This window comes from Burkholderia sp. L27(2015), assembly GCF_009765705.1.
Taxonomy (GTDB): domain Bacteria; phylum Pseudomonadota; class Gammaproteobacteria; order Burkholderiales; family Burkholderiaceae; genus LMUX01.
The window spans coordinates 1,545,752-1,658,610 of sequence record NZ_LMUX01000021.1; the positions used below are offsets into that span (position 1 = coordinate 1,545,752).

The following is a 112,859-nucleotide window of genomic DNA, read 5'->3' on the forward strand; positions in this document are numbered from 1 at the left end:
AACCTGTCGTCGTTGCGTTCGATCGCACATGTCGGCGCCTCGGCCCCGGCGGTTCTTCGACAACGAGCGATCCAGCGTTTTGGCCCGGTGCTGACCCATTTGTATGGCGCGAGCGAGTCGGGTGTGGTGAGTGTCTTGGCTCCCCCCAGATACGAAGCGAATGCGAATCTGGCAACCAGTGCGGGGCGTATCGTTGACGGCGTCGCGGTGCGTCTTCGTCGGGCAGACGGATTGCTCGCGGCGCAAGGGCAAGCTGGAAACATCGAAGTGCGCTCGCGTTTCGTGGCGCAGGGCTATTACAACCAGCCTGACGAGGAATCCAGAAAGTTTCGCGATGGCTGGTGCCTAACGGGCGACGCTGGTTTCGTCGACGAGGATGGCTATCTGCATGTTCTCGGGCGCGCGTCGGATGTCGCCGTCAATAACAACGTCGATACGGGTCCGACAGAGATCGAGGACATTTTCTGCCGTTTGCCCGACGTTCGCTATGCAGCAGTATTTGCGCCGAAGAATACGTCGGCGGGATATACCTGGATTGCATTGCTTGAGCCGTGGAAACGAAAGCAAGTTGATGTTGCGCGATGTGCCAGGACGCTCGAATGGGCGCTCGGTACGGTCATTTCAGATCGGGTGCACATAATCGCAGTAGACCGTGTGCCGCAAACTGCACAGGGAAAAGTGGACCGCGCGGCGATCGAGACACTTCTTCTTGCAGGCGACGACGTTCACGGGCAGGCTCCGCTTTCGCTGCGCTAATCGGCTCGAAATTCATTGGAACAAGGCACTGCCCACCCAAGCCCACGCACATTGCGTATCAGTGATTGACCGCACTTTTTGCGAATCGAATGGATCAGCACATCAACTGCATTGCTTTCGCAATGCTTGGCTCTTCTGCGACTCACGGGATCAACAGAACCTTGCCGATTGACGCGCGCGATTCGAGGAAACGATGCGCCTGCGCTCCACCTTGCAGAGCAAAGACGCGTGACACCCGCGTCGCGACCACTCCTTCTTCGATCCAGCTGAAGAGTTCGGCTGCCCGAGCGCGCCGTGTCTCTGGGGTTGTCAGCACGTTCCAGATGTCGCCGCCGGTCAGCGTGAGCGAGCGGTTCATCAGCAGCCTCGGGTCAACCGCCGGCGAACCCGAAAAAGACCGAGCGTCCGCCGACGCGCGTGGCCTTAAGGCTATCGAGGATCGTAGTTCCGACGCTGTCGAACACTACGTCGGCGCCTCCACCGGTGACGGTATGGACACGCTCGATCCAGTCTTCATAGCCGATCGCCACTTCAGCACCGGCGTCGCAGGCGGCCTGTCTCTTCTCGGGTGACGAGGCAAGCGCGATGACCCGACCGCGCAACTGCTTGATGATCTGGATGAGTAGCAGCCCTACACCTCCGCCGGCGGCATGCACGACACTCCAATCTCCGGCCTTCAAAGGATGACTGTCATGCACGAGAGAATGAGCGGTCAAACCCTGGAGTAGGGCGCTTGCGGCCTGCTGTGTGCTTATCGAAGATGGGAGGGGTATCAGCTTGTCGATTGCTACCGCGACAAGTTCGGCGTTGGAATTAGGATTATCACACCACCCAACCTTATCCCCGATGCCGAAGCCTGCGGCGGCGCCATCCTGTCCGAGGTCCACGATTGTACCGGCACCCTCCCAACCCGGTACCCAGGGTGCCAAGCCACGTTGCGAGAACAGGCCCTGTCGGCGATAGATATCGGCGTAATTCATGCCGGCTGCTTCAAGTTTCACAATGACCTCTCCAGGGCCCGGGGCTGGGTCAGCGGTTTCGCACCACTCCAAGACTTCAGGACCTCCGAACGAGCGATATTGCAGCGCATTCATAGATTCACCTCACTTTTTGGTGTGGACTGTGTAATCTTCGAACGCGGAGACGATGCCGTCAATCATTGCTGCGATGCGCGCGGTATGCCGAAGGTCTTGATGCGTGACGAGCCAGATTTCGTAGATCGCCCCACGTACGGGTTCCGGCCATATCTGCACGAGGCCGTCGTGTTCAGCCAGATGTATCGGAAGCTCACCAATACCGATGCCGGCCTTTACCGCGGTACGCAGCATGAGGCTGGAATTGAAGGTCGATACGATGCGCCCAGCGTGTATCGGTTCGCCAGCAAGAGTCGGTGATCGGTTACCGGTCCAACTGCCCTGATAGACGACAAGATCGTGGCCCGCAAATGCGGAGCCAGCGGCGGGCTTGCCGTGCTGCTCGAGATAAGCGTTCGATGCAAAAAGCGCCAGTGGCCAGCGAGCCAGGCGCCGCGCGACAAGATCGGGATTATCCGGCCTGACTGAGCGGACCGCGATATCCGCTTCACGCTTTGCCAGATTTAGCATGCGCGTCGACGTGTCCAGCAGGACGCGCACTTCGGGATGCGCAGCATGCAGGCGTTCAATGGCGGGAAGCAGGAATTCGAGCGCGATCGAATCGGTGCTGGTGACTCTTACGTCCCCGGCAAGCCGTGTATCCGTGCCTTGAGTTCGTCTGACGAGTTCGTGTGCGGAGTGTTCCATTTTCTCCGCTGATCTCAGCGCGGCCTCGCCTGCCGCAGTCAACGCGTAACCCTCAGAAGTGCGCAGGAAGAGCGTTGCACGTAGCGCGTGCTCCAGTGCCGCAATCCGTCTACCAACCGTCGCCTGATCGAGATTAAGTGTCCTGGCCGCTCCACGGAGCGTCTTTTCGCGCTCCACCGCAAGAAACACGCGTGCATCGTCCCAGTTCATCGCGCCGTCCTCCTGATGCAAATTTGCATCCCACCACATGAATAATGCTGCACATATTCATCAATGTCGATGCCTATACTGAACGCAAGAGTTCCTCGTTCAAGGATCCATCCGGATCCATCGAGCCCCATCTATAGAAGGAGTGCTACCCATGTCTGCTTCAACTTATCGTGTGCCATCGTCCATGACGGCCATTGAAATTAAACAACCTGGCGGTCCCGAAGTTCTGATGCCGACTACGCGCTCGGTGCCGATGCCCGCCGCTGATCAGGTTCTGATCCGCATCCACGCAGCTGCCGTGAACGGCCCAGACGTTTTCCAGCGCAAAGGGCTGTATGATCCGCCCCCCGGCGCTTCGGACATTCCAGGGCTGGAAGTGGCAGGTCAAGTGGTTGCCGTTGGCTCCGACGTGTCCAAATTCCGGATCGGCGAACTGGTGTGTGCATTGATTCCCGGCGGTGGCTACGCAGAATATGCAGTCGCGCACGCGTGCAACACGATGCATATCCCCAAAGGCCTGACGTTGGTGGAAGCGGCGGCCGTGCCCGAAACGCTTATGACGGTATGGCTGAACCTGTTCCAGCGCGGCCGGTTGGTCGCCGGCGAATCGGTGTTGATCCATGGCGGCGCGTCAGGTATTGGCACCACGGCAACCATGCTGGCGAAGGCATTCGGCGCTGCGAAAATCATCACGACAGTGGGCTCGCAGGCGCATCGGGAGGCCAGCCTGGCACTGGGCGCAGACCTCGTGATAGATTACCGCGAGAACGATTTCGTCGCCGAAACGAAGCGGTCTACCGATGGAAGAGGTGTCGACGTGATCCTCGACATCATTGCCGGCGACTACGTGGCTAGAAACTATGACGCCGCCGCCATGGACGGACGGATCCTACAGGTGGGCGTGATCAAGGGGCGGGCGAAGGATCTCGACGTCTTGCCGCTGCTGACGAAACGTCTAACGCATATGGGCTCAACGTTGCGATCGCGCACATCCGCGGACAAGGCGACCATCATCAATGAACTCGAGCGGCAGGTGTGGCCACACATCGAGAGCGGCAAGATCAAGCCGGTTGTCTACAAGACCTTTGCGCTTGCCGACGCTCGTGGCGCGCACGAGCTGATCGATTCCGGCACACACTTTGGAAAGATTGTCCTGACGACAGGTGCCGATCTCATTGGCTGAAGCCGGGCTTGCCGCCAAACCGGAAAGCCTCTTGTCTCGGAGTCGATAGCGCAATTGGAAGAGCATCTCGGCGCGGGGCTTCTGCTCCGATCAACCCGAGGCCATCGATCTGCTCGAGTGGGGCGTTGACGTGGCGCTTCGCATGGGCACGCTAGACGACTCGACGATGACCGCGAAACGCCTCCTGCGGGGACGGCGAATGGTTGTCGGAACACCGCGCTATTTCGCGGAAGCCGGCATTCCGAAGACACCGGCCGGCGTGAGCCGCACGATCGTCGCTTTCGTCGAGCACCTGCTTGGCGCGCACGGCGGCGGTACGGAAGTCGACCGGGAATTCACCAGACCATCAGCGTAAGGCGTCCCCCGCCGATAACCGCTATTTCGGGCAGGCATGCTCCCGGAATAGAAGCTATTCCTCGCCGATTACTACCGGTCATCCCGATACGAGCGGACGATACGCATTAACCAAGGCATGAACGCATTGGCACACATGCAGCAGTCCGCCCATCCCTGCACTCAGGCACGTGAGCGGACCCTTCAAAACTCACTATCGAGGTAATCATGACTCAAACTCTGAAAGGCAAACTTGCACTCGTGACCGGCTCTTCTCGTGGTATCGGCGCGGCCATTGCAGCCCGTCTCGCGCGGGATGGCGCATCGGTCATCGTGCACTACGCGTCGAGTCCGGAGCGCGCGGAGACCGTGGTTAAAGCGATCCGCGATGCCGGCGGCGAGGCTCAAGCAGTCGGTGCCGATCTGTCGAAACCTGAGGGCGTGACGGCGCTGATCAATTCGTTGGGCGGCGTCTTCGGCGGCAAGTTCGAAGGCAAGCTCGACATCCTCGTCAACAATGCGGGCACCGTCGAATACGGACCGTTCCTTGAGTCGTCAGACACGTCGTATGACACGCATTTCAATCTGAATGTCCGGGCACCGATCGAACTGGCGAAGGACGCAGCGAAGCGCATGATCAAGACAGGCTGGGGACGCATCATCAATATCGGCTCCGCTTTCGGCGAAGCGGCGCCACTGCCAGGCGTAACGCTTTACATCGCGTCGAAATTTGCCATTCGGGGCTTCACACGCGGTCTTTCGCGCGAGCTCGGGAAGTATGGTGTGACCGTCAATGCGGTTCAGCCCGGCCCGATCGACACCGAATTGGCGCCCCAGCCCGGGACGGACGAGCACGCAACGATGACCAAGCTCGCCAGCGTGGGACGCTTCGGTAAGCCCGAAGAAATCGCGGCCGCGGTGGCGTACCTGGCGAGCACCGAAGCAAGCTATACCACCGGTGAAAGTCTGACGGTCGATGGTGGGTGGATTGCCTGAGGAAGCCGGAGAGCGCTTTCGTTGCGCGCTGCCATGACATGCGTCTGAGGGTTGCCGTCGCCGCGCGTGTCGAGTAGAGCAAACGGCCTTCGACGATTGATGAGATTTAGACATGAACGAAGACGCGAAAATGCTAGCTTTAAGCACCATCGCACACCGGTCGCGATTGGCTATCTTTCGGACGCTCGCTGGCGCAGGGCCGCGCGGGTTGCCCGCCGGCGAGATTTCAGCGCAGTTGGGAATCGTTCCGTCCAGCCTGTCTTTCCACCTGAAGGACATGTTGCGAGCGAACCTTGTATCCAGCCGCCGGGAGGGGACCTTTATTCACTACTCGGCGGCCCTGGACGCCATTCACGGAGTCATCGATTTTTTGACTGAGAGTTGCCTTGCTGGTTGCGCAAGAATTTCTCCGCCCAGGTGAGCGAGATCCGAGATCGCTCACACGTTGCGTAGCGCAGCAATTGCCTTAATCTCGACGAAGAGAGTCGACCTGGCCAATGCCGCCACGCCGAGAATAGTCCATGCTGGAGCGTTTTCCTTGATGTAGCGGTCCTTGATTTCCCGAAACGCCGCAAGCTGCTTATCAATATCTACGTGATAGCTGACGAGCTCGACCAAGTCGTCGAAGCCAAGCCCCGCTTCTTGCAAGATTGCGCCCAGCCGCTGAAATGCGAGATCAATCTGTTCTTCGACGTTGGTGGGAATCGTCCCGTCAGCCCGGATCCCAATCTGGCCGGCGACGAAGAGCAGACCACCTGCGGCAACAGCGGGCGCGTAGTTGAATGTCTTGAAAACCTCGGTGCTGCCGAGAACCGGATGGGGATTCGAAAGGACGACGTTGATCTTGGAAGGGCGCATGATGAGTACCTTGGAAAAGAACAAAAGACCGCTTCGCACCAGCCAACCGACCTTTATTCGCGGATCGTGTCGCTCGTGTCAGTCGCGTCGCTTGCCAAGCGAAATACCCGCACGGCGTCTTCCAGTGCGCGCGCCTGTTCTTGCATGCTGTCTGCTGCCGCTGCCGCCTGCTCAACCAGGGCGACGTTTTGCTGGGTCATTTCATCCATCTGCCCGATCGCGCGGTTGACTTCGCTGATGCCGATGCTTTGCTCCTTGCTCGCGCGGGTAATCTCGCCCATCAGGGTGACCACATTAGCGACGGCCGTTACGATTTCGGTCATGTTCCGGCCGGCCTGATCGACCAGTTCGCCGCCTGCATCGACTTTGCCAACCGAGTCAGTGATCAGTGCCTTGATTTCCTTGGCGGCCGTCGCGCTACGTTGGGCCAGGCTGCGCACCTCGGTGGCGACTACCGCAAAGCCACGTCCTTGGTCACCGGCACGTGCGGCTTCGACGGCCGCATTCAAGGCCAGGATATTGGTCTGAAAGGCAATTGTGTCGATCACGCTGATGATGTCGACGATCTTGTGCGAACTGCCGCGGATGAACGACATGGTGGTTACCACATCGCCCACCACTGCGCCGCCCTTGATCGCGAGATCGGAGGCCGAGGCGACGTGTTCGTTGGCGTTCGTAGCGTGCTCAGCATTGGCGAGGACGATCGAGGTCAATTGATCCATCGTCGACGTGGTTTGCTCGAGCGAGCCAGCCTGCTCCTCGGTGCGCGCGGACAGGTCCGCGTTACCGGCTGCAATTTCGCGCACACCCAGCGCGATCGTATCGGAGGCACGTCGCACGTTGCCGACTACCAAGGCCAGACCGACGCTGATGCCGTTTATCGCCTGCATCAACTGGCCCAGCTCGTCGCGCCGGTCGACATGCACCTGTGCGGTCAGGTCACCGGCCGCCAGCTTCTCCGCGGCGGCTTTGGCTTCGAGCAGTTGCGTCTCGAGGCCGCGCCGGGTGGTCACGAAGATCAGCGCGCTGACCAGCAGCGCGCCGAGTAGCCCGAAGCCTATCAGCTCGGTTTGCTCAAACGCGGTCAATGCTCCCACCGGACTTGCTCGGTCGCGCAGGATCACTGCCTGCAGCAGACCATCATAGGCCAGCAGGATCACACTAGACGCGGCCAAGGTGAGCAGTGCGAGTTTGGCTCCGATCGACAAGGTCCATACTTGACTGACATCGAGGCCGACGTACAGCGCGCCGATTACCTGGCCCGCGCTATCGCGGATCGGCTCGTAATGGGTCATGTACTGCTTGCCGAAAAGCGTCGCGTAACCTGTATAGGATTTGCCGCGGCGCAGCATCCGATAGCCGGGGTGCGAGCGGTCAAGCACCGTGCCCACGGCTCGCTCGCCGTCCTGCTTTTTGACCGAAGTGGTGATGCGCACGAAGTCTTCGCCTCGTCCGACAAACAGTGTCGCGGTCGATCGGGTGTTGAAGGTAAAGCGGTCGACCTCTTTGTAATTGAGGTTCAACAACGTGTTGCCGCTCAGCAGCCTGGGGGTAAAGGTACCGAGGATATCGACACCGTTTGATACGTCGCGTGTAAATGGAGCGGGGAAATACCCGGCGAGTGTTCGCGCGTGACGGCCCACTTGGGATTTAAGCGGCAGCAGAGGGTTCATGGCCTGTTATGGAGGACTGTTGCTCGGGTTTGTGGACCAAAATAAATCAGACTCCTTCGCCGACCCTATTAGACATAACGTTGCATTAAATGGCAATGGTCGGTTGCGCAGCAAGCAGTGATTCCGAATCAATTTTCACTGTATCGCTTGCACTTGTCTTTTAAGTGTTGCCGACAGCATATCAGGCTACATATAAAGCTGAAACAATAATGCGGGTATTTAAATTCGAGGAAAGTTTCAATAATTAACACAACGCGCGATAGGGAGAAAGAAAGCTGTCGGCAATATTTTGATGACTACCGCTACTCGCTCATCCACGGCCTGCTAGCTCATTATCTGATCGACAAGCGGCTGTCCCTTTATCTATGCGATATTCTGAATTCAAAGACCAGGTTTTATAGGCAAGGCACGAGCTTTTACGAGCGCAACCGCCTTACGAATTACGGTCGCGTCGCTCAAAGCTTTCTCGATATCCACAATGGCAAGCGTTCCCCAGAGTTTCGCGAGGTGGCACTGGGTTTGTATTTCGAAACGGAGTTGCAAAAAGGGTAGCCCGGTGTAACGGGGCACGAGCGCCATAAGCTGATGCGTAGCATGACGCCGGTCCGGCGGCCCTTCAGCGACGGTGGATCAGAACACCTGCCGCAAGCGCAGGCTGCCGGTTTGCGAAACAAAGCCGCCACCGGCCTGCAACTCGTAGCGCATCGTCAGGCTCAGGTTATTCGCGCGCAACAAGGTCACGCCGAGTGAGACATCCGCTACGTCCGATACCGGGCTGGCACCGACTGTCGTAAACCCCGTTTCACCGGTTGGGTCCGCCGCGAAGCTCGCACCTGTCACCTGCTGCGCGTGATCGTATTCATGCAGCCACTGTAGCTTGATATCGGGCACCAGCACGCCGTAGGTCGTCGCGAAGCCTTCTTCCAGTTTCACACCCAACGCGCTTCTCACCGAGGCCGAGTGATCCGAGCCCACAGTCAGTGCCGCACCGTTGCCACCACTTTCCGTGTAGCCGTTCTGATGTAAATTGCTGTAGGTCAGGCTGGCTAACGGCGTCAAGGTGGCCGGCCCCAACGGCAATGGATAGCCGGCTTCGGCTCGTGCCACATATTGCTGGCCGCTGAACTGGCCGTTCGCGTTACCCGCGAAACCCGTGAATGCGACTTGCCGGTTGGTCGTATAGTCCTGCTGCACCACGCCACCCGATAGATTCACGTACCACGGTTGACCCGTATAGCTCGCGTAGCCGATGAAACCGTACGAATTCACGCGAGTGGAATCACCACCGGCATCGCCTTCGTCGTTGATCGCCGTATTCGTATAGCTGAACACACCGCCCGCGCGCCAACGATCGCTGATCGATTTGTCCACACCCACTATCAGTCCACCGTAATTGGCGCTGTAGCCTGGCACTTGCTCGCGCTCGTTTTGGCTCGCGTGACCGCCGAATGCCTGGCCCCACGTGCTCCAAGCGGGTGCGCCCTCGCCAGTCGAGACACCACTGCCGATACCGTCGGCTTGTGCCAAGCGCAGGCTGTCAGCGTGGGCTGCAACGACATTGAGCACGTCCAGCGTCGGCGCGGCCGCTGCACCGGTGGAGGTCGCTTGTTGCACTGGCGCCAATTGCACCCCGGCCCGGTTGACCGCGGCGGTACTTGAGCCGGCCGCCAGCGCATCGGCGGCGTTAAACAAATTGAGCAGCCCTGGACTGATGCCCGAGTAACTGAGCAGGCCACTCAGCGCTGACACCGCATTGGGCACCGTCGCGGGTGAGGGAAGTGGAGTGGGCGGGTTGGATTGCGTCGTGGGGGGTGTCGTTGATGAGGCCGGCGCGCCGGCAGCAAGCGTCACCACCAAATCGCTGCGGCCGTCCGTCGCCACATTGGTCCCGCTCAACGTGCCGGCAAAGTTGGCCGCCGAGTAATTCAGGTTCGTCTGGTTATAGTTGGTGCCGTTACTCGACGCATCCACCACCACGAAACGTTGCCCCACCGCAAAGTTATAGGCCGTCAACGGTTTCAAGCTGATCGACGAACCGGCCGCAATAATGGCGCTACCCGTTACCACCAGCCGCCCGTAGCCGCTGTCGCCCGTGAGCGAGCCATTCGGCATCGCGTTGTTGGCGACACCGATCTGCAGGGTCGCGGCGGCACCTTGATTGTAGTTACCGTTGACCGTGATCGCATTGTTCACCTGCAGCGTCGCTGCGGTGTTGTTCAGCGTATTGTTGCCCAAATTCACCGTGTCGTTGAGCAGCAGATTGCCGCTGCCGAAGTTGACATTCGAGTTGGTATTGGTGATCGTGCCGATGGTGCCGCCGGCAAAGCCGGTCAAAGTGCCGAAGGTGGACCCAGTGCCGCCATTGATGTTCAAGTCGTGCAGCGAGGTGTTGCGGATGTTGCCGGCGATCACACCTGAATTGGTGATCGTGCCAAGCGAGCCGCCGTTGTCGATGGCATACAGACTGCCGGTTATCGTGCCGCTGTTAGTCAGTGTCCCGATCGTGCCGGCGGCGGTGATGCTCGTGGTCGAGCCGGTGATGCTCGTGCCCGCACCTGGGTTGCTGATACCGGTGTTGCCACTAATGGTTCCGCCAACGGTGTTATTCAACAGGGTGATCACCCCGCTGTTGCTAATGGCGGAGACCGTGCCACTGATCATGCCGCTGTTGGTCAGCGTGCCGATCGTGCCGGTGCCGGTGCTGGTGTTGCTGATCCGCGTGCTTGTGCCACTGATGATCGTGCTCGTCCTCACGCTCGCGCCTGTGTTACTGACACCTATGCTGCCACTGATGGTCCCGCCAAGGGTGTTATTCAGCAGGGTGATAACCCCGTTGTTGCTAATGCCGGAGGCCGTGCCGCTGATCATGCCGCTATTGGTCAGCGTGCCGATCGCGCCGGCGCTGGTGCTGGCGCTGTTGACGTTCGAGCTTGAGGTAGTGGTAACTGTCCTCGTGCTCATGTTCGAGCCAACGTTAGTGACGCCTACGTTGCCGACTATGGTCCCGCCAACGGCATTATTCAACCGGGCGAAAACCCCGCTGTTGAGGATGCCGTCGGCCGTGCCGTTGATCCGGCCACTATTAGTCAGTGTGTTGATCGTACCGGCGCTGCCGATCGAGCCGCTGTTGTTGATACCGTAGGTGTTGCTACTAATGGTGCCACTGTTGGTCAGCGTGCCGATAGTGCCTACGCTGGCATTGCTGATGCCCGAGGTGTTACCGCTGATGATTCCACCGTTGTTGTTCAGCACGATGATGCTGGCGCCGTTAGTGATGCCCCATCGGTTGCCGGCGATGATGTTGGTGTTGGTCAGCGTGCCTATGGTCCCACCGCCGTTGAAAATGCCCGAGTTGACGCTATTGATGACGCCGGTGTTGGTCAGTGCGGTGATCGTGCCGCCGTTGTTGTAAATAGCATTGCCGTTGCGGGAAAAATTGCTGGTGATGGTGCCGCTGTTGGTCAACGTGCCTATCGTGCCAGTGTTGACGAGACCCGCCGAACTGCCGCCACTGGCGCTGATGGTGCCGCCTATTGTGTTGTTCAACAGCGTGATGCTGCCGCTGTTGGACATGCCGTAGTGGACACCGCTGATGGTGCCGGTATTGGTCAGCGTACCGAGCGTACCGCTCGCCACCAAACCTATGGTGCCAGGCACGACGACGGATGCCGCGACCGCGCAGTCGCCAGTAGTCCACGTGACCTGACCGGAGGTATTGCCATTGACGGCCGGACAGCTCACGGGCACTGCTTGCGCAGTCGGCGCCGTCGCGGCCAAGGCAATGGTTAACGCCGTCAACCTCGGCGAATGAATGATGCGCCCCATAAGTCTGATCTTCCAGTCGATTTAATAGGTGTCGTCACGGAATGAACCGGGCCGCCGATGCGGTCCTGCGCTTTAAGGGCGTCGCGTGAAACGGCTGTTTTCTTTAGGACAAGAAGCGGGCTAGAGCTTGCTCTATTTTTATAATTTTTTGGTTGTTACCGCGCGTTTGCCGCGCTTGACTAGCATAGGGCTGGCGGCTAGCGACGTCTGCCAGGGCGGGTAGTTCCGCAAGAGAAGGGGCCAGGGAATGGCGCACAACTGCGGATGGTCTGGCCCCGAGAGCGACGGCCAAATTAGGACCAGCCCATTGCTCGGGTGCCGTATCGACGTACGTACTACCCCTTGCTGAATAGGCTCACGACACGGGACATGGATCTCGCTACCAGAACGAGCAGAGCGCCGGCCACGCTGTAGCCGACGTTGTGCATCAAGTCGATCAAATAGAACATGGATAACGCGATGAGCGGGTGGTACATCGCACGGCTTATCAGGCTTTTCATCGGCATCTCACACGGTTTCGTTTGCCCGAACCGGTAAGTCACTACTGTGCGTGAACCGATCTGCGCAAATCTGGAGGCGCACCCGGCTTCCTGAATCCGTGGAAGGATAGGCTGCGATCTACGGATGACGCTGATCTATCACGTCCCGTCGTATGACGAACTTTGCCTCTCCCAACCTGCTGCCGTCCTGCCCGTGCGTCGACGTTTTTTGCCCGATCGTCCAAGTCTTGCCGATGGTTCGCCTGGGATTGCAGGGCGTCCAGAAAATAACTTGTAAGGTATTTGTCAGAAAATGCTGCAGCGGGTATAACATGGTCCCCTCGGTCAGGTTGAAAAATGACCGGCTTTCCGGTTTCTTGCCTGGGAAATCGCCTATCACGCGAGCTCTTCATGGATGCAGTTTCTGACGTCCTGCGCGCCGTGCGTCTAAGCGGCGCGGTGTATCTGAACGGGACCTTCACGGCACCGTGGTGCTTGATAGGCCGCACAGATGCTGCGCTCTGCGCGGCCTATCTGCCGCGGTCCGAGCGTGTCGTTTCATATCATCTGATCATAGAAGGTAGCTGCTGCGCGCAACTGGCGGGCGACCCCGATTCCGCTATTCATCTCAATGCCGGGGAGCTGGTGGTGGTGCCGCAAGGCGAAACGCATCTGATAGGCAGCGCCGTGGATCTTGCGCCCACGCCAGCGGAGTTGCTATTGGCTGGCCCGATGGCGGCAGCCCCTGGTGAGGTGATGACGGTGTCTTACGGAGGCGGGGGAGCGGCGACTCGCATCGTATGCGGTTTTCTGGCCTGCGACGATACGCTGAGTAACCCACTGCTCTCATCGCTGCCGCGACTCTTCAAGATTGATATGCGCCACGATCCGCGAGCCGCATGGCTTGAGTCCTCTCTCCAGTTTGCTGCCGCCGAAGCGGCGCATTCGCGGGCGGGCGGTACGATCGTCCTTGCCAGACTGTCCGAACTCCTCTTTGTCGAGGCGGTCCGTAGCTGTATCGAAGCGCTTCCTGCCAGCCAGACCGGATGGCTGGCCGGCGTACGCGATCGCTACGTGGGACGCGCGCTTTCGTTGCTCCATGCCCAAGCAGTCTACCCCTGGACCGTCGACGAGCTTGCGCGCAAGGTGGGTTTATCGCGCTCCGCGTTGGCGCAACGCTTTACCGATCTCCTTGGACAACCGCCTATGCAGTACCTGGCGCGATGGCGCATGCAGATCGCGGCGCAGGAACTTCTGAGCGGCAGAAAGACCCTCGCCGCTGTAGCCGAACAGATCGGTTATGAATCGGAGGCGGCATTCAGTCGCGCTTTCAGGCGAGAGTTTGGAATGCCGCCGGCAGGCTGGCGCAAGAGCAAAGGAAGGATGAACGGCGCTGCCGAATCTGCGCAGGCCTCATCCGCTGCGAGTGGCATCACGCCACCACCGCATCACTGATACCGACTGCCATACCGCCCGCAACATTCATTCGCACGCGTCCAAGCTGACCCGGCGTTTCGGCCATATCTCCCGGTGGCCCGATCATAGAACTTCGCGTCTCCCAATCGTACATTCGTGCTTACCGGATGCCAGATCAACCCTGTGGTTCCGGCCGGTAGATGAATATTCGCAGCTCGACCGCACGTAGGTCCATATTGGGAGAAATTCTATGAACGCAGTATCGCGACTCTCTGAACCCGATCGTTACGCCCGTTGCATTCGCGCCTCAAAGAAGGTCAGTTGGGATATCGAGCGTGACGTGATTGGAGGCCGCACCTTTGACACGTCGCAGAAATATCTCCCGGACGGGCTTTCCCTGGCTCCGAATTTCTTCACGCTCTCCGAGAGCGAAAAGCGTTTCGTCAGCCAGATTCAGGGACGCACCTATGCCAACGTGTTCGGACTGGTAGAGCGCTTCATCAACGCCAAGATGCTGGAAGTCAGCCGTGACTATTGGCTCGGCGACCAGGTGGCGCTTGAGGCGCTGGTGCGATTCAGCGACGAGGAGCTCAAGCATCAGGCGCTATTTCGTCGCATCGGCGCGATGATCGGTGAAACCCTTCCCCCCGGCTATCGCTTCGACGCCGACCCGGATGCCGTTGCCTCCGTAGTCCTTGGGAAAAGCACGTGGGCCGTATTGGCGCTGACGCTGGATATCGAACTGTTCAGCCAGCTCCACTACCGGCAGAGTATCGCGCCAGACGATCAGCTATCGGAGCTATTCAAGAACGTGTTCCTCTACCACTGGAAGGAGGAGAGCCAGCACGCCATCCTCGACGAGCTCGAATGGGTCCGTCACGACGCCACCCTGATGGACAGTGATCGCGACAAGGCGGTTGACGAATTCATCGAGCTGGTCGCCGCGATCGACGGCATCCTGCAGGCGCAGGCCGCAGCCGATGCGCGTTACTTCGAGGCGAACTGCGGCCGCGCAGTCGACGAGGCGGAAACCCTCTCGATTGAAGCGAATTTTCTCGAGGCTTATCGGTGGCAATACATCCACTCGGGTGTACGTCATCCCCATTTCGGAGAGGTGCTTTATAGCCTCATCTCCGAAGACCAGGGCATGCGCATCAAGGCTGCGCTCGCCACGCTGCAATGAGATTTACCGAAGCTGAACAATCCACATGGTTGAAGGAGATGGAATATGAATGACTATGCACAGACCAAGGAACCTAACATCGTTAATGGCCTCAACGTCGACGACCTGTTCTCCCTGATTGAGGGCGTCAAGGGCGATGCCTCGAAAGCTACCACAAGCTGGCGTGTAGCTACGACCTGGCAGGGCCAGACGCGCAGTCGCGCCGAGGTAGAAGGGTTCTCGATCGGAGGGCAGGATGTGTCGCGCCGGTTCACGATCGATATCGATGAGCCTTGCGAACTCGGTGGCTCGAACCAGTTTGCCAATCCTCAGGAGCATCTGATCGCGGCGCTGAATGCCTGCATGACGGTGGGTTACGTGGCGCAATGCGCCGTGCGCGGGATTGCTCTCGAATCGCTGGAGATTGAGACTGAGGGTGAAATCGACCTTAGGGGTTTTCTTGGGATCGACCCGCAAGTTGCAAACGGTTACGAGAGCCTGCGTTATACCGTTCGTATCAAGGGAAGCGGTACTAAGCAGCAATTCGCTGAAATCCATGACGCGGTAATGGCCACTTCTCCCAACGTCTACAATCTGGCGAATGCCGTCGTCTTGAAATCGACTCTGGTGGTGGGGTGAACTTCGCGACGTGGGCGCGGCGACTCGAATCGTTTCCGTCGCGCCAGGTTGAAAGGCCGGTTTGGGACGCCTGCGGAGTTTGTCGCGGGACGGCGTTCGGCCAATAGCGGTCATTGAGTGTGCCGTCTCAGGTTACGCGTTTCGTTGCCGATATAACGTCATGGCCGAACGTGAGCGACTGCGCTTGGCCCGAGCGTCGAATGCCGACGGAATGAGGGTCCATGGCAAGACTGTTACTACTCGTTTGTTTATGCTTTTCTATTAACGTCTTTGCTATAGGCGGCCGCGGAGGCGGCGGCGAAGGACATTTCGGTGGCGAGGGCGCACATTTCGGTGGAGAGGGCGAAAACGCCGGAAGCGGCGGCGGTCGTTCAAGTGAAAGCGCGCCGCGCGGTAGCTTCAGTGAACACCTCCCTGGCGTGGTGAAGGCCGACGAGGAAGGCGGAAAAATTGCCGGCCACGACTACGATCCCGATGGTACCGACCGCACCGAGCGCGAAAGGCACCCGAATGAATACCCCGTTTTTGCAAGAGGCCATGTCGCCGGCTGGCGGTCGGCCAGCGATGCGCAAGCAAGCGAAGTGGCCAAACAACACGTTCACCAGATTTACGTTTTTGCGCTCTTGGGAGTGCTGTCCGTGTTGGCTATTGGCCTTTGCATAGCGATTTTTTAACGACTCCGCAGCCATCGTCAACATGGGTGCTTTGGCTGAACGCCCGATTTTCGCAGCCATGGGCGGCTGTTCATGTCGCAGCCGATTGCAGTCTTGTGAGGTTCGGGCTGCGTATGCTCTTTCCATCAGGCGGCACGCGGCCAGTTCCGGTCAGTCGACCTCACAGTCAGAACGTCAGCCATCGACAAAGCGACCCGTGAGACAAGCGAGAACGAGGCTGTTTAGGCTACGATTTCCGGGTATCTAAGAAGCGGGGGATGATGATGCTGAAAACGATGAGAGCCCCTAGTGAAACGAATGCCTTGGTGCGGAGCCATGTTTCAAAGGGAACCAGCTTCCAGATCAACAGGTTGACCACCGCAAGGACCAAATACAAGGTGGCAGTCCATACCGTCAATCTTCTCCAGAATGACCGATCCTGAGCGAGGATCTTGCCGAAGCACAGCGCCAGTGCACCACGATCAAGACACGCTAGGCTTGCGAGCAATACGCATGCAAAACTGAAATTACCGATTGTGAGTTTCCAGACCGCGAATTGTGGGTCATAGAGGAGCCATCGTGCCGGAGTAGCCATCAAGCACAGCGAAATCACTATGCTGTAGATGACCAGGGTTACATAGACGCGCCACAGTATCCCCCACGCCATTTTTAAGTCCATTGGTGTAATTGACGTTATTACGACATGTTCTTGGAGAACTTTAAAGTTGCTCACGCTTTCGTCCGACTTTATTTAGAACGGGTCGCCGGCAGTCTCATTCGCTGCCGAACGACTGCGTTCGATAAAGCTGAAACACTGCTATGGTTCGACATGCGCCGGCCGCGTCGGGCAGCACGCGGCCAGTTTGAGCCGTTCACGCAAAGTGCGGGAACGGCCGTTGCTCGACGGATCGCGGTCGTTCGCGAGGCCGCTGGCCATGACATAAAGGCGCAAGGTGGCGCTTGATTGTCCGTCTAGTTCAGACGTTGCCAGACCGAAATCGGCACGTCTCCATTCGGTCGTGGCGTCACGCGGTAGCTCAGTTCGGCGCCTTTAAGCTCGTAGCTTCGGTTCTGCTGCTCTCCCTCCCAATTAGGAAAGGAAGCGTTCTGAATGTGAAAAGTCAAAGTTCCACCGGCCGGGTTGACGCTGATCGTACCGAAGTGCGTGCTGGAACCCATGGCGGCCGCTTTGTACTCGGCCGGCGTTCCTGCGCCCTTGTCGCCTGAAGCGAATTGGGGGCGTTCTGCCTTGAAAATTTGTAGCGAATAGTGTCCTTGCGCGTCGATTAGCAGCAGTCCCTTGGGAGCGGCACCGTAGTCGCGTGCCCGCGATCCGTCAGGATGCTGGACATCTGCTGCCACTAATGTCCACGTCCCCACCAGCGAAGGCTCGACGGCTGTTGCATCGGCGCGCGCGACGGTCGCCAATAACGCGCACGCCGAGAAGACAGTACCCACGATGCCGCGTTTAAGAATTATCTGGCCATTCATACAGTGAATTTCTCCGTGACTCGGTTCAGAAACCTCTTCGTATCAAGGCTTGATCGAGATATTTGTCGTGTGTACATAGCGATCAAGCACCGCCATTGATAATAGCCAGACGAATGTGGAATGGATGCGATAATTCAGCATCAATTCTTCAGAAAAACTGAACTATGCCTCTGACCAACCTCGATATGGATACCTTGCGGACACTCTTGGCGACTCAGCAACTGGGAAGTCTGAACCGCGCTGCTGAACGAGTAGGCCGCTCGCAATCGGCAGTCAGCCAGCAGATGCGCAAGCTTGAGGAACAGGTAGGCCAACCTCTATTTCGCCGACGAGGACGAGGCCTGGTACTGACTGAATCCGGCGATCTGATCCTTTCATATGCACGCCGAATTCTGGATCTCAACGACGAAGCTGTTCGGGCCGTTCGAGGGGCTTCTGTTGAGGGTGTGGTGCGCTTCGGCCTACCGGGCGATTTCGCCGAGACCTGGCTCCCGGCTGCCCTGGGACAATTCAAGAAGACCCATCCTGCGGTTTGCGTAGAGGTTGCTGTCGAACGAAACGGTATGCTGCTCGAGCGACTGGACCGTGGGGAACTCGATCTCGTGCTCGTCATGGGCTATGAAAGTCGTCCAGACGCTGAACGCCTGGCAACGATGCAAATGGCGTGGATCGGGCCAGTCGAAATCGATGTTGTCCTAAGCCCTGGTCTTCCGTTGGATCTGGCCTTATACAATTCGCCTTGCTTCTTCCGTCGCGCCGGTATTGACGCGCTTGATAACGCAAATATTTCCTGGAGATTGGCCTATACCACGGCTAGCCTCCAGAGCCTTTGGTCAGGGGTGGCGGCAGGTCTCGGCATCACGTTGAGAACGGCGGCCGGAGTACCATCGTCTTTAAGACGACTCGGTGAGAAAGATGGTCTTCCGCCCCTGCCGACGGTCGAACTCTGTCTGCACGCTGGGCACCGGGATATTCCGCCCGCCCTGGCGCAGTTGAAGCGAGTCGTGATTGAGAATGCGACAGCCAACCTCTGTTCATAAGCTGCGAAACCTATCCGTTGTCCATTAGATACGTGAACTGGTTTTTTCGACGGCATCGCGCCTCAATCCCGTGCTTTCCGTGACACGACTATGAAGTCGAACGGAGGCATAGAAATGGATAGCCAATGAGATTTCGCGCGCGAGCGTCTCATGCTGGCTTGGAAGCGGGCGGTCGTCAATTGCCTTCGGGTGGCTCAAGCGGGTCGACATGCGCCGACCGCGTCGGGCAGCACGCGGCCATGAAGCATCGGTCATACGAGGATCGGAGGTGGTGTCTTGCTTCCCGCGCCACACGCTGCTGCGCTTCGCATGCAGTAGCCCGACATCTTATGAGGCGCTCCTTAGCGAAGTGCGGCCGCCACCGCCTCGTCAATCTGCAGCGCAAAGCGCGCTTCCACATCGGGCACCGTGTAGCCAATTGACAGTTCCAGATACGCGTCGCCTAGCACCAACTGAACGAATGTCGCTGCCCGCAATGCAGCAGTCGATTCGTCAAATCGCTTTCGCAGAATTTTTGCGGCGAAGGCACGCACGACCTTTGCACCATTTTCGTAAAACACCTGGCCGAGTGCCGGGAGACGCTCGGCCTCAGCAACGATGGCCCGGTAAAGCCGCAGATTATCCGGCGCGATAAGGCTTCGTGCCAACACCCATCCCAACTCGCGCAACTCGACTTCGGGTGATCCATCGGATTGCTTGTCCTGAGCGCTGGCAAGAAATCCACCCACCTGAGCGCACATCGAGCTCACCAGACCAACGAAGAGCGCCTCCTTCGATTTGAAGTGGCGGTAGACCGTCTGTTTGCCGACGCCAGCGGCCGCGGCGACATCGTCCATCGTTGCCAGACCGAATCCCTGGCTTAAAAAAACGGTTTTCGCGCCGTCGAGGATGGCGGACCGCTTACGGCGTTGCAGCGGGCTCAGGTCGGGGAGAGAGGACGTGTTCATGCCAGATAAATAACAGATCGTTGAGCAATTGACAAGACTGGTCAGTCTCGTTTATATTCGTCAAAACGAGACCGACTAGTCTCGTTCTTGTGACTTATCAACTTCGCAGGCAATCATCGAGGAGAACGCTATGGAACTATTCATTACAGGTGGTACGGGCTACATCGGGCAAGCGGTCGCGCGCAAAGCAATCAGCCTTGGCCATCAGGTGACGGCGCTGGTGCGCGAAGACAGGTCGGCGGCCGCGAGCGCGTTGGCAAGTCTCGGCGTGAAACTGCATGGTGGCGACTTGCGTGAGCCACAGTCTTTCGCTGCGGCTGCCGGTGCCGCTGATGGCGTGGTGCACATGGCGTCTACCAACGATGCTTCCGCCGCGGCTGCCGACGAGGCCGCGGCTGAGGCGATGCTTTCGCATTTGCATCCGGGCGCGGCCTTTGTCTATACGTCGGGCACCTGGGTCTACGGCAATACGGAGGGGAAGCTCACGACTGAAGCATCGGCGCTGAACCCGACACCACTCATCGCCTGGCGGCCCGCGGTGGAGCAGCAGGTGCTGGCGCTAGCAGCACGCCGCTCGATTTCTGCCGTGATCCTCAGGCCGGCGATGGTGCACGGCTACGGCGGCGGCATCTTCGGCATGCTTGCCGGCATGGTCCGTCAGACCGGCAGTGTGAGGGTCGTCGGCGATGGTCGCAACCACTGGCCTGCCGTTCACGTCGATGATCTCGCCACGGCCTACCTGAGTGCGGTGGAGCGGGCGGCAAGTGGCGACGGTAGAGTCGCGGGACAGATCTTCAACGTGGTCGCGGAAGACGCGGTTGCCGTTGCCGAAATGGGCGAAGCGATTCGGGCCTCGGTGGGCGCCGACCGCGTCGAATTTTGGCCGCTCGACGATGCTCGCAAATCGCTTGGGCCATTTGCTGACGCACTGGCGCTCGATCAGACGGTAAGCGGCCAGCATGCCCGGAGAGTTCTTGCGTGGGAACCCCACGGCCCCGGCCTGATTGCGGACCTCTCTGTACAGAAGCACTATCAGCCAAGCAATGGAGCATGACGATGGCATTAAACATTGCATCTTTCGAATCGATTCTCGCGACGATCGTAGCGGTTCTGTTCGCGGTTGCTGGGGTGGTCAATCTCGCAGGACGCGGCGCGGTGAAGCGCGACTTCGCACGCTGGGGTTACCCGGCATGGTTTCAGTTGCTCTGTGGCGCACTCGAGCTGCTCAGTGCAGCACTTCTTCTTGGACAACAAACCAGAGTTTTAGGCCTAATGCTGGCCGGTGCGATCATGATTGGCGCGCTCTTCACATTGCTGCGAAATCGGGAGCCGTTCCGGCATCTCGCCCCGGCGCTGATCTTCTCGGCTCTCATTGTGGTTACTGTGGCGGTCCGCGGTTGAGGCTTCCCCGCCTCCAGGCGAGTCAGCCCGGGACGCTAACAGGCCGCGTAGGCAATCTGTGCTGCAGGTACTTGATATGCGCACACGGATAACGGCATTGGAGCAGTTCCCGTTTGATCATGTGCTTCATGCGTCCGCTTTTTGTCGCGATGGCTGGGGGACTGTCAGAAATTTTGTGTGTGAGGCTACCATTATGTAACTGGAGCCACTATGCCACGCAAACCAAAGACACCCCTCACGTGAACTACCCTCGATCCCCAAAGAGCTGCTTGATCAACTGGCGACAGGGCCAATGACAGCGGGATCAATCGAGGATTTATCTGCTGCATTAAAGAAGGCGTTGATCGAACGGGCCTTGGGTGTCGAGCTGGGCCAGCACCTGGGTTATGAGCCGGGCGCCCGCAAACCTGCACCGGGGGCCAACCAGCGCAACGGCCATAGCGCAAAGATGCGCTGGAAAGCGTGAATGCGGGCTTGCGAAAGATCATCCGTACTCGCGGCCACTTCCCAAGCGATGAGGCGGCCACCAAGCTGCTGTGGCTGGTTTTACGCAATATCACCGCAGGATGGTGTCGCGCCGCAAAAGACTGGAAAATCGCTATGAATCAGTTCGCGATATTGTACGAGGAGCGCTTCACGCCCCCCTATCCTTGAGCTATGCTGAATCCGTAACCTGCTAAAAGCAGATTGCATTAACCGCCTCGAACACCAAAAATCTGACAGACCCACGCCGTGCAAGAGTTGCTCCATGTTTCGCAAATACGGCGATAATGGCGCTGATTTCAGGCAGCAGCGCCTCGGTTCCGGACCATCCTGGCGACAAATAGCCGACTGGCCATGCGTGCTATTCATGCAGTCCAGGAGCATGTTTTTCTCAAAGTGCGGGCATGACCGCCTGCCGGACTGGTCGAGTGTGTCACCAGCGTATGCACGTTGCAGAACATTTATCCCGATGCACCCAACATGACCGATACCCCCACTACCCCGCTGCGCAAGTTTGCCAATTTCATTCGCGAGCAACGGATCCGACTGACCGCACAATGGATGAAAATCGTTCTGGGCGATGTCGATCTCGTCGAAGCGGACAAGCTCACTTATCAGCAACTCGCCGATCACCTCCCGGATATCCTCGAAGGGCTCTGCCTGGCGCTTGATGTCGAAGATCTCGAACGGGTCGAGCCGGCGATCGAAAGCGACGCGAGAAAACACGGCATGGTTCGCTGGCGTCAGGGCTACCGCATCGAGGAGCTCGTGCGCGAACTCGATCTGTTCCATCGGGTGCTCGCCGATGCGCTAGAAGAATTCGCCGACAGCGACAGCACGTTCACGCGCCGCCATGAAGGCCGCGCGCGGCGGCTGGTGGCCGAAACCCTGAGTATGGTGACCCTCACTTCGATCAAGGAGGTTGTCAGCGAACGAGACCGCAAGATCGACGAGTACACCGGAAAGCTCGAGCGCGCCAATCACGAATTGACCCTCAAGCAGCGGCTCGTCGGCGATCTTTACGAGTCACGCATGCAGATTACCCGCGGCGTCGTCCACGATCTGCGCAATTTTCTGAACACGTTCTCCATCGCGCTGCAGTTGATCGAACGTGCGCCTTCCAAGGCCGATATGGCGTTGACGCTGGCCAACCGGCAGGCTGCGGACATGAAACAACTGGTCGAGCAGATGGTCGAGTACTCCGTTGTGCTCGGCGACAGTGCCGCGCTCACACTTGAGCAGGTTGACCTGCATGAGCTTTACGATGACCTGATTGCCTCCTCGCGTCCGGCAATCGAGGCCAAAAAAGTGAAACTGCACACGCGGTTCGATCCGGCGCTGTCCACTGTGACGTCCAATCGTCTCAAGCTCAAACAAATTGCTGTCAACTTGCTGTCCAACGCGACGAAGTACACAAAATCCGGCGAAATTGGACTCACGTTCGCGATGACTGGCACGCAGCACTGGTCGATGCGCGTGTCGGATACCGGAGTGGGCATTGCGCCTGCGGATGCGGACCGCGTGTTCGACGAATTCGAACGTGCTGCGGGTGAAGGTATTCCCGGCACGGGCCTTGGCCTCGCGATTGTCAAGGAGCTTTCGCGCGTCTTGAACGGGAAGATTGATTTCGTGTCCCACCGAGGCATTGGAACCACGTTCGAAATTTGTTTTCCGCTGGCACCAGCGTAATCTTAATGAGATGCCGTCCGGTCAGGATGACGGACGCAGCCCTTATGTTTTCAGGACTGAGGCATCGAAACGCGTACTCGTTTTGGCGAGACCATCGTGACCGCCTAGCTGGCAAACTTGGATTCTTCGGTAGAGGTAGGGTGTTGCACCCATTTCTAGCGATTACGAGAAATGACGCTAGACCGCGATGGCCGATTTTTGTTTTGGATCTATGCCGCCCAGTGCCATGTCACTCCGTATCGGCGATAGACAGATTCATTCCATCTTAACTGGAGGCGAGCCTCTCCTCCGTACCATCGACAGGCTTCCGAAGAACATACATCGGCGCTTTCTAAACGTACCGGCTTGGCGCTGGACTGACCTGCTTCAGCCGAGTCGGATGGCGGCTTGCCGCAACGGGGCGGACGTTCCTCAAGAGAAAGCAAAAGGCAGGTAAGGGTCGAGAGTGAACGTTCGATTTTCTCGACAGCGGCCACCCACTGCATCTGCGGCTCCGACGACTCAACGCTATCGCTTCCGCGATTCGCCATAGGTTGCGGGGTTCAGGCTGCAGGCCAGGCCCTGCCATTCGAAGTCGCTGGCCTCCCATCGCGCAGCGTTTTCACGCGCAATCCGTTGATAAAGTTGCATCGCCGACAAATCGTCCAACTGCTGAGTATCTTGGCCCAGATGTTCTCGGAGAAGTTGACAGCGCAGTGCTTGCACCACATCCGGATCCCATACCGTTGCGTTCATCTCGCTATGACCGAAGAGCGAATTCGAATGCAGGTTGCACGATCCTATCGTCGCCCACACATCGTCAACCAGCATGATTTTCGCGTGAACATAGACGTACTCTCGATCGCCAAATCGCGTTCGACCCGCGATTCCCGTCAACGTGAAATTTTCGTATCGACCCAGTGCTTCCAACGGGTCGAAAAACGCCTTGCGCTCTGGACGTCGTCGCCATTCGCTTAGATATTCCTCAGGGACTCCCGGCACGAGAAGCACGACATGCACACCTCGCTTGAGGGCTTGCTCCAGCTCGCCCGTAATCTCCGGCACAGGAAGCGCTTGGTTTTCCAGGTATATCGAGCGGCGAGCGGCCTTGATGGCCACTAGATATTGATCCGTGATCGACCGCTCGCCGTCGGCAATGGGGTAGGGTGGACTATCCGGAGCCGCATGAGCGTCGCGATAGCAACCAGCGTGTATGTTGCGTTGAATCTGAACGATGCTGTTGCCTCGTCTATCGGACGAGCGTTCGGGGAAGGGCAGCGTCGCTTCGTCCTCGTGTCCCCAAACACCCCATGCCGTGTTCAGTTCGCTGACCTCATTCCACCGCTGGACGAAGTTGTGATGCACATCACTAGCGGACGGCCCGGTCACCTCGACGTAGATGTCATGGCGTTGCCCCCCGCCCGTGTGGCCAGGTTCGACGACGGCAAACGTCAGGTTGATCCCGCCAAGGAAAGCGGTCTCCGATGCCTGACCCGCATCAATCAGCCAGCTTTTCTGGTGGTGACAATAAGCGAGAGGCGCACGATCCCAGCGGGCGCGAAACCGCGAACCACGGGCAGCAAGCAAATCGAAGTCCGCGCTCGTACCTGCGAAAGCTTGGCCGTATCCGCTGCTCTGGGGGTTCGGGCGCCAAAAAATGACACGGACGTCCAAGCCTCGGTCGACCGCACGGTCGAGGACGTCGAGAAACGTGCCTCGGCCGTCCGGCATCTGGAAATCTAACGCCATGAAGGTGACGGTGATCCAGACACTATGCTGTGCACTCTCCACGGCCTCACCTATGCGGCGGAATGCTGGGCCACTATCAACCAGCGGTCGAACTAGGTTTCCACTCCGCCTCGGATACGAGCCACGCTCGATGAACGGAACGGGTTGCTCTATTTCAGCAGCGGCTGGTGGCCCGTCTTGATCCATTGCAGTTCCCTATGCGGTTTGTCAACGAACTTGAACAGTGACAGGTCACGATACGCGAAATCCGTGACAAAACATCAGTTATTAAAGCGTGGTGCGCTTAGGCAACTTACGGTATTGTGGCGCCACTTACCGCGCAACCATTTTTTTTGTTTGGCCCATGACGATCACTATCAACGAAGACCTCCGCGCCTATATCGATCCACTGACAGAAGACGAATACGCCTCGCTCGAACGCAGCTTGCTCGCCGAAGGGTGCCGCGATGCACTGGTGTTGTGGGGCGATCTTCTGGTCGACGGACACAACCGCTACGGCATCTGCCAGAAGCACCAAATCCCTTTCAATACGGTGCAAAACCAGACGTTCCAGTCGATAGACGACGTGCATCTGTGGATGATCGACAATCACCTCGGGCGGCGCAGCGTTTCGGATTTCCAACGCGGCGTACTCGCGCTGCGGAAGAAAGAAATCGTATCTGCGCGTCTCGCACAAACGCAAGCTCAACAATCCTCCGCGCAGCCGGCCGAGGCTGACGCCGCCGCGCAATCCGGAACCGATCCGGCGTGGACTCGCGAGGCTGTTGCACGGGCGGCGCGGGTGAGCAGCGCGACGCTTGGTCAAATCGAGAAAATCCAGAAAACGGCTGCGCCCGAGCTGGTCAGCGCAGTCAAGGCGGGCGTGATTTCTATCAATGCCGCGGCGGCCGTTGCCTCTTTGCCTGGCGAGGAGCAGGTGGCGGCTGTTGCCGGAGGCAAGAAGGAATTGCGCCAGGCGGCAAGACAGGTGCGCGAGGCCCGACTGCCACCCAAGCCGGAACCCGCACCTCCACCCGTCGACGCTACACCCGATCAACTTGCCATTCATCGTCTGACTCTGTTGGTTACAGAGCTCACGCAGGAGCGCGATCAGCTGAAAAAGAAGGTCCAGCACTTGACGATCGCGCTTGCGGAGGCTCGCGGCGGGCAATAGTTTGCTGCGGCGTCGCGTAGCGCCTCCAACGGTTCAATGCCGTGGAATCAAGGCGGCAAAGGAATCGCGGATGAGAAGGTGTTCGACGGATCGTATTTGAGTTTTATTTCGCGTAAGCGGCGAGCGTTGCTACCGTATGCCGCTTCGATCTGCTCGTGCGAATCCGCTGCCAACAAGTTCGCGTATCCGCCTGGAAGCGCATGGTGCGCGAGCTGGGCACACAGATCCTTGCCCCACGCGCGGTGCCGTTCCGAGTTTATCTCGTCGCTTTGCTCCCACGTTGAATAAATCAAAGCCGTGAAATGTTCATTGCGCGTGCCAAAGGCGGTGGACTCGGGAGGGATGCGCGGACCAGCACCGTGGAAGTGATGGAGCACCACGCTCGAAAATCGCGACTCGCGAGCCTCGAACGCCGCGGTCAATGTCGCAATCGCATCGTCGCTGAGCGTGTGTAACCACCTTGTCTGCACGAAGTTGTAACGGCCATCCACGACCTGTGCATCGTCGTAGCCGGAAAGCATTTGTCCGATCGTCATCGGGTCGATTCTTGTCATAAAAGACGTGCCTAGACTCTGGAGCCGAGCGATGAATGGCGGCATCTGCTCTGGATCCCCGGTCCACGTGGGAGCCAGCGCGACGATCGGATCGCCGCTCGGCGCAACCGAGAGTACTGCCGCCACGGAAAGCTCATCCGGAGCGGACTCCATCATTGCGGCGTAACCACGCAACACAGCCCTGGCGTCCGCCCAAGGGAACATGATCAAGCCCGACATGAGCGTTGGGATGGCATGAGCGCGAATGCGCATTGAGGTCACGACGCCGAAGTTTCCGCCTCCGCCACGTAACGCCCAGAAAAGGTCGGCATTTGTGGTTTTGTTGGCCGTCACCAGCCGGCCGTCTTCCAATACGACCTCGGCTTCCAGCAGGCTATCCGCAACCAGACCTAAGCGCGTTGTCAAAGGTCCGTATCCGCCGCCAAGCAGCAAGCCCGCCATGCCTACGGCACCGGAGTAGCCTGTGACGACCGTGAGCCCGGCCGCTTGGGCCGCCGCGACGACGTCGGATGAAACTGCGCCGCCCGCAAACGTGATTTCCTTCCAGTTCTTGTCCGCTGAAACCCTCCGCATTGCCGAAAGGTCGAGAACGACGGCACCATCCGCTATAGCGCGGCCGCACCAATCGTGACCGCCGCCCTTGACGGAGACAGGAAACCGATATGCCTTGGTAGCCTTCAACGACAGTTGAACATCGCTCGCAGAGGAACAGCGTACTACCAAGGCGGGCTCGTGCTTCACGGCGCCGTTCCAAATTCGACATGCGTTTGTATAGACGTCAGAGCCTTTCGCGAATACCTGGCATCCTGCTTCCGTAAGATGATCCCGGAGCGCGGACGAGTCCAAAGGGCCTATTTGATTGGGCGCATCGTTCATCTTCATCCTTAGAGTGTTTATTCGTCTTGTCTGGGGCTCCGTGCCGCGAATCCTAGAATGCGGATAGCGCATCGGTCACCATGGTGACAAACACTCAAGAACGTCGAATATTCCCTAGCACTTGTGGCAGTTGATGAAGTGAGTTTACGGCTTGTGACAGGCCGCGACCTTCGGCAGCCAACGTGCACATGCTCAACGGGGTGGGGGTGGGGGTCTATGCGCCTGCGTACGCGCAGGCATCGCGCGGCGTGTTTAATGGAACCGGCTATTCCGGTATTCGTTCCACCCATTGAGTGCGCCAACCCGGTGCCTCAAACGGCTCCGAAAAATACTGGGTCTCGTGAACGACCTTACCGTTGGAGAACTCCATGATGCTCACGGTGTACGCCACTCGCCCCGCATAGGTGATGGTGTATTCCGTGATCCAGAGATTACCGTTGCCTTGGATGCGCTTGACATCGAAACCCGAGGGCTTGCCCGGATGATGTCCCCGCAACGCCTGCAAATTGATACGCCCGCGGATTCGTTCGCCCGATTGAGGATAATCACAAATGGCATCGTCATCGTAGATATCGTGTTCCGCGTCCAAATCGCCAGCGGCCGACGCGTTCCAGTGCGCATTCAGGGCTTCACGGTTTTTTTCCTCGTGCATCGACGGCCTCCGGACGCAGTCCAGGTTTAACTATCATTGACTTGGCGGGATGAAGCCCGGGGTGCCGGTCTTGACGACTTCGTTGAACCTATGCCGGGTCTGGATCCGATTGATCTCGTCAAATGCGTCGGCGGGAAGCGCGGAGATGTCGAAATTTTCTTGCGCGCGGGCCGCCGTCTTGGGGGTGGTCAGCAAAGCCCCGCCACGCTGCACGGCCCAAGCAAGCAGTACCTTTGCCGGCGTCTTGCCAATCCGCGCGGCAACCTGGGCAACGACGGGATCTTGAAGCGGCCCCGCCTTTATCCCGTGACCCAATGGCGCGAAGGCCAAAAACACAATCCCTCTCTCCTTGCAGAATTCCAGGAGTTCCGTTTCTGGAAGATACGGATGGGCTTCGACCTGCACCGCCGCCGGCTTGATTCGTGCCGATTCATAGAGGGGGCGCAGTTTGTCCAAGTCGATGTCAGACAGTCCGATCGCGCGGCATTTGCCACGGTCGACGAGATCTTCCATCGCCCGCCACGTATCGAGCAAAGTCAGGCTTTCATCGTAGATGACGTCGCCGTTTTCATCGCGCGGGTCCTGCTCATCGCCGGGCTGAAATGCAAACGGGGTGTGAATGAGGTAGAGATCCAGATAGTCGAGCCCAAGCCTGTCAAGGCTCGCCTCGAAAGCCGGTTCGACGCGCTCGGGCTGATGATTGGAGTTCCACAATTTTGTGGTCACAAAGATGTCTTCGCGCGCGATCCCTCCAGCAGCAAGCCCGACCCGCAGGGCCTCGCCGACCTCACGCTCGTTCTGATATCGCTCGGCACAATCGAAATGTCGATATCCGGCTGCCAGCGCGTCTTTGGTCGCGCTGATAGTCGTCGCGGCATCGGGAATCAGTGTGCCAAATCCGAGAGCCGGCATACGGCCGCTTCCGTGATTAAGCGCTATCCTTACGTTCCGAAAATCGGAAGACTCAAGCATAACTACACCTCCGCACTATCTCGCGCCCGGCGGCTTCTTGATTCAGTGTAGCAGACGAATTACAGGGCGCCAGGGGAAGCAACGCGATACTCGCCAAGACGAACTAGTCAGGCCGTCGTGACGTCGGTGAGTCCGCGCGATGTCCGACTGCGTAGGCGTGGCGTCACGAAGTCGAGGAAAGCACGCAACTTCAACGGCAGGGGCGCTTGTCCCTTATGCACGAGATGGATGGGCAAGGGCGCCGACTCGAAAGTGTCGAGTACGACGCTAAGTGCGTTCTCACGGATAGCGTCCGCAACCTGGTAGGACAGCACACGTATCAGTCCAACGCCGAGAATCGCGGCTGCGATAGCGGCCTCCGCCGTATTGACTGTAAGCCGTGAACAAACGGGCACGGACAGCTCTGACTTGCCGGACTCGAAAACCCAGGCGCGCATGGACGCGAGGACCTCGAAGGTAACGCACTCATGCTCGGCGAGATCGCGTGGTCGGGCCGGCACACCATGGGTTGCCAAATAGGCGGGACTCGCACATATGACCCGGCGGACCGTTCCGACTCCGGTCGCCATCAACGTGCTATCGGGCAATGCGCCTATCCGAACCGCGACGTCGGCGTGCTCGTCCATCAGATGCACTACGCGATCCGTGAGTACAAGGCTAACGTTGATCTCGGGATAGTGCGCGAGAAAGTCCGCCACCACCGGCACGACGTGCAAGCGCCCGAAAAAGACGGGCGCGGTAACCACGAGCTCGCCTTTGGGCGTGGCGTATTCACCGGTCGCCGCGCGCTCGGCCTCTCCAATTTCTTCGAGAATGCGCCGGCAAGCGGCCACGTATGAAGCCCCCGCTTCCGTCAACGAAAGTTGTCGCGTCGTGCGGTGCAGCAGGCGCGTCTTCAGATGCGCTTCCAGTTCCCCAACCTTGCGGCTGACCGTTGCCAACGGCATGTCCAGGTGACGCGCGGCAGCCGACAGACTGCCGGAATCAACCACAGCGAGGAGGACAGACATGGATTCAAGCCGATTCATGGGGTCTATCAAATAATGGAAGGATGATTCCTAATCGTGAGGGATTCTCTTCGTAAATGCAAGCAGGTAAGGTTCGTACCTAGACTCTGGACCGCAGCATGTCGCTGCAGACATCGCAGAGAGCAAAATCAAGAAGGGAAACCATGCAAAGCCTGCCCGCCACACCTGTTAGTCCACCTACGCCCGCGGTCGCCTCGCGCGCCAAGATCGTCATGATGGCGATCATCGCCGGCGCGGTGATCACCAATGTGTATTGCATCCAGCCGATTCTGCCGTTGATCAAAGCGGGGCTCGGGGTCGACCTGACGACGGTCGATCTCGTCGCGGCCGCCGCGCTGCTCGGCTTCTCGACCGGGCTTGTGTTGCTGTTGCCGCATGGCGACCGCTTCGACCGGCGCAAGCTCGTGCTCGGTCAGATCGCGTTCGCTTTCGTGTTCGCCACGGCGGCGGCGTTCGCGCCCGGTATCTGGGCGCTGATCGGGGCCTCGTTTGGTCTTGGCATCGTCAGTTGCGTGCCTCAGCAACTCGTGCCTTTCGCGGCGGTCATGTCGCAGCCAAGCGAGCGAGGGCGTAACGTCGGGACCGTCGTGAGCGGCATCATGGTCGGCATCCTGGTGGGTCGCACGGTCGCCGGCGTGGTCGGCGCGGCTTATGGCTGGCGCGCGGTCTACGGACTGGAAGCGGCGTTCATGGTGCCGGTCTTTGTCGCTGCCGCGGCGCTCCTGCCGAAGGGCGAACCGACGACGAATCTTTCCTACGGACGCCTGCTCGCTTCGCTCTGGCCGCTGGCGCGGGACAATCGTCCGATTCGTGAATCGATGATTATCCAGGCATTGTTATGGGCCTGTTTCAACGCCTTCTGGGTCAATCTGGCTGCGCTCCTCGCCACCGGCCCGTGGCACCTCGGCAGTGTGTGGGCGGGCGCCTTCGGCATCATCGGCGCGGCTGGCTCGTTTGCCGCTTCGGCCGGCGGCCGTGCCTCCGACCGGTTCGGTGCCCGCGCTGTGGTTGGGGCCAGTATCGGCATCGTTACGCTTGCCTACTTGCTTCTCTCCCACGCGAACTCCTCGCTGACGTTCCTGGTGATCGGCGTGATTGTGCTCGATATCGGCGTGCAGGCCGGGTTGGTATCCAACCAGACTCGCGCCTTCGCGGTCGATCCGAAAGCGCAGGGCCGCATCAACAGCCTCTATATGACCGCTACATTCTTCGGCGGTGCCGTCGGCACGGTGGTTAGCGGGTGGCTGATGAGCCGTTTTGGCTGGAGCGGTATCGTCGCCTTTGGTATCGCGCTTGGAGTCGTCGCTGGTCTCATCCACTGGATCGGTGCTGCTCGCCGGACAGCGGTCCAGTAAAGTCCGGATTCCGGCGCGCCGATCAAGGCGTGCCGGATCTCATCTAACCCAGATCGAGGTAGTCCATAGGGAATCTGGTAGCCGGAGGGCGCTGTGGGTTGGGTGGCCGCCGACTTTGAAATTGTGGGATTTATATGATTGGCATCGTTCGCATTGCGTTGAAAAGGCCTTATACATTCGTAGTACTGGCTATTTTCATTCTTATCATCGGTCCTCTGGCCGCGCTTCGTACACCTACGGATATCTTTCCCAGTATCGATATCCCGGTTGTCAGTGTCGTGTGGCAGTACACGGGACTTTCGCCCGACGAGATGGAGGGGCGCGTCATGGCCCCGTTCCAGCGGGTGTTGACCACGACGGTCAACGGCGTCGAACACATAGAGGGCAGCTCTCTTAACGGCTATGGCGTCGTCAAGATTTTCTTCCAGCCGGGCACTAACATCGGGACGGCGAACGCGCAGGTCACTTCGATCTCGCAGGAAATCCTGAAACAGTTGCCGCCTGGGACCACGCCGCCATTTGTTATCAATTACAACGCCGCGACGGTTCCTGTCATCCAGCTCGCCCTTTCTGGAAAGGGTCTCTCCGAGCAAAATCTGGCAGATCTGGGTCTGAATCAACTGCGCCCGGCGCTGACGTCGGTAGCCGGCGCCGCTATCCCGTTTCCATTCGGTGGCAAAACCCGGCAGATTCAGATCAACGTTAAACCGTCTGCACTCCAGGCTCGGGGACTGTCCGCCGAGGACGTCGAGAGCGCGTTAGCGGCGCAGAATCTCATCACACCCGTAGGCACCGAAAAGATCGGCAATTACGAGTACACGCTGCACTTGAACGACGCGCCAGCGACGATCGCCGCGATTGCCGGCATGCCCGTCAAATCGGCCAACGGGACCACCGTTTATATGCGCGACGTCGCCGATGTGATCGACGGCAGTCCGCCGCAACCCAATATTGTTCACGTGGAAGGAAAGCGCTCTGTACTACTGACAGTGTATAAGAACGGATCGGCATCCACGCTGTCGATCATCTCCGGCATTAGGGAAAAAGCGGCCGAGGCAAAAACCTCTTTGCCGGACAACCTTCGAATCGATCCGATTGGAGACCAGTCGATATTCGTTCGCTCGGCAATTTCTGGCGTCGCGCGGGAAGGCGTGATTGCCGCGCTGCTCACTAGCGTCATGATCTTGCTGTTTCTGGGTAGTTGGCGGTCAACCGTCATCATCGCGACGTCCATTCCGCTCGCGATTCTCGGATCGATTTCAGTACTGTCCGCCCTGGGAGAGACGCTGAATATCATGACGCTCGGGGGGCTCGCGCTCGCGGTGGGGATCCTCGTCGATGACGCCACCGTGACCATCGAGAACATCAATTGGCACCTCGAGCAAGGCAAGGACGTCGAGGCTGCCATTCTCGATGGCGCCGCACAGATCGTCACGCCGGCGTTCGTTTCGTTGCTTTGCATCTGCATCGTTTTTGTACCGATGTTCTTCCTGGAAGGCGTAGCGAAATTCCTCTTCGTACCGATGGCGGAAGCGGTGATTTTCGCGATGATCTCGTCGTTCATCCTGTCGCGCACGCTCGTGCCCACGATGGCCAAATATCTGCTCAAGCCCCACGTGCAGACCCAGGAACAAGCGCATCCCCATTCGCCCAACCCACTGGTGCGGTTTCAGCGTGGATTCGAGCAAGGCTTCGAGCGCGTTCGTTCGAACTACAGCGGGATACTCGAGCTGCTCTTGACCCATCGTCGCCGTTTTGTAGTCGGGTTCTTCAGCTTCATCGTGCTGTCGTTCGCGCTGGTGCCGTTTCTCGGGCGGAACTTCTTCCCGGATGTCGACGCCGGCCAGATCCTGTTGCACGTGCGTGCGCCGGTGGGTACGCGTATCGAGACCACGGCTGAGATCTTCGCGCAGGTGGAAGGGCGCGTGCGGGCGACGATTCCGCCATCCGAGCTCGGCACCGTCGTCGACAACATGGGACTTTCAACCAGCTCCATCAATACTGCCTACAACAACACGGGAACGATAGGCTCGCAGGACGGGGATATTCAGATCTCGCTAAACGAGGGTCATCACCCCACGGCTGAGTACGTTCGCAAGTTACGCGAAACGTTGCCGCGCGAGTTTCCGGGCGTTACGTTCTCGTTCCCGCCTGCGGACATCGTCGGCCAGATCCTGAACTTCGGCTCGCCTGCACCGATAGACCTGCAAATCCGCGGCAAGAGTCTGCCGGCCGACTTTGCCTATGCGAACCTGATGCTGCCTCAGATCCGACGTATTCCTGGCGTTGTCGACGCTCGCATCGAGCAATCGCAGGCCAATCCCCAGTTTGATATCGACGTCGACCGTACCCACGCGCAGCTTCAGGGCCTCACCGAACGCGATGTCACGAACAGCCTGCTCGTGCACCTGGCGGGATCGGGTCAGGTCGCGCCGACGTACTGGCTCAACAAGGCCAATGGCGTTGAATATCCGATTGTCGTGCAGACGCCGCAATACCGTCTCGATTCGCTGCCGTCCCTGATGAACCTGCCGCTGACCGGTGGTACAGCGGCAAACGATGGGCAGATCCTCGCCGGCGTGGCCAGCATCCATCGCACCGTCAGCAATGAAGTCGTCAGCGACTACAACGTCCAGCCCATGGTGGAGATCTTCGCCACGACCCAGGGGCGCGATCTCGGTGGGGTTTCCGCCGACATCAACCGCGTCGTTGCCGCCAATGCCCAGGGTTTGCCCAAGGGCGGGAAGGTGGTTCTGCTCGGCCAGGTCCAGACCATGAACCATGCCTTCAGCGGCCTGCTTTTCGGGCTGCTCGGCGCGGTCGTGCTGATTTACCTGCTGATCGTTGTCAACTTCCAGTCGTGGACCGATCCGCTTGTGATTGTTTCTGCTTTGCCCGGCGCGCTGGCCGGCATCGTGTGGATGCTGTTCGCGACGGACACCACATTATCTGTTCCCGCCCTGACGGGCGCCATCATGTGTATGGGCGTGGCCACTGCCAATGCCATTCTGGTGGTGAGTTTTTGCCGCGAACGTCTGGCCGAACACGGCGATGCGTTCAAGGCAGCGCTGGAAGCCGGTACGAGCCGGTTCCGTCCGGTCCTCATGACGGCGCTCTCGATGATTATCGGCATGGCGCCGATGGCGCTGGCACTGGGCGAGGGCGGCGAGCAGAACGCGCCGCTGGGCCGCGCGGTGATCGGCGGACTGCTGTTCGCAACTACCGCCACGCTGTTCCTCGTGCCGGCCGTCTTTTGCATGTTCCATTCGCGTCGGGGTCGCACTTCGCCCGCGCCGATTTCCGGAGATTCGATTCATGTCGTATGAACCTACATCGCGTGCGGCGCTGCCGCAACGCCAGCTTTCATTTGCAGGAATTGTCGGTGGTGCGCTCGCCGTCATCATCGTGGTGGGTGGCATCACACTTCGCCTGAAGCATGAGCATCAGCTCAAAGACTGGACGCAAACTCAAGCTATACCGTCCGTGGATGTCGTTGTGCCAGCCAAGGAGGCACCAGGCGGTTCGCTGGATCTGCCTGGCCGGCTGGAAGCTTTCGAGAGCGCGCCCATCTATGCGCGTGTCAGCGGCTACCTGAAATCGTGGCGTGTCGATATCGGCAGCCCGGTGAAGGCCGGCGAAGAGCTTGCCGTGATCGATACGCCCGAACTCGATCAGCAGTTGAATCAGGCGAAGGCCGACCTGACCAGCGCAAAAGCCGATGCCGCGCTGGCCAAGACGACTGCCGATCGCTGGCAAGGACTGCTAGCCTCTGACTCCGTGTCGCATCAGGAGGTCGATGATCGCACGCAAGACTATGTGGCGAAGCAAGCCCGCGTGGCGGCGGCTCAAGCGAACGTCGACAGACTGGTCGCGACCAAGGGTTTCGCCAGGATCGTCGCTCCGTTCGACGGTGTGATCACCGCGCGCGACACCGACGTCGGCGCATTGATCAATGCCGGCGGTGGTGCCGGGGCGCAGCTCTTTTCGGTATCGAGCGTGGATCAGCTGCGCCTGTACGTGCGTGTGCCGCAAGAATATTCACCGATGATCAAATCCGGTGGAGCTGGCACCTTCACCGTCCCGGAGTATCCCGGCAAGACCTTTACGGCCACAGTGGTAGGTCTGGCCGACTCCGTCAACGCGGAATCGGGAACGACGCTCGTTCAGTTGCTGGTCGCTAATCCAGGTCATCTCCTGCTGCCGGGCGGTTTCGTGAATCTGCACTTTGCGCTGCCGGCGCGTGCCGGCGCATTGCGCGTGCCGGCCAGTGCGTTGATATTCGACAATCGGGGGCTGCGCCTGGCGACCGTCGATGGGCGCGACGCGGTCCGGTTTAAATCCGTCGTGATCCTGCAGGACCTGGGAAACGCGGTAGATATCGGCTCGGGATTGGCCGACAGTGACCGGGTGATCGACACACCGCCCGATGGTCTTGTCGAGGGTGACCATGTTCAGGTGATCAGCCTCGGGGCTAAGGTGGCAAACCATGGCTAAGTATCCTAAGCATCGGACTTTGGCCTCGATCATGAGTGCCATGGCGCTGGCCGCCTGCTCGCTCGCGCCGCATTACCAAGCCCCGGACGTACCCGTCGCGGCACAGTATCAGTCGCAGCCTCAGCCTCAGCCTCAGCCTCAGCCTCAGTCGCAGTCGCAGTCGCAGTCGCAGTCGCAGTCGCAGCCTCAGGGACCCTGGACCGAGGCCAGCCCGGCGGACCAGCTTGACCGCGCGGGATGGTGGAAGCTGTACGATGAGCCCGAACTCGATGACCTCGAGCAACGCCTGATCAAGAATAACCCCGACCTGCGCGCCTCGTACTTTCACTATGTGCAGGCAGAGGCGTACATCAAGGAGGTCAGCTCGCAGCTGTACCCTCAGGTCGGTGCTGCCGGCAATATCCAGCGTGACCGCGAGTCGGACACCAAGCCGTTGCGCAGCGCCACCGGGCCGAGCGACTACACCTCGGCCACGCTAGGCGTCCAGGTTGACTACGAAGTCGACCTTTGGGGACGCGTGCGCGATTCCGTTGCTGCAAGCAAGGACGAAGGCCAGGCGTCAAAGGCGGATCTGGCATCGACGCAGTTGAGCCTCGAAATCGAGCTGGCTCGAAGCTACATCGACCTGCGCGGCCTTGATCAGCAAATCCAGCTTATCGAGGGCACTGACCAGGCATATCAAAAGGCACTCGATCTGACGCGCAACCGGCATGACGCAGGCATCGTGTCCGATCTCGATGTGACGCGTGCAAGCAGCCAACTGTCGTCGGCGCAGTCCGAGCTTACACAGGTCAGGGCCAAGCGAGCCTTACTGGAACACGCGATTGCCGTCCTGGTTGGTGCGTCGCCGTCGGACTTTCGGATTGAGCCGAGTACCCGCGCAATTCAATTGCCCGTCATTCCGGTTGGTGTGCCATCGGCGTTGCTGCAAAGGCGGCCCGATGTCGCGGCAGCCGAGCGGCGTATAGCTGCGGCCAATTCGCAGATCGGCGTTGCACGTTCCGCGTACTTCCCGTCACTCACGCTCAGTGCGCAGGGCGGCGCGCAAAGCTCGGTGCTCTCGGATCTGCTCAGCGCCCCCAGTTCCTATTGGGCGGTCGGACCATCGCTTGCGGTGTACCTGCTGGACGGCGGTAAGCGGCGCGCACAGTTGAACTCCGCGAAGGCGGCAACGTCAGAGGCGGGCGAACGCTACCGAAGTGTGGTACTGGCCTCGTTCAGGCAGGTGGAAGATGACCTTTCGCTGCTCGACGATCTGGGCACCGCAACGGGTCAGGAGCAAGACGCCGCAAGTGCCGCTGACAAGTCGGTCGACCTTTCGCTCGCACGCTATCGGCGCGGTGCGGTCAGTTATCTGGACGTGGTCGAGGCGCAATCCGCCGCGCTTGAATCGCAACGCAGCGTCATCGCGCTTCGAACGCAGCAGTTGGACGCGAATGTAGACCTCATTCGTGCACTCGGCGGTGGCTGGACCAGCGATGACCTGGCAGCGGCTCCAGTGCAACTCAATCTCAAAAGGGGAAACTCATGACCCGTATTGCTACGCCGGCCACCGTCGCGCAAGCCCCGGCCGCATCCCAACCGCTGCTTGAAACTGTCAACCAGCAACTGGGCGTGGTGCCCAACCAGTTCCGCATGGTCGGCAACAGCCCGGCCGCCCTCGAGGGCTGTCTGAGCCTGAAGGGCGCGCTCGGCAAGGGCGAGCTATCGGCGCAAACGCGTGAGCGCATCGCGCTCGCCGTTGCAGAAGTCAATGGCTGCGACTACTGCCTGTCCGCTCACATCTATTTCGCAAGGAACGTCGCGAAGCTCGACGACGCCGAAATTACCGCGAACCGCAACGGCGGCTCGAACGATCCGCACGCCGCCGCCGCCGTGTTGTTTGCGAAGAGGGTGGCCGACGCACGCGGTCGCGTATCGGATGCCGATCTCAGCGCGGTGAAGGCCGCAGGCTATAGCGAAGCCGCTGTGATCGAGATCGTGGCGAACGTGGCGTTGAATATCTGGACGAACTACGTCAACGAGGTCGCCGGTACCGCGATCGACTTCCCGGTCGTGCACACCAGGAAGGCGTAACACGCAGCGCCAGAGGATTCATCGTGACGGCCTGTGCAGTTTTTTAGGGCCGATGTTCGCAGCGTCAGCAGGCGACCCCCACAAGCGATTACGAAGAGCTCGAGTCTGCGGCATTGCGCGAGGCACACAGCCGCCATGAGGTCTTTGGCGCCGCAACGGTCTCGACGACCTGGCGCCACCATCGTTCGCCGCGATGTGGCGCGTTCAGATCCAGCCGCTCGCCCATGCGGGGCGTCGACAGCGCGACACCGCGCGCGAGGGCCAGTCCCGCCACCCTTTCGAACGGCTCCTGCCAGCGGTGCATCGCGAGGTCGAAGGTGCCGTTGTGAATCGGCACGAGCCAACTGCCGCGCAGATCGATGTGTGCTTGCACCGTTTCTTCGGGCTGCATGTGAACGTATGGCCAGTGCGAGTCGTATGCGCCCGTCTCGACCAGCGTGACGTCGAATGGCCCAAGGCGCTCGCCGATAGTCCTGAAACCATCGAAGTAGCCCGTGTCGCCGCTGAAGAACACGCGCAGATCATCGTCGGCGATCACCCACGACGCCCACAACGTACTGTTGCCGTCGAACAGACTGCGGCCGGAAAAGTGCTGCGCGGGCGTAGCGGTGAACTGCATACCGTCTATCTCGGCGGCTTGCCACCAGTCGAGCTGCCGCACCTTCGAAGCGTCGATGCCCCATTCGATCAGCCGGTCGCCCACACCGAGCGGTGTCAGAAACACGCCGGTGCGCTGCGCAAGCGCGAGCACGGTTTCGCGGTCCAGGTGATCGTAGTGGTCGTGCGACAGGATCACGCCGCGCAGCGGTGGCAAATCGGCGAGCGCGATCGGCGGCGCATGGAAGCGCTTTGGGCCGAGATGCCGAAAAGGCGAGGCACGCTCGGCGAACACGGGATCGGTCAACCAGAACTGGCCGCGCAGTTTCAGCAGCATCGTCGAATGACCGAGCCGGTAGAGGCTGCGGTCGGGCGCCGCATCGAGCTGTGCAGGCGTCAGCGCATCGACGGGCAACGCGTCTGTCGGCACGGTGCCGCGCGGCTTGTTGAGCAAGATGTTCCAGACAATGGCGAGCGTCTTGCGCAGGCCTTCGACAGGGCGTGGCTTGACGTTGCGAAAACGTTCACCATCATGCTGCGGCGAGGAGCTGGACAACGCGCGGCCCCGTTGTGCAGCAGTAACGCCGAGCGTGCGGCTGACTAAAGCGGAAAGCGACGTCATGAGATAGGTCATCCAGAGAGAAATGTACACTCGGGAGTGTAGTTTATTTTGGGGAAAAGTAAACTGCTCAGTGTAAAATCTGGTCATGAATCCCAGTGCAACCCCTCAGCGCCTGACTGACCGCAAGCGTGCCGCCATCGTCGGCGCCGCGATCGAGGAATTCCTCGCGGCCGGCTACGACGCGACCAGCATGGACCGCATCGCTGCCCGGGCGAGCGTTTCGAAGCGTACCGTCTATAACCATTTTCCGAGCAAGGAAGCGCTTTTCGCGGCGATTCTCCATCAGCTATGGGACGCGAGCCAGACGGGAGATGCGCCCACCTACCGCGCGGACGCACCGTTGCGTGCTCAGTTGCTCGAACTTTTGGGCCGCAAGCTGCGGCTTCTGAACGAGGAGTCCTTCCTGTCACTTGCACGTGTGGCGATCGCGGCCGGAATCCATTCGCCGGAGCGCGCGCGCGACATGGTCGCCCGCCTGGGCGAACGTGAGGAAGACCTGACCGTGTGGATCCGGGCGGCCACCGCCGACGGTCGTCTCAAGGCAGACAATCCGCTCTTCGCGGCCCTGCAGTTACAGGCGCTGGTGAAGGCCTTCGCGTTTTGGCCGCAGGTGGCGATGGGCCAGGCGCCGCTGGGCGAACAGGAGCAAAAGCAGGTCGCAGAATCGGCCGCTGACATGTTCCTCGCACGCTATGCATGAACAGGCAGCCGTCGCGATTATCGTGATTAGTCGAAAGCAGAGTGCAGTCAAAATCTACACATCGTCCCAGTAAGGGGGGGATCCGATCGCATCGACAAGGAAAGCGGAGACCTCGCGCACCTTGCGAGACCGCAGCCTGTTCTCAGGCGAGAGAATTTGAATGTGTAGGTCTTCAGTGGACGCTGACATATGCCAGCCTGTTAGCAAGCTCAAAAGCTTCCCCTCTTTGAAGCTCGTCGGAGTGAACAGCCAGCTCGGGAAGAGCACGATTCCGCGTCCCGCCAACGCAGCCGCCACTAGTACCTCTGCGTTGTTGCTTCGCAATGAACCGCTCACATCAGGTGATTCGAAATTCTCTTTGGACGAGCGCCTGAAAAACCACCTCTGCGGTGCTAGCTGACCCTTGAACAAGAGGCAACTGTGCCGTAAGAGATCGTCCGGGGTTTGTGGGGTGCCGTGCAAAGCCAGGTATTCTGGGCTCGCAGCAAGCAAGTATCGATCGGTACTCACGACCTTGCCTATCAGCCCGGAATCTATCAGTTGTCCTACACGTATCGTGATATCCACACCTTCCAGCACCGGATCAATAACGTTATCCGTAAGAGTGAGTTCTACCGACAGGTCAGGATATTTGGCTTGCAGCTCATTGACCAGATGGGCGATATGGAGCCTGCCAAGCCCCACTGGCGCATTGATCTTGACTAGCCCACTGATACCGGCGTCTCTATGGGCGAGCTGATCGGCAGCGTTATCCAGCAGTTCTACAGCCTCACGCACTTGCGAATAGTAGCGCTGCCCCTCCTCGGTGAGCGTGACGGCACGCGTGCTCCGGTAAAAGAGCTGCTGTCCCAGTTCCTTCTCCAGAGATGCAATGAATCGTGACACCGACGAAGCCGGGACCTCGAAGTGCCGGGCGGTGGCTAGAAAACTCCCCGTCGTCGAGAGCATCAAAAAATAACGTAAGGCTTGGACTCTCATGGCTGCTCCAGTGGAGAGGGGACCAAAAATGCTGTTTCGACAAAAATGATTTGCCGAAAAGGCCCATTGTTGCAGATATCGCATCCAAGTACCATCGATGTCACTGAGTTCCCATTCATCCGCTACCGCGGTTTCCCGGAGTAAAAGCATGAGCACATCACAAAAGGTTGTCGTCGTTACCGGCGCATCGCAAGGCATAGGCGCTGAAGTCGTGAAGGCGTTTCGAAAGCTCGACTACCGCGTCGTCGCGACCTCGCGTGCGATCAAACCGTCGGAAGACCCGAACATTCTCGCGGTAGCTGGTGATATCGGTGATCCGGCGACCGCGCAGCGTGTCATTGCCGAAGGTGTCGCGCGATTTGGCCGGATCGACACGCTGGTGAACAACGCCGGCATCTACATCGGCAAGCCTTTCACCGAGAACACCACCGAAGACTACGAGGCCGTCATGAACGTGAACATGGCTGGCTTCTTTCACATCACCAAACTGGCCATCGCCGAAATGGAAAAGCATGCGAGCGGCCACGTGGTGACTATCACCGCCAGCATCGACAACGGCATCAGCGGCGCGCATATGGCACTGGCGGCGCTGACCAAGGGTGGCTTGAACGCCGTCACTAGGGCGCTGGCGATTGAATATGCCAAGCAAGGCATCCGCGTGAACGCCGTCGCGCCGGGCGTCACCAAGACGCCTATGCATCCTGCGGAATACCACGAAATGCTGGGCGGCTTCCATCCGCTGGGTCGCATGGGCGAAGCGAGCGAAGTCGCCAGTGCCGTCGTGTTCCTGGATTCGGCAGAGTTCATCACGGGAGAAATCCTGCACGTCGACGGCGGCCAGAGCGCCGGTCGCTAAGGGACGCCAAGCCAAGATGCATACGACATCAAACGCGGCGGCGCACAAGCCGTCGCCGGCAGTGCTGCTGGCAAGCAGCTTCGCGTTCATCATCGTCCAACTGGACGTTACCATCGTCAATGTGGCACTGCCCAAGATGGGCGCGGAGTTAGGCGCCGACGTCAGCGCCCTGCAGTGGGTGGTCGATGCCTACACGCTGGGTTTCGCCGCCTTCCTGTTGTCGGCCGGCGTGATGGGCGAAAAATTCGGCGCGAAGCGCGTGTTCCTGACCGGCTTCGGCTTGTTCACGCTGGCGTCCGTCGCCTGCGCCATGGCGCCGTCGGTCATGGCACTGAACATGGCCCGCGCGGTGCAAGGCGTGGGCGCGGCGCTACTCCTACCCAGTTCGTTGGCCATCCTCAATTTTGCCTATGCCCACGATAAAAAAATGCTGGCCAAGGCCATCGGTTGGTGGACAGCGGCTGGTGGTGTGTCGATCGCGGCCGGTCCCGTGATCGGCGGCCTGTTGTTGTCGATGGGGGGCTGGCGCAGCATCTTCTGGGTCAACGTGCCGATCTGCTTGGCCGGCTTCGCGCTGACGTATTACGTCGTGCCGCGCATGCCCAGCAAGGAACCGTCCCGCCACTTCGACCTACCGGGGCAGCTGCTGTCGGTGCTCGCGCTGATCGGCTTCATTGGCGCAGTGATCGAGGTGCAAGCACTGGGCTTGTCCAGCCTGGCGGTGCGAAGCGGCTTCGTGCTGGCCTTCGTCGCCGGCGCCGCCTTCCTGGTGGTCGAGAGCCGTGTACGGTCGCCGATGCTGCCGCTGACGCTGTTCCATAGCACGCGTTTTTCAGGTGCCGTGTTGTTTGGCGTGCTGGCTAACTTCACCTATTACGGCGTGATCTTCGTGCTTAGCTTCTACCTGCAAAAAGTGCGCGGCTATTCCGTGTTTGAGACCGGCCTGACCTTTTTGCCGCTGACGGGGACTGCTGTCATTTCCAACATCGCCGGTGGGCGCTTGTCGGCGTTCACCGGACTGCGCCTGCTTATGGTGGTGGGCAGCCTGATCGGTAGCGCCGGCTACGCGCTGCTTGGCACGTTAGGCATCTCGGACCACGCGACTTTCCTCGATATGCTGCCCGGCCTGGCGCTGGTCCCGATCGGCATGGGGCTGGCAGTGCCAGCGATGACGACGTCCATACTGTCGAGCGTCGAGCGTCACCAAGCGGGCACCGCGTCGGCTGTGCTGAACACGGCGCGCCAGGTGGGCGGCGCGACGGGAGTCGCCATCTTTGGTGCCATCGTCGCCAGCGGCACCGGCGTGGGCATCATGGGCGGTGTGCGCAACGCATTGGCGATCTCTGCCGTGCTCTTGCTGGCGTCGTCCGCCGTCGCGTTCTGGAGCGGGGCCGGCTTGGCGCCGGCGGCACAGGCCAGTTGAACCGACACTGCGCGGCTAACGATCTGAGCGACTACCGTTGATCCGAAAGCCGGCGTTCACCCAGTACCAAAGTCAGTGAGTGGCTGATTGCAGCGTTCTTGGTCTTCGCAGATATCTTGACATAACTTTCCATGGAAACCATAATGGTTTCCATGGAAGTCACTCGGTGATATCAACGTTATGCGCAATCAGAAAACATCGTTGCAATCTTTGCCCACCCTCGACATACACCTGGGCTACTGGCTGCGGCTCGTGTCCAATCGTGTTTCCGGCAATTTCGCTCGTGCTTTGCAAGAGCGAAATGTATCGCTAGCCGAATGGGTCGCCCTTAATCAGATCCAAAGGTGGGCGGATATGACGCCGGCTAAGCTGGCCGATGCGATGAGCATGACTCGCGGGGCGATCTCGAAGGTCCTGGATAAGCTACAAGAGAAGAAATGGATCTCTCGCATGACGAGTGAGGAGGACAACCGCGTTCAGTTCCTTTCTCTGACGTCGAAGGGGGGCCGCGTTCTGCCCGATCTCGCCGCGATTGCCGATGAAAACGACGAACACTTCTTTGGCGCTCTGGACCCTGCGGAGCAGACCACACTTCGATTCCTGTTGAGTAAGCTTGCGGATATTCATCGGATAAGCAATGTTCCCGTGGACTGAAGCGCCGTGCGGACTACCGGACTACGAGACCACGGATTTCCAGCGGCGCTTTTTGTAGGAGAGTGTAGATGAGCCAAGCGATAGCCAATCTAGAGGCGGCACAACAACGGGCCATGGCGGGCCGACCCAAGGTCGGCGGCTTCCCGTATTTGGCCGAGACCCTTCGGCGCGCAGGCGTGAAGAGCAACGTGTGGTTCTTACCCGCATGCGAAAGCCTGTACCTGACAGATGACGGGCCGGTGGTCGTGCAAGGCACGCCGTTGTTATCGGGTGCTGCTGACGTGCCGCAATTCGACCAAGCCGCATTGATCCGGGCGTTGCGCGTCGATCAGGCGGGGAAGGGCACGTTTGCAGAATTCCTGCTGGCCTCCTGGCAGGCGGGCGTGGTCCGCTATGAGGTGGACTTGACTGCACGCAAGGTCACCTACTACGGATGTCACGATGAATCCTACGTCGAGACATATCCCGCAGTGGCATGAGCAATTCGCAACCACCTGACCAGGGCCACAAGCTTAGCCCTACTCGCGGGTTTCTATCAGTACCGCACAAGGCGACTGTTCGATGACTTTTCCGCAGGTCGACGGGTTGGCCCAGCGGCGTAGCCGTGACAAATGGTGATGTCCCATCACAATGACCTCCGCAGTCAGCAGCCGGGCTTGTTCGATGACGACGTCGGACGGATTTCCCGGGCAGAGGTGTTGTTCCACGGTGAGATTCCGGCCGGCAAGCTGTGCGGCTGCGGCAGCCAGGGCTGCTTGTGCGAAAGATGTCTGCGCGTGTGCCGGCGGATAGATCAGGCCATCGGACGCGACACCGCTTTCGCAACCGGGGGGCAGCAAGTAGGATGGGTCGACAACGCATAGCAGGTGTATGGTTGCCGTGCCTGGCGCCGCCACGCGGCTGGCCAGGTCGACGGTATGGACACTCTGGGGTGTGCCGTCCAGCGGAACGAGGAGGATATTGAACATGATTGGGGATAAAGTCCGAAGTGATGTACCGCGGATGCCGGCGGCGATGAGGACGGCTTAGTCGTTTGTGCAGTATAGCCCTGAGCTGAATGACCGCAATGGGGCACCCATCGCCTCATGCAATCCAGCGTGCGCTAACCCTGCTGCAAGTTCCCCATTCCCGCCAGAGTCGCCTCGACCGCCTCGTCGAGAGACGTGTGCGGTTCGCGGCCGAGTGCCGCTACCAGTCGCGCGTTGCTCATACGCACAGGTGTTTTCCAGAGATAGCGCATCTCGCCCATTTCGCGGAAGGTTGTGACGAACGGTGAAGCCAATACGAGTAGCCACCAGGGAAATGCTGCGACGCGCGGTGCGGTCCCGGTTCGGCGCACGACCACGCGACGGATCGCATCGCTCATCTGTGTACCGTCTGCGTCCCAGTGGCCCTCCATATGGAAACTGGCGAAGGCACCCAGTGTGTCGCGGCGTGCGAGCAGTTCGACCACGGTGCGTCCAACGTCCGGCAGGTATGACCATTGATGCCCGACGCCACGCTGCCCCGGATAGCTGATGGTTTTCACCGGCCGACCCTGCTTGACGAGGCCTTGCGAGAACCAATTGCTACCCGCCTTCGGTCCGAAGAAGTCTCCCGCCCGCACGATCAGCACGCGTGCTCCTTCACGGCTGGCCTTTTGCAGCCGCTGCTCCAGTTCGACGCGAATGGCCCCCTTGCGTGTCGTCGGGCGCTGCGGTGTGTCTTCCGTTAGCACCGGGAAAGCATCAGGGCCGTAGTTGTAGACAGTGCCGGGCAATACGATGGTCGCTCCCTGAGCTGCGGCCGCAGCAATGGTGCTGTCGAGCATCGGCAGCACCAGTTCCGACCAGCGGCGGTATCCCGGCGGGTTGACTGCGTGGACGATCACCGAGCAGCCTGCCGCGGCGTTCATTACGTCCTCCCGGTTAAGCGCGTCGCCCCGAATCCACTGGATGCCGTCTTTGTGCTCGATGGCTTGCTTGGTACCACGCTTTAATGCCCGGACGTCCCAACCCGCGTCGCGCAACTGGCGCGCCACTTCACCGCCAATGCCACCGGTGGCGCCCAGGACCAGAACTGTGCTGTTGATTCCCATGATTTCCTCTAAAAGAAAGTGTCGATGGCTGCATTCTGGGGCGACCGAGGTTAAACGGGAATTGCCTAATAGTGTTCATTCGCTATACATTAATGTATGAAATCAAATATCGGTTGGGAGCTCTACCGCACATTTCTCAGCGTACTTAAAGAGGGTTCGCTGTCTGGTGCCGCTCGGGGTCTGGGCATCACCCAACCAACGGTGGGGCGCCATATTGCTGCATTGGAGCAGGCCCTGGGCGTTGCGTTGTTCACGCGCTCACAGCTCGGTCTAACTCCGACCGAGGCGGCGTTGGGCCTGCGGACCTACGCCGAGACGATGGAGAGCACTGCAGCCTCGCTCGAACGGGCAGCCACGGCCCACGGCGAAGGGGTGCGCGGCGTGGTGCGTGTGTCGGCGAGCGAGGTAATGGGTGTCGAGGTACTACCGCCCATTTTCGAGCAGTTGCGGCGGCGCTACCCTGAGCTGAAAGTCGAACTGGTACTGAGCAATCGCGTACAAGACCTGTTACGGCGGGAAGCGGATATCGCCGTTCGCATGATGCGGCCCGAGCAGGAGCAACTGGTCGCACGCCGCGTCGGCAACATCGAAGTCGGCCTGTATGCGCGCAAGGACTACCTGGCTCGGCAAGGCGTGCCACGCCGGGCCAGCGAGCTGGCAGGGCATTCCCTGATCGGATATGACCAGCCGAGTGTCTTCGTGCGCAAGGCCAGCCGCTCGTTCTTAGGCTTTAACCGCGAGTCGTTCTCGATATGCACCGACAGTGACCTTGCGCAGCTTGCGATGATTCGTAGCGGTGCGGGGATAGGCGGCTGCCAGGTTGCTTTGGCCGGGCGCGACGACACGCTGACGCGCGTGTTACCGACTGAATTCTCGTTGCAGCTGGAGACCTGGGTGACGATGCATGAAGACCTTCGCACCAGCCCGCGTTGCCGTGTCACGTTCGATATCCTCGTCGCAGGGCTTGAACGCTACATCGCGTAGTTCAATGCCGGTCCAATTCGGGAGTTGCAGAGTTGAATATTCCCGCGCCGCTGTGCGATAGTCTCAGATAGCCTCGCCGTTGGGCGCCTGAACCCCTGAACCTGGAGCATGCAACATGAACCCCAAATTGCCTATCAAGGTAGCGATCCTCGATGACTATCAGAACGTCGCGTTGAGCATGGCGGACTGGTCGCCTCTCAAGCAGATGGCCGATATTACGGTGTTCAACGACCACGTCGCCGATACCGGCAATCTGATTCAACGCCTGCAGCCATTCGACGTCGTATGCGTGATGCGAGAGCGCACACCGTTGTCCCGCGAGATCATGGAAAGCCTGCCAAACCTGAAGTTGATTGCCTCGACCGGCGCAGGGAATGCGTCTATCGATCAGGACGCCGCCGCGGAACGCGGGATCGAAATCCGTCACACGGGCTATTCGTCCACGCCGACGATTGAATTCACGTGGGCGCTGATTCTGGCAATGGCCCGCAATGTTTCTCTTGAGAATCAGTCGCTGCGGCAAGGGGGGTGGCAAGTTTCACTTGGCGAGGAGCTGGCGGGCAAAACGCTGGGATTGCTCGGGCTTGGGCGCGTCGGGTCGGCTGTCGGCATCATAGGGCGGGCATTCAGAATGAACGTCATCGCATGGAGCCAAAATCTCACCGCGGAGCGCGCCGAGGAAAAAGGCGTGCAGCTCGTCAGCAAGGATGTACTGTTCTCCACAGCCGATTTTTTGTCGATCCACGTGCGATTCAGCGAGCGAACCCAAGGTCTGGTCGGGGCGACGGAACTCGCGCAGATGAAACCCACGAGCCGGCTGATCAATACGTCCAGGGGACCGATCGTCGATCACGCCGCGCTGCTTCGGGCACTCACGACCGGTCAGATCGCGGGCGCAGCACTGGACGTGTACGACGTCGAACCGCTAGACAACCCGCACCCTCTGCGCGAATTGCCCAACGTGCTCGCGACGCCTCATATCGGCTATGTGTCGAAGGAGTTGTATCGCACCTTCTATAGCGATACTGTGAAAAACATCGTTCAGTGGCTCGATGAGACCGGACGTTCTGCGCAAGGCTAGGGGATGACCGTGGTTAGCCACCGTTCTGATAGGTGCTCGAGCCGTATGGCGCAGCCTTGAACTCTGCCAGCGACTCGGCTTGTGACGAGAGGTTACGCAGCGTTGGGTAGTTCGCTGCGTCGACCACATCGGGAAGCATCATTTGTATGAAGTGCCACGCGACCGCTGTGGTCACACCCGCTTGATTGATGGTGTCGCTGGTAACCTCGAACGGCTGGCGACCCAGTTCAGATTCGAGCGCCTCAATGGCGGCAATAAGTTGGCCGGTCACCCGTGACACCCAGGGTTCGTGTAGTTTCTCAGCCGGGCGCAGGTTCTGTTCGTAGACAATCTGCACGCTCTTCTCGCACGCCGCTAGAGCGAGCCCGATCACGCGGAGCGCGTGTTGACGCGCGGCGATGCCAACAGGCATCAGACTCTTGCGTGAAGCGGCGAGGACCTCGGCATACTCAAGGATCAGTGTTGACTCCATGAGTACTTCCCCATCGTCACAGATGAGCGACGGCGCTTTGACGACAGGATTGATTTTCTGAAACTGCGCAAAGGTGCTGAAGACTGAGACAGACTGATGCTCAAAGCGCAGACCGAGAAGTTGCAATGAGATCGCGACGCGACGCACATACGGCGAATCGAGCATACCGATGAGTTCCATGGGTTCTCCTATTTGGATTGATCAGTGGAATCCGACCTGGCGCATTGCGATCGTGGCTGCTGCACGCGCCGTCGTGCGCCTATTGGACCAAAGGCCAATGTCGGTATTCCAAACTAACCTGTATTCTATTTTATGATCGATTGGGTGTGTGTCGTGCGTTCGAGACGATTTGCGAGCGGAGAAGGAGGGTAAACGAGTGAGCCACGTTGAGATCGCTCTGATCGTGTTTGCCTGCGTATTTTGCAGCGCGTTGCTTGGCCTGTATGTGCGTACCCTTTTGCCAGAGCACCACCTTAGCGATGAATCAACCGGTGTCTTGAAGCTGGCGGTTGGTTTGATAGCAACGATGGCCGCGTTGGTGCTTGGCCTGCTGATTTCGTCGGCAAAGAGTTCGTTCGATACCGTGAACGGCGAGGTAGTGGGCAATGCCGCCAACATCATCCTCCTCGATCGCGCTCTGGCCAAGTACGGCCCGGAAACGAAGGAGGTCCGTGATTTGCTTAAGCAGAGGGTCGACATGTCGATCCAGATAATCGCTTCCGGCAAACCTGAGCAAATCGCAAAACTTCGTGGCATCGAGGCAGTCAGGCGGGCGGAAAGCCTTCAACTCAAGCTTGAGGAACTGTCGCCGCACAGCGACGCGCAACGTCAACTGCAGGCACGCGCCGTCCAGATTGCGAATGAAGCGTTGGCTGAGCGCCAACTTACGATGCTGCAAGCTGTGGGCTCGACCCCCGCACCATTGCTGATATGCCTGGTGTTGTGGCTCTCCATTATCTTTTGCGCATTTGGCCTGTTCACTTCCGCCAACGTCACAGTCATTGTTGGGTTGTTGCTGGGCGCATTGTCCACTTCCGGCGCAATATTTCTGATCCTCGAGATGAACACACCGCTTGAAGGGGTGGTCACGGTCTCGCTCGCACCGATGCGCGAGGCACTCGCCATGCTCGGCCAGTAGCGGCGATAGGTGTCACGCACGGCAACCGTGAGCGTCAGAGAACATGACCTCGCGCAGCGATCGATAGCGTGCGCAGCGTGTGCCGTTCCGCTATATTAGCGACACCCCCGCCAATCAGGAGCCACCATGACGCGTACCGCTCTGTTCCTCGCCACTTTACTCAGCGTGACTACGGCCCAAGTCCAGGCGGCCGAGCCGATCCGGATCGGCATCACCACGATACTCAGCGGTCCCACCGCCGATCGGGGGCAGTCCGAACAATATGGTGCGCAGCTGGCTTTGAACCACATCAACGAGAGCGGGGGCGTGCTGGGACGGCCGGTCGAAGCGTTCTATGCCGATAACGCGTGCAAGCCCGCCATCGGCGTCCCGGCGACGCAGCGGCTGATCGAGCGGGAACACGTACCGGTCATCATCGGGGCGCTGTGCACCCCGGTCACCCACGCCATCATGCCGGTCATCGAACAGGCGCACGTGCCGCTGATCATCGCCACTTCGGCGGGGCAGGATTTCGTCGATGCCTCCGGCGTCGGCGGCAATGTGTATGCGTTCAAGACCATTCCTTCCGAGGTTGATATCGCCGGTGGTTTGGTGCGCTACCTGGTCGCGCACAACGTCAAATCGGTGGCCGTCGTCTCTGCCGCCGGGGGTTTTCCGCAGCTTAGCGCCGACGCTATCGCGAAGGCGGCCAAGGAAGCCGGCCTGCAGGTGACCGACCAGGAAAGATTGGCGCCCGGCACGACCGATTTCGGCCCGGTAATCGATAAGCTGAAAGCTGGCAATCCTGACCAATTGGTGACTGTGCTCGGTCCGTTTACCGCCGGTTTCTTCCGCGCGTATGAGACCTCGGGCTGGAAGGTGCCGGTGACCGGACGCGTCGACTTCCAGACCGCGCTCGCCGCGGTTTCCCCACAGTTCCGTGCAGCCGGCGGCTTGGCGACTCTGACCGGGGTGGCGGTGTTTACGCCTGACCAGGATTTGCCCGGCGTGAAAGCTTTCGTGGCCTCGTATAAAGCCCATTACGGCTTGGTGCCGACGCAGCGCGCTTTCTTCGTCTATGAGGCAACCTTATTGGCGGTGGATGCGATCCGCCGGGCCAAATCCGACCAGCCCGAAGCGATCGAGGCCGCGCTCAGGACCACCGAAATGCCTTCGGCGCTCGGCGGCACCTATGCGCCCGACGCGCATAATCACGCCCATACCCCATTGCAGATCGTGGGCATTCGCAATGACCGTGTCGCGGTGATCGCTAACGAATAACTGAATTTGATGGCGCCATTCATCAGTTGTCTATCGAATGGCGCCGGCATTTGCTTTTTCAGACCAACGCAATAATTCGGCACTAAAGTCTTGTCGCTTAGATGTCGGTTTTAGCACTCCGAGTCCGCGTCTTTTCAGCCGCCCGTCAATGCGATTTATGTCGGCACCCTCTGCCGACATACAGTGAGCACCAGTTGCCGGAGCCAACGATGAACAGGGTCGACCTCTAAGCGAGGATGCCACATCTGCGATACCGTAATTTTTTCGGTTGTCACAGGCAGCTCGAAAGCGTAGGTGTTTCTGTTTAGGGCAGATTCTTGATGTTCAGGTTGGTTGCCCAGAAATGAGGCAGGCACGAGAGCGATCAAATCGGAGGCTCGAGCCACGGCCAGCGCAGCGGGAAAGCTTGGGACCACGGCGACGATCGTTCGTTCTAAACCTAAGGCAGCCAACGCTTGATCTACCGGACCGCTTGCGCGCTCGCGGCGCGAAGCGACAACGTGGCCGAAGGCGATGTAACGTTCGGCGGTGACCTCGTGCTCCAGTTCGAGCGGATGGCCCTTTCTGACGACACCGAGAAAGCGATCCCGGAACAGCGCCTGCACGCGCACTTCCGGTCCCATTTCGCCCAAGACACCGATCTCAAGGTCGGTTGAACCCTCTCGCAAATGGGCTGCCGTCTTCTCAGGCTTGGGTGCGAAGCGCAAACGCACGAGCGGCGCGATTGCCGTCGCCGCGGCGATGAGCGGAGCACCAAACGCCTCCACAAAGCCGTCGTTGGCTCGAATCGTAAAAGTTCGCTGCAAGGTTGGGAAATCCGGCTCTGTCGTCGAGGGACGAAGTACGGCGCGTGCCTCATAAACCGCATTTTGTGTGCGTTGCCGAAGCGCCTCCGCGTGGGGAGTCAATACCATACGACGCCCTGCGCGAACCAATAATGGGTCACCGATCGCCTCTCGCAACCGAGTTAACGTTCGACTCATTGCCGAGGCGCTCAATCCCAGTCGACGCGCGGCGCCAGCGACGCTGCCATCGGCCAGCAATACGTCGAGCGCAATGAGTAGATTCAAATCGGGTTCGGGCATGCCCGATCGTAGCACCAACCATCCAGGCATGGCGTTTGGTGCATGTTATAAGTGCAAACCTTGCGTCTTCCGCCATGCCTTCCAAATCGATATATTCCCTGGACCGGCTCACCAACGAGCGCGCAGTTCGTCAATGCCACCTTCAATCAGGTTTCATCAACAGGGAGCTACCAATGCAAGACTTATCTCCACAGAAAACCGTTCTCCTCATCGGTGCATCGCGCGGCCTCGGCTTCGCAATGGTCGAGGAATACCTCAAGCGCGGCTGGCGAGTGATAGCCACCGCTAGGCAGAGCTCCCCAGAAAAGCTTCTTCAACTCGCGAAAACTTCGCATGGAGCGCTCGAAGTTGAAACAGTCGACATCACGCTTGCGGAGCAGGTCGCCGCGCTACGCGGTCGTCTTGAGGTTCGACGACTGGATGTGCTGTTCGTGAATGCCGGTGTCAAAAACGACGATCGTGAAACGATCGCCGATGTCTCGACCGAGGAATTTGTGCGCGTCATGGTGACGAACTCGTTGAGTCCCATGAGAGTGATCGAGGCGTTTCAGGACCTCGTGCAGCCGACCGGAACGATAGGCGTCATGTCGTCCGGGCAGGGGAGCCTGACAAACAACGATAACGGCAACTATGAGGTCTACCGAAGCAGCAAGGCCGCACTCAACATGTTCATGCGTAGCTTTGCTGCGCGCCACCGAAGCGACGCGAGAACCTTGTTACTGATGGCGCCCGGATGGGTGCGCACGGATATGGGCGGTCCGCAAGCGCGTCTGAGCATCGAAGAAAGCATCCCGAACTTACTGAGCACGATCGAGGCTTACGAAGGCCGTTCCGGCTTGCATTACCTGGACTACCTCGGCAGAGTCGTTCCTTGGTGAACGGCGGCACGAGATAGCCTGCAAGGGCGGTTACGTACGTGTGATCGATGCGCCGCCGTCGACCAGCGAAGCGGTACCGGTCACAAAGGACGAGTCGTCGGATGCAAGATAAAGCACCGAGCGGGCGAGCTCTTCCGGCTGTGCGATCCGCTTGAGCGCATGCAACCCGGTCACGAAGGCCTGCGACTCGGCGGTGTCGTTCATGCCGCGATACATCGGTGTGTCCACGGCGCCAGGCAGAATGGCGTTGACGCGCACACCTTGCGGTCCATACTCGGCGGCAAGCGCCTGCGTCAGTCCAATCAATCCTGCCTTGCTCGCGGCGTATGCCGCGGTGCCGGGGAAAGCGAATGAGTAGCCGACGAACGTCGATGTGAAAATGATGGATCCACCGCCTTGCTTCAGCATTTCGGGGATCTGGTGCTTCGCACCCAAAAAGGCGCTCGTCAGATTCGTCGCCAACGCGGCCGACCAGCCTGCCTCTGACACGCCTGTGGTCGGGCCCATTTCGCCCAGGGTGCCGGCGTTGTTATAGGCGATGTCAAGACGCCCGAAGGTACTGACGGCTAGCGCGACCAGCGCTTTCGCGAAATCCTCCGACTGCACGTCGCCCGCCAGAAACGCGGCTTCACCCCCTTCGCTGACAATCTCGGCGGCGAGCGTTTCAAGTTCAGCTTGGCGGCGCGCCGCGATCACGACTTTTGCGCCTTCCGCGGCGAACAGTTTTGCGGCGGCACGGCCAATTCCCGCACTGGCGCCGGTCACGATGGCGACTTTTCCTGTTAAGCGTTGCATGTTTAATCTCCTGCTGCAGTTTATCGGCCAGTGCACTATGCCTTGGCCCGTGAGAAGCAATATAGGCTTGAGCAACAACTGCAGAAAGGCGTAAAAGATGGATATATCATTCAGTATTTGTGAATGATCGAGGGCGGATATGGATAGGCTGCGCGCTTTTGAAGTGTTCGTGACGGTGGTGAGCCGGGGCAGCTTCACGCGCGCAGCCGATGCGCTCGAAACATCGCCCGCCAACGTGACTCGCTACGTGAATGAGTTGGAAGGGCATCTCGGCACGCGCTTGCTGAATCGCACCTCACGCAGGCTTTCTCTCACCGAGGGCGGCGAGACCCTTTACGCCCGCTGCAAATCTATTCTTGACGACGTTGCCGAGACTGAGGGACTCGTGTCGTCAACCTCGGTCAAACCGCGCGGTCGACTACGCATCAATGCACCTGTGAGCTTTGGGATTTTGCATCTGGCGCCGCTATGGCCGGAGTTCATGCGGAAATATCCCGACGTGGAACTCGACATTGCGTTGAGTGACCGAGTGGTCGATATCGTCGAGGAAGGCTATGACCTCGCCATTCGCATCTCACGCGCCGGCTCAACCAACCAGGCAGCCCGGAAGCTGGCGACATCGAGAAACATCCTGTGTGCATCGCCAGCCTATCTGGCGCGTTGCGGATACCCCGCAGTGCCCGCTGACTTGATTGAGCATCGATGTATCGGCTATTCGTATGCGGCGGCCGGCGACGAGTGGCAACTGATCGATGTAGACAGTAAGCCTCACGCCGTGAAGGTCAACTGCCACATGCATACCGATAACGGCGATACGGCGCGCGCGGCGGCACTCGCTGGGCAAGGCGTGATCTGGCAACCCACGTTCCTGGTCGGCGGCGACCTACGCGCCGGCAAACTCGTTCAGGTCTTGCCTGAGTATCGCTTGCCTGATATCGATGTACTCGCGTTGTACCCGAGCCGTCGACATCTGAGTGCGAAGATACGCGCGATGGTCGATTTCCTGGTGGATGCGTTCGGCGGGGTGCCGCCGTGGGATCGGGCGGATGGAGCTTGAGTGGGTGCTTCCCATCGAGATCGGGGCAATAGACGCAGCCGGCCAGGTCCGCGACGAACATCCGATTACCGGGAACGTTGAGCGCGACGCCGATTCCCTCCATCAGGTGCGCAACGAGGACAGGCGACTACGACATTCGATGCGGCACCAGATTGCACTGCATATAATCTGGCTCACGGCCCAATGTCTTCCCGACACACGACAATTCCAACCGTCGAGGTAACGCATGACGAGGTCCCCCTTTACATCCAGACAGATCGTCTACCTTGCCCTGGCGGGCGACGTGCTGGTCACCGTCACCAAGGGGATCGCAGCCGCATTGACGGGAAGCGCGGCCATGCTGAGCGAAGCTGTCCATTCGCTGGTCGATTCGGCCAACGAAGCGCTACTGCTGCACGGATACAGAATGGCGGCTCGCCGCCCCGACAGTCTCCATCCGCTAGGCTACGGCCGCGAACTCTATTTCTGGAGCTTCATCGTCGCTCTTATGCTGTTCGGACTCGGCGCGGGCGTATCGCTTTACGAAGGCGTGCAACGCATCCTGACGCCGAAGGAGATCGATCATCCGTATGTCAACTACATCGTGCTGGCGTGCGCCTTCGTGTTCGAGAGCGTCTCGTGGCTCGCCGCATTCCGCAAGCTTCGAGCGACCCGCGGCGGTCTCGGTTATTGGGAAGCCATTCACAAGAGCAAGGACCCACCTTCCTTCATGGTGCTGTTCGAGGACAGCGCAGCACTTCTGGGCATCGTCATCGCGGCGCTCGGTATTTTTCTTTCACAAAAGCTGGCGCTTCCCGTGCTCGATGGAGTCGCGTCCGTGATGATTGGACTTGTACTCGCGTGCGTCGCGACCATCCTGGCCAACGAAAGCAAAAGCCTGCTCATCGGCGAGCAGGCGTCGCCCGTGCTCGTCTGCGCCGCGATGGCTTTGGCGTTGGAGGAGCAGGGAGTTGTCAGTGCGAATGGAGCCCTTACTGTCCACCTGTCTCCGGACCAGATTCTCGTAGCATTGAGCGTTGAATTTAGTGAGGAGCTACGGTCACCGGAAATAGAGCGTTGCGTGGAATCCATAGAAACGAGGATCTGCAACGCGCATCCGGAGATCGTCGCGCTGTTCATCAAACCGCAGACGCGACAGAGGTTCGAGCAGTGGAAAGCAACGCGTTACGGCCGGGCCGACGGGTGAAGATGAGGGGTAAACGCTGGTCCGGATGTACCGCCTCACGCGCTCGCGCGTCCGCGCGGTCCGGTCTCGCGCATGAACATCGCAAGCACCATGGCGAGCGCGATGCCACCGAGCAGCCACGACCCGGCTGTGCGGAACACCGGCAGGTTCATTGCGCCGCCGTTTGCGAGGTGGCCGAGCAGCTTGCCATACACGGGCGTGAGTAACGCGCTGAATGAGAACACCAGGAAATTGATCGCACCGCTGGCGCTGCCTTTCACGTTGTCCGGATTGACTTCCTTGATCACCGTGTAGGGCAGCATTGCCGCACCGGAGCCGACGCCGAGCAGCAGGCCGAGCACGTAAGGCGGCGCCACACCGGCAGGCAGATAGTAAATGCCAGCGCCCGCCGCAAGCATGAGCATCGCGCCGGCGATCAACACCGGCTTGCGGCGGCCGAGCCGGTCGGACAGGTAGCCTAACAGTGGGCAGCCGATCACCCAGCCAAGCGGCACCATGCTCACGCGATTGACGGCTTCTGCATAGCTGACGTTGAGACCGTTGTGCAGGAACGGAATACCCCAGATCATGTCCCCCACCGTAGTCGGCAAGAACAGCAGGCCGGCGCAGAAACCGCAAAGGTAGGACTGCGGATTGGACAGCACTGTCTTGTACGGCGCGAACATCTTCATCCACAAGCGCTGGCTGGCTGGGCTATCGTCATGGACCGCCGGTGTCACGATGAGCACGAGCACGGCGATCAAAAGGATTACGACGCCGGACATCCACCAGAACTGCTGCCACGTGATGAGGCCGTGAATCAGCGGCGCAACGGCGAACTGACCTGCGGAGCCGCCCAGCATGCCGAAGCATTGAGTGAAACCGACCGCCGTCGCGAGAGAACGCGGCGGAAAGCCGCGCGTGGCAAGATACACCGCACCGATAAACCCACACGCCGAACCCGCGCCTTGCAGCAGGCGGCCGATCTGTGCAGCCTCCACGGTGCCCAGGCCGAACAGCGCTGCCCCGACGGCAACGAGGACGATGCCGGCCGGAATGACGGCCCGGCCACCGAGCCGATCGAGCAATGCACCGCAAACGATCGAGAACAGCGCGTAGGTATAGTAGTACAGGCCGACGAGGGCACCCACACCCAGCGCATCGCGGGCGAACGCCGCACTCAACTCGGGCATCATCACGCCCGGTGCGGAGCGCAACATGTACTGCATGAAGTAGAACGCGGCGCAGAAAAGCCACGCGATGACGAAACCCATGTGCATGGGCTCGCGGGCTGATGCAACATTGACAGTGCTTACGGCGTTGCTGGACATGGCTCGATTTCCATTGCGGGCTGAATTATCGGAACAGATTGACCTTTGCGAGGTCAATGAGCTGCTGGCCTCGACCATCCATGACGGCACGAAGCATAAACAGTCCAAAGTGGTAAGTTTGGTCAGCGGTGGTCGCAGGAGGCATCACGAGCTCCTGGCGTGCGCTCACTACGTCGACGAGAGCCGGACCCGGATGCGCGAATGCTTCGCGCAGGGCCCCTTCCAGCTCCGCAGGGTGCTCGACGCGCACGCCTTTGATTCCAATCGCATTGGCCATCGCAGCGAAGTTCGGATTTTTCAGGTCACATCCCGTATCAATGAACCCACTGGCCTTCATCTCCATTTCCACGAAGCCCAGCGTTCCATTGTTGAGCACGACGACTTTGACCGGCAAACCCGCTTGAATCAGCGTCAAAAACTCACCCATCATCATGGTGAAGCCGCCGTCACCCGACATCGAAATCACCTGCCGGTCTCTGAAGGCGGCCTGCGCGCCAATCGAATGCAACAGCGAGTTGGCCATCGAGCCGTGATTGAACGAACCGACCAGCCGTCGTTTGCCGTTCATCTTCAGATATCTGGCCGCCCATGCGACGGGGGTACCGACGTCGCAGGAGAAGATGGCGTCCTCGTTCGCGAGTTCGCTGACGAGGCGGGTCACGTACTGCGGATGGATGGTGCTGCTGCCCGATTCCGGCTGCGCGAGCGCATCCAGACTCTTGCGAGCCTTGCGATAGTCGTCGAGCGCGTGATTCAGGAAGCTGCTGTCCGCGTTCTGCTGAATCATTGGAAGAAGTTCATCGAGCGTATCTTTGACGGTTCCCAATACGCCGAGCTCTATCGAGCAGCGATTGCCGAGTGCTTCCGCCCTTGTATCGACTTGCGCGATGGTCACCCCCTCCGGGTAGAACTGCCGATAAGGAAAGTCGGTGCCCAACATCAGGAGCATGTCGCAACTCTTCATCGCTGAATAGCCGGAGGTGAACCCGATAAGGCCCGTCATCCCCACATCGAACGGGTTATCGTATTCGATGTACTCTTTTCCTCGCAGCGAGTGCACTATCGGCGCTTGCAGCTTACGGGCGAGTTCTACGACTTCCGCGTGGGAGTCCTTGCAACCCGCACCACAAAGCAGCGTCACTCGCGACGACTGGTTCAACAGACTCGCGAGCTTGGCGACTTCGTCGTTCGATGGGTGTATCACCGGAGCGCAAGGGGCACTCCATTTCGGCGCCGATTTTGTGAGAGGTCCCAATGCCACATTGCCCGGTATGACGACAACAGCGACGCCTTTACGCGCAACTGCCGTGCGGATGGCACGACTCAAAACTTGCGGTAGTTGGTCAGGACTGTGGACGACTTCGACGTAGTGGCTACATTCCTTGAACAGCATTTCGGGGTGGGTAGACTGAAAATAGTCGATGCCGATTTCCGTACTGGGGATATGTGCGGCGATAGCAAGAACAGGAACTCCGCTACGATGGCTGTCGAACAAGCCGTTGATAAGGTGCAGATTCCCGGGGCCGCAGCTTCCACAACAGACTGCGAGCTGCCCCGTGAGATGAGCCTCGGCGCCAGCGGCGAAAGCCGCGCTTTCCTCATGCCGCATGTGAACCCATTCAATCGAACCGTCTCGGCGCAGGGAATCAGTGAATCCATTAAGCGAATCCCCCACGACACCGTACACACGCTTCACTCCGGCACTTACTAATGCACCAACCATGTAGTCGGCCGCTATCGTTGCCATTTCACATCTCCACAGGTAAAAAACGGACGTTTCGTTGCGCTATGTTTTTGATGATAATTGGCGCGGAGAAGGACGGCTATTACATGAATCTGCAATCCGCGCAGAGAAACCATGGGCGCTCGATGCTCGCTGAGCAACGAGGCCAGACACCTGGACGTGCCTTGGATTACATAAATAGGTAACGTTTTTGGCCTGCGGCTCCATCACCGGCAAGCCGTGCTTTTGAAAGCGGATTATGTGGGCGTCGAAGCGAGGTTCGAATGGTGACTAAGTAGTTGGACATGCACCTGTGCTGGCTGGACCGGTCTGAGCAGGCGATAGCCGAGAGCCGGCACCGATACAAGCAACTTACGATGTGCGCCCATCATTTTGCGGATCATGCTGATCTGTACGCGAAGGTTGTTTTCGCCAACTATGGTGGTCGGCCACACTTGGTTTGTAAATTTCTCCTTCGTCACCAGTGCGCCATTGGCCTCGATCAGGATGAGCAACACATCCATTGCTTTGTAACCGAGTTCGACAAGGACATCGTCGACGTATACCTCTCGTCGGTCCGCGAACACGGTCAGGTTCTCAATGCGAATCATTGCGGTAAATGTCCATATGGGTGAGACCGCTGTATTTGGATAGCGATCTGCGCAGGCCAGCGACTCCGATAGCGGCGTCAACTTCATCGAGCCGTGGCGGCTTCAGTGTCCTACCTGCCTGCGATGGTAGTGGGCAGGATGTCTGAGCGCAATTACATGAAACTGGAGTGATTCTGAATTCGCTTTCGCCCGCCCTTGTTGGAAAATCTAGGCAGGCAAGACTGGCAGGACGACGCTGAAGGTTGCTCCGTAGCGTTCGTTATTGGCGGCAGTAAGACGTCCCTCATGAGCTTCGATAATGGATCGAGACACGGCGAGCCCGATGCCCATTCCCTTGCTCTTTGTCGTGAAGAATGCGTCGAATATGCTGTCGCCGCCAACGATACCCGAACCGTTGTCGACGACCTCGAGCAGCACGAACTGGTCGTCAAGGGGGCATGCGGTAATGAGAATCTTAGGCGTGCGTCCCGAGTTTTCCGTGGCCTCTATTGCGTTCATGATCAGGTTAAGAAGGACCTGCTGAATCTGTATCTGGTCGACGAACACCGGAGGCAGGCTATCGGGCAGATCGAACTCGATCTCGGCGGTATGCTTGGCTTCGTCTTCCTGTAGCAGTCGTACGGATTCGAGGACCATGTCTTTCACGTTTCGTTGGCGCTTCTGGAACGATTGCCGCTTGAACAGTGCGCGTATGCTTTGCATGGTCTCGTCGGCGGAGCGAGCATCTCGAACCACGCTTTCCACGGAAGTCCTGGCTTCGCTCAAATTTGGCGGATAGGCTGCGAGCCACCGTTTGCAGGCCTGCGCATTGGCGATAACGGACGTGAGAGGCTGATTGAGTTCGTGTGCGATGGATGCAGAGAGTTCCGCGACCGTGGCAATCTGGGTTGCCCGTGCGAGGTCCGCCTGAGCCTGTCTGAGCCGGTCCTCCGCACGCTGCCGTTCGTCGATATCAAGACTGAGTCCGCACCATTGGACAATGTTGCCATCGCAGTCTCTCATTGCTTCGGCGGTGTGCTGGAACCACCGGTAAGCCCCGTCCTTTCGGCGAAGCCGAGCAACGTGGCTGTACGGTTCGCCAGTCTCGATCGAGTGTGTCCATGCCTGAAGGAGGCTGTCCACGTCGTCAGGATGAAGAGTCTTCCGATAGCCGAGGTCCGCGAGTTGCGAAACATCCAGACCAACAAAATCGAAGGTTTTTCGATTGATGTAAGTGAGCCCCCCTCGCGGACTATTGCACCAGAGCATGGCGGGGATGGTCTCAGTCAGTTTCTGCAGCTGATGCTCTCGTTGTTCGAGCGCCATTTCCGTTTGCTTGAGATATGTGGCCCTCCAGATCATCGCGGGCAATGCGTCTATGAGTCTTCGTAAATTCGGTATGGTTTCTTCGATTTCCATTACGAGGAGGTGGCGCCGAGAGACCAGTTCGGCACTAAGCCATGCCGCCGCGATCGCGACGGTGCAACGGGCGATAGCGCCGGAGGTAAGAGGAGAGTGATTGAATGCCAACGCCGCTGCGGCCATCCCAAGCGAGGCGAACCCGGCAGCCAGGCGCCCGAAGCCGCGGCCAAAAAAGTGCGCGAACAGGATAACGAAGAGGAGGCCAAGGCAGCCCGTAATGGGTTCCAGTAACCCTGCGACCCCTGACACACCTGATATGGCGACGCCGAGGGCGGCATTGCGAGACGAGTGTGGTATCAACACGGTACGCATGTCTACCCCGGAATTCGTCGGCGCATTGGATAGTGATACTCTGTGTTCCCGCCACGATTGGCATGATAGGGATTTCTATGCATCCGGTTGTCGATGCGGCGGCGTTTCAAAGCAGATGTTCCAGCGCCGTATCAGGCGTTACCGGTTGGGCCTATGAGGCGATAAGATAAACTTACAACTTCATACTGCGTGGCGCCATTACATATTCATGTAAGGCAGAATACGGCTGCCCATGCTTCCGGGCGACGGTTCGGACGGCTATAATTTTCGGGTCGGCACGACCGTGTGAGATGTCAATTCAACGAGACCATCGTGGACCGACCATGCCGACGTTAGGAGAGGCTTTCACCTAACAACAAAGGGGCTTCATGGAATCCGCAAGCGAACTGGTCTATTTGGTCGACGATGACGCACGGGTGCGAGATGCGCTCGCTGCGCTGCTGCGCGCAAACGGAAGACACGTCCAGGCATTCGACTCCGGCAGAGAGTTTCTGGACACACCGCGTCAAAACGTCGTTGCATGTCTGATCCTGGACATGAGAATGCCAGGCATGAGTGGACTGGAAGTTCAGACCCTTGTCAGCAGGGACTCACAGATTCCCGTTATTTTCATTACCGGAAGGGGCGATGTGCCGTCCACGGTCCTGGCCATGAAGGGCGGGGCTGTTGAGTTCCTCACAAAACCCCTCGATGAAGATGCGTTGATGCGCGCGGTCGATGCGGCACTCGCCAGGGCACATGTGCTTCGCGAGGAGGCGGAGGAGGCCGCGGCGCTCCACGCTCTGCATCAATCGCTGACGCCTCGCGAGCAGGAGCTTTTGCCGTTACTCGTCAGTGGCTTGCTCAACAAGCAGGTGGCGGGAGTCCTTGGTATCACTGAATACACCGTGCAGGTACATCGCGGCCACATCATGAAAAAAATGCAGGCGGATTCATTTGCCACTCTGGTCAGGCAGGCAAGCAGACTGCGGCTCGAAACGTCGTCGACACAACATTCGATGCCTGACGCTAGCACCGATTCTTTGTTGGACTCTATGACTCGGAGAAAAAATGCCCGCGCCTCGGATTCGAACCGTTGCCGTGATTGATGATGATCGACGGGTCCTGAAATCGCTTGCCAACCTCCTGGCCTCCGGTGGGTATGAAACACGGACCTACGAATCTGCACTGAATTTCTTCTCCGACGGCGACTCGGGTCTGGTATGCGTTATCACCGACCTGGGAATGCGACCCATTGACGGCATTCAGGTGCTCGAAAGAACGGTACATTCGAGCGCACTTACGCCCGTCATAATTATCACCGGCAAACCGACTGAGTATACGGAAGACTACTATCTGCGCAGGGGAGCATTGGGCTTCTTCAAAAAGCCTATCGATGGAGATGCATTGCTGGACCTGCTCGATGGTATAGCTTGATTGTGCTACACGCGCTGTGACCTTTGCATGCCGCCTAGTGTGGACCGACAAGACTGAGGTCCCGCGCACGTGCAACGGCTTGCGCGCGCCGATCGACGCCTAGTTTGATGAAGAGGCTTTTCACATGGGATTTGACGGTTTCCGCTCCGATCCCGAGCGTTCTTGCGATTTCCTTGTTCGACTGTCCTCGGGCAATCAAGTCGACGATTTCGCGCTCCCTTGCGCTTAGCGATCCGCGCTCGGTGTCGCGCTGATGGTTGCCGCCGGGCTGATAGAGTACCCGCCAGCCGTGGAGCAGACGATTGATGTAGGCGGTCAGCTTGCTCGCTTGCGCCGTCTGCCGCGCGTCTTCGTACACGGCTTGCAGTAGCGGTCCGATGTCCGGTCCCACGTCGAGTAGGGATTGGTACACGCCTGCGGGCGCGGCGACCCTCAGGACTTCACGAAAAATCTCGACGGCACGCACCCGTTCGTTCGCTGCCAGCCAGACGAGCGCGAGCACGGTTCGCACGCGCATCGCGAGGAAGTCACTATGTCGGCATTCGACGCTGAGCAGTGCGGCGCTGAGCATCGCGGCGGCCTCTTCGGTCCGGTGCCGGGCCGCTGCAACGCGGGCCGCCCCGAGTGCCCAGTAATTCTCGATCTCTAGCGACCTGGAACGTGAAGGATGGGAATCCGACCGCGCCATCTGGTCGAGTTGCGCAACGCACGCAGCCGCCTCGACCACCCTGTCTTCCAGGACATATAGTCGTATCCGTTCGGCGAGGGCGGCGGCAATCATCCGTTCCCATTGACGCGCGCAACCCAACGCCTGCGCCCGATCGAGCAACGCGTACGCTTGCCTCATGTCCGAACGTGCGACTGCGATTCGGATCAGCAGGCGATAGGCAATTAACGCACTATCGAGCAAGACCGCAATGTCAATCACTGGCATCAACTCCGCAACTAGCTTCTCAGCTTCGTCCAGTCGGCCTTGTTCGTACCAGATTTGTCCTATCATCGGCGCGCACAACGCGACCGAGAGCGAACCGGGACCGGCATACCGTTCAGCCAGTTGCATCGATTCCGTGAAATACCGTTCGGCAAGCCCAAAGTGCAGCTGTTGCATCTCCGCATGCCCTAGCAGGCACAGCCGGTAGACCGACGAATACAGGTTGCGCTGGTCGTCTTCGATTGAATGGGCAATCCATGGCGTGGCGTAAAGCGCTTCGAGGTTGCCGGCCTTCCAATGCGCGAAGCGCACGACGTTGGATGCCACATTGATTGTCCAAATATTGGCAGACGGCCGCTCGAGGCAGGCCTGGGCGATAGCGAGCCCCCGCTCAGGCTCGTCCTTCAGCCCCGCGACGACCGAACGGATCGCTTGGCATTCCCACCGGATGTCTTCGGATTCGGCGCTAGTGCGAGGCTGGATATCTTGTTCGACCGGATTCAACATCGCGAGCGCCTCGTCGAAATGCATGGCGAGCGCCATGCCCCAAGCGATCGCCAGCGTAACGTTTACCTGTGTGCCGGGCAGACCCGCGGGAAACCGGCGTTGCAAACTGAGCAGCGTGAGCAGATCGCCTTTCTTGACCAGTGCCATCGCGCACCGCTCCATAAGGCGAATTGCGTTATCCGTAGTGCCCGCGGCGATCGCATGTTTGACCGCCTCAGTCCACAGCTCCTGCTCGCCATACCATTTGCACGCGCGGCAATGCAGCTCCGCCAACTCGTCGGCGTGCTGTGCCCCGAGCTTTTTGCGCAGGTACTCGCCCATCAGATGGTGATAGCGGAACCATTGCCCGTCGCAGTCGATCGCCTGCAACAGCAATTGGCTCCCGCCGATTTCGTCCAGCATGCGCTGGCTGGTGGGCAGGCCCGTTACCGCATCGCAGAGCGACGCACTCAACCGATCGAGTATCGACGTGCGCAGCATGAACTCGATCATTTCGGCGGGCAACCGTTCAAACATGTATTCGATGTAGGCGGCGAACGGCCGTGACTTGCCAGACGCTACATTATGCTGCTGAGCCGGTTGGCATTCCTTGCGCGAGAGCTCGGACATCGAGATGCGCAACGCCGCAGCCCAGCCTTCTGTGCTGGCAAAAAGCGTCTCGATGTGGAAGGCGTTCAGCATGCCGGGCAACGCGTGTTCGACGAAGTGCGTGGTTTCATCGAAGTCAAAACGTAGTGCCGACGCATCGATTTCCAGCAGGTCGTCTCCGGCTCTGAGCCGCGCAAGCGGCAGCGGTGGATCTGTACGACTGCAGATGACCACATGCACATGCGAGGGTGTCTTTTCGATAAAGAACGACATCGCGTCGTGGACTGCCGGAAGGCTGACCAGGTGATAGTCATCCAAAAACAGAACGACTTCGTCGTCGACTTCGACCAGCTCGTTGATCAGGGTGGAGACGACGGCGTGTGATGGGACGAACGCGGCGTCGGCCGTCAGGCTGATCGCCGTGGCGCCTACGTTGCCGCAGGCATGCTGCAACGCCTGCGCCAGGTAGTTCAGGAAGCGCGCGGGTTCGTCGTCCTCGGCGTCCAGCGACAGCCACGCCACTTGCGTACCGCTGGCGCGCAGCCGGTTGAGCCAACTGAGCGCCAGCGAAGTTTTGCCAAATCCGGCGGGCGCTTTGATGACGGTGAGACGTTTGGTCTCGGCACGCTCAGCCAGACCGGCGAGCCGCGGACGGTCGATCAAATCTGCCGGCAGGCGTGGCGCAACGACCTTCGTTGCGAGGAAAAGGTGCGGCCCCCTCGCGGGCGTCTCGGGCGTCTCTTCAGTCACGCGCATTTTCAGTCACACGCATTGTTATCGGGGGGGCGTGCTTGCCGCCACCCCCCATCGATTGAGCGCATCTCCCCAATAAGGGGGATGGTGGGCCGCGCCGCGCCGGGAGATCATGTATGCACCGGATTGAGATCGAAGCATGCCCCTTGACGAGGGGCGGCGCTTGTCGATCGCTGCCGGGCGGTCCACTGGGGCTTCGCCGGAAACGGCTCTTTCCGCCCCATGATACGCCGCATCGAATCGCATTGCAGAGTGTCGGGAGGGAACCTGTCGGTGCGCAGCCACGAAAGTCGCTGCGCCGGCGCTGCTCGTTAGTCGAAATCATGTCCCCGCCAATGATACCTATATCGCCGTGTTAGCCAACGTTCCAAAAATCAGTCTTCACTTGCGGGAAAAAACCGTATCCATCGCGGCCGATCTGACGCTTGTCGTCGAACGCACGCTTGCGATACTGAGGCAGCTCGACGGATACAAGTTGCTCGCACCGGCAGCGAAACAGGACGTTCACGAATCCGTTGCGCTGTCAGCCAAAGTATGGTTCGAGACGCTGCTGTCGGGCCAATCTCCATCGGCTCAGGACATGGACGTCTTTCGGGAAATCAGCCAAAGACGTGAGCATCAACGCGTGCCGCTGCAGAACTTGCTTCAAGCGCTGCGCCTAGGGTTGCGAGAGATCTGGAGCACATACGTCGCGCTGGGAGAGTTGGACGAGCGTATTGCCAAAGAACTGCTGGCCGACGTCTCGGTGTATCTCCTGGACCATTTCGATCTCGTTGCGCAGATCATGGTCCGGGCCTATCTGGCTGAGCAAACTCGGCAGCCTGGGTGGGCTGAATTGGTCACCGCAATCGAGGAGGGGGCGCGCCGATCCGAAAGCGTGCGACACCGTCTCGTCGCGCTCCTCGATCAGTTATCGGACGAGCCGGACCTGCTGTCGAGGCTCGAAGTCGACCACGCTCGAGAGCACCGTGGTACTGAAGCGGCCGGCGCGCAAGTGATGAAGTTCTTCGGCCTTGATGTCGATATCGATGACGGCGCGGAACTGTCGAAGGCCTTGCGCGATGCGCAGGAAAGGCTGGCGCAGGCGTCGAGGCTCGCGGCTGTTGCCGAACTGTCTGCCTCCATCGCCCACGAACTCAATCAGCCGCTCCAGGCCATAGTGGCGCATGGGCGCGCATGCGTGCGATGGCTCGCCGCAACGCCGCCCAAGATCGACGAAGCCAAATACTCGGCCGAGCAGCTTCTGCGCGACGCGAATGGGGCGGCCGACGTGGTAAGCCGCATTCGGGCGCTTTTCAGGCACACGGCGCCCCAAAAGGTCGATCTTGATATCAATAAGCTGATCCTTCAGGTCTGTACGCTGATGGCCGACGACATTCAGCGCAACGCGGTTTCGCTAGAGACAATATTGGGCGAAGACGTGTCGAAGATCAGCGCGGACGTGGTCCAGATTCAGCAGGTGATCGTGAACCTCGTGCGCAACGCCATTGAAGCGTTAGCGGCAACGCAGGAACGACCGAGGCTGCTAGTGATCCGCTCCCATCGCGATGCCGACAATGTGGTAATCGACGTGGAGGATCGCGGTACAGGACATATGGACTTTGAAAAGATCTTCGAACCATTCTTCACTACGAAAGAAACCGGAATGGGCATGGGACTGGCAATCTGCCGGTCCATCATCGAAGCACACGCCGGTCGGATTTGGGCCGTGCGCAATGTGTCCCGCGGCGTAACCTTCAAATTCAGCCTTCCGATAGAGAAATCGAACGCCACAGCACGTTGACGATGGCTGGCGGTATTGCCGGCGAAGACGTGGTGACGATCTCAGCGCTCGATTTACATCGTTGTTCCTTTCGGCGACACTACATATTCATGTAATGCGCATGCCTTTTTTTAGCGTTATTGTGGCGAGTTGGTGATAACCCCAGGGACAATTTTGAAACGATACGTTCCACCTGACAAAGGTAGAGGTCCAAAGCGTGCAATCGGTATGGCCGCGATTGTCGCGGTTCTCGAGTCTGGGTGCGCGTATGCGCCGTCCATTAACGTGCTCGGTTCGTACTTCCCGGACTGGCTGTTCTGTATCGTCGCGGGCGTTGTGCTCACGGTCGTCATCTATCTGATACTCAAGCGTTTTCAGGCCGGCCTTCTGCTGGGGCCTTCAGCCGTGGTGTATCCCACGCTGGTCACTTTCCTTTCACTCGCTGTCTGGTTAATGCTGTTCCAACATTGATCTGCTTCAGGTAACCCAATGGCGACGACTGTCAGTACGACAAAGAAGAGAACATGGCCGGCCATCGTCCTGGTCGTGGTGACGCTGCTACTGGTGATATTTGTCATCCACCGGCTGGATCGCACGCCTCGCACCGACGATGCCTACGTCTATGCGGATACGATCGACGTCGTGCCCGAGGTGAGCGGGCGCATCGTCGACCTGCCCGTGCACGACAACCAGGCGGTGAAGCAAGGTGAGGTGCTGTTCCGCATCGATCCGCGTCCTTATCAGGATGCGCTGACGCGGGGCAATGCGTCGCTCGTCGCGCTTGACCGGCAAATCGAGCTCACCCAGCGCACGGTCAATGCGCAGCAGTACAACGCGCAGTCGGTGCGTGCGGCCGTCGAGCGTGCGCGAGCCGCGGCCAGCCAGGCGTCCGATACGCTGCACCGCATGGAGCCGCTGTTGTCGCACGGTTATGTGTCGGCAGAAGATGTCGACCGCGCGCGCACCGCACAACGCGCCACGCAGGCCGAACTCAGCGCCGCGCAACTGCAGGCGCAGCAAGCGGCAGCGGCTGTGAGCGGGGTCGACGCGCTGGTCGCGCAGCGTGCTGTCGTCATGGCGGAGATCTCGATTGCCGAATTGAACCTCGAGTATGCGACGGTGCGAGCACCGTTCGACGGACGCATCGTGTCATTGAAGACGTCGATAGGTCAGTTTGTAACCGCGCTCAAACCCGTTTTCACATTGATCGATACGCGCCATTGGTACGTGGTTGCGAACTTCCGCGAGACGGAGCTCAAGGGCATCAGGGCGGGGACGCCTGCGACGGTGTACCTGATGAGCGATACGGACCAGCGCTTCCGGGGGAGCGTGGATTCGATCAGCTATGGCATCGCGTCCGATGAAGGCGGCCTTGCATTGCCCGGCGGATTGCCGCGCATTCAACGCACGATTAACTGGGTCCATGTGTCGCAGCGCTTCCCGGTAAAGATCCGGGTCGATAATCCGAACCCCGAGCTGTTTCGCGTCGGCACATCGGCGGTGGCGGTGCTGCATCCCGGCGGCGACGGCGAAAGCCATTGAGGAGTGCCCATGGCCGTCGCCGACTATCTGCCCGTTACGCTGCGCGATGCAGGCGATTTCCTGACACGCGAGCTGGCGCCTTTTCCTGGGCGGCTCAACGTGATGTTGCGCTGCATGCTCACGAGCGCCATCGTGATCGTCGCGTCGATGGCGCTCGAAGTGCCGGAGCTGGCGCTGTCGCTGCTGGTGGTGTTTTACGTCACGCAGTCGAACGTGGTGGTCACGCGGCTCGTCGGCCTGATGTTCATCGTCGGATCGACACTCGCAATCGGTCTGTCGATCCTGCTGCTGAAGTGCACTTTCGACTACCCGTTGGTACGCATCGTCGTCGCGAGCCTGCTGTTCTTCGGCAGCGTGTATTTGCTTCGCATTCTAAAGATTGGCGTGGTGTTCTTCATTGTTGCCATCGTCGTGATCTACGTGCAGAGCTTTGTGGACCAGACCGATCAGGCCGATTTGCTGATTCGCGCGGTGTTGTGGGTGTGGGTTGCCGTCAACTATGCGATCGCACTGGCGCTGGTGGTGAACACGTTGCTGTTGCCTGCCGAACCGCAATTGCAGCTCAAGGCGGAGATTCATCGGCAACTCACGACGCTGGAAACGTGCGTGACGCAACTGATAGCCGGCACAACGAGCGCCGCGCCGATCACGCTGGCTGCCGTCCAGCGCGGTGCGCTCTCGCTGCAGAAGCTGTTGCGATTCACCGCGATGCGCGACGCCCGCTATCGGGAGCATCAGGCGTTGCAACTGGCGTGCATCGCGACCGTGTCGCGCCTTCATCGTGGCGCGCATGAGTTACCACTTGAGTTACCACTTGAGTCGCCGGGAGCGACAGCAGCGCAACGGGCGGTGTTGCAGGAGTTGCGCGTAAACTGCCGCGCGCTCGATGAAGCGGTGATGTCGGGCGAGTCCTATCGCTACGCCGGCACCGCGACGGCGGAAGACCGTGCCGTCGCCAATACGATGCCTGCGGCCGTCGAATTGCAGCGTGCATTGCGCGCCTACGCCGATCTTGTCGCAAGCGGTACCGAACCGGGCAAGCCGCCCGCGAAAGAGCCGATGGTCGCGGCGGACGCGTGGACCAATCCTGCGTACATGCGCTTTTCACTGAAGACGATGCTTGCCGTGCTGGTCTGCTATGTGTTCTACAACGCCGTAGACTGGCAGGGCATCCACACGATCATGCTGACTTGCCTGATCGTCGCACTACCGAGCCTCGGCGCATCGACGCAGCGTGCGTTGCTGCGACTGTCCGGGGCCGCCGTCGGTAGTGCGCTGGCGCTGTTCATGGTCGTGTTCGTCGTTCCGCATCTTGACGACATCGTCGGCTTGCTGCTGATGGCGTTGCCCGTCGTCGCGCTGGGGGCGTGGATAGCGGCGGGTTCGGAGCGGATCGGCTATGCCGGCCTCCAGGTCATGTTCACCTTCTCGCTCGCATTGCTCGATCAGTTCGGCCCAGCCACGAATTTGACTGAAATCCGCGATCGGATGGTGGGCATTGCACTGGGCGTCGGCGTGGCGACCTTCGTGCAGATGTCGTTCTGGCGGGAGGGCGAGGGCGACGAGTTGCGGCAGAAGCTCGCCACGATGCTGCGCGCGATTGCCGCACAGTTGCGTGCTCCTCAGGCGGGCGTCGACCAACAGGACGAGTTGGCTTATGCGCAGCGGCAGTTGCAGGCGTGGGCCGTGCTAGCCGAGTGCGAAGCGACGCTGTCGCGTGTCGCGCTCGAGCCCAGTTGGCAGGAAGTGGAGCAGACGCAACTGACATTGCGCGCGCAAACCGTCCTCGCGCAGGGGCGCGAGATCATGCTCGCCTGCGATGCGTTGCGCAAGACGCTCGCGGCGCAAGTGGGATCGTCAAGCGCACCCGCTATCGACGCAGTGCGCGCGGCCCAGGAACGCTCGCGCGCCGAACTTAACCGATACGCGGACGAGCTTGTAATCAACCCACCCGATGCGCGCGCGCCGCGCCGCGTTGAGCCGGCTACGCAAGCCGTCGAACTGGCCCAACCGGCCCGACCGGCCCAACCGGCCGATCGACCGCTCATCGCCGCAGCGGACGAACTCTCGCGACAGATCGCGGGGCTGCCGGACTGGCGTGTCGAGGCGCGCGTCACGGTGCTGGCCTCACAGGCGGTAGGAACATGACTGTGCGCTCGGATCCCGGCACTTCCTCGTGGCGAGGCCGCGCCCTCGCCGTCGTAGGGTTAATGTGCGTCTGCCTGACGGGTTGTGCGCTGATCCACCACAACGGCACGCCCTATACCGAGATCGCGCCCGAACAGATCAATCTTGCGGACGACATCCACCTTGTGCGAGACGGCTGGCCCGCCGCCCGATGGTGGACGCGTTATAACGATGCGCAACTCGATGCACTCATTGGTCAGGCGCTGAGCAATGCGCCAACGATGACGATTGCGCGTACCCGCGTGGCGCAAGCCAGGTCAGACGTCGAGCTTGTCAAAGCGGGGTCTAACCTTCAGGTTACCGCGCTGGGTTTGCTGGATCGCGAGCATATTTCCTCGAACGGCTTTCTCGGCCCGTTCGCATCGAACGTACCAGCTGAGGGGTTCACAGGGCCGTGGTACACCGCGGGCGTCGTCGGGCTGGGCGCAAGCCTGAACGTCGACCTCTGGGGCAAGCAGCGTGCGCAGGTCGCAGCGTCGCTTGGCGTGAACAATGCGCGGCTTGCCGAGACGTCCGCTGTCGAACTCGAAATCTCCACGGATGTGGCACAGCTTTACTACGGCATTCAAACGACTTATCAGCTCATCGATCTGCTGAACCAATCGCATGAAATAACGGTGTTCGCGGTGCAAGCCCACGAAGCGCAAGCGGCGCGCGGCCTCGAATCGCGCACCGCGCTCGAAGAAGCACGAGCGCAGCAGTTGGCCATCGAACGGCAGATTGTGTCGGCGCAAGGGCAGATCCTGCAGCTTCGCGAATCGATGCGGGCGCTGGTCGGCGCGGGCCCCGATGGCCTGGCCGCCATCAAGCCGGTTGCACTGCCGCGTTCGCAGGCGGCCCTACCGGCCACGCTGTCATACGAGCTGCTCGCCCGGCGGCCTGACCTGCAAGCGATGCGCTGGTATGTACAGGCATCGTTCGACCGCATCGACGCAGCGAAGGCGGCGTTCTATCCGAGCTTCGACATCAAGGCGTTCTTCGGCGTGAACGCTTTGCACCTCGCCGACCTCTTCACGCATGCAAGCCAGCAAATCAACTTGATTCCGGGCCTATATCTGCCGATCTTCGATGGCGGCAGGCTCAACGCGAACCTTGGCGGTGCACGCGAGGGGAGCAACCTGTTGATCGAGCAGTACAATCAGGCCGTCCTCAACGCGGTACGCGATGTCGCGCAAACGGGCAGCCGCTTGCAAGCGCTCGACGCGGAGACCGAATTGCAGAAGCAGCAGATCGAATCGGTTGCGTTCGTGAGGGACAGCGTCGAGGCGCATTATCAGCGAGGCCTGACGAGTCGGCTCGCGGCGCTCGAAGCGCGGCGGCCGGTGATCGCGGAACAGGTTGCGCTGCTCACGCTCGATGGCCAGACGCTCGGTCAGGAGATTGCGTTGACGAAGGCGCTCGGCGGCGGCTATCGCGCCGCAGCACCCGTCGAATTGAAGCCGCGTTGAACGGCGTCGGATAGCGTTCGGCGCCATTGTGTGCGCGCGAGCAAGGGATTAGCCGGGGTTTGAAATTGCGGTTGTCGCCGGCACCGTTCCACGTAGTCCCGCTCTTGTGATCGCCTGTGTGACCAGGCCATCGGAGCGCGCGTCGTCGATGAAGTGACGTAAATAAGGCATCGCCTGCTGCCGCCCTTTCGGAATGGCCGCCCCGAAATGCTCCATACCCCAACGACCGGCAAGTACGTGTGAACCGGGCAACCCATCGGACATTTCGAAGAGTATGGCTTTATTTGTCGCGAAGGCATCGAGCTGGCCATTTGCAAGCATCTCGCGTGCGCGTGCAAGCGTGGGTATCGGGATCATGATAGCGCTGGGATAAAGCGGTGTTAGCTCTGCGGCGGTACTACTGCCCGTACTTACACCGATTCGCATCCCCGGGCGGCTCATGTCGGACAATGCGGCAATAGACGATCCCCCGGGAACCAGGAAACTTTTCTCAACGTCCATGTACGTTTGGGAGAAGTCCATATGCTGCGCGCGCTCGGCTGTTGCGTTGGTAAAGGTGACATCAACTTGGCCGGATTCCACTGCGGAGAGCACGCCGGCATTCGACGGGAATATGACCGGTTCAAACGGTACACCGAGCCGAGCAGCCAGTGCCTTGCCCAAATCGAAACCCACACCCTTGGCGTCGGCCGACGACGTGCCCTGGACGATGGACGAAGGGCTGCCTGAGTAGACGCCAACCCGGAGTTTTCCGGACGGTGCCAGTGTTGCACGTGTCTGCGCAGGGGAGGTGACGTCTGCGGTGGTGCATGCGGTGAGCAACGCCGCCAACAGTGCGATAAGCGCGGGCGTGGACCGATTCAATATTCTCATTGAGTCTCCTTGAACCTATTGTATTGAGCATGCGTGGCGAGCGCTCTAATCCGCTGGGCAACTTCGCCGTCAGACTGTTTCGATTGAGCCGGAGGACGCAGCGACGCATCAGGTCGCGCTAGCGACCGGTCTTACCTCTCCGCCTTGCCGTGCATTACCATAATCGTTTGCTGCATCAGTGCACAAAGCGTTTCACGCCCGTCCTTGACGGCGAATACTTCTGCCTGGGTAACAATTAGCGTACGGCCGGGGCGCACTACCTGCCCACGGGCGATCAGCGTTTCGCCGTCGGCCGGAGCGACCAAGTTCATCTTGTATTCGACCGTCAAAACCGAGGCGTCGTCTGGAACCATGGTCATCGCAGCGTAACCGCCAGCTGTATCGGCAATCATGCCCACCACGCCACCATGTACAAAGCCGTGCTGTTGCTCGACACCGTCCCAATGAGGCAGGTGAATTTCGGTGCGGCCGTGCTCGATCACGGGCAAGGTCGCCTGGATAAGCGCCATCGCATTCTGGCGCATGAAGCTGGCGCGGACGCGCTCAGCGAAGAGGGGGACGGGAGTAGGTGCCATGAAGACCGATTGTATTGTTAAGTTTCACGTAATGGCGCGACTCGAGCGGCTGCCATACCGATGACGCGACCAACAGGCTTGCGGATTAATCGGCTCCCGGATGTGAGCCAGAATTCGCCTAACGTGAAATATTTTGTCATAAATCACGGTGGAATCTGTTTGGATACCGACACACGACAATAAACCCGCTCGATTAAAATCGCGACTGATCATCGTGCATGCACCGCGAAAGAGCGCGGTCAACAAATAAAAGAACGGGGAACGACAACATGAAGCGGAAAGCCGATCATTGTCTCAGACAGAACGCCCTAACACTTGCTTTGGCGGCGCCCCTGGCGGTCATTGCGCAGGCGGCGACGGCCCAGACGACAGTCATCAGCAGCCCGCAGGGGACCTACGATTGGACTAGCGGTAACCTGTCCGTTACCTCAACCATTTCCGGCAGCATTGTCGGCGGCGTTGCCGGCTGCGGTTTGGCCGCCGTGAACGGCGTGGTTGCCTGTGGCAGCGTCGGCACGCTGACCAACAGCGGCGTTATCTCGGGCATTGTTGGTTTCGAAAATGATAGCAGCACGATCACCGCGGTGAACAACAGCGGCCAGATCAGCGGTCAGTCCGACGGCATTGTTAACCAAGGCAGCATTGGCACGCTGACGAACAGCGGCACCATTAACTCCTTCCAGAACAATGCGATCTTCAACCTTGGCAGTATCGGCACGCTGACCAACAACGGGGGCACTATTAGCATAGGCCCCGGCACTGGCGTTGGCATTGTCAACGGCGGCACGATCACTGTGTTGAACAACAACGGCGGCATCATTAGCGCCAACGTCGCCGTCAATAATAGCGCCATCGAGAGCACCGTCCCCGGTACTATTGGCACCCTCACTAACAGCGGCATGATCAACGGTGCGCAGACAGGCATAAAAAACGCCATTGCGGGCACGATCGGTACGCTGATCAATAGCGGTGTCATCAGCGGCCCCGATAATGCGCTCTACAACGGCGCGTCGGGCTCGATTGGCCTGATCACGAATTCGGGCATGATTGCTGGCAATATCACGAACCTGTCCAGCAACGATCTGAGCATCAGCGGCGGCACCGGCACGATCTTCGGTACGCTGACCGGCTTTGGCGGCGGCAGCACCATCGGCACGATCACCAATACCAGCTCGAATGTCGCATTCGGTTCCGGCAATCTGCTTTTGAACGATAACGTCAACGTCGGCAGCAATGCGGTGAGCAATACCGGGACCGCCGTGCTCCAAGTCAACCGGCCGGTGACGATTACGGGCAACTACAACCAAGGGGCAGGCGCGACCCTGCAGATCGGCGTGGCCAGCGGTGCGACGACGCTGGGCTCGATCACGGACACCGGCTACGGCCGACTGGTGGTGACCGGCAACTCGATGATTGCTTCGGGTTCGTCAGTGACGCTGCAGTCCAACGGTTTCGCGTTCGCCGCAGGCCAGCGTTACGTGGTGGTGGATACGGCGGGTACCGCGGTCTACAACCCTGGCAGCCTGAACTATTCGATCAACGGCTATACGTCGAGCGTGACAGGCTCGACTGTGGCTAACGGCAGCAACAGCGATCTGGTGCTGAATGTGCTCAGTGCAACTCTGGATTCGACTACGCCGCCCCCGTCAACTCCACCGGCTTCAGCCTCGACTCCGAACCCTGCATTGATCGCGACTGCACCGAACGCCGTTGCGTCGCTCAATGGCCTGCTGAGCTACACCGGTATCAGTGATCCCGCGTTGCTGAATCTGCGCAACGCAGCGCTGGGTTCGTTAAGCCAGGGTTCCGCTGCGACGGCCAACCGGATCGGCAAGCAACTCGCTCCTCCGACCCAATCCGGCACGGCGGCCGCTGCGCCGACATTCGATACCATAAGCGTGGTGAGCGCGCACGTTGACGGCTTGCGCTTGGCACAGGCGAATGGCGATACCGGGGTGGCAACCGGCGAAGGCCCGGCGCAATGGGGCGTGTGGGGCCAGGCCTTCGGTGGTCATGCCAGCCAGAACGAGCGCGACCAGGTAGACGGCTACAACGCCAACTACGGCGGCCTGCTGCTGGGCGTAGATCACGCGATCAACGACAACTGGCGTACCGGCGGCGTGTTTAGCTACAGCAACACGTCAGTCAACAATACCGGCGACACCATAGGCGACACCACCACCATCAACGGCTACGGCCTGATTGGCTATGCGAGCTATACCGGCAGTCCGTGGTATGTGAACCTCTCGGGCGGCGTGGTGCAGCAGCAGTACGACACCACGCGTGCGGTCAACTTCCAGGGCTTCTCGGGCACGGCGGGCGGCCACTTCAGCGGTCAGCAGTATGTGGCGCGCGCCGAGGCGGGCTATCCGCTGGCGCTGGGCGGGGTCACGCTTACACCGCTGGCGAGCCTGACCTACAGTTACCAGGACCAAGGCAGCTATACCGAGAGCGGCGGCAACGGCGCGGCACTGTCGGTGGGTGCCACGCATGCGAACTCGGTGAAGAGCGCTCTCGGCGCGAAGCTGGAGAAGGCCTTCGCCAGCCACTACGGCGAGATCGAGCCGGACCTGCAAGTGCAGTGGATCCACGAGTACGACCACACGGCGCAGGCGACGGGGGCAAGTTTTGCGGGGGACCCGACAGGTCAAACGGCATTCACGACGGTGGGCGCGACGCCGGTATCGGATCTGGCGGACGTGTCGCTGGGCGTGACGCTGCTAAAGGCGAACAACCTGAGCCTGTCGGTGCGCTACGAACTGCAGGCAGCATCCGGTTTCGTCTCGCAGACGGGCACAGTGCGCGTACGCCAGTTGTTCTGATCCTCCCTAGCCGAGGGACTGCTGGGTTGCCCAACTCCAAGCGACATTTACGCCACTAGGACAGCCTTGGCACCTTCGAGCGAACCGTAGGCCATGGCCCGTTCGATCTGATCGTAAGCAAACTCCTTTCCTATTCGGGTCGTCAACATCGGATCGTCAATCACGCCGGCCGTTCATGCGAAAAGACAGCGGCGGTAGTCCGGTTATTTAATGCGTCGATGCAAACTTGCGCCGCAGTGGGCCGGCCGATAGCCACAGCGCGGAGACAAGAAAATAGATCGCGCCGACACCTGCGCAGCCGGCCACTTTGACAATCGCCGGAGGCACTGATGCATGGGCCTGCGCGATAAAAAACACGCCCGCCGTGGACGGCGCGACAAACCACGCCATCCCCGCAAGCACAGTCGCAGTGCTGAGAAGGCCGGTGAGCAGCACAGGGCGGTCACCCCAGCGGTCGGTCAGCATGTGCGCATGGCGTTCACCAGTATCAATGCAACGCCACTGGTCGACCGGCTCGCCGCTATCGTGCTGGAATCCGTTGGTAGCGCGCCATTACGCCCGGCTTAAGCCGCCAAATCTATGGTTAAACAAACTGGATCAAAATCGCAATGATAAAAACCACCATGACGACAAGGAGCAGTGAATACGCAATAATCTTGATGCGGGCGATCGTTACATTCTTACGGCGAGGGGAATTGGAGCCTTCGCTTTTTTGTGACATTTCATTCAACTCCGACTGACACCGCATTTTTCCAATGCGGCATCATATCAAAGCCGTTCGACAGCAGTTTTAAGAGCGATCCAAATGCATCAGCCCTTCGCCCAAGCCACGGCGCTAGCGAGCGCAAAATCACGATATGACCTTGGCGGTCGCCCGAGCAGTGTCGATAAGTGCTCGATCTGCGCGGTCGACGCCACTGCGCCGTCCTGCTGATACCGGCTCATCATCAGGCGTATGTCGTAGGCCTGCCAAGCAGGTGCGACTGACTTAAGACGTTGCTCGAGGGTATCGAGATCATTACCACCATAACGGATCGGACGCCCCAGCGCCTCAGCCCAGATCCGCACGATGGTCTGCGCGGTGAGTGCGTCCGGACCGACAAGTTCGTACGTTGCTCGCGGCAACGGGTCGGCGGCACGTTCGCGCCGCAGGAGCTCTTGTGCCGCGGCCTCGCCGATATCGCGGACATCGACCATGGAAATGCCTTTACCCCCGATCGGCATCCCATATATGCCATGCATCAGCAGCGGCTCTTTCTGCCGGAGATCGTTCTGAATGAAATAGGCGGGACGCAGCACCGTCGCTGGTATGTCGCAGTGCTCGATCATGCGCTCGACCGCATGCTTACCGGTAAAGTGAGGCACGTCGACATACTCGGCGCCCTTGAAAACCGACAGATACACCACGCCTTTTACAAGCGACTCTCGCGCCACGCTCAGTGTCTGTAACGCTTGAGTCAGTTCGTCTGCGACACCCGGTACCAGCAGGAACAACGTGCTGACTCCTTTCATCGCGTGCCGCATCGAGTCCACGTCGGACAGGTCACCTTTGATTGCGGTGATGCCGTCAGGGAGGCGGGCTTTTTCAGGTGTGCGCGTGAGTGCATGCACCTCGGCACCGCTGCCTTTCAAATGTTCAAGAACTTGATTACCTACAACGCCAGTACTGCCGGTTACAAGGATAGTCATGATTTTCTCTCTAATGGGAGGGCCGAAGCAGGCCGTTAGAGACAGAATATTCGTTCCATCGAAGCAGCGATAGATATACAATCGCGATGATCCGTCTCATATATGGAACGATTATGGATTTAACGGCTCTGGCCGATTTCAATGCAGTGGCGTTGTATGGCGGTTTCGGACCCGCCGGTCGCGCACTCGACCGACCGAAGGCCACCCTGTCACGACGCGTGGCCGAACTGGAGGAAGAGCTTGGCGTGAGGCTGATCGAGCGGGGAGCACGGCGGATGCGTCTGACCGAAGATGGCCTTGTACTCCATGAGCGCACGCGAGGGCTCATGGCAGAGCTTCAGGAAGCCGGGGAGGCGGTGGCGTCACGTGCGCCCATCGCGCGGGGGCGGTTGCGTATCAGTGCGCCCATTGTGTTTGCACACGTCGTGTTGTGCCAGATTGCCGCGCGCTTTGCTTTGGCTTTCCCGCAAGTCGAACTCGAGGTCGTTGCGGAAGACCGTGTCGTAGATCCCGTGGACGACGGCTACGATCTCGTTATCCGCATCGATCCACCGCGCGACGAACTGCTAGTGGGGCGACGCATACTTGCCGACGAGCGGCTGGTGGTCGCCACGCCCACCGTGTCGATACCTTCGACGCCAGCACGCGGCACAGCCGAGTTGTCCGTGCCGGCCGTCTTGTCGACGGCGACACCGTCAGGAGCGACCTGGCACATACGGACAGAATCGGGTGACGTGCGAGTACTCAAGCCCGTGCCGGTGCTACGACTGTCGTCGCTGTTGATGGTGCGCGAGGCCGTTCTGACCGGCGTAGGCGCGGCGTTGTTGCCCAGATTACTCGTGGAGCAGGATGTTGCGGCGGGGCGACTCGTTCGCTGGGGCACAGAGCAGGGTGCGCCCGTGGAGATCTGGGCGCTCTATAACTCGCGCCGTCTGCTGAGTGCCAAGGTCAGGGCATTTCTGGGCGTACTGCAGGATTTACCAGCACGAGCGCAAAGAACGGGGTGACGCGCACAGGGCACACGCGGCGAATAAGCATTGTGCTACTCGTTCTCGCACCGTGCCACGCTATGCTTATAGGTAGCGCAGCCTGCCTCACGAGGCTATTGCCGATGGGCACGCAACCGCCAACGACAGCTTCTCGGACAATTGTCGATGTGCTTCCCGCACTGCTCGTGCCACAGCTCCCGGACCGAAAACCAGCCCTTGCAGCGGGAAAAAATGTACATCCTTGATGCCGATGGATGCGAGCGCATAGCGCAAGTACGGTGTCAGGAAATCGACCTGATTCGCGTGTTCTCCCGCATGAAAGCCGCCAGAGCTGACCAGAACAAAGGTCGCGCGGTCTTTCAGTAGCCCGACCTTGCCGTGCGGTGTCGCGTGAAACGTGCGCTCGATGCGGATCACATGATCGATCCACAGTTTGAGCGCGGCGGGTACGGTGAAGTTGTGCATCGGTGTAACGATGAACAACATATCGTGTTGTTCCAGTTCGACGATCAAGCGTTCCGACCATTCGAATGCTTGCGCATCGCGTGCCGCTTGCGAAGTGACGGCCAGCGCATAATCGCGGCCGATGGGTGGAATGGGCGACTTCACCAGATCGCGTTCGGTGATCTGTACGCGATCGATACCCGCTGCAGCAATCGCTTCCATTGCAAGGTGATAACCATGGCTCATGTCGCTGTGCGGGCCACTGTTCAATAGCAAAATGCGCGTCATGTCGCTGATTCCTGGGTAAGCGTTTCGACGAAATGCATGCCCTTTGCAAGCAGCCCCTGCCGGAAGTAAAAGCGTTGCGCCAGCGCCATATGCAAGCCGGTATCGAGCACAAAATGTTGGCAGTGCAGCGCGACCGCGCGTTGCCGTGCCGCTTGCAACAGACGTTCACCAAACCCGCCGCGATGCAACGAAGCCGTTACCACCAGATCGTCGACGTAAATGAAGCGGCCGTAGATCAAATTGTCCTGCAACCGATAGCCGGCAAGTCCAACGATTGCGCCATCGTGCCACGCCGCAAGCAAGCGATACCCCTGAGCGCGTTGCCGCGCGATCTGCGCCGCGTAGGTTGCGGGGTCGCTCAGATGCGGTCGCAATTCCTTCATCACCGAGAACGACGCTTCCAGATCGTCGTCGCTTTCGATATGTTTTATTTCCAATTGAGACCGCATGCTTTTCTCCATGAAGTGAGTGGCGACCAGGGCAACCAGCCCTTACTCCGGCATCTTGCGGAACGCGATGGCAAAGCGATTCCAACTGTTGATCGACGTAATCAGTAGTGTCAGCTCCATCAATTCGGCATCGGTGAAATGTGGGCGAACCGCGGTCCACACGGCATCCGGCACGTGGCTTTGCGAGACCAGCGTCAGCGCTTCGGTCCATTCCAATGCGGCGCGCTCGCGATCGCTGAAGAACGGGGTTTCGCGCCATGCAGCGGTGGTAGCCAAGCGGCGTTCCGATTCGCCGGCTTTGCGGGCGTCGGTCACGTGCATGTCGAGGCAGAATGCACAGCCGTTGATTTGCGATGCGCGCAAGCGGACCAATTCCTTAAGCAGGATGTCCAGCGTGCCCTTGTTGATTTGGCTTTCCACGCCCATCAGTGCCTTGATGGCGTCTTTGTCGGCGTTTGCGAAGTCGAGGCGAGTTTGCATTTGAAGCTCCTGGGTCAGGTAGATCGAAGTGAACAAGTTGCGTTTGCTTGAGGTGTAGTATGCGAAAATCATGGCCGTGTTAGAAGAGCCAAGAAATGACAAAATGACTAGGCCATGAAAGCAGCCAAACCTGAGCTGGATCTGCGCGTCGATCGCGCCCTGGAATTGCCGATGTACCTGCAGATATGCCAGCGTTTCAAAACGGCAATCGAGCAGGGCAACCTGCGTGCGGGCGATCGCGTGCCGGCCGTACGGGCGCTGGCGACCGAGCTGAATCTCGCGCGCGGTACGGTGGAAATGGCTTATCGCATCCTGACGGACGAGGGATATCTGCAGGTCAGGGGTGCGGCCGGCACCGTGGTCTCGCCGTCGTTGCCGCGGCCGGCGGCCCTCAAGCCGCGCGTGATCGTGGCCGGACGAGCGGATGCGGCCCTCGTCGATTACGACGGTCAGGCACCGAAGCCGCTGCAAATGGGTTTGCCGGCGCTCGACGCATTTCCGCGCAAAGTGTGGAACCGGCTCGTCGGGCATCGCCTGCGCGGCAGCGAACCGGCGCGGCTGGCCTATCCGGACCCTGCCGGTTACGACAGCTTGCGTGCAAGGGTTGCGACTTATCTGGGCGTGTCGCGTGGCGTGATATGTCTGCCGGAACAGGTGTTCATCACGACCGGCTTGCGCAACTCGCTGGAACTGACGTTAAGCAGTCTTTCCACGGCCGGCGATGCGTTCTGGTTTGAAGACCCGGGTTATATTTTTGCTCGCTTGTTTCTGCAGAATGCCGCAGTCAAGATGGTGCCGGTGCCGGTCGATGAAAATGGATTGATGGTGGAAGCCGGCAAACGACTCAGTCCGCATGCGAAATTCGCGATGGTTACGCCGTCGCATCAAAGTCCGCTGGGCGTGACGTTATCGTTGGAACGTCGGATGGCGCTTTTGGAATGGGCCAGCAAAGCCGGTAGCTGGATTATCGAAGACGACTACGATAGTGAGTTTCGTTATCGGGGGCGGCCGTTGGCGGCGTTGAAAAGCCTGGACCGCAACGATCGCGTGATTTATAGCGGCACCTTCAGCAAGGCGATGTTTCCGGGGTTGAGGTTGGCTTATGTCGTCGCACCGGTCAGCGCGGTTGCGCGCTTTCAGGCGGCTTCCTACAACCTGAACGCAGGTTGCCCGTACCTGTTTCAGGCTGGCATTGCCGACTTTATCTCCGAGGGTCATTTCTCAAGGCATTTGAAGAAGATGCGTCTGTTGTACGCGGAACGTCGTGCGGTAACGTCGCGCGTTTTCCAGGAAGTGCTCGGCGACCGCATACGGATCGATTTGCAGCCGGGCGGCTTGCACATACTGGCGAAGCTGGCCGATCACGAAGACGATATCGCGCTGGGGGCCCTTGCGCGGGCTGCCGGTTTGGCCGTGCATTCTTTATCACGGTGGTACATCAATGCCAAGCCGCGACAGGGATTGTTGATGGGTTTTGCCAATGTCATCGATGAGAAGGATGCGATGCAACTGGCGTTGAAACTCAAACAAGCATTGAGGTGAGCGACGTTCTGGAAGGTTTGCTCGTCCGCGGTTTCATTCGTGGTTTCCTCCGCGGTTTCCTTATTAGAAAGCCGCGGACCGGATACGCTGCGGCTCGCCGCTAGTCGAGGAATACGTAATCGGCAAGATAGGGGCTGCTGCCTTCCTGTCCTTCTTGCGTGCAAGGTACGGTAGGCGCAACGCCGCCGCGCGTGTTCAATCTCTGCACGTAGCGCGCCGGAGCGAGGAGTCCTGGTCCCCCGGCATTCGTCGCCTGCAACAGCAACAGCGCAATGCTGCCGGGCTCGCTCGTATTGGCTGCCTGCTGCAGGACCTTGCCGGTCAGCTTGCTGCCGTCGGATGCTTCCCAGCTCGGGCCGGCGTAATGCTTCACGACTCGCTTGCCGGATGCATCGTACAGATCCGCTTGGGGCGCCTTGAGCGTCCACGTCAATTGATTTTTCGGATCGCGCTTGCACACATAGACCTGCACACCGGATGCGGTCAGGGAAACAATCACATGCTGCGCATCGGCAGGTTGCAGCGTGGGCGGCGCGGTGGTCTGCGCGATTGCGGCGTAGGACGCCAGCAGAAATGCGCTGCCGATTGCAGCGCGGATCAATCTACTCTGTCTATCTAACACGTATGGCATAGGTTTTCCTGGTCGAATTTTCGCGGCGATCTCCGCTTCTGTGTCCGTCCAGTATCACACGGGCTTGCTTTTCGCGTCCGGCCTGCGCTTGGCGCGACATCGCAACCTGCGGCGCGACCGAACATGCCCGCTCGTGTGCCATTCGCTGCACCGGAAATGGGCCGGGATGCCCGATCGCGTGCCCGGCGCGACTAGCCAGAGTTGTCCGTCATGACTCACAAATCGTCGTGCGTTTCCAGGCAAGCGCGCAAGACCACGGAGTAGCGCGGCTGTCATGAAGTTCGTCGCGAGAGCGGCGTGCTCTGGCACGCTTCATGCTCAATGGCTAGCGTCAACGGATGAGCGTCGAGCTCAATAACTGATAGGAAAGCTAGGGTTCCGGTTCGCACAAGACGTCGCGAATGCTGGTCCGAGAGCAGTCCGGCTCCGCTTCAAAAACGGGGCTCCACGGAGGGATAAAAGCCCGGGAGATGCGCATAGTGCGCTCTCCCGCGACCTTTTTCCCTTTCAGGAGCCTACGCATGTCGTTCAAGTTCAAGAAGACTCTGTCCGCATTCTCCGCACTGACCGTCGCATCCGGCTTGCTGGCCGCAACGTGGTTAAGCACGCCGGTTGCATCAGCCGCTGGCACGGCCACTCCCGCGGCCACCTCAGCGGCCGCCACGCCCCTCAAGATTGGCACTGTCGTGTGGATAGGCTACGGCCCGTTCTATGTTGCGCAGGCGCTCGACATGTATAAGAAATATGGCGTATCGGTGCAGTTGCAGTTCTTCACCGATCCCGGCTTGCTGCCGGCCGCGATAGAAAGCCACGCGCTCGACGGTGCGATGCTGACCTACGATCAGGTGATCGGTTCGGACGCGAAAGGTCTGCAGCAAAAGGTGGTGATGCCGATCGACTTCTCGGATGGCGCCGACGCCATCGTCGCCAGCTCGGACATCAAGAAGGTGACCGACTTCAAGGGCAAGAAAGTGGCGTATAACCCGCTGTCGCCCTCCGACTTCTTGCTCGCTTATGCGTTGCAAACCAACGGCATGAGCGACCACGATATCGACTCCGTCAACATGACGCCCGAAGCGGTTCCGGCGGCCATGGTGTCCGGCAGTTTGCCGATCGGCGTGACCTATGAGCCCAACGTTTCGCAGATCCTCGCCGCGAAGAAGGGCAAGTACCATGTGGTCTATTCGTCGCACAACGCACCGGGCCTGATCGCCGACGTGCTGGTTTTTGACCAACCGTTCATCGATGCACATCCGGCGCAGGTGAAGGCGATTCTGCAAGCGTACGAAGATGGCCTGGCCTATATGAAGAGCCATCCGAAAGAAGCCGATCAGATCATCGGCAAGGCGCTCGGCGTGTCGGCCGACGACGTGAAGGCGCAACTTGAAGGGGTCTACAACATCCCGCCCAAGGAGATGCCACAGAGTTTCGTCAAAGGCCCGAGCACGAAGTCGTACTACACCAGCGGCGCTGTGATCGGTTCCTTACTGCAGAAGAAAGGGCAAATTAGCACCGTGCCTGCAGTCGAGACCACCATCGACGCGCAGTTCGTCGCCCAGCTTGCCAAGTGAACGTCATGCCGACGCTCTATCGATATCGCGATGGTTTGCTGCCGAACACGCTAGGGTTGGCGTATGCGTTCGGGGGTTTCGCCGCCGGCATCGGGCTGTTGCTCATGCAGCCCTGGTGGGCGGCGGTGCTGGGCACACTGCTGCTCGCGCATGCCCTGATCATCGGTGCGTATTTTCTGCACGAGGCAGCGCACGGCACGATGTTCCACGGCGCGGCAGCCAACGCCCGGCTAGGCACCTGGCTGACCTGGTTGAACGGCAGTTGCTACGCGCCGTTCGGCGATCTCAGGCGCAAGCATATGCGTCATCATGTCGATCGCGCCGACGTGCTGACTTTCGATGCCAAGGCCTTCCTGCTGCATTTGCCGCGTTGGGTGCGTAACGCGGTCTTGGCGCTCGAGTGGGCGTATTTTCCCGCGGTCGAATTGATCATGCATGGCTACGTGATCGCTGCGCCGTTTCAATCGGCGGCGCGGCGTGCGCAGCGGCGGCGCATCGTGACGGTTCTTGTGGTGCGTGCGGTGCTGTTCGCGCTCCTTGCCTGGATTTCGCTCAAAGCGGTGGCGCTTTATTTGCTGGCGTGGTTGATCTGCGTGAGCGTGCTGCGTTTCACCGATGCCTATCAACATACCTACGATGCCTACGCGGTGCTTGAGGACGGCGCGCCAATCCCGAACGACAAGGTGCGTGACCATGCCTACGAGCAGCGCAACACGTATTCCAATCTGGTCTCGGTGCGCTTGCCTTGGCTAAACTTGCTGCTGTTGAACTTTCCGTATCACAACGCGCATCACGACCGGCCGATCGAGCCGTGGTATCGGTTGCCCGCTGCGCACGTCAAACTTTACGGCAGCGACGACAGTCAGGTGATTCCGATGTCGCGTTTGTTGACGAGCTTTCACCGGCATCGTGTGACGCGCATCTTGTCGAGCGATTACGGTGTGATGGACATTTCGCAAAAGCATGCGGACGACTTCTATGGCGCGGTGGGCGTGTCGTTCCTGACCGCCGTCTAGGGCATCCCAACCAGGAGGAAGAAGTGCATGACCCAGGTCCTGAGAATGTGGCCTTTGCTGACGGCCACACACCGCTACGACAAGTCGATCTCCACGCGCAATCGCGGGGCGGGCACGGAGATCGATGCACCGATACTCGCGTATTTGATCGAGACGCGTAACGGCCGCATTTTGTACGACGTCGGCTGCGACTATCGCAAGATAAGCGACCCGGCCTTGCGCGAGCGCTATTACAACTCGGCTGCGAGCCCGATGCCGGTGCCGCAGATGACCGAGGAGCAGCGTCTGCCTGGACACTTGGCGCGGCTGGGCTTGAGTACCGCCGACGTGGATGTGGTGATGGTCGGCCACCTCCACTTCGACCATGCCGGTGGTTTGTGCGACGTGTGCGGTTGCGATATTCACGTGCATGAGGACGAGTTGGCGGCGGCGCGTGCACAGGCTGACGGCGCTTATTTCCAGGACGATTTCGCCGCCGACTACCGCTGGCGGCTGCAGCGCGATGAGTATGACTTGGCGCCCGGCGTGCGAGCGATCAATACGCCGGGACATACCGCGGGACACATGTCCTTGTGGATCGAATTGCCGAAAGGCAAACCGCTGATACTCGCCGGCGATGCGGCTGACCTGACCGAGAACCTTGAAGACGAAGTCGCGCCCGGCAGTTGCTGGAACGACCGCGAGGATCTTGCGCTCGCCAGCATCCGCAAGCTCAAGGCACTGGGTCACGAAACCGGTGCGACGATCTGGCCGAATCACGATATGGCGTTCTGGCGGCGCTTGTGCGAGGGACCGGCATGGCAAGCTTGATGATCTCGCCGGACGGCGCCATGTCAGCGCGGGGTGGCGCCATGTCAGCGGCGCAGGCCGGGTCTATACCCGCGGCGCCGGAAGGCTCCATGCCCGCGGCGCAGGCGGATGCCTTGCTGCAGCTTGCTCTGGAGCAGGGCACGGCGGCGTCCCGGGCTCCGACAACCGTGCCTGCGGCTTATCGCGGCCTATGGCGACGTACTTTGCTGGTTTCCGGGGATGGCAGCCGCGACGAGGACACGCGCGTGTTCTGGATGCAGACGGCGCGCTTGCATATCGACATACGCGTGCCGGCCAGCCGTTCATCGTATGTCGGCGCGGGCAGTCTCGACGAGCTCACTCGCGACGAGCTGGCGGGGCTGGGCGAACAGATGGGCTTTGCCGGGATCACGGTGGTGGAGGGTGGTCCCGGCATGACTTCCGAGTCGTGCACGTGGCACCGGCAGATTGATTACAGCGTGCCCAGCGAGGCGAAGGACATCGGCGCCATGCGATTCGAGACACCGAATATCGTGCTGGAAGATGGAATCGAGGCGGTGTATCACGAGCGTTGGGAGCGTGAGGCGAATTCGGCGGGCATCGTGTGGGCGCTACGGTTTTCACCGCAACAGGCATATGCGGCTGGCTTGTTGTCGTCGGGCGCTGCGTGGCAGGACGCAGGCGACGCGGCTCCTGCTGTGTTCGTGGCACGCTGCGGCAACCGCTTCATGCTGGCGCGGACGCGCTCGCCTGACGCACAGGCGGCGCTGGTGGCGCAGCGTGGCAGAAGCCTCGCGCAGGCGGTGCGCGATCCGGCGGTGAGCATCGAGCTCGCGCGCACATGGCTCGATTTTGAAATTTCCCTGGGCGAGGTGTACCGCCCCGACGGCGCACGCTGGATCGTCAGTCTCTCGACCTTGCCGTGGCGAGAAGGCCAAGCGGCTTTCGACCCGCACACCGGCGCTGCGCTAGACGCGCTGCCGCCCTCCGAACCTTAGCCGAAGACTGTAGAGGAGCCGTAATGTCCACCGTCGAACACAACTTACGCCATGCGATAGAGCCGCCGCGACCGCGCGCCGCGCGAGCGAAGCGCGCACTGTGGAGCGTACGTGGCGAAATGCCCCGTTCGACCTATCTGTTGTTCGCGCTGCTCGGCTTGCTGATCCCCTTGCTCGCGTGGTGGGCGCTGGCCGCCTCCGGCATAGTCGACAGGGTCTTTATGCCCGGCCCCCTCGATGTGATGCATCGACTCGCGACATGGTGGGGCGACGATGGGCTGTCTAGCGATATCGCCATCAGCGTCTATCGGGTTTGCGCCGGGTGGGCTCTCTCTGCGCTATTTGCCGTGCCGCTGGGTTTGCTGATCGGCACGTTCGCCCCGGTGCGAGCGATGCTGGAACCGCTGACGGATTTCATCCGCTACATGCCGGCGGTGGCATTTATCCCGTTGGTGATGCTGTGGATTGGAATCGATGAGAGCGCGAAGATCGCCATTATTTTCATCGGCACGTTTTTCCAGATGGTTTTGATGGTCGCGGAGAACGTGCGCTTTGTGCCGATGGCCCAGATCGAAGCGGCGCAGACCATGGGCGCATCGCGCGAAGAGCTGGTGCGGCTGGTGATTTTTCCATGCGCTAAACCGGCGGTGCTTGATACGCTACGCATCACCATGGGTTGGGCGTGGACCTATCTCGTGGTGGCAGAGTTGGTCGCGGCCAATAGCGGGCTAGGCTATTCGATCTTGAAAGCGCAACGGTATTTGCAAACGGACAAGATTTTCGCGGGCATTTTGTTGATCGGCCTGATCGGGCTCATGATCGATCAGATGTTTCGCTTGCTGCACCGCATCTGCTTCGGGCAATGGTTGGCAAAACGATGAGCGATTCTCTACATAAAATTCAGGTCGCCGGACTGTGCAAATACTTTGGCGAGGGTGCGCGCGAAGTGCAGGCGCTTGCAGATATCAACCTCGAAGTGCAGGCCAACGAATTTGTCACCTTGGTGGGCGCTTCCGGATGCGGCAAGTCGACGCTATTGCGTATTCTGGGTGGACTCGAGACCAGCGATGGCGGCTCCGTGTGCGTGGATGGCCGCGAGGTCAGCGCGCCGGGCGTGGACCGAGCGATGGTGTTCCAGAACTATAGTCTGTACGCGTGGCTGACGGTGATGCAGAACATTCGGTTTTCGCGGCGGTTAAAGGTCAATCAGCGGAATCTGAGTTCCAGCGATGTCGAGGTGGCGAGTGGTCGTGCGGACGCGCTGTTGCAGTCGATGGGGTTGACTGGCGTTGCGCATGCGTATCCGAATCAGCTCTCGGGGGGCATGCAGCAACGCGTTGCGATCGCGCGCGCGTTGTTGTGCAAGCCCGCGATTCTGCTGATGGATGAACCGTTCGGTGCGCTGGATGCGCAGACGCGCGAGGTGATGCACGATCTGATCCGGCACGTCCATGCGTTGGAAAAGACCACTATTGTGTTTGTCACTCATGATGTTGAGGAAGCGATCTATCTGGGGCATCGGGTGGTGTTGATGGCGCCCAGGCCCGGGCGTATCGATTCGATTTATGAGGTGCCCTTGGCGCAACAACGCAACCCGGAAATGAAGTTGTCGCCGGAATTCACGGAACTCAAGCGAGAGATCCTGATGCGCATACGTGAGACCTCGGGGATGAAAACCGATCTGGATATGTTGGAGCGGATGACGCGGTCTGCGGTGTGAGTGTTCATTGACATGTGACTTGCTGCGACAGACTGTTTGCTCGATGACACGCTGAACCTGAAACGATGTGAGTTGAAAGATGGGCTTTAGTGGCTCGTCTGCCTGTGTCGCAGTTGGCGGCTATGGATGAGCGCGATCGGCCTGAACTCGTCGCTCCACGCGCACGCGACTCGGCGGTTCGAAATAGGTGCCGAACCGCACGAGTCCAGCCTTCCTGAGATGGCAGATCATCACGTAGCTTATCTTCAGGCCCGGATCCGGCTCGTCGTCTAGATCGATTTCTATTGACCGGATTCGCGGTTCGTAAGCGAGCAGCGTGGTTTCCATTTGCTGTTTGAGCAAGTGAATGGATGCAGGTAGCGCTTGGTAGATGTTCGTGAGGTCGGGCAATCCGTAGTCGGGCAGGTGCTTGAGCGAGCCGGCGCGGGCGTTGAGTATGTACTTGATGTTTTGCTGGACGCTGAGGATTTCGAGAGTCTTGTCGTCGTAAGCGTCGAGCGGTACGCCATCAATATGTCCGCGCAGCATGTCGTAGAGCGAAGGGCCTGTAGGCATATTTCCCTCAATTTCCTATGCGTGGCGTGGACGCTGCCAAATGTGCGAGCTGCAGGGTTAGCGCTTGATTCCAAATCAGGTACACGAGCGCGGCGGCTACACAGCCGAGTCCGGCGATTGCCCATGGCGAGAGCCGGTAGAACCAGTCCGCCAGACGCCGGCCGCTGCGCGCGATGACGAAACCGCGCGTTGCGGTGGGGCGCAACTCTTCCAACTCCGCGTTGAGTGTAGCGATCAGCGACGTGCGCTGCTCCGCGCCTTCGCGCGCGTAACGACCCAGGAAGCCGAGGCCGAGGATTGCGGCATAGGTTTCGAGCAAATCTACGTTGGGCAAGGACTCACGCATGCGTAACGTGAGACGCTCGAACACACGCTCACCAGCGTCATGGCGGCCATTGCGCTCGACCTGCAGCGGGTGCTTATCCCACCGGGATTTGTCCTCCGTCGGCAGCGCTCGCAGCGCTGCCTCGTCGAGCAGCCCGCACTGCGCATAGAGCGCGTCCTCTTGCACGTCTGCTGCCACGCCGCGTTGTTCGAGTGCTGCGGAAAATTCAGACATAAGCTGACGGCACTGCTGGCGCAGTACTGTCACTGATGCATTTTCGTTGCCCTGTGAGAGCGTTGTCACGAGCAGGGCTGTGTCGCGCAGCAGATCGCGAATGCTGGTATTTGGGAGGCGATTGCCGCCTGGCTGGTAGCCTATGAAAGGTGTCATGATCGCAGCACCGCATAGAGTTCGAGCGAGGCTTGCGGCACCATCGCCGGCAGGTAGATCTGGCAGGCATGGGCGGCCAGCATTCTTGCGTACGCCGGATCGCTTGCATCGAGTGCGAAGTAATGATTGTCCAGGCGCACCGGAATGGCTGCGGGCACCCGTTGTACCGCCTTGAGCGGAATGCCCGCGAGCGCGGAATTGACCAACTGCTCGACTTCGTCGGGAGCCCCCATCTTGCATAGCTTCGGCACCTGTTCGACCAGTTCGAAAGGCGTGAGGGCGGCACTGACCGACAGGTAATAGTCGGCGCTGGAACGCAACCGTTCGTCGAGGAACTGACCTGTCCATGTGGTCACACTCTTGCGCGTGAGGGTGATGGGTACGACACGCGACGGGATGATTGCGTCAAGCAGATCGCGGATCAGCGTCTCGAGCTTAGCGAAAATCTCGTCGGCACGCGCGTGGTCATAGGGCGGGATGTCCGTAAGCTGGGCACTGGTGGAGAAGGTCATCAGTACACTGGTCAGCTGCGCGAGCGTGGAATAGAGACGTTCGGGCGGCTGGCTCGGGTGCGTTGCGAAGAACCGTAGTTGTGGCCAGTACGTGTGTATGGAGTGCAGCAGCCAAAACAGCGAGACGTCCGCGATGCCATATTCGGCGACCTCTTCGATACGTTCGCTCTTACGCACGCCCAGCGCGATGCTTTTCGCCTGCAGGATGTCGGCGAGCCGGGTCACCCGTTCAACGTGCAGCGAGTGGCCGGCCAGCGTCAGACACGGAGGCACATAGCGATGATCGACCTGGAACTGGCCGCCCGCGCCACGTGTGAGACGCGCGATTGCGCACACCGTGTCGTCTGCTTGTGGCTCGAAGTCGAACAGCAGCCTTACCGCGCGACGTTCAGCGGCTATCTCTGATTCGCCGACGCCGTTCAGGTCCGTGACCTTGACAAATTCTCGGTATGTCCGCCGCGGACGCGCGAGGGTCGTTTCATCGAAGCGGCAGTTGCTGCCGGTTGCGTCCACGAGAGGCAACGCGGCCAGCACGACGATGGTTTGCAGATCAGCCGGTAGCCCTTGCGTGAGATCGCGTGCTGGTGGCAGTGCGTCGCTGATCGATGTATCTACCAGTGTTCCATCGGGAAAGCGCAATTTCAGGTTTGAGAGTTTTAGGCGACGATTTGCGAGTGCCTCCTCGTCTATCCCGATTTCGCGCGTTCCCCATGGTTCGGCGATCGCGGCTGACGCGAACTGTCGATGGACGAAATCCGTCCATCGTTCCTGTTGCTGGAAATGCTGCTGGCTGAGGATGAGGCCCTCGTGCCAAAGCGGTTTGTCGATCCGCATGGGTGTGGTTCGCGTAGTGTTGCTGGTTATGGATTGCGGATTTTATACGCGGTTGTTGGTGCTCGTATACCTTTTTTAATTGATATGGAATACATATTATTCGAGATGGAATGGAGATGAATTTGTGAGATAAAAAGATGCCATTCGTCGGTCATGAAAATTAACTAGTGTGAAGAGGAATCGCGCGGAAATGGGAATAATCTGGTTAATACGTCCAGCAATTGCCAGAGGTTTGAGTGTTTGCGATGGCTACGCAGTGCTGTGATTATTTCTCAAAAAATCGAGATCTAATTTTGATGTTTTATGGGATGGATTGCCCGCAAAGATCGTTTGACTTAAGGCAGGGGTGCCGTGTTTAATACGGTCGGCGATCGAAGGTCGCATGAGTAAAGATCGGTCCTGAGATGGCTGAGAATGTCATCGAGGATCGATCGGATGAGTGCGGTTGTCGGCACGGAAGAGATGGCCGAATCGAGAAGGACACGTTCAAAAACGCCTTGGAATACCTACTATTTAAAGGACTACTAATGGACAGATACCAGCGAGAAATTCCGCGATCAAGGGTGTCGATTGCGTTAGATCTGAACACGGCCGGATCCCGGAAGAAGGTCGAGCTGCCGCTCAAACTGCTAGTTGCCGGGGACTTCAGCGCGGGCAAGGAACAGGCAGCGCTCGCGCGACGCAAGAAGATCAATATCGATATGAGCAAATTTGACGCGGTGCTGTCGGACTTGTCGCCCGAATTGAATGTCGCGACGGTGAACACGCTCGCCCATGGAGGTTCCGAGCTTCCTGTGTCTCTCCGCTTCCGATCGATGACGGATTTCGAGCCGGAACAGGTCGCGCACCAGATCCCGGAACTGCAGACTATGCTGGCGATGCGCAATCTGTTGTGTGACATGAAGTCGAACTTGCTTGAGAACGACACGTTCTGTCGTGAGTTCGAGACGATTCTCAAAGACGACACGCGCTCGCAGCAATTGCGTGATGAACTTGCGCAGATTGGGGGCAAGACCATCGCGCTCAATGGGGCCGAGGCAGTCGTGCTCGAAAGCAGCCGCATCTACGAACTGCTGTGCGGCAGGATCAACGTGAAGCCGGTTATCGCGGCACGCTCGCTCGAAGCGTTTCGAGATAACGGTGTGCTCGCCGGGTCGTCGGCCGATGAGCGCCTCGCACGTGGAATGGATGCTTTCCTTAATCTGGTCGCCAAGACTGGAAAGCCTGTTCAACGATTCGACAAGTCGGTGCTCGATTTTCACATCGGGCAGCTCGACAAACAGGTCGGACGGCAACTGGATGCGGTGCTGCATACGCCGGAATTTCAGGCGCTGGAGGGACGTTGGCGCGGCCTCTGGATGTTGGTGGGGCGCACGGACTTTCGAAAAAATGTGCGCATCGAGGTACTGGATGTGTCGAAAGATGCGCTGATGCGCGACTTTGAGGACGCGCCTGAAATCACTCAAAGCGGATTGTATCGTCTGACTTACATTGAGGAGTACGACACGCCGGGTGGCCAGCCGATCAGCGCGATCATTAGCGATTTCGAGTTCACGAATTCGCCGCAAGATGTGTTGCTGCTGCGCAATATCTCGAAGGTGGCTGCCGCAGCGCATATGCCGTTCATTGGCTGCGTGGGGCCAGCGTTCTTCGGCAAGCAGTCGATGGAAGAGGTGGTCGCGATCCGGGGCATCAACAACTATCTCGATCGTCCTGAGTACGTCAAGTGGAATAGTTTCAGGGCCACGGATGACGCTCGCTATATTGGACTGACGTTGCCTCGCGTATTGGGGCGTCTTCCCTATGGCGTGCATACCCCGGCTGTGCGTGCGTTTAACTACCAGGAGATGGTCAGGGGCGCGGACCGTAGCTGCTATTTGTGGGTTAACGCATCGTTCGCGTTTGCACTCAATATGGTGCGCAGCTTCACCAGCAGCGGCTGGTGCGTGCAGATCCGCGGGCCGGCGGCAGGGGGCGATGTGTATGGCTTGCCGGCCCATCGGTATGAGCTCGGCATCGGTGCTCAGCAGAAAATTCCGACCGAAGTGCTGATTCCGGAGACGCGCGAATTTGAGTTCGCCGACTTGGGATTCATTCCGTTGTCGTTTTACAAAAGCCACGATTTTGCCTGCTTTTATTCGGCGAATTCGGCGCAGAAGCCCGTGTTACACGAGGGCGAAGAGGCGACCGCGAATGCAAACAGCCGCATCAATGCGCGGCTGCCGTACATCCTTTTGCTTTCGAATATTGCGCACTATTTGAAGCTTATCCAGCGTGAAAACATTGGCACGACCAAGGACCGGCGTCTTCTGGAGCTAGAGCTGAACAAATGGATCAGGGGTCTTGTCACGGAGATGAAGGACCCCAGCGATGTGTTGCAGGCATCCCACCCGCTGCGTGAGGCGAGGGTTGCAGTCGATGATATTGCGGATAACCCGGGATTCTTCCGTATCACGCTTTTCATCGTCCCGCATTTTCAGGTGGAGGGGATGGACGTTGAGTTGTCGTTGGTGTCGCGGATGCCTAGGGCAAAAGGGTGATTGGGAGTGCGTGATGTAGCGCGGGGGACGTGGTGGTAGACGTCTCGGATTGGTTGTCTTTGACGTCGTATGTATTCAAGGGGATTGTTCATGGGGTCGATGGTTTTGCCGTCGCAGGCATATGAGGTGAAGCTGGCACCGCATCCGGCGCCATTCTCGGTGCTCAAATTTACGGGCCATGATGCGGTCAGCCAGTTGTATCGCTATGAGGTCGAATTCACGAGTCCGGTTGCCAATCTGCCGATAGAGAAAGTGCTCGGGCGGCCGGCGAAATTCATCATCGACCCGATCGACCCGAACGCCGCGTATCTGCGCCACATGTTTGGCGAGAACGCGGAGAAGTTCAGCGACATGCCACCCGCGCGCACGATACATGGCGTCGTTACACAGTTCGTCAAGTTCGAGACGTCGGCCGACGAGACACGCTACGAGCTGGTGATTGAGCCGCGCACGGCCGATCTTGCGCGCGGCAAGAAGAGCCGGTTGTTTCAAAAGCAGTCGGTGCAGGAAATCATCACGCAGACGTTGCAACATTACGGCTACGGTGACGGTGTCGACTTCAAGTTGCAGTTGCGCGCGCGGTACAAACGTCACGAATACATCACGCAATACCACGAGACGACGTTCGCGTTTATTCAACGCATCGCTGCGGATGAGGGGATCTGGTTTCGCTTCGAGCAAGTGAAGAACCGCGAGGTCATCGTGTTTGGTGACGACCTCGATGCATACGCCCGTTATCAGAGAACGGTGCCGCTGCGACGCGAGTCGGGTCTGGATAGCGCTGGCGCTGAGGCTATCAAGTCGCTGGAGCAGCATATGCGGCGCGTGCCTGAATCGGTTCAGCTGAACGATTACAACCATCGACAGGCGGGGGTGCCTCTGCTCGTCGATGGTCCGTCGCAGCCACGTCTCAAACTGCAAACTCGTTCCGCCTTTGCCCGATAGAGGAAAGAAAATTCATGTTGGATGATACCCAAACTCCCGATCAAGCTGGACATAGGCTGCTTACAGAAGCAGAGCGTCTGCAGCGTGCTGCGGCGATGAATTGCGTCGACCCTGCTAAAAAACCTGGCGTTGCTGATTGCTCTCAATCGCTCTGGATTTCGCTATTTTTCGATGGCACGGGTAATAACCTGGACGACGATACGCCTCGGTTAAAACATAGCAATGTGGCCAGGTTGTACCTAACGCATGCACAGGATGACGACAGCAGCGGGCGGTATCGGATCTATATCCCCGGTTTGGGTACACCTTTCCGCGAGATTCACGAGAACACGGGAAGCGCCCTTGGGGGTGCCTTTGGGGCTGGTGGAGAAAGGCGCCTGCAGTGGGCACGGGAAAAGTTCGATCAGATAATAGCGAAAGCGAAAGCTCGTGCGACGAACCCGAAACATCAGATTCGGATGATAAACGTGGCGCTGTTGGGCTTTTCCAGAGGCGCCGCGTGCGCACGTGCCTTTGCGGTTCGCCTTGCGGCGGAATGCAAGCAACAAGGTGAGGGATGGCAGTGGCGCGAATATCCGATCCGCCTTTACTTCATGGGCTTGTTCGATACGGTCGCATCGGTTGGCTTGCCCGCAGGTGCGAAGGCCTGGGACCATAGTCCGCCGCTCCAGGCTGCCACTACCATAATCGCCCCGCCTATGAGTCTCGCGCTGATGGTCGCGCCAAAAAATGGACACTACGATTGGGGGAAGCAGCTCAAGATTCCTGCGATGGTGGAGCAGTGTGTCCACTACGTCGCCGCACACGAAGTGCGTGACTCGTTTCCTTTGGACTCGGTGCGCGACGGAACGCAGTATCCAGCGAACACGGTTGAAGTGATGTATCCCGGCGTTCACTCGGATGTTGGTGGGGGATACACCTCGCACTCACCCGCCAGGTCGACTCGATCGCGTGGCGTATTCCCGAAGTGCGCGACGGCGAAGCGCTGCCACTCACGGGCGTGACAATCGAGCCCGCAGGCTTTTCAACCGAAGAACGTCTATGGCCAAAAGCGGAAAGCGCGTTCTCCGGCTATCAGCTGTTGCTCGAATACTTTACGTTTCGCGAGAAATTCCTGTTCATCGATTTGTGCGGACTCGATGTGGCGAAGCTACCAGTGAATTCAACCAGCTTCGAACTGGAGATCCTGCTTCAGCACGCTTATCCGTCAGACCAGCACTTCACCGCGGAGAACCTGCGCCTCTTCTGCACTCCTGTCATCAACCTGTTCACGCTAACGGCTGAGCCAATCCGGGTTGACCACAGCGAGACGGAATATCGCGTTGTTCCTGCAGGCCATCGGGGCGAACATGTCGAAACCTATTCGGTAGACGCGCTCGTGGCATTCGATCACGAGTTCGCGAAGCGATTCGAGTATGTCCCGTTCTCCACGTTCCGCCACCGCGGTGGCATGCTGCGCCACGAAGCGCCGGAACGCTACTTCCATACTCGTGTGCGGCAGGGCGTCACCGGCCTGCACGACACCTGGGTCATTCTCGGTGGCCACGCCTGGGAGACGATGGAGGATCTACCCGAAGAAAACTTATCGCTGAACATGACTGGCACGAACGGCATGCTGCCGAGAAAGGGTCTGCGTGAAGCGAGTATCAATGAGTTGGGCGGTACCGCAACGAATGTTTCCGCCGTGCGTAATCTGGCCGCACCGACGTTGCCGCTGTATCCACCGACTGGCGACCGTTTCCAGTGGCGGGTGCTCTCGCATCTCGCGCCGAACTTCCTGTCGATGATGGACGCCGAAGTGCTGCGCGGCGCGCTTGCACTGTACGACTGGACCGGCGACGAGCTCAATCGCCGGCGTCTTGCGGGCATCCTGCATGTGTCAGAGGAGTTGCTCGAAGAGGTGTCGGGCGGCTCGGTCGAACGAGGCGTGCTGATCGAGGTGACGCTCGACAGTCACGCTTTCGCAGGGGAGGGTGACGTGATGCTGTTCGGTGAACTGCTGCATCGCTTCTTTGGTCTGTATGCCGAAATCAATCTATTTACGAAGCTCGCGATCGTCAGCCTGCCAACGCAAGTTCGTACCGAATGGCCGCGCAGCAAAGCGTTGCGCTCCCCGCTATGAAGCCGCGCGATCTGCCAGATATTGAACCGCTTGTGGCATCGCTGCTCGCGCGTGCGCCGACGATGAGCTTCATGCAGCTTTGCCAACTGCTTGAAATGCGCGCGACAGACAATGCCGGCTTCGGCACACGTGACACGCCCGAGCACGAGCCTGTTCGCTTCAGGCCTCAGCCGCGCGTGGGTTTTCCCGCAGGCGAAGTGGCGTCGGTGGAGTTTGATGACGGGTCGGGCGCATTCGGGGCCACCACCGCGCCGACCGTGCGTACGACGTTCCTGGGACTGTATGGCGTTGATGCCGCGATGCCCTCGCACATGATCGACGACATCGTGCTGCGAGAGGAGGGGCACGAAGCGGTCGAGGCGTTTCTCGACCAGTTCAATCACCGTATCGTGACGCTGCTGTATCGCGCTTGGAAAAAATATCGCTATCCAATCGGCTTTCGCGCCGGGGGCACCGATGCGCATTCGCGCAATCTGCTGTGCCTCGCGGGTTTCGGTTGGGGCGAGAAGCCGATGCGCGCAGGACTGCCCGCTTCGCGTGTTCTCGCGCTGATGGGGCTGCTGATCCAGCGTACGCGCACGCCCGAGGGACTCGCCGGTGTCGTCGCTCTGGCGGTTCCGGGCGTCGAGGTACGTGTTGACGAGTTCTACCCGACGCTCAGGCGTGCGGGAAAACCGCAGCCACTCGCGTCGACGGGCAGGGTCGATGGTACGCGGGAAAAAGGCAAGCGACACGGCCTCGGTGGTGGCTATGTGCTTGGAGCGCGTCTTGCGTATCGCAGCCGCGCTGCGCGTGTGACCTTGTGGCCGGCTAACGCCGAGCAGGCGCATGACCTGTTGCCCGGTGCTCGACTCCACGGTGAACTGATGGCATTTCTGCGGCTTTATGTCGGCACCAAGGCTGACGTGTTCCTGCGTATGGAAGTGTCATCCAAGCTCGCGCCCGCACCGCGGATCGGCTCAGCGTCTGCCGGTCCGGCGCCGCGCCTGTCGTGGACCACTGTTCTGCCCTCTGAGAGCGTACAGCTGATAACCATTCCACTGGGATGCTACGAGGTGTTTCCCACCCTCGCGCCCAATCCGTATCTTGATCCCGCACTTACATCCTGAATCCCGAGTTCCCATGTCCCGATCTTCAGTTTTTATCGCGCTCGCATCCAGTCTGCTGCTGTCTGGTTGCGGCGCTTGGCAGGCCGCATCCGATACGACTTCGAGCGCGTATCACGCGGTGCTCTTCAAACAGGTCAAGGTGCTGGACGTCGAGCTGACAGCGCGCGGGTCGATTAATCCGGATGAGACGAACCAGCCTTGTTCGGTTTCGGTGAGCGTGTATCAGCTCAAGGACCGAAAGCTCTTTGATGCAGCGTCCTACGACGACCTGTTGAAGAACGACAAAACCGTGCTCGCGCAGGACTTGCAGGCGAACGTCGCTAAGGTGGTCGATCCGGGGGCGTCCGCGAGCCTTTCGCAGCCGATGCGGCCCGACACGAAATACGTGGCGATCGTCGCGTTTTATCGTGATCCAAATTCAGACCACGCTTGGCGTCGTGTGATTCCTAAGAAGAAGCTTTCCGCGAATGCTCCGCTGAAGGTTGAACTGATCAGTCGGGAGCTGGTTGCGGCTACTGAATGAGAATGAGCTCCGTGGTGGACGATCGAGGGGACGGTTCAGGCGAAAGATCGATCAAGCGTACCGTCCCTCGCGCTGCTCTGGACGTGACGAATTGAATGTCGCCAGTGAAAAATATATTTGAAAGGTAATCCAATTATGAACAAAAATGAAGTGCGAGAGAAGGTAACGAAGATGCTTTCCGCTGGTGAAAAGAAGCAGGACGTCTTTGCCGGTTTATCTGGGAAGGGCGTCAAGGATCGCGTTCTCGCCTATTTGATCGCATCGCATGTCGATCTGCGACGCTGCGCGCAAAACAGGATATATCGTAGAATCGCAATCGCTCTTGCCTACTTCCACGTAGTGGGCGCGGTTGACGGCGGCCATATCGTGGCTGAGAGGTCGCTACCAATAGGACTGGTATTTGGAGCAATTTCGCTCTTGTTCGCCGCACTGTTCGTGTGGGGATTCTCGAAGAACAAAGCTGGCGTGTACAACGTGTATCTCATACTCGCACTGATCCAATTTCCGCTTCGATTCCTGGGCCTTTCAGAGAATCCCCTTACGATCTCAGCGATCATCGCGATAGGCATGGCGATGATCACGTATGTGTGGTTTGTCCGCCAGCGGTTGTTCCCCGACCTTGGCTTTATAGGCGCCAGGAAGGTCGACGGCCGGTACGTATTCTCAGACTGATCAACGTCAACTCGCGGTCGTCGAAAGAACGTCAGGACGTAAAAAGCTTTCTGCGGACACTCCGCCGAAGGTTGAACTGACCAGTCGGGAACTGGTTGCGGCCGCTGACTGAGAGTAAGCTCGTGGCGCTGACAATTCTTTTTATCAATGATCTTGGGGGAAGCGGGTGATCGATAATGTGAACGTGCGCCGCGTCGGCGCAGACGAAGCGGCGGCTTGCCTGGAGGCACTTGCCGATGTACTCATTGACTGCGTCGAAGGCGGAGCCTCAGTGAGTTTCATGTTGCCGATAGCACGTGATAAAGCTTTGGCGTTCTGGCGCAAGGTCGCGGATGGTGTGGCACGCGGCGAGCGTGTACTCCTCGTCGCGGAGGACGGAGGCGGGCAACTGGTTGGTACTGTGCAGCTCATTACCGCACAGCCGGAGAACCAGCCGCATCGCGCAGATGTCGCGAAGATGCTCGTACACCGTAAGGCTCGACGCTGCGGAATCGCTCAGCGTCTAATGGTAGCAATCGAGCACGCTGCGCTGGAGGAAGGCAAGAGTGTGCTTGTGCTTGATACGGTGACCGGCGGTGATGCCGAACGACTCTATGAACGGGCAGGCTGGCAGCGCGTCGGAGTGGTGCCAAAATATGCGCTGATGCCTGACGGCGAGTTCTGCGGGACAACTTTCTACTGCAAGCAACTCTGATTGATATGGCGGACCCGAACGGCTACTGGCGTCGGCTCTTCAAACGCCCGCTTGATCTTGATGCAAGAGCCTTCCCGCATCAACTTTGCTCATTCCATCCAAAATCGGGCAACATGGCCGATCATCGCCGGAGCAACGCTGAGCTAGCTCGACGAGCGTGTCACGCATTTCGGCCAGCTCTGCGATCTTGTGATTGAGGTCATCGATGTGTTCCACCGCGATCGCTTTGACCTCGGCGCTCGTGCGATGCTGGTTTTGCCATAGACCAAGCAAGCGCCGAATGTGCTCGATTGAGAACCCCAGGCTGCGCCCTTGTCGTATGAAACGCAGCACATGGACGTCATCTTCACTGTAGATTCGATATCCGGAGCCGGTGCGCCCAGCAGTTTGCATCAGATCTATGCTTTCATAATAGCGAATCATCTTGGCGGAGACGCCGGAAGAATTGGCAGCTTGTCCTATATTCATGCAACACCTTGGATAGGTTGGATTAGATCGCAACGTGTATTCGAACGCTGATCGCGCGGTGTTACCCCCCACGACTCAGCGTCATCGCGCATTCAATGATCCAACTGTAAAGCTTCCAGTTGTTGGAAGGTCAAGGCGTTATTTTTTGATTTCTCGATATTTTTTTGATTTCGCCTCTTGACATTGCCATCGTGGGAATGGCTACACTTCGTTCCATTGTCCTGATACTCAACCAAGCAAGCTGAACAGAAATGATGCGCCGCCAAGCTAACCGTGCGATTACCGCTGTAATGGTAATCATTGCTCTGATCTTCAGTCAGATGTGGATCTCGGCATACGCTTGCGCAACGGTGCAGCAACCGGTTTCTGCTAGCCCAATTATTTCTACCGTGCTGGCGAACCCTCATAGCGATATGAGCGATCACCATGAGAGTGCGATTTGCAATGCGCACTGTGATAACACGGCACAGCCGACTCACGCCGACCAGCCCAGTCCGCCGCCACTCTTATTGTTGCCCGTAATCTGGGGCCACTCCGCAATCCTGGTGTTCGCGAATCAACCGCAAACGCCCATTCGCCTTGAGCCGATTTTGATCTCGGCGCCTCCACCTGCCCGCATTCTGTTCCAAGTCTTCCGCATTTGATCCAATCCCTATGACGGTTGTCGTGCTTTGCGCAAGCTAGCACGCGACAGCGCTCATCCGTATTGCAATTTCCGTTCCGAACGCCTTACCTGCGCGATCCAGCATGCGTTGCTAGAGCAACCATCTTGAGCCGCGTGGCATCAACTTGGCACTCAACTTACATTTTTCTGAATTTAGGAAACGATCATGAAAACGACTACTTTATTGAATCGAGCTCTCTTTGCCACCGCACTCATCGCGGTGTCCACCGTGGCATTTGCTAATGGCGGCGGCAGTGGTCCTCGCGGCGCACACAATGCCCCCTATCCGTATGCAGACTCGCGCTCGAACCTACCTAGTGCACAAGTGGTTTCGATCAAGCCAGCCATTGCGCAAGCGGGAGCACAAATGCAACAGAAGACGCATGCCGAGGTGCACCAGGAACTGCTTGATGCAGAAAAGAGCGGTGAGTTTGCGCGCATAAAAGTGGCTTACAAAGGCCATTGATCAATCATCGCCGTTCGCGCCGAGATACAGCGGGCGGTGATGCAGATACCAAACCATTGTGATTACGCTATACTTTTCGCGATGAAGATTCTCCGGACACTCCTCGTTTTGCTGCTGTGCGCTGTGCTGCCCCTCAGTGGGCTGGCAGCTAGTGGCTTGACCGGGCAGTGTCCGATGATGCAGGCGGCCATGGTTAGCGATGACGGATCGGCGATGTCTGCCAACATGACCGACTGCGACGACATGAAATCGACCTCTGTCGGCAAAATCAAAGGTTCTCTATGCAAGGCGACGGCCCAATGCCAGATGGGTAGCCTGTATCACCCGGTTGCCGTCCCGGTGGCGCATCGCCCGACCGGATTATTCAGTCCCATTATTTTCCACTACACGCAGTCGCTGATCGTCCATACCCCGGACGGACTCTGGCGACCGCCGCGCACGCTCTAACTCCGTTTCTCTGGTACGCCGCATTCACGCGGTGATGTCGTCCTGCTTCAGGACGTGGGTCCTTATGGGACTCGACCATTCGGGGTACACATGCATTTCCCACACTTTACGTCGGTCTACCGACGTGGGCCGCTGCATTGCCTGGCCATAGCGGCGCTCTTGATGTTCGCCGGTAGCGCGGCGCAAGCTCAAGCTCAAGCTCAAGCTCAAGCTCAAGACACAGGCTTGACACTCGACGCGGCGCTGCAAATAGCGACCGGTCGCTCTTCCTTGATTCAGGCAGCGCAAGCCTCGGTTCGCGGTAGTTCCGATGTAGTTATCAAAGCTGGACAACTGCCCAATCCGACCTTGAATCTGAGCGTCCAGGATCTGCCTATCAGTGGACACCAGGCTTTCACCATTGGGCAAGATAACTTCACGATGCGCGGCATCGGCATCCAGCAGGAATGGGTGTCCACGGAAAAACGCCGATTGCAAACCGCGCTGGCGAATCGTGCGGTAGACCGCGATAAATCGACTTACCTCGAAAGAGTCGCCGATGTCCGTCAGCAAACGGCCATGGCGTGGCTCAACGCCGTCTATGCAAAAAAGGCCGTCGCCTTGGATGCAGCACTCGTAGACCATCTGGGCCAGGAATTGACCACAAGACAGGCGTCGTATCGCGGTGCAAACGGTACCGCAGTGGATGTCGCTCAGGCCAACCTGACGCTGGGCAATGCACGTGATGAGCTGATTGATGCGCAGCAAAACGAGAAGACGGCGTTGATTGCTTTGTCACGTTGGACGGCCGGCAACGTGTTGGAGGTCGCCGGCGACCCACCGGAATTGGTGTCGCATGTGTCCGACTTAAGCGCCGCGCAACTCGCTCAAGTGCAGCCTGCATTGATCGAAGCCCATTCCGCCATCTCGCTGGCCGATGCCGACACCGACGTCGCGCGCAGCAATCGAAATCCGAATTGGACCTGGGGGCTGACCTATTTCAAGACCGGCGGAAATTTTCCGAGCTACGTGTCGCTCGGCGTTTCGATTCCCTTGCCGATCAACCGTAGCAACGTCGAAGATCGCGACGTCGCCCAAAAAGGGGAGATGGGTACGCAAGCACGACTCACTTATGAAGACACCGAGCGACAGGTTCTCGCCGATATCCAAAGTTTGACCGCAAAGCTCGCTAGTGGTCGAGAGCGACTAGTCAATCTGAAGCAAACCGTTCTGCCCGCTGCGGCACAGAAAGTGGAGCTAGCCAATGCCGCCTATCGGTCCGGTACCGGCACGCTGGCCGATGCATTGGATGCCAGGCACGTGCAACTCGAAACGGACCTTCAGGTGTTGAACTTGGAGCGGGAGGTTTCGCTGACCTGGGCGCAATTGGAATATCAGGTTGTGCCGCCCGATCTGGGCGCGATCAATGACGAAGAAAAACGTGACGAAGCAAAACATGACGGAGCGGCACATGACGGAGCGGCACATGACGGAGCGGCACATGACTAAACCTTCTCTTCCCAGCACGTTGCTCGCGCTGCTGGTCGGCGCAATGTTTGCCGGCGCGGGCTATTTCGTTGGCATTAACCGCTCCTCTGCATCGGTTTCGGGCGCACCCATGACATCCGCATCCAGTGATGGCGCCACACCTGAGAGCGGTAAAAAAGTACTGTATTGGCACGACCCGATGGTCCCGCAGCAGCATTTCGACAAACCGGGGAAATCCCCCTTTATGAATATGCAACTCATGCCGGTCTATGCCGACGAGAGCGGCTCGGACGGCATCAAGATCGATAGCGGACTGCAACAGAATCTGGGCATACGCTATGCCAACGTGCGCCGCCAAGACACGCCTGTCGCATTCAATGCCATCGGCACCACCCAGTTTGATGAATCGATGGCTGACGTGATTCAGGCCCGCACGACCGGCTATATCGACCGTTTGTACGCCAATGCACCCATGCAACGGGTTGCGAAAGGCGCACCGGTCGCGTCGATCTTTGTGCCGGACTGGCTGGCGCCCCAAGAGGAATACCTGGCACTGAAGAAGGGCGACATGGACGACGGTCTGCTCGAAGCGGCTCGCGCTCGCATGCGTGCGATGTCGATACCGGAAGGTGTGATCGCCAGCCTGGACCGAACCGACAAGGTGCAAACCCACGTCACATTGTCTGCGCCAGACGCCGGTGTGCTCACCGAACTCAATGTGCGTGAGGGCGCCATGGTCGCGCCGGGTCAGACCTTAGCCAAGGTCGCTGGCCTCTCAAAGTTGTGGCTGATCGTGGAAATTCCGGAATCGCTTGCCTTGCAGGTACAGCCCGGTTTCGCGGTCGATGCGACCTTTGCGGGCGACGCGTCTCAACACTTCTCCGGCCATATCCGGGAAATTCTGCCGGGGATCAGCACCGATAGTCGAACCTTGCAGGCTCGCTTGGAAATCGACAATGCCGGACTGAAACTCACGCCCGGTATGTTGATGCGTGTCCAAATCAGCGGGGCGAAGTCTGTGTCACGCCTGCTGGTGCCGTCTGAAGCGGTGATTACCACCGGTAAGCGCTCCATCGTTATCGTCAAAAACAGCGATGGGCGTTTGCAACCGGCGATAGTCACGGTCGGCAACGACACGGGCGAAAACACCGAGGTGACGAGCGGACTAACGGAAGGCCAGCAAGTCGTTGCGTCCGGTCAGTTCCTGATCGACTCCGAGGCGAGCTTGCAGTCCGTGTTGCCGAAACTCGAAGGAAGCGTGGCGCTTGGCGCGGCAGCGGTTGCGCCAGTGTCTGCCTCGGCATCTGTCCAGGCATCGGCTTCCGAGCCCGGTGTTGCACCAACCTATGAAACGACCGGCAAGGTCGAAAAGATCACGACCGGTGACATCACGTTCTCACATCAGCCAGTGCCGGCACTCGGATGGGGCGCGATGACCATGACATTCGGCAAGGCATCTCCCACGGCCTTTCCGGACATCACAGTTGGTGAGGCCGTGCATTTCGTTTTCAAGACGTCGGACGACGGATACCAGTTAACCAAGGTCGAACCGGCCGGAGGTGCGAAATGATCGCGCGCCTGATTCGCTGGTCGATTTACAACCGGTTCCTGGTCTTGCTGGCGACCGTGCTGATTGCCGCCTGGGGCGTTTATTCGCTCAAGGAAACCCCGCTCGATGCGTTGCCTGATCTATCCGACACCCAGGTCATCATCAAGGCCTCGTACCCGGGCAAGGCGCCGCAGGTGATCGAGGATCAAGTGACGTATCCGTTGACCACCACGCTGCTCGGCGTGCCGGGCGCGAAGACAATTCGCGCGTACTCATCGTTTGGGGACGCGTTTGTCTATGTCCTGTTCGACGACAAAACGGATCAGTATTGGGCACGCTCGCGCGTGCTCGAATACCTAAGCCAGGTTCAAAGCCGCCTACCGGCCGGTGCCACTGTCTCGCTCGGCCCGGATGCAACCGGGGTGGGTTGGGTCTACGAATACGCGCTGGTCGACCGCACCGGAAAGCACGATCTTGGACAACTTCGCGCGCTCAACGACTGGTTTCTCAAGTTCGAGTTGAAGGCGGTGCCGGACGTATCGGAAGTGGCCTCTATCGGCGGCATGGTGGAGCAATATCAGGTCGTGCTGGACCCGGACAAGCTGAGAGCCTATGGCATTGCGCAGGCGACCGTCGCGCAGGCGCTCGACAAGGCCAACCAGGAATCGGGCGGATCAGTCGTCGAGCTTGGCGAATCCGAATACATGGTGAGGTCATCCGGGTATCTGCACACGCTGGACGACTTTCGCAACGTCGTGCTGCGCACCAACGATGCCGGGACGCCGGTGCTGCTCGGCGACGTCGCGCGAATCCAGATCGGTCCGGAAATGCGGCGTGGCATTGCTGAGTTGAATGGCGAGGGCGAAGTCGCGGGTGGTGTGATCGTGATGCGCTCCGGCAAGAACGCGTTGACCACCATCGATGCGGTAAAGGCGAAATTCGCCGATCTCAAGAGGTCGTTGCCGCCCGGTGTCGAGGTGGTGACGACCTACGACCGCTCGGAATTGATCGAGCGCGCGGTGGACAACCTGAAAGACAAGCTGATCGAAGAGTTCATCATCGTTGGCATCGTCTGCGCGATATTCCTGTTCCATTTGCGCAGCGCACTCGTTGCGATCCTGTCGTTACCGCTGGGCGTTCTGGCCGCGTTCATCGTGATGCGTTATCAGGGCGTCAACGCCAACCTGATGTCGCTGGGCGGCATTGCGATAGCGATCGGTGCAATGATCGACGCTGCCATCGTGATGATAGAAAATGCGCATAAGCATCTGGAGGCGTACGACCATAAGCACCCGGGCATGCCAATCACGAATGCCCAGCGATGGGAGTTGATTGCACAATCGGCGGCCGAGGTTGGGCCGGCCTTGTTTTTCTCGTTGTTGATTATTACGCTGTCGTTCATCCCCGTGTTCTCGCTCGAAGGCCAGGAGGGCAAACTCTTTGCGCCACTAGCGTTCACGAAGACCTACACGATTGCGGCAGCCGCCGGATTATCGGTGACGCTGGTGCCGGTGTTGATGGGCTATCTGATCCGCGGCCGGATTCCGCACGAGAATGCCAATCCGATTAACCGCGTACTGATACGCCTCTATCGGCCGCTGCTTGAGGCGACGTTGCGCCGGCCGTGGGCTGCGATCGGTTTGGCGGTCGTGGCGCTCGCGCTCACGGTGATTCCGTTGTCGCACCTGGGCGGTGAATTCATGCCGCCGCTGGATGAGGGTGACCTGCTGTATATGCCGACCGCTTTACCCGGTATCTCGGCAGACAAAGCCGCCGAGTTGCTGCAGCAGACGGATCGTCTGATCAAGACGGTTCCCGAGGTGAAAACCGTCTTCGGCAAATCGGGCCGTGCCGACACCGCGACCGATCCGGCACCGTTCGAGATGTTCGAGACCACCATCCAGTTCAAGCCACGCAGCGAATGGCGTCCCGGCATGACACCTCAGAAGCTGATCGATGAACTCGACGCGCGAGTCAAGATCCCCGGCTTGTCGAATGTCTGGGTGCCGCCGATACGCAATCGTCTGGATATGCTGTCGACGGGCATCAAGACGCCGGTGGGCGTGAAGATATCGGGCGGCGATCTCGGGCAGATCGACAAGATCGCGACGCAGGTCGAGTCGGTCCTGAAGAACGTCCCCGGTGTCACGTCGGCGCTGGCGGAGCGTTTGAACGGCGGGCACTACATCGACGTCGACATCGATCGGTTGGCCGCCGCACGCTATGGCATGTCGGTGACGGACGTCCAGTCCATCGTGTCATCGGCCGTGGGTGGGGATGACGTCGGCGAGGTCATCGCGGGTCGCGAGCGCTTTCCGATCAATATCCGGTATCCACGCGAGATCCGGGACTCGGTCGACAATTTGCGTCAGTTGCCGGTTGTCACGGATCGCGGCGCGCAGATTACGCTGGGAGATGTCGCCGCCATCAAGATCTCCGATGGCCCACCGATGATCCGTAGCGAGAACGCGCGATTGTCCGGCTATGTCTACGTCGACATTCGTAATACGGACCTGCAGTCGGCGGTGAAGGCGATGCAAGTTGCGGTCGCGCAACACGTTGTGCTGCCTGCCGGTTATTCGATCGCCTGGTCCGGTCAGTTCGAGTACCTCGAACGCGCGGAGGCCAAATTGCGCACGGTGATCCCCGTCACCTTGGTGGTCATCTTCGTATTGCTGTTCCTGACCTTCAACTCGGCCGCCGATGCCGCGTTGCTGATGTCGACCGTGCCCTTTGCACTGGTCGGAGGCTTCTGGCTGATTTGGATATTGGGTCATGCGGTGTCGGTTGCCACTGCGGTGGGCTTTATCGCGTTATCGGGTGTGGCGGCCGAATTCGGCGTCGTGATGTTGCTCTACCTGAAAGGCGCGCTCAACCGCCGGCTCGAGGAGGGTGAGCCGTTCACCGACGCAACGCTCGTCGACGCGATTCGGGAGGGTGCGGTGCTGCGCGTCAGACCGAAGGCGATGACGGTCGCGGTTGTACTGGCGGGTCTCATCCCGATCATGCTCGGTCATGGCTCCGGCTCGGAAGTGATGCAACGCATCGCCGCACCGATGGTCGGTGGGATGGTGACTGCGCCGCTCCTGTCGATGTTCATCATTCCGGCGGCTTGGCTTCTGCTGCAACGCCGACGTCTTGCCCGCACGAAAACAAACGCTAAAGAAACGCTTCAACCTCATGTAGTACCCACTGGCACGCTTGTGCCGCAATCTCACTCTGGAGAAACCCAATGAAGAAGTTAATCACCCTGTCCGTTGTGTTCTGCACCGGTCTCACGCTCGCCGGTACCGCGCTGGCAGCGGACGATATGGCCGGTATGAAGATGGACGGCAGCCCAATGAGTGCCATGGCGCCGGATAATGCGGCGCTCACCGATGCAGTAGTCAAGAAGGTCGATCCGTCGACCGGTATGGTGACGCTTCAGCATGGCGCGCTGAAGAACATCGGCATGTCGGCGATGACGATGGCCTACAAGGCCAAGGATACGGCTATGGTCAAGCAGGCCAAGGAAGGCGAGAAGGTCAAAGTGCGCGTTGAAGACGTTGGGGGAACCTTGACCATCGTAAAGCTCGTCAAGCAATAAACGTTCGCGGCTACATGGAGCTGGAGCGGCACCTACTGACGTATGTGCCGCTTATTAGCGAAGCGCATCGCCATGACGAAGGCGGTAGCCGAGACGAGCGATACCAGTAGCACGGTCCATTCGACTAGGAGATAGTTGCTGTGGATCGCCCAGATCGCGGCGGCGGATATCGGCGCGATACCCTTTGCGATGTTCGACGGCATCGAGAGCATCCCGCTCACCGCCCCATATCCTTCCGTCCACATCACGTCCTGCACGATCGTTCCGCGCAGGATCGTCATCATGCCGTTGGCGCCCCCATAAATGATTGCGAAGAGGATCAGCAAGGTTGGCGAGATGCCGGCACACATCAGAATGGCAACCGAGGCGGGGAAGGCGATTGTGATCACGATACCGACGATCGACGGCCGCACATTGCGGCCGACCGTGAACCACAGCACGCGCGCGAGAACTTGCGCTGGGCCAATTGCTGCCATCGTGATCAAAATCAGTGCCGGTGGCACGCGCCGTTCTGTCATGAGAGGCACGAGGTGGAAGGTCAACGCAGCGAACGTCGCGTAGTAGGCAGTGAAGCACACGGCAAGCGCCCAGAAGGTCGGCGTCCGAAGCGCCCGCTGCGTAGCTTTCGCATTGACTACCTTGAGCGCAGCCTTGTGATACGCAGCATTCTCACGCGGTGCGTCACGACCAATGGCGACAACGTGAAGTGGCAGGCAGATCACCAGATTGGCCGCAGCGAGCGCGAGAAGCGCGCCTCGCCAGCCAAACCAGTCGACGAGGCCTTGTGTCAGCGGTATGAAGACGGTGCTGGCGAAGCCAGCCACCAGGGTTATCAGCGTGATTTTTGTGCGAAAGCTGCCCGGAAAATCGCGTGTGATGATGGCGAAAACCGGATCGTATAGCGTCGCAGCCATCGCAATGCCGAGGCCGACCCACACGACAAACAGCGTTGCCAGGCTATGCGCCTGTGACCACAGCGCCAACATTGCCGCAGCGAGCACCGACCCCCAGACCATAACGCGCCGGCCGTGGCCATGATCGATCCAGGTGCCGATCGGGTAGGCTGCGAGCCCCGAAACCAGCAGACCGACCGAGAGCGCCGCATTTGTCGAGGTCCGGCTCCATCCCATCGCATGCTCCATCGGCACGACGAAGAGGGAGAACGCGTAATAGATCGAGCCCCAGGAAACGAGCTGCGCTGCGGCGAGCGCCCATGTTGTGAGCGTACCCGCGCCAGCATCCCGCTTTGCTATGGTCATTGTCGGCATCGAGGCACCCTGGTCGTCTCAGCGAGCCTTCGCTTCGTACCACTGCTGCGAGCGATTGACGATAGCAACGACAAGGAGCATTACCGGCACCTCAATGAGAACGCCGACAACCGTGGCTAGCGCTGCACCAGAATGAAAACCGAACAGGCTGATTGCCGTGGCCACCGCGAGTTCGAAGAAGTTGCTTGCCCCGATCAAACTGGACGGCCCCGCAACACAATGCGGGACGCCAAGACGGCGATTCAACAGGTAGGCGAGGCCGGAGTTGAAAAATACCTGAATCAAAATCGGCACAGCCAACATGGCGATCACGAGCGGTTCATTGATAATCGCTTGTCCTTGAAAGGCAAAGAGCAATACCAGTGTCGCGAGCAGCGCGCAGATCGAATACGGACCGAGACGGGCAACGGTTTGGCGGAAATGCACCTCACCCTTCGTGAGTAGTCGTCGCCGAATCACCTGGGCAATGATGACGGGCACGACGATATAGAGCACAACCGAAATAATCAGCGTATCCCATGGCACAGAAATCGCTGACAGACCGAGTAGTAGCGCGACCAGCGGTGCGAAGGCGACGATCATAATGGAGTCGTTGAGCGCCACCTGCGATAGCGTGAAATACGGATCGCCTTTGCAAAGCTGTGACCAAACAAACACCATCGCCGTGCAAGGGGCCGCAGCCAGTAGGATCAGGCCAGCGATATAGCTGTCGAGCTGGCCGACGGGTAGCCATTGCGCGAATACATGCCGGATGAAAATCCAGCCGAGCAATGCCATCGAGAACGGTTTGACGAACCAATTCACGAACAGCGTTACGCCGATGCCGCGCCACTGGCTTTTAACCTGCGTCATCGCGGCAAAATCGATCTTGACCAGCATTGGAATAATCATCACCCAGATCAGTACGCCGACGGGGAGATTGACCTGGGCCACTTCCATGTGACCGATAGCCTGAAAGAGCTGGGGGAGCACCTGCCCGAAGAGGATGCCCCCAATGATGCAGAGGGCCACCCAGACCGTCAGGTAGCGCTCGAAGAAACCGATGGCGGGCCGTGCTTCTCCTGTTGCGGCATCAATGCTGCTCATTCGATTCCTCGGCAGGTTGCTCTCCTATCGCGCGCATTTCGCGCTGGATCGCGTTCCCGTCAAGCACGTGCAGCGGGAGGTTCACGAACTGGCTCACGCGGCTCATGATTTGCCGATAGACCTTGCTGAATATCTTGCGCTTGTCGTCATCGCTACCTTTGAAAGCTGCTGGATCTTCAAAACCCCAATGCGCAGTCATCGGTTTGCCCGGCCAAATCGGGCAAACTTCCCCTGCGGCCTGATCACAGACCGTGATAACGAAATCCATATGTGGCGCATCCGGCGTCGCAAATTCATCCCAACTCTTACTGCGCAACTGAGACGTGTCATAGCCTACCGCCTCGCATCGTTCTATTGCGAACGGATTGACCGCACCTGAAGGATGGCTGCCGGCGCTGTATGCGCGAAACTTGCCTTTTCCCAGCACATTAAACAATGCTTCAGCCATGATGCTGCGCGAGCTGTTTCCCGTGCATAGAACGAGAATCGAATAAGGCTTGTCGCTCACGTGCAGCTCCCGACGGATGCGGTTGGCGTACAGCATGCGGCTGACGGTTGCGATTGCTCGTGCGACTGACCATAGACGGGCGCAGCATCAAGCGTTCGAAACGTTTCCCAAGCGACGCCTTGCGGATCAATCGTCCATGACTTATTTGATCGGGCGTAGCAACAAGTGGTATCTGTTTGCGTTTGAACCGGCAGTTCCGCCGCAGAGAAGCGTGCATTCATTTCGACTAGCTCCGCGTCGGTTTCAACCTGAATGCCGATGTGATCGACGCCCGGTTTCGCGCCACGCTGAGAGATCGCAAAATTTACAGCAGGATCGGTCAGCTCCCATTTACAGTAGTCGCTCTTGAGAACCATGGGCTCGATGTTGCCGAACATGGCGCTGTAGAACCGAATACTGTCGTTCAGGTCTTCGACCGCGATATGGATATGCATGCGTTTCATGGTGTGTCTCCACAGCAGTTGGGAAGATCGCTCGCCGTACAAGCTGCGCCGGCGCAGCAGTTTTCCGTCAGAAATCCAATCAAACCTGTCATCGCGCCAAAGTTTGCCGTGTAGATGACGAAACGGCCTTCCTGCCTAGGCTTCACCAGCTCAGCGTGTGACAGATCCTTCAGGTGGAATGACAGGCTTGAGGGCGAAATTTCCAGCCGCTGCGCGATTTCACCGGCAGCCATACCCTCGGGGCCAGCGACCACCAGCGCGCGGAAGATGGCGAGGCGCGAGTCATGGGCGAGCGCGCTTAGAGCGCGTACAACGAGATTTGAGTCCATGACCAAAACAATATACGGATCGATTCGACATTTCAAGTATTATCGAAATATAGTCCTCGGTCCCGCACGTAAAGCTCGGTGGCGATGCTTAGGAAGAAGTCTCTGGCGGCGTCGCATATCCAGGGCCATATGCATCGTATTATCCTTATCATTCTCGCGCCCATCGGCGTCGGCCTAGGTCAGCAATGGCCGCGCCCTCCCGACGCACCCACCAAGGAAACCGTGTGGCAAACGAAAAAGCAGC

General features: G+C 59.3%; 105 protein-coding genes, 6 pseudogenes and 1 riboswitch (1 of these 112 cut by a window edge). Of the genes and pseudogenes, 65 read left to right on the forward strand and 46 right to left on the reverse strand.

Annotation, left to right across the window (positions count from 1 at the left end):
- On the forward strand, positions 1 to 756 hold a 756-nt coding region (locus GSQ77_RS25280; RefSeq protein ID WP_158905957.1), incomplete at its 5' end, for a class I adenylate-forming enzyme family protein.
- Here GSQ77_RS25280 and GSQ77_RS29680 read toward each other — a convergent pair.
- The 4 genes and pseudogenes from GSQ77_RS29680 to GSQ77_RS25290 all read right to left on the reverse strand — a co-directional run.
- Positions 753 to 875: pseudogene (locus GSQ77_RS29680) on the reverse strand (helix-turn-helix domain-containing protein); the annotation flags it as partial. The gene GSQ77_RS25280 and the pseudogene GSQ77_RS29680 sit on opposite strands and share 4 nt — an antisense overlap.
- 23 nt (positions 876 to 898) lie before the next feature.
- Complete coding sequence (locus tag GSQ77_RS29685) at positions 899 to 1,114, reverse strand: zinc-binding dehydrogenase (protein ID WP_254067783.1); 216 nt, start codon at positions 1,112 to 1,114, stop codon at positions 899 to 901.
- Positions 1,115 to 1,127: 13 nt separating this feature from the next.
- Complete coding sequence (locus GSQ77_RS25285) at positions 1,128 to 1,757, reverse strand: zinc-binding dehydrogenase (RefSeq protein ID WP_254067784.1); 630 nt, start codon at positions 1,755 to 1,757, stop codon at positions 1,128 to 1,130.
- 102 nt (positions 1,758 to 1,859) lie between these two features.
- Positions 1,860 to 2,747: a LysR family transcriptional regulator gene (locus GSQ77_RS25290; protein ID WP_158905959.1), complete on the reverse strand. Its 888-nt coding sequence runs from the start codon at positions 2,745 to 2,747 to the stop codon at positions 1,860 to 1,862.
- 151 nt (positions 2,748 to 2,898) lie between these two features.
- On the opposite strand from GSQ77_RS25290, the gene GSQ77_RS25295 reads away from it, so the two are divergent.
- From GSQ77_RS25295 to GSQ77_RS25310, 4 genes are all read left to right on the forward strand, one after another.
- Complete coding sequence (locus tag GSQ77_RS25295) at positions 2,899 to 3,930, forward strand: NAD(P)H-quinone oxidoreductase (RefSeq protein ID WP_174246491.1); 1,032 nt, start codon at positions 2,899 to 2,901, stop codon at positions 3,928 to 3,930.
- 142 nt (positions 3,931 to 4,072) lie between these two features.
- Positions 4,073 to 4,285 (forward strand): hypothetical protein, encoded by a 213-nt coding sequence (locus tag GSQ77_RS30020; protein ID WP_367889693.1) that lies wholly within the window; start codon positions 4,073 to 4,075, stop codon positions 4,283 to 4,285.
- 206 nt (positions 4,286 to 4,491) lie between these two features.
- Entirely contained in the window at positions 4,492 to 5,259 is a 768-nt protein-coding gene (locus tag GSQ77_RS25305; protein ID WP_158905961.1) for an SDR family NAD(P)-dependent oxidoreductase, read from the forward strand.
- Between the two features lie 112 nt (positions 5,260 to 5,371).
- Positions 5,372 to 5,680 carry a helix-turn-helix transcriptional regulator gene (locus GSQ77_RS25310; RefSeq protein ID WP_158905963.1) on the forward strand — a complete coding sequence of 103 codons (309 nt, stop codon included), beginning with the start codon at positions 5,372 to 5,374 and terminating at the stop codon, positions 5,678 to 5,680.
- A gap of 17 nt (positions 5,681 to 5,697) precedes the next feature.
- On the opposite strand, the gene GSQ77_RS25315 is transcribed toward GSQ77_RS25310, so the two are convergent.
- The 4 genes from GSQ77_RS25315 to GSQ77_RS29220 form a co-directional block, all read right to left on the reverse strand.
- Positions 5,698 to 6,117, reverse strand: a complete 420-nt coding sequence (locus tag GSQ77_RS25315; protein ID WP_158905965.1) for a RidA family protein — start codon at positions 6,115 to 6,117, stop codon at positions 5,698 to 5,700.
- Between the two features lie 53 nt (positions 6,118 to 6,170).
- A complete protein-coding gene (locus tag GSQ77_RS25320; RefSeq protein WP_158905967.1) occupies positions 6,171 to 7,790 on the reverse strand; it encodes a methyl-accepting chemotaxis protein in 1,620 nt (539 codons plus the stop codon).
- Between the two features lie 630 nt (positions 7,791 to 8,420).
- Positions 8,421 to 11,615 carry an autotransporter domain-containing protein gene (locus tag GSQ77_RS25325; RefSeq protein ID WP_158905969.1) on the reverse strand — a complete coding sequence of 1,065 codons (3,195 nt, stop codon included), beginning with the start codon at positions 11,613 to 11,615 and terminating at the stop codon, positions 8,421 to 8,423.
- Between the two features lie 335 nt (positions 11,616 to 11,950).
- A complete protein-coding gene (locus tag GSQ77_RS29220) occupies positions 11,951 to 12,115 on the reverse strand; it encodes a hypothetical protein (RefSeq protein ID WP_174246466.1) in 165 nt (54 codons plus the stop codon).
- A gap of 390 nt (positions 12,116 to 12,505) precedes the next feature.
- On the opposite strand from GSQ77_RS29220, the gene GSQ77_RS25330 reads away from it, so the two are divergent.
- The 4 genes from GSQ77_RS25330 (at position 12,506) to GSQ77_RS29315 (ending at position 15,985) form a co-directional block, all read left to right on the forward strand.
- Complete coding sequence (locus tag GSQ77_RS25330) at positions 12,506 to 13,549, forward strand: AraC family transcriptional regulator (protein WP_158905971.1); 1,044 nt, start codon at positions 12,506 to 12,508, stop codon at positions 13,547 to 13,549.
- Between the two features lie 211 nt (positions 13,550 to 13,760).
- Positions 13,761 to 14,693, forward strand: coding sequence for a hypothetical protein (locus GSQ77_RS25335; protein WP_158905973.1), 933 nt, complete (start codon positions 13,761 to 13,763; stop codon positions 14,691 to 14,693).
- Between the two features lie 45 nt (positions 14,694 to 14,738).
- On the forward strand, positions 14,739 to 15,311 hold the full coding sequence (locus GSQ77_RS25340; RefSeq protein WP_158905975.1) for an OsmC family protein: 573 nt from the start codon (positions 14,739 to 14,741) through the stop codon (positions 15,309 to 15,311).
- Between the two features lie 221 nt (positions 15,312 to 15,532).
- Positions 15,533 to 15,985, forward strand: coding sequence for a hypothetical protein (locus tag GSQ77_RS29315; RefSeq protein WP_216854940.1), 453 nt, complete (start codon positions 15,533 to 15,535; stop codon positions 15,983 to 15,985).
- 226 nt (positions 15,986 to 16,211) lie between these two features.
- On the opposite strand, the gene GSQ77_RS25350 is transcribed toward GSQ77_RS29315, so the two are convergent.
- Both GSQ77_RS25350 and GSQ77_RS25355 read right to left on the reverse strand, forming a co-directional pair.
- Positions 16,212 to 16,697, reverse strand: coding sequence for a septation protein IspZ (locus GSQ77_RS25350; protein WP_158905977.1), 486 nt, complete (start codon positions 16,695 to 16,697; stop codon positions 16,212 to 16,214).
- Between the two features lie 239 nt (positions 16,698 to 16,936).
- Positions 16,937 to 17,455, reverse strand: a complete 519-nt coding sequence (locus GSQ77_RS25355; protein ID WP_158905979.1) for a lipocalin-like domain-containing protein — start codon at positions 17,453 to 17,455, stop codon at positions 16,937 to 16,939.
- A 164-nt stretch (positions 17,456 to 17,619) separates the two neighbouring features.
- Between GSQ77_RS25355 and GSQ77_RS25360 the strand changes: the two genes are divergently transcribed.
- Positions 17,620 to 18,495: a LysR substrate-binding domain-containing protein gene (locus GSQ77_RS25360; RefSeq protein ID WP_158905981.1), complete on the forward strand. Its 876-nt coding sequence runs from the start codon at positions 17,620 to 17,622 to the stop codon at positions 18,493 to 18,495.
- A 341-nt stretch (positions 18,496 to 18,836) separates the two neighbouring features.
- Here the strand turns inward: GSQ77_RS25360 and GSQ77_RS25365 are convergent, their stop codons facing one another.
- Positions 18,837 to 19,442: a TetR/AcrR family transcriptional regulator gene (locus GSQ77_RS25365; protein ID WP_158905983.1), complete on the reverse strand. Its 606-nt coding sequence runs from the start codon at positions 19,440 to 19,442 to the stop codon at positions 18,837 to 18,839.
- A gap of 130 nt (positions 19,443 to 19,572) precedes the next feature.
- On the opposite strand from GSQ77_RS25365, the gene GSQ77_RS25370 reads away from it, so the two are divergent.
- The 5 genes and pseudogenes from GSQ77_RS25370 (at position 19,573) to GSQ77_RS25390 (ending at position 23,015) form a co-directional block, all read left to right on the forward strand.
- Complete coding sequence (locus GSQ77_RS25370; protein ID WP_158905985.1) at positions 19,573 to 20,496, forward strand: NAD-dependent epimerase/dehydratase family protein; 924 nt, start codon at positions 19,573 to 19,575, stop codon at positions 20,494 to 20,496.
- 2 nt (positions 20,497 to 20,498) lie between these two features.
- Entirely contained in the window at positions 20,499 to 20,843 is a 345-nt protein-coding gene (locus tag GSQ77_RS25375; RefSeq protein ID WP_254067785.1) for a DoxX family protein, read from the forward strand.
- A gap of 292 nt (positions 20,844 to 21,135) precedes the next feature.
- The gene (locus GSQ77_RS25380; protein ID WP_158905989.1) at positions 21,136 to 21,309 is read left to right on the forward strand and encodes a hypothetical protein; all 174 of its coding nucleotides are present in this window, start codon (positions 21,136 to 21,138) and stop codon (positions 21,307 to 21,309) included.
- Positions 21,294 to 21,497, forward strand: a pseudogene (locus GSQ77_RS25385) (transposase); the annotation flags it as partial. The gene GSQ77_RS25380 and the pseudogene GSQ77_RS25385, both read left to right, overlap by 16 nt.
- Positions 21,498 to 21,806: 309 nt before the next feature.
- Positions 21,807 to 23,015 carry a sensor histidine kinase gene (locus GSQ77_RS25390; RefSeq protein WP_158905991.1) on the forward strand — a complete coding sequence of 403 codons (1,209 nt, stop codon included), beginning with the start codon at positions 21,807 to 21,809 and terminating at the stop codon, positions 23,013 to 23,015.
- Positions 23,016 to 23,522: 507 nt separating this feature from the next.
- Here GSQ77_RS25390 and GSQ77_RS25395 read toward each other — a convergent pair.
- Complete coding sequence (locus tag GSQ77_RS25395) at positions 23,523 to 24,785, reverse strand: phosphatidylserine/phosphatidylglycerophosphate/cardiolipin synthase family protein (RefSeq protein ID WP_158905993.1); 1,263 nt, start codon at positions 24,783 to 24,785, stop codon at positions 23,523 to 23,525.
- 301 nt (positions 24,786 to 25,086) lie between these two features.
- On the opposite strand from GSQ77_RS25395, the gene GSQ77_RS25400 reads away from it, so the two are divergent.
- Complete coding sequence (locus tag GSQ77_RS25400; RefSeq protein WP_158905995.1) at positions 25,087 to 25,896, forward strand: hypothetical protein; 810 nt, start codon at positions 25,087 to 25,089, stop codon at positions 25,894 to 25,896.
- A gap of 47 nt (positions 25,897 to 25,943) precedes the next feature.
- On the opposite strand, the gene GSQ77_RS25405 is transcribed toward GSQ77_RS25400, so the two are convergent.
- From GSQ77_RS25405 to GSQ77_RS25420, 4 genes are all read right to left on the reverse strand, one after another.
- On the reverse strand, positions 25,944 to 27,191 hold the full coding sequence (locus GSQ77_RS25405; RefSeq protein WP_158905997.1) for an FAD-binding oxidoreductase: 1,248 nt from the start codon (positions 27,189 to 27,191) through the stop codon (positions 25,944 to 25,946).
- A 400-nt stretch (positions 27,192 to 27,591) separates the two neighbouring features.
- Positions 27,592 to 27,978: a nuclear transport factor 2 family protein gene (locus tag GSQ77_RS25410; protein ID WP_158905999.1), complete on the reverse strand. Its 387-nt coding sequence runs from the start codon at positions 27,976 to 27,978 to the stop codon at positions 27,592 to 27,594.
- Between the two features lie 33 nt (positions 27,979 to 28,011).
- Positions 28,012 to 28,950, reverse strand: coding sequence for an aldo/keto reductase (locus GSQ77_RS25415; RefSeq protein ID WP_158906001.1), 939 nt, complete (start codon positions 28,948 to 28,950; stop codon positions 28,012 to 28,014).
- Between the two features lie 107 nt (positions 28,951 to 29,057).
- Positions 29,058 to 29,978, reverse strand: coding sequence for a LysR family transcriptional regulator (locus GSQ77_RS25420; protein ID WP_158906003.1), 921 nt, complete (start codon positions 29,976 to 29,978; stop codon positions 29,058 to 29,060).
- A gap of 143 nt (positions 29,979 to 30,121) precedes the next feature.
- Here GSQ77_RS25420 and GSQ77_RS25425 point away from each other — a divergent pair, with 143 nt between their 5' ends.
- The 5 genes from GSQ77_RS25425 to GSQ77_RS25445 all read left to right on the forward strand — a co-directional run bounded on the left by GSQ77_RS25425 (position 30,122) and on the right by GSQ77_RS25445 (position 37,903).
- Entirely contained in the window at positions 30,122 to 31,333 is a 1,212-nt protein-coding gene (locus GSQ77_RS25425; protein ID WP_254067786.1) for an MFS transporter, read from the forward strand.
- A 134-nt stretch (positions 31,334 to 31,467) separates the two neighbouring features.
- Positions 31,468 to 34,659: an efflux RND transporter permease subunit gene (locus tag GSQ77_RS25430; RefSeq protein ID WP_158906007.1), complete on the forward strand. Its 3,192-nt coding sequence runs from the start codon at positions 31,468 to 31,470 to the stop codon at positions 34,657 to 34,659.
- On the forward strand, positions 34,649 to 35,827 hold the full coding sequence (locus tag GSQ77_RS25435; RefSeq protein WP_158906009.1) for an efflux RND transporter periplasmic adaptor subunit: 1,179 nt from the start codon (positions 34,649 to 34,651) through the stop codon (positions 35,825 to 35,827). The genes GSQ77_RS25430 and GSQ77_RS25435 overlap by 11 nt, the downstream gene beginning before the upstream one ends.
- A complete protein-coding gene (locus GSQ77_RS25440; RefSeq protein WP_158906011.1) occupies positions 35,820 to 37,358 on the forward strand; it encodes an efflux transporter outer membrane subunit in 1,539 nt (512 codons plus the stop codon). Before GSQ77_RS25435 ends, GSQ77_RS25440 begins: the two co-directional genes overlap by 8 nt.
- Positions 37,355 to 37,903: a carboxymuconolactone decarboxylase family protein gene (locus tag GSQ77_RS25445; protein WP_158906013.1), complete on the forward strand. Its 549-nt coding sequence runs from the start codon at positions 37,355 to 37,357 to the stop codon at positions 37,901 to 37,903. Before GSQ77_RS25440 ends, GSQ77_RS25445 begins: the two co-directional genes overlap by 4 nt.
- An 88-nt stretch (positions 37,904 to 37,991) precedes the next feature.
- Here GSQ77_RS25445 and GSQ77_RS25450 read toward each other — a convergent pair whose 3' ends face one another.
- Positions 37,992 to 39,122: an MBL fold metallo-hydrolase gene (locus GSQ77_RS25450; RefSeq protein ID WP_158906015.1), complete on the reverse strand. Its 1,131-nt coding sequence runs from the start codon at positions 39,120 to 39,122 to the stop codon at positions 37,992 to 37,994.
- A gap of 85 nt (positions 39,123 to 39,207) precedes the next feature.
- Here GSQ77_RS25450 and GSQ77_RS25455 point away from each other — a divergent pair, with 85 nt between their 5' ends.
- A complete protein-coding gene (locus GSQ77_RS25455) occupies positions 39,208 to 39,822 on the forward strand; it encodes a TetR/AcrR family transcriptional regulator (protein WP_158906017.1) in 615 nt (204 codons plus the stop codon).
- Positions 39,823 to 39,876: 54 nt separating this feature from the next.
- Here GSQ77_RS25455 and GSQ77_RS25460 read toward each other — a convergent pair whose 3' ends face one another.
- The gene (locus GSQ77_RS25460; protein ID WP_158906019.1) at positions 39,877 to 40,800 is read right to left on the reverse strand and encodes a LysR family transcriptional regulator; all 924 of its coding nucleotides are present in this window, start codon (positions 40,798 to 40,800) and stop codon (positions 39,877 to 39,879) included.
- 148 nt (positions 40,801 to 40,948) lie between these two features.
- On the opposite strand from GSQ77_RS25460, the gene GSQ77_RS25465 reads away from it, so the two are divergent.
- From GSQ77_RS25465 to GSQ77_RS25480, 4 genes are all read left to right on the forward strand, one after another.
- Positions 40,949 to 41,656 (forward strand): SDR family NAD(P)-dependent oxidoreductase, encoded by a 708-nt coding sequence (locus GSQ77_RS25465; RefSeq protein ID WP_158906021.1) that lies wholly within the window; start codon positions 40,949 to 40,951, stop codon positions 41,654 to 41,656.
- A gap of 16 nt (positions 41,657 to 41,672) precedes the next feature.
- The gene (locus GSQ77_RS25470) at positions 41,673 to 43,079 is read left to right on the forward strand and encodes an MFS transporter (RefSeq protein WP_158906023.1); all 1,407 of its coding nucleotides are present in this window, start codon (positions 41,673 to 41,675) and stop codon (positions 43,077 to 43,079) included.
- A 180-nt stretch (positions 43,080 to 43,259) separates the two neighbouring features.
- A complete protein-coding gene (locus tag GSQ77_RS25475; protein ID WP_158906025.1) occupies positions 43,260 to 43,733 on the forward strand; it encodes a MarR family winged helix-turn-helix transcriptional regulator in 474 nt (157 codons plus the stop codon).
- A 68-nt stretch (positions 43,734 to 43,801) separates the two neighbouring features.
- On the forward strand, positions 43,802 to 44,212 hold the full coding sequence (locus tag GSQ77_RS25480) for a DUF1398 domain-containing protein (protein WP_158906027.1): 411 nt from the start codon (positions 43,802 to 43,804) through the stop codon (positions 44,210 to 44,212).
- A gap of 39 nt (positions 44,213 to 44,251) precedes the next feature.
- Here the strand turns inward: GSQ77_RS25480 and GSQ77_RS25485 are convergent, their stop codons facing one another.
- Positions 44,252 to 44,701: a universal stress protein gene (locus GSQ77_RS25485; RefSeq protein ID WP_158906029.1), complete on the reverse strand. Its 450-nt coding sequence runs from the start codon at positions 44,699 to 44,701 to the stop codon at positions 44,252 to 44,254.
- 134 nt (positions 44,702 to 44,835) lie between these two features.
- Entirely contained in the window at positions 44,836 to 45,810 is a 975-nt protein-coding gene (locus GSQ77_RS25490; RefSeq protein WP_158906031.1) for an NAD-dependent epimerase/dehydratase family protein, read from the reverse strand.
- Positions 45,811 to 45,906: 96 nt separating this feature from the next.
- On the opposite strand from GSQ77_RS25490, the gene GSQ77_RS25495 reads away from it, so the two are divergent.
- On the forward strand, positions 45,907 to 46,794 hold the full coding sequence (locus GSQ77_RS25495; RefSeq protein ID WP_158906033.1) for a LysR family transcriptional regulator: 888 nt from the start codon (positions 45,907 to 45,909) through the stop codon (positions 46,792 to 46,794).
- Positions 46,795 to 46,909: 115 nt separating this feature from the next.
- Positions 46,910 to 47,875 carry a D-2-hydroxyacid dehydrogenase family protein gene (locus GSQ77_RS25500; RefSeq protein ID WP_158906035.1) on the forward strand — a complete coding sequence of 322 codons (966 nt, stop codon included), beginning with the start codon at positions 46,910 to 46,912 and terminating at the stop codon, positions 47,873 to 47,875.
- A gap of 13 nt (positions 47,876 to 47,888) precedes the next feature.
- Here the strand turns inward: GSQ77_RS25500 and GSQ77_RS25505 are convergent, their stop codons facing one another.
- Positions 47,889 to 48,527, reverse strand: coding sequence for a glutathione S-transferase (locus tag GSQ77_RS25505; protein ID WP_158906037.1), 639 nt, complete (start codon positions 48,525 to 48,527; stop codon positions 47,889 to 47,891).
- Positions 48,528 to 48,723: 196 nt separating this feature from the next.
- Here GSQ77_RS25505 and GSQ77_RS25510 point away from each other — a divergent pair, with 196 nt between their 5' ends.
- Entirely contained in the window at positions 48,724 to 49,485 is a 762-nt protein-coding gene (locus tag GSQ77_RS25510; RefSeq protein WP_158906039.1) for a hypothetical protein, read from the forward strand.
- A gap of 126 nt (positions 49,486 to 49,611) precedes the next feature.
- Positions 49,612 to 50,745 carry an ABC transporter substrate-binding protein gene (locus GSQ77_RS25515; RefSeq protein WP_158906041.1) on the forward strand — a complete coding sequence of 378 codons (1,134 nt, stop codon included), beginning with the start codon at positions 49,612 to 49,614 and terminating at the stop codon, positions 50,743 to 50,745.
- A gap of 155 nt (positions 50,746 to 50,900) precedes the next feature.
- On the opposite strand, the gene GSQ77_RS25520 is transcribed toward GSQ77_RS25515, so the two are convergent.
- Positions 50,901 to 51,830 carry a LysR family transcriptional regulator gene (locus GSQ77_RS25520; protein ID WP_158906043.1) on the reverse strand — a complete coding sequence of 310 codons (930 nt, stop codon included), beginning with the start codon at positions 51,828 to 51,830 and terminating at the stop codon, positions 50,901 to 50,903.
- A 173-nt stretch (positions 51,831 to 52,003) separates the two neighbouring features.
- Here GSQ77_RS25520 and GSQ77_RS25525 point away from each other — a divergent pair, with 173 nt between their 5' ends.
- On the forward strand, positions 52,004 to 52,708 hold the full coding sequence (locus GSQ77_RS25525; protein ID WP_158906589.1) for an SDR family NAD(P)-dependent oxidoreductase: 705 nt from the start codon (positions 52,004 to 52,006) through the stop codon (positions 52,706 to 52,708).
- Positions 52,709 to 52,738: 30 nt separating this feature from the next.
- Here GSQ77_RS25525 and GSQ77_RS25530 read toward each other — a convergent pair whose 3' ends face one another.
- Positions 52,739 to 53,503: an SDR family oxidoreductase gene (locus tag GSQ77_RS25530; RefSeq protein ID WP_158906045.1), complete on the reverse strand. Its 765-nt coding sequence runs from the start codon at positions 53,501 to 53,503 to the stop codon at positions 52,739 to 52,741.
- 139 nt (positions 53,504 to 53,642) lie between these two features.
- On the opposite strand from GSQ77_RS25530, the gene GSQ77_RS25535 reads away from it, so the two are divergent.
- Together GSQ77_RS25535 and GSQ77_RS25540 are read left to right on the forward strand one after the other, a co-directional pair.
- The gene (locus GSQ77_RS25535) at positions 53,643 to 54,560 is read left to right on the forward strand and encodes a LysR family transcriptional regulator (RefSeq protein WP_158906047.1); all 918 of its coding nucleotides are present in this window, start codon (positions 53,643 to 53,645) and stop codon (positions 54,558 to 54,560) included.
- Between the two features lie 226 nt (positions 54,561 to 54,786).
- Positions 54,787 to 55,746 carry a cation diffusion facilitator family transporter gene (locus GSQ77_RS25540; protein WP_158906049.1) on the forward strand — a complete coding sequence of 320 codons (960 nt, stop codon included), beginning with the start codon at positions 54,787 to 54,789 and terminating at the stop codon, positions 55,744 to 55,746.
- 35 nt (positions 55,747 to 55,781) lie between these two features.
- Here the strand turns inward: GSQ77_RS25540 and GSQ77_RS25545 are convergent, their stop codons facing one another.
- From GSQ77_RS25545 to GSQ77_RS25560, 4 genes are all read right to left on the reverse strand, one after another.
- Positions 55,782 to 57,056 carry an MFS transporter gene (locus tag GSQ77_RS25545; RefSeq protein WP_158906051.1) on the reverse strand — a complete coding sequence of 425 codons (1,275 nt, stop codon included), beginning with the start codon at positions 57,054 to 57,056 and terminating at the stop codon, positions 55,782 to 55,784.
- Positions 57,057 to 57,081: 25 nt separating this feature from the next.
- Entirely contained in the window at positions 57,082 to 58,803 is a 1,722-nt protein-coding gene (gene poxB / locus GSQ77_RS25550; protein ID WP_158906053.1) for a ubiquinone-dependent pyruvate dehydrogenase, read from the reverse strand.
- 233 nt (positions 58,804 to 59,036) lie between these two features.
- Positions 59,037 to 59,390, reverse strand: coding sequence for a winged helix-turn-helix domain-containing protein (locus GSQ77_RS25555; RefSeq protein WP_158906055.1), 354 nt, complete (start codon positions 59,388 to 59,390; stop codon positions 59,037 to 59,039).
- A gap of 207 nt (positions 59,391 to 59,597) precedes the next feature.
- Entirely contained in the window at positions 59,598 to 61,103 is a 1,506-nt protein-coding gene (locus tag GSQ77_RS25560) for a PAS domain-containing sensor histidine kinase (protein WP_158906057.1), read from the reverse strand.
- A 368-nt stretch (positions 61,104 to 61,471) separates the two neighbouring features.
- Here GSQ77_RS25560 and GSQ77_RS25565 point away from each other — a divergent pair, with 368 nt between their 5' ends.
- Both GSQ77_RS25565 and GSQ77_RS25570 read left to right on the forward strand, forming a co-directional pair.
- On the forward strand, positions 61,472 to 62,191 hold the full coding sequence (locus GSQ77_RS25565) for a response regulator transcription factor (RefSeq protein WP_158906059.1): 720 nt from the start codon (positions 61,472 to 61,474) through the stop codon (positions 62,189 to 62,191).
- Positions 62,184 to 62,519, forward strand: a complete 336-nt coding sequence (locus GSQ77_RS25570) for a response regulator (RefSeq protein WP_254067788.1) — start codon at positions 62,184 to 62,186, stop codon at positions 62,517 to 62,519. Before GSQ77_RS25565 ends, GSQ77_RS25570 begins: the two co-directional genes overlap by 8 nt.
- A 34-nt stretch (positions 62,520 to 62,553) precedes the next feature.
- Here GSQ77_RS25570 and GSQ77_RS25575 read toward each other — a convergent pair whose 3' ends face one another.
- Positions 62,554 to 65,301 carry a LuxR C-terminal-related transcriptional regulator gene (locus GSQ77_RS25575; RefSeq protein WP_158906063.1) on the reverse strand — a complete coding sequence of 916 codons (2,748 nt, stop codon included), beginning with the start codon at positions 65,299 to 65,301 and terminating at the stop codon, positions 62,554 to 62,556.
- A 472-nt stretch (positions 65,302 to 65,773) separates the two neighbouring features.
- Here GSQ77_RS25575 and GSQ77_RS25580 point away from each other — a divergent pair, with 472 nt between their 5' ends.
- From GSQ77_RS25580 to GSQ77_RS25600, 5 genes are all read left to right on the forward strand, one after another.
- Complete coding sequence (locus GSQ77_RS25580) at positions 65,774 to 67,081, forward strand: sensor histidine kinase (RefSeq protein WP_254067789.1); 1,308 nt, start codon at positions 65,774 to 65,776, stop codon at positions 67,079 to 67,081.
- Between the two features lie 207 nt (positions 67,082 to 67,288).
- The gene (locus tag GSQ77_RS25585) at positions 67,289 to 67,531 is read left to right on the forward strand and encodes a YtcA family lipoprotein (protein WP_158906067.1); all 243 of its coding nucleotides are present in this window, start codon (positions 67,289 to 67,291) and stop codon (positions 67,529 to 67,531) included.
- 18 nt (positions 67,532 to 67,549) lie between these two features.
- Positions 67,550 to 68,602 (forward strand): multidrug transporter subunit MdtN, encoded by a 1,053-nt coding sequence (gene mdtN, locus GSQ77_RS25590; protein ID WP_158906069.1) that lies wholly within the window; start codon positions 67,550 to 67,552, stop codon positions 68,600 to 68,602.
- Positions 68,603 to 68,611: 9 nt separating this feature from the next.
- A complete protein-coding gene (locus GSQ77_RS25595; protein ID WP_158906071.1) occupies positions 68,612 to 70,750 on the forward strand; it encodes an FUSC family protein in 2,139 nt (712 codons plus the stop codon).
- Positions 70,751 to 70,812: 62 nt separating this feature from the next.
- Positions 70,813 to 72,237: an MdtP family multidrug efflux transporter outer membrane subunit gene (locus tag GSQ77_RS25600; protein WP_254067834.1), complete on the forward strand. Its 1,425-nt coding sequence runs from the start codon at positions 70,813 to 70,815 to the stop codon at positions 72,235 to 72,237.
- A 48-nt stretch (positions 72,238 to 72,285) separates the two neighbouring features.
- On the opposite strand, the gene GSQ77_RS25605 is transcribed toward GSQ77_RS25600, so the two are convergent.
- Together GSQ77_RS25605 and GSQ77_RS25610 are read right to left on the reverse strand one after the other, a co-directional pair.
- Positions 72,286 to 73,110 (reverse strand): transporter substrate-binding domain-containing protein, encoded by an 825-nt coding sequence (locus GSQ77_RS25605; RefSeq protein WP_158906075.1) that lies wholly within the window; start codon positions 73,108 to 73,110, stop codon positions 72,286 to 72,288.
- 131 nt (positions 73,111 to 73,241) lie between these two features.
- Complete coding sequence (locus tag GSQ77_RS25610) at positions 73,242 to 73,685, reverse strand: PaaI family thioesterase (protein WP_216854941.1); 444 nt, start codon at positions 73,683 to 73,685, stop codon at positions 73,242 to 73,244.
- A 269-nt stretch (positions 73,686 to 73,954) separates the two neighbouring features.
- Here GSQ77_RS25610 and GSQ77_RS25615 point away from each other — a divergent pair, with 269 nt between their 5' ends.
- Positions 73,955 to 76,507, forward strand: a complete 2,553-nt coding sequence (locus GSQ77_RS25615) for an autotransporter domain-containing protein (protein ID WP_158906077.1) — start codon at positions 73,955 to 73,957, stop codon at positions 76,505 to 76,507.
- Positions 76,508 to 76,714: 207 nt separating this feature from the next.
- On the opposite strand, the pseudogene GSQ77_RS25620 reads toward GSQ77_RS25615, so the two are convergent.
- The 3 genes and pseudogenes from GSQ77_RS25620 to GSQ77_RS25630 form a co-directional block, all read right to left on the reverse strand.
- Positions 76,715 to 76,870, reverse strand: a pseudogene (locus GSQ77_RS25620) (DUF308 domain-containing protein); the annotation flags it as partial.
- 220 nt (positions 76,871 to 77,090) lie between these two features.
- Positions 77,091 to 77,228, reverse strand: a complete 138-nt coding sequence (locus tag GSQ77_RS25625; RefSeq protein WP_158906079.1) for a hypothetical protein — start codon at positions 77,226 to 77,228, stop codon at positions 77,091 to 77,093.
- An 89-nt stretch (positions 77,229 to 77,317) separates the two neighbouring features.
- Positions 77,318 to 78,196: an NmrA/HSCARG family protein gene (locus GSQ77_RS25630; protein ID WP_158906081.1), complete on the reverse strand. Its 879-nt coding sequence runs from the start codon at positions 78,194 to 78,196 to the stop codon at positions 77,318 to 77,320.
- A gap of 113 nt (positions 78,197 to 78,309) precedes the next feature.
- Here GSQ77_RS25630 and GSQ77_RS25635 point away from each other — a divergent pair, with 113 nt between their 5' ends.
- Positions 78,310 to 79,203, forward strand: coding sequence for a LysR family transcriptional regulator (locus GSQ77_RS25635; protein ID WP_158906083.1), 894 nt, complete (start codon positions 78,310 to 78,312; stop codon positions 79,201 to 79,203).
- 87 nt (positions 79,204 to 79,290) lie between these two features.
- Here the strand turns inward: GSQ77_RS25635 and GSQ77_RS25640 are convergent, their stop codons facing one another.
- The 3 genes from GSQ77_RS25640 to GSQ77_RS25650 are packed head-to-tail and all read right to left on the reverse strand — an operon-like array spanning position 79,291 to position 80,846.
- Positions 79,291 to 79,917, reverse strand: coding sequence for an FMN-dependent NADH-azoreductase (locus GSQ77_RS25640; RefSeq protein WP_158906085.1), 627 nt, complete (start codon positions 79,915 to 79,917; stop codon positions 79,291 to 79,293).
- Positions 79,914 to 80,366, reverse strand: a complete 453-nt coding sequence (locus tag GSQ77_RS25645; protein ID WP_158906087.1) for a GNAT family N-acetyltransferase — start codon at positions 80,364 to 80,366, stop codon at positions 79,914 to 79,916. The genes GSQ77_RS25640 and GSQ77_RS25645 overlap by 4 nt, the downstream gene beginning before the upstream one ends.
- A gap of 42 nt (positions 80,367 to 80,408) precedes the next feature.
- Entirely contained in the window at positions 80,409 to 80,846 is a 438-nt protein-coding gene (locus GSQ77_RS25650) for a carboxymuconolactone decarboxylase family protein (RefSeq protein ID WP_158906089.1), read from the reverse strand.
- A 114-nt stretch (positions 80,847 to 80,960) separates the two neighbouring features.
- Between GSQ77_RS25650 and GSQ77_RS25655 the strand changes: the two genes are divergently transcribed.
- Complete coding sequence (locus GSQ77_RS25655; RefSeq protein WP_158906091.1) at positions 80,961 to 82,388, forward strand: PLP-dependent aminotransferase family protein; 1,428 nt, start codon at positions 80,961 to 80,963, stop codon at positions 82,386 to 82,388.
- Between the two features lie 100 nt (positions 82,389 to 82,488).
- On the opposite strand, the gene GSQ77_RS25660 is transcribed toward GSQ77_RS25655, so the two are convergent.
- A complete protein-coding gene (locus GSQ77_RS25660) occupies positions 82,489 to 83,019 on the reverse strand; it encodes a DUF3455 domain-containing protein (protein WP_158906093.1) in 531 nt (176 codons plus the stop codon).
- Positions 83,020 to 83,378: 359 nt separating this feature from the next.
- Positions 83,379 to 83,491, forward strand: a riboswitch (guanidine-I (ykkC/yxkD leader).
- Positions 83,492 to 83,540: 49 nt separating this feature from the next.
- On the opposite strand from GSQ77_RS25660, the gene GSQ77_RS25665 reads away from it, so the two are divergent.
- Genes GSQ77_RS25665 through GSQ77_RS25690 form a run of 6 tightly spaced genes read left to right on the forward strand, consistent with a single transcriptional unit; the run spans position 83,541 to position 89,113 of the window.
- Positions 83,541 to 84,590, forward strand: coding sequence for an ABC transporter substrate-binding protein (locus tag GSQ77_RS25665; protein ID WP_158906095.1), 1,050 nt, complete (start codon positions 83,541 to 83,543; stop codon positions 84,588 to 84,590).
- A 5-nt stretch (positions 84,591 to 84,595) separates the two neighbouring features.
- The gene (locus GSQ77_RS25670) at positions 84,596 to 85,606 is read left to right on the forward strand and encodes a fatty acid desaturase (protein WP_216854942.1); all 1,011 of its coding nucleotides are present in this window, start codon (positions 84,596 to 84,598) and stop codon (positions 85,604 to 85,606) included.
- Between the two features lie 27 nt (positions 85,607 to 85,633).
- The gene (locus tag GSQ77_RS25675) at positions 85,634 to 86,416 is read left to right on the forward strand and encodes an N-acyl homoserine lactonase family protein (RefSeq protein ID WP_158906099.1); all 783 of its coding nucleotides are present in this window, start codon (positions 85,634 to 85,636) and stop codon (positions 86,414 to 86,416) included.
- On the forward strand, positions 86,404 to 87,393 hold the full coding sequence (locus tag GSQ77_RS25680; RefSeq protein WP_158906101.1) for a hypothetical protein: 990 nt from the start codon (positions 86,404 to 86,406) through the stop codon (positions 87,391 to 87,393). Before GSQ77_RS25675 ends, GSQ77_RS25680 begins: the two co-directional genes overlap by 13 nt.
- Before the next feature lie 23 nt (positions 87,394 to 87,416).
- On the forward strand, positions 87,417 to 88,274 hold the full coding sequence (locus GSQ77_RS25685; protein ID WP_158906103.1) for an ABC transporter permease: 858 nt from the start codon (positions 87,417 to 87,419) through the stop codon (positions 88,272 to 88,274).
- Positions 88,271 to 89,113, forward strand: a complete 843-nt coding sequence (locus GSQ77_RS25690; RefSeq protein WP_158906105.1) for an ABC transporter ATP-binding protein — start codon at positions 88,271 to 88,273, stop codon at positions 89,111 to 89,113. Before GSQ77_RS25685 ends, GSQ77_RS25690 begins: the two co-directional genes overlap by 4 nt.
- Positions 89,114 to 89,233: 120 nt before the next feature.
- Here the strand turns inward: GSQ77_RS25690 and tssE are convergent, their stop codons facing one another.
- From tssE to tssK, 3 genes are read right to left on the reverse strand one after another with little or no spacing between them, the layout of a single operon-like run.
- Positions 89,234 to 89,668, reverse strand: a complete 435-nt coding sequence (gene tssE / locus GSQ77_RS25695; RefSeq protein WP_158906107.1) for a type VI secretion system baseplate subunit TssE — start codon at positions 89,666 to 89,668, stop codon at positions 89,234 to 89,236.
- A 7-nt stretch (positions 89,669 to 89,675) separates the two neighbouring features.
- Positions 89,676 to 90,383, reverse strand: coding sequence for a DotU family type IV/VI secretion system protein (locus GSQ77_RS25700; RefSeq protein ID WP_158906109.1), 708 nt, complete (start codon positions 90,381 to 90,383; stop codon positions 89,676 to 89,678).
- The gene (gene tssK, locus GSQ77_RS25705) at positions 90,380 to 91,729 is read right to left on the reverse strand and encodes a type VI secretion system baseplate subunit TssK (protein WP_158906111.1); all 1,350 of its coding nucleotides are present in this window, start codon (positions 91,727 to 91,729) and stop codon (positions 90,380 to 90,382) included. Before tssK ends, GSQ77_RS25700 begins: the two co-directional genes overlap by 4 nt.
- Positions 91,730 to 92,256: 527 nt before the next feature.
- Here tssK and tssB point away from each other — a divergent pair.
- The 9 genes and pseudogenes from tssB to GSQ77_RS25745 form a co-directional block, all read left to right on the forward strand.
- Positions 92,257 to 92,715: pseudogene (gene tssB, locus GSQ77_RS29690) on the forward strand (type VI secretion system contractile sheath small subunit); the annotation flags it as partial.
- Positions 92,716 to 92,730: 15 nt separating this feature from the next.
- Complete coding sequence (gene tssC, locus GSQ77_RS25710) at positions 92,731 to 94,269, forward strand: type VI secretion system contractile sheath large subunit (protein WP_254067835.1); 1,539 nt, start codon at positions 92,731 to 92,733, stop codon at positions 94,267 to 94,269.
- Between the two features lie 99 nt (positions 94,270 to 94,368).
- A pseudogene (locus tag GSQ77_RS25715) lies at positions 94,369 to 95,160 on the forward strand (type VI secretion system Vgr family protein); the annotation flags it as partial.
- Positions 95,161 to 95,309: 149 nt separating this feature from the next.
- Positions 95,310 to 96,218, forward strand: coding sequence for a DUF2235 domain-containing protein (locus tag GSQ77_RS25720; RefSeq protein ID WP_254067836.1), 909 nt, complete (start codon positions 95,310 to 95,312; stop codon positions 96,216 to 96,218).
- Positions 96,128 to 97,336: pseudogene (gene tssF, locus GSQ77_RS25725) on the forward strand (type VI secretion system baseplate subunit TssF); the annotation flags it as partial. The gene GSQ77_RS25720 and the pseudogene tssF, both read left to right, overlap by 91 nt.
- Positions 97,333 to 98,445 (forward strand): type VI secretion system baseplate subunit TssG, encoded by a 1,113-nt coding sequence (gene tssG, locus GSQ77_RS25730; RefSeq protein WP_158906115.1) that lies wholly within the window; start codon positions 97,333 to 97,335, stop codon positions 98,443 to 98,445. The pseudogene tssF and the gene tssG, both read left to right, overlap by 4 nt.
- A 13-nt stretch (positions 98,446 to 98,458) precedes the next feature.
- Positions 98,459 to 98,968, forward strand: a complete 510-nt coding sequence (tssJ, locus tag GSQ77_RS25735) for a type VI secretion system lipoprotein TssJ (RefSeq protein ID WP_158906117.1) — start codon at positions 98,459 to 98,461, stop codon at positions 98,966 to 98,968.
- Between the two features lie 135 nt (positions 98,969 to 99,103).
- Positions 99,104 to 99,640 carry a hypothetical protein gene (locus GSQ77_RS25740; protein ID WP_158906119.1) on the forward strand — a complete coding sequence of 179 codons (537 nt, stop codon included), beginning with the start codon at positions 99,104 to 99,106 and terminating at the stop codon, positions 99,638 to 99,640.
- 166 nt (positions 99,641 to 99,806) lie between these two features.
- Positions 99,807 to 100,334: a GNAT family N-acetyltransferase gene (locus GSQ77_RS25745; RefSeq protein ID WP_158906121.1), complete on the forward strand. Its 528-nt coding sequence runs from the start codon at positions 99,807 to 99,809 to the stop codon at positions 100,332 to 100,334.
- A 39-nt stretch (positions 100,335 to 100,373) separates the two neighbouring features.
- Here GSQ77_RS25745 and cueR read toward each other — a convergent pair whose 3' ends face one another.
- Complete coding sequence (cueR, locus tag GSQ77_RS25750; RefSeq protein ID WP_158906123.1) at positions 100,374 to 100,802, reverse strand: Cu(I)-responsive transcriptional regulator; 429 nt, start codon at positions 100,800 to 100,802, stop codon at positions 100,374 to 100,376.
- 830 nt (positions 100,803 to 101,632) lie between these two features.
- On the opposite strand from cueR, the gene GSQ77_RS25755 reads away from it, so the two are divergent.
- From GSQ77_RS25755 to GSQ77_RS25780, 6 genes are all read left to right on the forward strand, one after another.
- On the forward strand, positions 101,633 to 101,932 hold the full coding sequence (locus GSQ77_RS25755; protein ID WP_158906125.1) for a hypothetical protein: 300 nt from the start codon (positions 101,633 to 101,635) through the stop codon (positions 101,930 to 101,932).
- 81 nt (positions 101,933 to 102,013) lie between these two features.
- Positions 102,014 to 102,379, forward strand: coding sequence for a hypothetical protein (locus tag GSQ77_RS25760; protein ID WP_158906127.1), 366 nt, complete (start codon positions 102,014 to 102,016; stop codon positions 102,377 to 102,379).
- A gap of 90 nt (positions 102,380 to 102,469) precedes the next feature.
- Positions 102,470 to 103,867 carry a TolC family protein gene (locus tag GSQ77_RS25765; RefSeq protein WP_174246492.1) on the forward strand — a complete coding sequence of 466 codons (1,398 nt, stop codon included), beginning with the start codon at positions 102,470 to 102,472 and terminating at the stop codon, positions 103,865 to 103,867.
- Positions 103,860 to 105,416 carry an efflux RND transporter periplasmic adaptor subunit gene (locus tag GSQ77_RS25770; protein WP_158906129.1) on the forward strand — a complete coding sequence of 519 codons (1,557 nt, stop codon included), beginning with the start codon at positions 103,860 to 103,862 and terminating at the stop codon, positions 105,414 to 105,416. Before GSQ77_RS25765 ends, GSQ77_RS25770 begins: the two co-directional genes overlap by 8 nt.
- The gene (locus GSQ77_RS25775; RefSeq protein WP_158906131.1) at positions 105,413 to 108,631 is read left to right on the forward strand and encodes an efflux RND transporter permease subunit; all 3,219 of its coding nucleotides are present in this window, start codon (positions 105,413 to 105,415) and stop codon (positions 108,629 to 108,631) included. Before GSQ77_RS25770 ends, GSQ77_RS25775 begins: the two co-directional genes overlap by 4 nt.
- Positions 108,628 to 108,981, forward strand: coding sequence for a copper-binding protein (locus tag GSQ77_RS25780; RefSeq protein WP_158906133.1), 354 nt, complete (start codon positions 108,628 to 108,630; stop codon positions 108,979 to 108,981). The genes GSQ77_RS25775 and GSQ77_RS25780 overlap by 4 nt, the downstream gene beginning before the upstream one ends.
- Positions 108,982 to 109,013: 32 nt before the next feature.
- On the opposite strand, the gene GSQ77_RS25785 is transcribed toward GSQ77_RS25780, so the two are convergent.
- From GSQ77_RS25785 to GSQ77_RS25805, 5 genes are read right to left on the reverse strand one after another with little or no spacing between them, the layout of a single operon-like run.
- Positions 109,014 to 110,249 (reverse strand): MFS transporter, encoded by a 1,236-nt coding sequence (locus GSQ77_RS25785; protein ID WP_158906135.1) that lies wholly within the window; start codon positions 110,247 to 110,249, stop codon positions 109,014 to 109,016.
- Positions 110,250 to 110,267: 18 nt separating this feature from the next.
- Positions 110,268 to 111,335 (reverse strand): ACR3 family arsenite efflux transporter, encoded by a 1,068-nt coding sequence (arsB, locus tag GSQ77_RS25790; RefSeq protein WP_158906137.1) that lies wholly within the window; start codon positions 111,333 to 111,335, stop codon positions 110,268 to 110,270.
- The gene (locus tag GSQ77_RS25795; protein WP_158906139.1) at positions 111,322 to 111,843 is read right to left on the reverse strand and encodes an arsenate reductase ArsC; all 522 of its coding nucleotides are present in this window, start codon (positions 111,841 to 111,843) and stop codon (positions 111,322 to 111,324) included. The genes arsB and GSQ77_RS25795 overlap by 14 nt, the downstream gene beginning before the upstream one ends.
- Positions 111,840 to 112,286: an ArsI/CadI family heavy metal resistance metalloenzyme gene (locus GSQ77_RS25800; protein ID WP_158906141.1), complete on the reverse strand. Its 447-nt coding sequence runs from the start codon at positions 112,284 to 112,286 to the stop codon at positions 111,840 to 111,842. The genes GSQ77_RS25795 and GSQ77_RS25800 overlap by 4 nt, the downstream gene beginning before the upstream one ends.
- The gene (locus tag GSQ77_RS25805) at positions 112,283 to 112,615 is read right to left on the reverse strand and encodes a helix-turn-helix transcriptional regulator (RefSeq protein ID WP_158906143.1); all 333 of its coding nucleotides are present in this window, start codon (positions 112,613 to 112,615) and stop codon (positions 112,283 to 112,285) included. The genes GSQ77_RS25800 and GSQ77_RS25805 overlap by 4 nt, the downstream gene beginning before the upstream one ends.
- Before the next feature lie 224 nt (positions 112,616 to 112,839).
- Between GSQ77_RS25805 and GSQ77_RS25810 the strand changes: the two genes are divergently transcribed.
- Positions 112,840 to 112,859: the 5' end (the start) of a MurR/RpiR family transcriptional regulator gene (locus tag GSQ77_RS25810; RefSeq protein ID WP_254067790.1), read on the forward strand. The gene runs 862 nt beyond the window's last position; 20 of the gene's 882 nt are visible here — the first part of the coding sequence; its start codon is at positions 112,840 to 112,842; the stop codon falls past the right edge of the window.

Bases quoted from the DNA above. Each gene is read 5' to 3' on its own strand.
- GSQ77_RS25605 (WP_158906075.1), bottom strand. From the start codon at position 73,110: ATGAGAATATTGAATCGGTCCACGCCCGCGCTTATCGCACTGTTGGCG.
- GSQ77_RS25340 (WP_158905975.1), top strand. From the start codon at position 14,739: ATGAATGACTATGCACAGACCAAGGAACCTAACATCGTTAATGGCCTC.
- GSQ77_RS25565 (WP_158906059.1), top strand. From the start codon at position 61,472: ATGGAATCCGCAAGCGAACTGGTCTATTTGGTCGACGATGACGCACGG.
- GSQ77_RS25465 (WP_158906021.1), top strand. From the start codon at position 40,949: ATGAGCACATCACAAAAGGTTGTCGTCGTTACCGGCGCATCGCAAGGC.
- GSQ77_RS25410 (WP_158905999.1), bottom strand. From the start codon at position 27,978: ATGCACGAGGAAAAAAACCGTGAAGCCCTGAATGCGCACTGGAACGCG.
- GSQ77_RS25680 (WP_158906101.1), top strand. From the start codon at position 86,404: ATGGCAAGCTTGATGATCTCGCCGGACGGCGCCATGTCAGCGCGGGGT.
- GSQ77_RS25675 (WP_158906099.1), top strand. From the start codon at position 85,634: ATGACCCAGGTCCTGAGAATGTGGCCTTTGCTGACGGCCACACACCGC.
- tssK (WP_158906111.1), bottom strand. From the start codon at position 91,729: ATGCGGATCGACAAACCGCTTTGGCACGAGGGCCTCATCCTCAGCCAG.
- GSQ77_RS25365 (WP_158905983.1), bottom strand. From the start codon at position 19,442: ATGAACACGTCCTCTCTCCCCGACCTGAGCCCGCTGCAACGCCGTAAG.
- GSQ77_RS25805 (WP_158906143.1), bottom strand. From the start codon at position 112,615: ATGGACTCAAATCTCGTTGTACGCGCTCTAAGCGCGCTCGCCCATGAC.
- GSQ77_RS25360 (WP_158905981.1), top strand. From the start codon at position 17,620: ATGCCTCTGACCAACCTCGATATGGATACCTTGCGGACACTCTTGGCG.
- GSQ77_RS25415 (WP_158906001.1), bottom strand. From the start codon at position 28,950: ATGCTTGAGTCTTCCGATTTTCGGAACGTAAGGATAGCGCTTAATCAC.
- GSQ77_RS25635 (WP_158906083.1), top strand. From the start codon at position 78,310: ATGGATTTAACGGCTCTGGCCGATTTCAATGCAGTGGCGTTGTATGGC.
- GSQ77_RS29315 (WP_216854940.1), top strand. From the start codon at position 15,533: ATGGCAAGACTGTTACTACTCGTTTGTTTATGCTTTTCTATTAACGTC.
- GSQ77_RS25800 (WP_158906141.1), bottom strand. From the start codon at position 112,286: ATGAAACGCATGCATATCCATATCGCGGTCGAAGACCTGAACGACAGT.
- mdtN (WP_158906069.1), top strand. From the start codon at position 67,550: ATGGCGACGACTGTCAGTACGACAAAGAAGAGAACATGGCCGGCCATC.
- GSQ77_RS25630 (WP_158906081.1), bottom strand. From the start codon at position 78,196: ATGACTATCCTTGTAACCGGCAGTACTGGCGTTGTAGGTAATCAAGTT.
- poxB (WP_158906053.1), bottom strand. From the start codon at position 58,803: ATGGCAACGATAGCGGCCGACTACATGGTTGGTGCATTAGTAAGTGCC.
- GSQ77_RS25355 (WP_158905979.1), bottom strand. From the start codon at position 17,455: ATGAATGGCCAGATAATTCTTAAACGCGGCATCGTGGGTACTGTCTTC.
- GSQ77_RS25470 (WP_158906023.1), top strand. From the start codon at position 41,673: ATGCATACGACATCAAACGCGGCGGCGCACAAGCCGTCGCCGGCAGTG.
- tssE (WP_158906107.1), bottom strand. From the start codon at position 89,668: ATGCCTACAGGCCCTTCGCTCTACGACATGCTGCGCGGACATATTGAT.
- GSQ77_RS25460 (WP_158906019.1), bottom strand. From the start codon at position 40,800: ATGAGAGTCCAAGCCTTACGTTATTTTTTGATGCTCTCGACGACGGGG.
- GSQ77_RS25475 (WP_158906025.1), top strand. From the start codon at position 43,260: ATGCGCAATCAGAAAACATCGTTGCAATCTTTGCCCACCCTCGACATA.
- GSQ77_RS25535 (WP_158906047.1), top strand. From the start codon at position 53,643: ATGGATAGGCTGCGCGCTTTTGAAGTGTTCGTGACGGTGGTGAGCCGG.
- GSQ77_RS25325 (WP_158905969.1), bottom strand. From the start codon at position 11,615: ATGGGGCGCATCATTCATTCGCCGAGGTTGACGGCGTTAACCATTGCC.
- GSQ77_RS25420 (WP_158906003.1), bottom strand. From the start codon at position 29,978: ATGAATCGGCTTGAATCCATGTCTGTCCTCCTCGCTGTGGTTGATTCC.
- GSQ77_RS25610 (WP_216854941.1), bottom strand. From the start codon at position 73,685: ATGGCACCTACTCCCGTCCCCCTCTTCGCTGAGCGCGTCCGCGCCAGC.
- GSQ77_RS25530 (WP_158906045.1), bottom strand. From the start codon at position 53,503: ATGCAACGCTTAACAGGAAAAGTCGCCATCGTGACCGGCGCCAGTGCG.
- cueR (WP_158906123.1), bottom strand. From the start codon at position 100,802: ATGAATATAGGACAAGCTGCCAATTCTTCCGGCGTCTCCGCCAAGATG.
- GSQ77_RS25625 (WP_158906079.1), bottom strand. From the start codon at position 77,228: ATGTCACAAAAAAGCGAAGGCTCCAATTCCCCTCGCCGTAAGAATGTA.
- GSQ77_RS25430 (WP_158906007.1), top strand. From the start codon at position 31,468: ATGATTGGCATCGTTCGCATTGCGTTGAAAAGGCCTTATACATTCGTA.
- GSQ77_RS25485 (WP_158906029.1), bottom strand. From the start codon at position 44,701: ATGTTCAATATCCTCCTCGTTCCGCTGGACGGCACACCCCAGAGTGTC.
- GSQ77_RS25700 (WP_158906109.1), bottom strand. From the start codon at position 90,383: ATGACACCTTTCATAGGCTACCAGCCAGGCGGCAATCGCCTCCCAAAT.
- GSQ77_RS25575 (WP_158906063.1), bottom strand. From the start codon at position 65,301: ATGCGCGTGACTGAAGAGACGCCCGAGACGCCCGCGAGGGGGCCGCAC.
- GSQ77_RS30020 (WP_367889693.1), top strand. From the start codon at position 4,073: ATGGGCACGCTAGACGACTCGACGATGACCGCGAAACGCCTCCTGCGG.
- GSQ77_RS25585 (WP_158906067.1), top strand. From the start codon at position 67,289: ATGGCCGCGATTGTCGCGGTTCTCGAGTCTGGGTGCGCGTATGCGCCG.
- GSQ77_RS25370 (WP_158905985.1), top strand. From the start codon at position 19,573: ATGGAACTATTCATTACAGGTGGTACGGGCTACATCGGGCAAGCGGTC.
- GSQ77_RS25305 (WP_158905961.1), top strand. From the start codon at position 4,492: ATGACTCAAACTCTGAAAGGCAAACTTGCACTCGTGACCGGCTCTTCT.
- GSQ77_RS25665 (WP_158906095.1), top strand. From the start codon at position 83,541: ATGTCGTTCAAGTTCAAGAAGACTCTGTCCGCATTCTCCGCACTGACC.
- GSQ77_RS25655 (WP_158906091.1), top strand. From the start codon at position 80,961: ATGAAAGCAGCCAAACCTGAGCTGGATCTGCGCGTCGATCGCGCCCTG.
- GSQ77_RS25335 (WP_158905973.1), top strand. From the start codon at position 13,761: ATGAACGCAGTATCGCGACTCTCTGAACCCGATCGTTACGCCCGTTGC.
- GSQ77_RS25545 (WP_158906051.1), bottom strand. From the start codon at position 57,056: ATGTCCAGCAACGCCGTAAGCACTGTCAATGTTGCATCAGCCCGCGAG.
- GSQ77_RS25480 (WP_158906027.1), top strand. From the start codon at position 43,802: ATGAGCCAAGCGATAGCCAATCTAGAGGCGGCACAACAACGGGCCATG.
- GSQ77_RS25770 (WP_158906129.1), top strand. From the start codon at position 103,860: ATGACTAAACCTTCTCTTCCCAGCACGTTGCTCGCGCTGCTGGTCGGC.
- GSQ77_RS25740 (WP_158906119.1), top strand. From the start codon at position 99,104: ATGAACAAAAATGAAGTGCGAGAGAAGGTAACGAAGATGCTTTCCGCT.
- GSQ77_RS25450 (WP_158906015.1), bottom strand. From the start codon at position 39,122: ATGACGTCGCTTTCCGCTTTAGTCAGCCGCACGCTCGGCGTTACTGCT.
- GSQ77_RS25310 (WP_158905963.1), top strand. From the start codon at position 5,372: ATGAACGAAGACGCGAAAATGCTAGCTTTAAGCACCATCGCACACCGG.
- GSQ77_RS25505 (WP_158906037.1), bottom strand. From the start codon at position 48,527: ATGGAACTCATCGGTATGCTCGATTCGCCGTATGTGCGTCGCGTCGCG.
- GSQ77_RS25560 (WP_158906057.1), bottom strand. From the start codon at position 61,103: ATGCGTACCGTGTTGATACCACACTCGTCTCGCAATGCCGCCCTCGGC.
- GSQ77_RS25785 (WP_158906135.1), bottom strand. From the start codon at position 110,249: ATGCCGACAATGACCATAGCAAAGCGGGATGCTGGCGCGGGTACGCTC.
- GSQ77_RS25490 (WP_158906031.1), bottom strand. From the start codon at position 45,810: ATGGGAATCAACAGCACAGTTCTGGTCCTGGGCGCCACCGGTGGCATT.
- GSQ77_RS25540 (WP_158906049.1), top strand. From the start codon at position 54,787: ATGACGAGGTCCCCCTTTACATCCAGACAGATCGTCTACCTTGCCCTG.
- GSQ77_RS25435 (WP_158906009.1), top strand. From the start codon at position 34,649: ATGTCGTATGAACCTACATCGCGTGCGGCGCTGCCGCAACGCCAGCTT.
- GSQ77_RS29220 (WP_174246466.1), bottom strand. From the start codon at position 12,115: ATGAAAAGCCTGATAAGCCGTGCGATGTACCACCCGCTCATCGCGTTA.
- GSQ77_RS25425 (WP_254067786.1), top strand. From the start codon at position 30,122: ATGCAAAGCCTGCCCGCCACACCTGTTAGTCCACCTACGCCCGCGGTC.
- GSQ77_RS25650 (WP_158906089.1), bottom strand. From the start codon at position 80,846: ATGCAAACTCGCCTCGACTTCGCAAACGCCGACAAAGACGCCATCAAG.
- GSQ77_RS25440 (WP_158906011.1), top strand. From the start codon at position 35,820: ATGGCTAAGTATCCTAAGCATCGGACTTTGGCCTCGATCATGAGTGCC.
- GSQ77_RS25520 (WP_158906043.1), bottom strand. From the start codon at position 51,830: ATGCCCGAACCCGATTTGAATCTACTCATTGCGCTCGACGTATTGCTG.
- GSQ77_RS25600 (WP_254067834.1), top strand. From the start codon at position 70,813: ATGTGCGTCTGCCTGACGGGTTGTGCGCTGATCCACCACAACGGCACG.
- tssG (WP_158906115.1), top strand. From the start codon at position 97,333: ATGAAGCCGCGCGATCTGCCAGATATTGAACCGCTTGTGGCATCGCTG.
- GSQ77_RS25400 (WP_158905995.1), top strand. From the start codon at position 25,087: ATGACGATCACTATCAACGAAGACCTCCGCGCCTATATCGATCCACTG.
- GSQ77_RS25315 (WP_158905965.1), bottom strand. From the start codon at position 6,117: ATGCGCCCTTCCAAGATCAACGTCGTCCTTTCGAATCCCCATCCGGTT.
- GSQ77_RS25640 (WP_158906085.1), bottom strand. From the start codon at position 79,917: ATGACGCGCATTTTGCTATTGAACAGTGGCCCGCACAGCGACATGAGC.
- GSQ77_RS25380 (WP_158905989.1), top strand. From the start codon at position 21,136: ATGACAGCGGGATCAATCGAGGATTTATCTGCTGCATTAAAGAAGGCG.
- GSQ77_RS25685 (WP_158906103.1), top strand. From the start codon at position 87,417: ATGTCCACCGTCGAACACAACTTACGCCATGCGATAGAGCCGCCGCGA.
- GSQ77_RS25755 (WP_158906125.1), top strand. From the start codon at position 101,633: ATGAAAACGACTACTTTATTGAATCGAGCTCTCTTTGCCACCGCACTC.
- GSQ77_RS25615 (WP_158906077.1), top strand. From the start codon at position 73,955: ATGAAGCGGAAAGCCGATCATTGTCTCAGACAGAACGCCCTAACACTT.
- GSQ77_RS25455 (WP_158906017.1), top strand. From the start codon at position 39,208: ATGAATCCCAGTGCAACCCCTCAGCGCCTGACTGACCGCAAGCGTGCC.
- GSQ77_RS25555 (WP_158906055.1), bottom strand. From the start codon at position 59,390: ATGATTCGCATTGAGAACCTGACCGTGTTCGCGGACCGACGAGAGGTA.
- GSQ77_RS25765 (WP_174246492.1), top strand. From the start codon at position 102,470: ATGCATTTCCCACACTTTACGTCGGTCTACCGACGTGGGCCGCTGCAT.
- GSQ77_RS29685 (WP_254067783.1), bottom strand. From the start codon at position 1,114: ATGAACCGCTCGCTCACGCTGACCGGCGGCGACATCTGGAACGTGCTG.
- GSQ77_RS25645 (WP_158906087.1), bottom strand. From the start codon at position 80,366: ATGCGGTCTCAATTGGAAATAAAACATATCGAAAGCGACGACGATCTG.
- GSQ77_RS25515 (WP_158906041.1), top strand. From the start codon at position 49,612: ATGACGCGTACCGCTCTGTTCCTCGCCACTTTACTCAGCGTGACTACG.
- GSQ77_RS25690 (WP_158906105.1), top strand. From the start codon at position 88,271: ATGAGCGATTCTCTACATAAAATTCAGGTCGCCGGACTGTGCAAATAC.
- GSQ77_RS25525 (WP_158906589.1), top strand. From the start codon at position 52,004: ATGCAAGACTTATCTCCACAGAAAACCGTTCTCCTCATCGGTGCATCG.
- GSQ77_RS25330 (WP_158905971.1), top strand. From the start codon at position 12,506: ATGGATGCAGTTTCTGACGTCCTGCGCGCCGTGCGTCTAAGCGGCGCG.
- GSQ77_RS25295 (WP_174246491.1), top strand. From the start codon at position 2,899: ATGTCTGCTTCAACTTATCGTGTGCCATCGTCCATGACGGCCATTGAA.
- GSQ77_RS25760 (WP_158906127.1), top strand. From the start codon at position 102,014: ATGAAGATTCTCCGGACACTCCTCGTTTTGCTGCTGTGCGCTGTGCTG.
- GSQ77_RS25375 (WP_254067785.1), top strand. From the start codon at position 20,499: ATGGCATTAAACATTGCATCTTTCGAATCGATTCTCGCGACGATCGTA.
- tssJ (WP_158906117.1), top strand. From the start codon at position 98,459: ATGTCCCGATCTTCAGTTTTTATCGCGCTCGCATCCAGTCTGCTGCTG.
- GSQ77_RS25500 (WP_158906035.1), top strand. From the start codon at position 46,910: ATGAACCCCAAATTGCCTATCAAGGTAGCGATCCTCGATGACTATCAG.
- GSQ77_RS25445 (WP_158906013.1), top strand. From the start codon at position 37,355: ATGACCCGTATTGCTACGCCGGCCACCGTCGCGCAAGCCCCGGCCGCA.
- GSQ77_RS25290 (WP_158905959.1), bottom strand. From the start codon at position 2,747: ATGAACTGGGACGATGCACGCGTGTTTCTTGCGGTGGAGCGCGAAAAG.
- GSQ77_RS25720 (WP_254067836.1), top strand. From the start codon at position 95,310: ATGAATTGCGTCGACCCTGCTAAAAAACCTGGCGTTGCTGATTGCTCT.
- GSQ77_RS25670 (WP_216854942.1), top strand. From the start codon at position 84,596: ATGCCGACGCTCTATCGATATCGCGATGGTTTGCTGCCGAACACGCTA.
- GSQ77_RS25495 (WP_158906033.1), top strand. From the start codon at position 45,907: ATGAAATCAAATATCGGTTGGGAGCTCTACCGCACATTTCTCAGCGTA.
- GSQ77_RS25595 (WP_158906071.1), top strand. From the start codon at position 68,612: ATGGCCGTCGCCGACTATCTGCCCGTTACGCTGCGCGATGCAGGCGAT.
- arsB (WP_158906137.1), bottom strand. From the start codon at position 111,335: ATGAGCAGCATTGATGCCGCAACAGGAGAAGCACGGCCCGCCATCGGT.
- GSQ77_RS25660 (WP_158906093.1), bottom strand. From the start codon at position 83,019: ATGCCATACGTGTTAGATAGACAGAGTAGATTGATCCGCGCTGCAATC.
- GSQ77_RS25320 (WP_158905967.1), bottom strand. From the start codon at position 7,790: ATGAACCCTCTGCTGCCGCTTAAATCCCAAGTGGGCCGTCACGCGCGA.
- GSQ77_RS25390 (WP_158905991.1), top strand. From the start codon at position 21,807: ATGACCGATACCCCCACTACCCCGCTGCGCAAGTTTGCCAATTTCATT.
- GSQ77_RS25775 (WP_158906131.1), top strand. From the start codon at position 105,413: ATGATCGCGCGCCTGATTCGCTGGTCGATTTACAACCGGTTCCTGGTC.
- GSQ77_RS25780 (WP_158906133.1), top strand. From the start codon at position 108,628: ATGAAGAAGTTAATCACCCTGTCCGTTGTGTTCTGCACCGGTCTCACG.